This window comes from Streptomyces sp. NPDC002643 (assembly GCF_053592555.1).
This window is the reverse complement of the sequence record NZ_JBSFVY010000001.1, coordinates 142,550-256,711: the sequence shown is the minus strand read 5'-3', so window position 1 is coordinate 256,711 and position 114,162 is coordinate 142,550. Positions and strand designations below refer to the sequence as shown.

At 71.0% G+C, this 114,162-nt stretch carries 98 protein-coding genes, 1 tRNA gene and 1 pseudogene (2 of these 100 only partly in view); 49 read left to right on the top strand and 51 right to left on the bottom strand.

The window, feature by feature from the left end:
- Nucleotides 1-141, top strand: partial view of an AMP-binding protein gene (locus ACWD4G_RS01130; RefSeq protein WP_451289969.1) — the final stretch only. It extends 1,839 nt beyond the left edge of the window; 141 of the gene's 1,980 nt are visible here — the last part of the coding sequence; its start codon lies beyond the left edge, outside the window; it ends in the stop codon at nt 139-141.
- On the opposite strand, the gene ACWD4G_RS01125 is transcribed toward ACWD4G_RS01130, so the two are convergent.
- Entirely contained in the window at nt 138-1,934 is a 1,797-nt protein-coding gene (locus tag ACWD4G_RS01125; protein ID WP_451289968.1) for a GNAT family N-acetyltransferase, read from the bottom strand. The genes ACWD4G_RS01130 and ACWD4G_RS01125 overlap by 4 nt on opposite strands.
- A 208-nt stretch (nt 1,935-2,142) precedes the next feature.
- Between ACWD4G_RS01125 and ACWD4G_RS01120 the strand changes: the two genes are divergently transcribed.
- Both ACWD4G_RS01120 and ACWD4G_RS01115 read left to right on the top strand, forming a co-directional pair.
- The gene (locus tag ACWD4G_RS01120; RefSeq protein ID WP_451289967.1) at nt 2,143-2,814 is read left to right on the top strand and encodes a FadR/GntR family transcriptional regulator; all 672 of its coding nucleotides are present in this window, start codon (nt 2,143-2,145) and stop codon (nt 2,812-2,814) included.
- A gap of 167 nt (nt 2,815-2,981) precedes the next feature.
- The gene (locus ACWD4G_RS01115) at nt 2,982-4,004 is read left to right on the top strand and encodes a PAC2 family protein (protein ID WP_451289966.1); all 1,023 of its coding nucleotides are present in this window, start codon (nt 2,982-2,984) and stop codon (nt 4,002-4,004) included.
- Nucleotides 4,005-4,187: 183 nt separating this feature from the next.
- Here the strand turns inward: ACWD4G_RS01115 and ACWD4G_RS01110 are convergent, their stop codons facing one another.
- The 5 genes from ACWD4G_RS01110 to ACWD4G_RS01090 all read right to left on the bottom strand — a co-directional run bounded on the left by ACWD4G_RS01110 (nt 4,188) and on the right by ACWD4G_RS01090 (nt 9,177).
- A complete protein-coding gene (locus tag ACWD4G_RS01110) occupies nt 4,188-5,180 on the bottom strand; it encodes an SMP-30/gluconolactonase/LRE family protein (protein WP_451289964.1) in 993 nt (330 codons plus the stop codon).
- A 258-nt stretch (nt 5,181-5,438) separates the two neighbouring features.
- Nucleotides 5,439-6,668, bottom strand: a complete 1,230-nt coding sequence (gene mshC / locus ACWD4G_RS01105) for a cysteine--1-D-myo-inosityl 2-amino-2-deoxy-alpha-D-glucopyranoside ligase (RefSeq protein ID WP_451289963.1) — start codon at nt 6,666-6,668, stop codon at nt 5,439-5,441.
- A 340-nt stretch (nt 6,669-7,008) separates the two neighbouring features.
- Nucleotides 7,009-7,839, bottom strand: coding sequence for an SCO1664 family protein (locus ACWD4G_RS01100; RefSeq protein WP_451289962.1), 831 nt, complete (start codon nt 7,837-7,839; stop codon nt 7,009-7,011).
- Nucleotides 7,803-8,393 carry a DUF3090 domain-containing protein gene (locus ACWD4G_RS01095; RefSeq protein ID WP_451289961.1) on the bottom strand — a complete coding sequence of 197 codons (591 nt, stop codon included), beginning with the start codon at nt 8,391-8,393 and terminating at the stop codon, nt 7,803-7,805. The genes ACWD4G_RS01100 and ACWD4G_RS01095 overlap by 37 nt, the downstream gene beginning before the upstream one ends.
- Nucleotides 8,394-8,490: 97 nt before the next feature.
- On the bottom strand, nt 8,491-9,177 hold the full coding sequence (locus tag ACWD4G_RS01090) for a histidine phosphatase family protein (RefSeq protein ID WP_451289960.1): 687 nt from the start codon (nt 9,175-9,177) through the stop codon (nt 8,491-8,493).
- 145 nt (nt 9,178-9,322) lie between these two features.
- Between ACWD4G_RS01090 and ACWD4G_RS01085 the strand changes: the two genes are divergently transcribed.
- Nucleotides 9,323-10,318, top strand: coding sequence for a magnesium and cobalt transport protein CorA (locus tag ACWD4G_RS01085; RefSeq protein WP_451289959.1), 996 nt, complete (start codon nt 9,323-9,325; stop codon nt 10,316-10,318).
- A gap of 26 nt (nt 10,319-10,344) precedes the next feature.
- On the opposite strand, the gene ACWD4G_RS01080 is transcribed toward ACWD4G_RS01085, so the two are convergent.
- Entirely contained in the window at nt 10,345-11,133 is a 789-nt protein-coding gene (locus ACWD4G_RS01080) for a ferritin-like domain-containing protein (RefSeq protein WP_451289958.1), read from the bottom strand.
- A 291-nt stretch (nt 11,134-11,424) separates the two neighbouring features.
- A complete protein-coding gene (locus tag ACWD4G_RS01075) occupies nt 11,425-12,480 on the bottom strand; it encodes an LLM class F420-dependent oxidoreductase (RefSeq protein ID WP_451289957.1) in 1,056 nt (351 codons plus the stop codon).
- Between the two features lie 401 nt (nt 12,481-12,881).
- Between ACWD4G_RS01075 and ACWD4G_RS01070 the strand changes: the two genes are divergently transcribed.
- Nucleotides 12,882-13,865, top strand: a complete 984-nt coding sequence (locus ACWD4G_RS01070) for an aldo/keto reductase (RefSeq protein ID WP_451289956.1) — start codon at nt 12,882-12,884, stop codon at nt 13,863-13,865.
- Nucleotides 13,862-16,096 (top strand): helix-hairpin-helix domain-containing protein, encoded by a 2,235-nt coding sequence (locus tag ACWD4G_RS01065; protein ID WP_451289955.1) that lies wholly within the window; start codon nt 13,862-13,864, stop codon nt 16,094-16,096. Before ACWD4G_RS01070 ends, ACWD4G_RS01065 begins: the two co-directional genes overlap by 4 nt.
- Before the next feature lie 175 nt (nt 16,097-16,271).
- Here ACWD4G_RS01065 and ACWD4G_RS01060 read toward each other — a convergent pair whose 3' ends face one another.
- On the bottom strand, nt 16,272-16,964 hold the full coding sequence (locus ACWD4G_RS01060) for a hypothetical protein (protein WP_451289954.1): 693 nt from the start codon (nt 16,962-16,964) through the stop codon (nt 16,272-16,274).
- A gap of 48 nt (nt 16,965-17,012) precedes the next feature.
- Between ACWD4G_RS01060 and ACWD4G_RS01055 the strand changes: the two genes are divergently transcribed.
- Nucleotides 17,013-17,201: a DUF5703 family protein gene (locus ACWD4G_RS01055; protein ID WP_005485166.1), complete on the top strand. Its 189-nt coding sequence runs from the start codon at nt 17,013-17,015 to the stop codon at nt 17,199-17,201.
- Between the two features lie 63 nt (nt 17,202-17,264).
- Here ACWD4G_RS01055 and ACWD4G_RS01050 read toward each other — a convergent pair whose 3' ends face one another.
- The 3 genes from ACWD4G_RS01050 to ACWD4G_RS01040 all read right to left on the bottom strand — a co-directional run bounded on the left by ACWD4G_RS01050 (nt 17,265) and on the right by ACWD4G_RS01040 (nt 20,229).
- Nucleotides 17,265-18,299: a chaplin family protein gene (locus ACWD4G_RS01050; RefSeq protein ID WP_451289953.1), complete on the bottom strand. Its 1,035-nt coding sequence runs from the start codon at nt 18,297-18,299 to the stop codon at nt 17,265-17,267.
- A 144-nt stretch (nt 18,300-18,443) separates the two neighbouring features.
- Nucleotides 18,444-18,677 carry a chaplin ChpH gene (gene chpH, locus ACWD4G_RS01045; protein WP_099965647.1) on the bottom strand — a complete coding sequence of 78 codons (234 nt, stop codon included), beginning with the start codon at nt 18,675-18,677 and terminating at the stop codon, nt 18,444-18,446.
- Between the two features lie 226 nt (nt 18,678-18,903).
- Nucleotides 18,904-20,229 carry a M20/M25/M40 family metallo-hydrolase gene (locus ACWD4G_RS01040; protein ID WP_451289951.1) on the bottom strand — a complete coding sequence of 442 codons (1,326 nt, stop codon included), beginning with the start codon at nt 20,227-20,229 and terminating at the stop codon, nt 18,904-18,906.
- Between the two features lie 201 nt (nt 20,230-20,430).
- Between ACWD4G_RS01040 and ACWD4G_RS01035 the strand changes: the two genes are divergently transcribed.
- The 6 genes from ACWD4G_RS01035 (at nt 20,431) to ACWD4G_RS01010 (ending at nt 28,232) form a co-directional block, all read left to right on the top strand.
- Nucleotides 20,431-20,515: transfer RNA gene (locus ACWD4G_RS01035), tRNA-Leu, on the top strand.
- Nucleotides 20,516-20,861: 346 nt separating this feature from the next.
- Nucleotides 20,862-24,728: a Pls/PosA family non-ribosomal peptide synthetase gene (locus tag ACWD4G_RS01030; protein ID WP_451289950.1), complete on the top strand. Its 3,867-nt coding sequence runs from the start codon at nt 20,862-20,864 to the stop codon at nt 24,726-24,728.
- 86 nt (nt 24,729-24,814) lie between these two features.
- Nucleotides 24,815-26,215, top strand: a complete 1,401-nt coding sequence (locus ACWD4G_RS01025; protein WP_451290273.1) for a M1 family metallopeptidase — start codon at nt 24,815-24,817, stop codon at nt 26,213-26,215.
- A 180-nt stretch (nt 26,216-26,395) separates the two neighbouring features.
- Nucleotides 26,396-26,797, top strand: coding sequence for a peptidoglycan-binding domain-containing protein (locus tag ACWD4G_RS01020; protein WP_451289949.1), 402 nt, complete (start codon nt 26,396-26,398; stop codon nt 26,795-26,797).
- A gap of 81 nt (nt 26,798-26,878) precedes the next feature.
- Nucleotides 26,879-27,637, top strand: coding sequence for an N-acetylmuramoyl-L-alanine amidase (locus ACWD4G_RS01015; protein WP_451289948.1), 759 nt, complete (start codon nt 26,879-26,881; stop codon nt 27,635-27,637).
- Between the two features lie 73 nt (nt 27,638-27,710).
- Complete coding sequence (locus tag ACWD4G_RS01010; RefSeq protein ID WP_451289947.1) at nt 27,711-28,232, top strand: YchJ family protein; 522 nt, start codon at nt 27,711-27,713, stop codon at nt 28,230-28,232.
- 55 nt (nt 28,233-28,287) lie between these two features.
- Here ACWD4G_RS01010 and ACWD4G_RS01005 read toward each other — a convergent pair whose 3' ends face one another.
- Nucleotides 28,288-29,013 carry a FadR/GntR family transcriptional regulator gene (locus tag ACWD4G_RS01005; RefSeq protein ID WP_451289945.1) on the bottom strand — a complete coding sequence of 242 codons (726 nt, stop codon included), beginning with the start codon at nt 29,011-29,013 and terminating at the stop codon, nt 28,288-28,290.
- A 196-nt stretch (nt 29,014-29,209) separates the two neighbouring features.
- Here ACWD4G_RS01005 and ACWD4G_RS01000 point away from each other — a divergent pair, with 196 nt between their 5' ends.
- Both ACWD4G_RS01000 and ACWD4G_RS00995 read left to right on the top strand, forming a co-directional pair.
- Complete coding sequence (locus ACWD4G_RS01000) at nt 29,210-29,725, top strand: gluconokinase (protein ID WP_451289944.1); 516 nt, start codon at nt 29,210-29,212, stop codon at nt 29,723-29,725.
- A gap of 52 nt (nt 29,726-29,777) precedes the next feature.
- Nucleotides 29,778-31,125 (top strand): annotated as a pseudogene (locus tag ACWD4G_RS00995) (GntT/GntP/DsdX family permease).
- Between the two features lie 49 nt (nt 31,126-31,174).
- On the opposite strand, the gene ACWD4G_RS00990 reads toward ACWD4G_RS00995, so the two are convergent.
- From ACWD4G_RS00990 to ACWD4G_RS00980, 3 genes are all read right to left on the bottom strand, one after another.
- The gene (locus ACWD4G_RS00990) at nt 31,175-31,885 is read right to left on the bottom strand and encodes a cytochrome b/b6 domain-containing protein (protein ID WP_451289943.1); all 711 of its coding nucleotides are present in this window, start codon (nt 31,883-31,885) and stop codon (nt 31,175-31,177) included.
- Nucleotides 31,869-32,624, bottom strand: coding sequence for a molybdopterin-dependent oxidoreductase (locus ACWD4G_RS00985; RefSeq protein WP_451289941.1), 756 nt, complete (start codon nt 32,622-32,624; stop codon nt 31,869-31,871). The genes ACWD4G_RS00990 and ACWD4G_RS00985 overlap by 17 nt, the downstream gene beginning before the upstream one ends.
- Nucleotides 32,625-32,723: 99 nt before the next feature.
- The gene (locus ACWD4G_RS00980) at nt 32,724-34,379 is read right to left on the bottom strand and encodes an FAD-binding dehydrogenase (protein WP_451289940.1); all 1,656 of its coding nucleotides are present in this window, start codon (nt 34,377-34,379) and stop codon (nt 32,724-32,726) included.
- Between the two features lie 249 nt (nt 34,380-34,628).
- On the opposite strand from ACWD4G_RS00980, the gene ACWD4G_RS00975 reads away from it, so the two are divergent.
- The 8 genes from ACWD4G_RS00975 to ACWD4G_RS00940 all read left to right on the top strand — a co-directional run bounded on the left by ACWD4G_RS00975 (nt 34,629) and on the right by ACWD4G_RS00940 (nt 41,170).
- On the top strand, nt 34,629-35,546 hold the full coding sequence (locus ACWD4G_RS00975; protein WP_451289939.1) for a DMT family transporter: 918 nt from the start codon (nt 34,629-34,631) through the stop codon (nt 35,544-35,546).
- A gap of 77 nt (nt 35,547-35,623) precedes the next feature.
- Nucleotides 35,624-36,136 (top strand): NUDIX hydrolase, encoded by a 513-nt coding sequence (locus tag ACWD4G_RS00970; RefSeq protein ID WP_451289937.1) that lies wholly within the window; start codon nt 35,624-35,626, stop codon nt 36,134-36,136.
- A 245-nt stretch (nt 36,137-36,381) separates the two neighbouring features.
- Nucleotides 36,382-36,774: a YidH family protein gene (locus tag ACWD4G_RS00965; protein ID WP_451289936.1), complete on the top strand. Its 393-nt coding sequence runs from the start codon at nt 36,382-36,384 to the stop codon at nt 36,772-36,774.
- Complete coding sequence (locus ACWD4G_RS00960; RefSeq protein WP_451289935.1) at nt 36,771-37,097, top strand: DUF202 domain-containing protein; 327 nt, start codon at nt 36,771-36,773, stop codon at nt 37,095-37,097. Before ACWD4G_RS00965 ends, ACWD4G_RS00960 begins: the two co-directional genes overlap by 4 nt.
- Before the next feature lie 164 nt (nt 37,098-37,261).
- A complete protein-coding gene (locus ACWD4G_RS00955; RefSeq protein WP_451289934.1) occupies nt 37,262-37,558 on the top strand; it encodes a hypothetical protein in 297 nt (98 codons plus the stop codon).
- 143 nt (nt 37,559-37,701) lie between these two features.
- The gene (locus ACWD4G_RS00950; protein ID WP_451289933.1) at nt 37,702-38,613 is read left to right on the top strand and encodes an MBL fold metallo-hydrolase; all 912 of its coding nucleotides are present in this window, start codon (nt 37,702-37,704) and stop codon (nt 38,611-38,613) included.
- A 163-nt stretch (nt 38,614-38,776) separates the two neighbouring features.
- The gene (locus ACWD4G_RS00945) at nt 38,777-39,949 is read left to right on the top strand and encodes a phosphotransferase family protein (protein WP_451289932.1); all 1,173 of its coding nucleotides are present in this window, start codon (nt 38,777-38,779) and stop codon (nt 39,947-39,949) included.
- A gap of 6 nt (nt 39,950-39,955) precedes the next feature.
- Nucleotides 39,956-41,170 carry an acyl-CoA dehydrogenase family protein gene (locus ACWD4G_RS00940; RefSeq protein WP_451289931.1) on the top strand — a complete coding sequence of 405 codons (1,215 nt, stop codon included), beginning with the start codon at nt 39,956-39,958 and terminating at the stop codon, nt 41,168-41,170.
- Between the two features lie 181 nt (nt 41,171-41,351).
- Here ACWD4G_RS00940 and ACWD4G_RS00935 read toward each other — a convergent pair whose 3' ends face one another.
- Both ACWD4G_RS00935 and ACWD4G_RS00930 read right to left on the bottom strand, forming a co-directional pair.
- Nucleotides 41,352-41,945, bottom strand: a complete 594-nt coding sequence (locus tag ACWD4G_RS00935; RefSeq protein ID WP_451289929.1) for a TetR/AcrR family transcriptional regulator — start codon at nt 41,943-41,945, stop codon at nt 41,352-41,354.
- 140 nt (nt 41,946-42,085) lie between these two features.
- Nucleotides 42,086-42,850: an SDR family oxidoreductase gene (locus tag ACWD4G_RS00930; RefSeq protein WP_451290272.1), complete on the bottom strand. Its 765-nt coding sequence runs from the start codon at nt 42,848-42,850 to the stop codon at nt 42,086-42,088.
- A gap of 183 nt (nt 42,851-43,033) precedes the next feature.
- Here ACWD4G_RS00930 and ACWD4G_RS00925 point away from each other — a divergent pair, with 183 nt between their 5' ends.
- Nucleotides 43,034-44,263 carry an exo-beta-N-acetylmuramidase NamZ family protein gene (locus ACWD4G_RS00925; protein WP_451289928.1) on the top strand — a complete coding sequence of 410 codons (1,230 nt, stop codon included), beginning with the start codon at nt 43,034-43,036 and terminating at the stop codon, nt 44,261-44,263.
- Between the two features lie 123 nt (nt 44,264-44,386).
- Nucleotides 44,387-45,721, top strand: coding sequence for a serine-threonine protein kinase (locus tag ACWD4G_RS00920; protein ID WP_451289927.1), 1,335 nt, complete (start codon nt 44,387-44,389; stop codon nt 45,719-45,721).
- 229 nt (nt 45,722-45,950) lie between these two features.
- Here the strand turns inward: ACWD4G_RS00920 and ACWD4G_RS00915 are convergent, their stop codons facing one another.
- Nucleotides 45,951-48,764 (bottom strand): penicillin acylase family protein, encoded by a 2,814-nt coding sequence (locus ACWD4G_RS00915; protein WP_451289926.1) that lies wholly within the window; start codon nt 48,762-48,764, stop codon nt 45,951-45,953.
- A 352-nt stretch (nt 48,765-49,116) separates the two neighbouring features.
- On the opposite strand from ACWD4G_RS00915, the gene ACWD4G_RS00910 reads away from it, so the two are divergent.
- Complete coding sequence (locus ACWD4G_RS00910; RefSeq protein WP_451289925.1) at nt 49,117-49,719, top strand: hypothetical protein; 603 nt, start codon at nt 49,117-49,119, stop codon at nt 49,717-49,719.
- 128 nt (nt 49,720-49,847) lie between these two features.
- Here ACWD4G_RS00910 and ACWD4G_RS00905 read toward each other — a convergent pair whose 3' ends face one another.
- A complete protein-coding gene (locus ACWD4G_RS00905) occupies nt 49,848-50,369 on the bottom strand; it encodes a hypothetical protein (RefSeq protein ID WP_451289924.1) in 522 nt (173 codons plus the stop codon).
- A 117-nt stretch (nt 50,370-50,486) separates the two neighbouring features.
- On the opposite strand from ACWD4G_RS00905, the gene ACWD4G_RS00900 reads away from it, so the two are divergent.
- Entirely contained in the window at nt 50,487-51,563 is a 1,077-nt protein-coding gene (locus ACWD4G_RS00900; RefSeq protein ID WP_451289922.1) for an RNA ligase (ATP), read from the top strand.
- A gap of 74 nt (nt 51,564-51,637) precedes the next feature.
- Here the strand turns inward: ACWD4G_RS00900 and soxR are convergent, their stop codons facing one another.
- The gene (gene soxR / locus ACWD4G_RS00895) at nt 51,638-52,195 is read right to left on the bottom strand and encodes a redox-sensitive transcriptional activator SoxR (protein ID WP_451289920.1); all 558 of its coding nucleotides are present in this window, start codon (nt 52,193-52,195) and stop codon (nt 51,638-51,640) included.
- A gap of 130 nt (nt 52,196-52,325) precedes the next feature.
- Between soxR and ACWD4G_RS00890 the strand changes: the two genes are divergently transcribed.
- A complete protein-coding gene (locus tag ACWD4G_RS00890) occupies nt 52,326-52,787 on the top strand; it encodes a MaoC family dehydratase (RefSeq protein ID WP_451289918.1) in 462 nt (153 codons plus the stop codon).
- Nucleotides 52,788-52,884: 97 nt separating this feature from the next.
- Here the strand turns inward: ACWD4G_RS00890 and ACWD4G_RS00885 are convergent, their stop codons facing one another.
- From ACWD4G_RS00885 to ACWD4G_RS00860, 6 genes are all read right to left on the bottom strand, one after another.
- Nucleotides 52,885-53,601 carry a polysaccharide deacetylase family protein gene (locus ACWD4G_RS00885; protein WP_451289917.1) on the bottom strand — a complete coding sequence of 239 codons (717 nt, stop codon included), beginning with the start codon at nt 53,599-53,601 and terminating at the stop codon, nt 52,885-52,887.
- Nucleotides 53,598-54,299 carry a glycoside hydrolase family 11 protein gene (locus ACWD4G_RS00880; RefSeq protein ID WP_451289916.1) on the bottom strand — a complete coding sequence of 234 codons (702 nt, stop codon included), beginning with the start codon at nt 54,297-54,299 and terminating at the stop codon, nt 53,598-53,600. Before ACWD4G_RS00880 ends, ACWD4G_RS00885 begins: the two co-directional genes overlap by 4 nt.
- 213 nt (nt 54,300-54,512) lie before the next feature.
- A complete protein-coding gene (locus ACWD4G_RS00875) occupies nt 54,513-55,847 on the bottom strand; it encodes a diacylglycerol/lipid kinase family protein (RefSeq protein ID WP_451290271.1) in 1,335 nt (444 codons plus the stop codon).
- Nucleotides 55,848-55,896: 49 nt separating this feature from the next.
- Nucleotides 55,897-56,364, bottom strand: a complete 468-nt coding sequence (locus ACWD4G_RS00870; RefSeq protein WP_451289915.1) for a DUF7144 family membrane protein — start codon at nt 56,362-56,364, stop codon at nt 55,897-55,899.
- Between the two features lie 78 nt (nt 56,365-56,442).
- Nucleotides 56,443-56,907, bottom strand: a complete 465-nt coding sequence (locus ACWD4G_RS00865; RefSeq protein ID WP_451289913.1) for an SHOCT domain-containing protein — start codon at nt 56,905-56,907, stop codon at nt 56,443-56,445.
- Between the two features lie 259 nt (nt 56,908-57,166).
- Entirely contained in the window at nt 57,167-58,576 is a 1,410-nt protein-coding gene (locus ACWD4G_RS00860; protein ID WP_451289912.1) for a hypothetical protein, read from the bottom strand.
- Between the two features lie 254 nt (nt 58,577-58,830).
- Between ACWD4G_RS00860 and ACWD4G_RS00855 the strand changes: the two genes are divergently transcribed.
- On the top strand, nt 58,831-60,240 hold the full coding sequence (locus ACWD4G_RS00855; RefSeq protein WP_451289911.1) for a DUF2252 domain-containing protein: 1,410 nt from the start codon (nt 58,831-58,833) through the stop codon (nt 60,238-60,240).
- An 87-nt stretch (nt 60,241-60,327) separates the two neighbouring features.
- Here the strand turns inward: ACWD4G_RS00855 and ACWD4G_RS00850 are convergent, their stop codons facing one another.
- The 8 genes from ACWD4G_RS00850 to ACWD4G_RS00815 all read right to left on the bottom strand — a co-directional run bounded on the left by ACWD4G_RS00850 (nt 60,328) and on the right by ACWD4G_RS00815 (nt 69,200).
- Nucleotides 60,328-60,525 (bottom strand): hypothetical protein, encoded by a 198-nt coding sequence (locus ACWD4G_RS00850; RefSeq protein ID WP_451290270.1) that lies wholly within the window; start codon nt 60,523-60,525, stop codon nt 60,328-60,330.
- 187 nt (nt 60,526-60,712) lie between these two features.
- On the bottom strand, nt 60,713-61,246 hold the full coding sequence (locus ACWD4G_RS00845) for a hypothetical protein (protein WP_451289909.1): 534 nt from the start codon (nt 61,244-61,246) through the stop codon (nt 60,713-60,715).
- Nucleotides 61,247-61,329: 83 nt separating this feature from the next.
- Nucleotides 61,330-62,994, bottom strand: a complete 1,665-nt coding sequence (locus ACWD4G_RS00840) for an MFS transporter (RefSeq protein ID WP_451289908.1) — start codon at nt 62,992-62,994, stop codon at nt 61,330-61,332.
- Between the two features lie 67 nt (nt 62,995-63,061).
- A complete protein-coding gene (locus tag ACWD4G_RS00835) occupies nt 63,062-65,929 on the bottom strand; it encodes a LuxR C-terminal-related transcriptional regulator (protein WP_451289906.1) in 2,868 nt (955 codons plus the stop codon).
- A complete protein-coding gene (locus tag ACWD4G_RS00830; protein ID WP_451289904.1) occupies nt 65,926-66,777 on the bottom strand; it encodes a class II glutamine amidotransferase in 852 nt (283 codons plus the stop codon). Before ACWD4G_RS00830 ends, ACWD4G_RS00835 begins: the two co-directional genes overlap by 4 nt.
- Nucleotides 66,778-66,914: 137 nt before the next feature.
- A complete protein-coding gene (locus tag ACWD4G_RS00825; RefSeq protein WP_451289903.1) occupies nt 66,915-67,541 on the bottom strand; it encodes a TetR/AcrR family transcriptional regulator in 627 nt (208 codons plus the stop codon).
- An 82-nt stretch (nt 67,542-67,623) separates the two neighbouring features.
- Entirely contained in the window at nt 67,624-67,911 is a 288-nt protein-coding gene (locus tag ACWD4G_RS00820; RefSeq protein WP_451289902.1) for a YiaA/YiaB family inner membrane protein, read from the bottom strand.
- A 137-nt stretch (nt 67,912-68,048) separates the two neighbouring features.
- Nucleotides 68,049-69,200: an acyl-CoA dehydrogenase family protein gene (locus ACWD4G_RS00815; protein WP_451289901.1), complete on the bottom strand. Its 1,152-nt coding sequence runs from the start codon at nt 69,198-69,200 to the stop codon at nt 68,049-68,051.
- Between the two features lie 148 nt (nt 69,201-69,348).
- Between ACWD4G_RS00815 and ACWD4G_RS00810 the strand changes: the two genes are divergently transcribed.
- Together ACWD4G_RS00810 and ACWD4G_RS00805 are read left to right on the top strand one after the other, a co-directional pair.
- A complete protein-coding gene (locus tag ACWD4G_RS00810) occupies nt 69,349-69,996 on the top strand; it encodes a TetR/AcrR family transcriptional regulator (protein ID WP_451289899.1) in 648 nt (215 codons plus the stop codon).
- Nucleotides 69,997-70,396: 400 nt separating this feature from the next.
- Nucleotides 70,397-71,431: a DMT family transporter gene (locus tag ACWD4G_RS00805; RefSeq protein ID WP_451289898.1), complete on the top strand. Its 1,035-nt coding sequence runs from the start codon at nt 70,397-70,399 to the stop codon at nt 71,429-71,431.
- 26 nt (nt 71,432-71,457) lie between these two features.
- Here the strand turns inward: ACWD4G_RS00805 and ACWD4G_RS00800 are convergent, their stop codons facing one another.
- The 10 genes from ACWD4G_RS00800 to ACWD4G_RS00755 form a co-directional block, all read right to left on the bottom strand.
- Complete coding sequence (locus tag ACWD4G_RS00800; protein ID WP_451289896.1) at nt 71,458-72,843, bottom strand: MFS transporter; 1,386 nt, start codon at nt 72,841-72,843, stop codon at nt 71,458-71,460.
- A 183-nt stretch (nt 72,844-73,026) separates the two neighbouring features.
- On the bottom strand, nt 73,027-74,106 hold the full coding sequence (locus tag ACWD4G_RS00795) for a Zn-dependent alcohol dehydrogenase (protein ID WP_451289895.1): 1,080 nt from the start codon (nt 74,104-74,106) through the stop codon (nt 73,027-73,029).
- Between the two features lie 84 nt (nt 74,107-74,190).
- Nucleotides 74,191-75,579, bottom strand: coding sequence for an aldehyde dehydrogenase family protein (locus tag ACWD4G_RS00790; protein ID WP_451289894.1), 1,389 nt, complete (start codon nt 75,577-75,579; stop codon nt 74,191-74,193).
- Nucleotides 75,580-75,840: 261 nt separating this feature from the next.
- Nucleotides 75,841-76,317: a DUF3574 domain-containing protein gene (locus ACWD4G_RS00785; RefSeq protein WP_451289893.1), complete on the bottom strand. Its 477-nt coding sequence runs from the start codon at nt 76,315-76,317 to the stop codon at nt 75,841-75,843.
- 263 nt (nt 76,318-76,580) lie between these two features.
- The gene (locus ACWD4G_RS00780; RefSeq protein ID WP_451289891.1) at nt 76,581-77,609 is read right to left on the bottom strand and encodes a class F sortase; all 1,029 of its coding nucleotides are present in this window, start codon (nt 77,607-77,609) and stop codon (nt 76,581-76,583) included.
- Complete coding sequence (locus ACWD4G_RS00775; RefSeq protein ID WP_451289890.1) at nt 77,596-78,228, bottom strand: hypothetical protein; 633 nt, start codon at nt 78,226-78,228, stop codon at nt 77,596-77,598. Before ACWD4G_RS00775 ends, ACWD4G_RS00780 begins: the two co-directional genes overlap by 14 nt.
- 100 nt (nt 78,229-78,328) lie before the next feature.
- Nucleotides 78,329-79,645 carry an MFS transporter gene (locus ACWD4G_RS00770; protein WP_451289889.1) on the bottom strand — a complete coding sequence of 439 codons (1,317 nt, stop codon included), beginning with the start codon at nt 79,643-79,645 and terminating at the stop codon, nt 78,329-78,331.
- Nucleotides 79,646-79,848: 203 nt separating this feature from the next.
- Nucleotides 79,849-81,330, bottom strand: a complete 1,482-nt coding sequence (locus tag ACWD4G_RS00765) for a CitMHS family transporter (RefSeq protein ID WP_451289888.1) — start codon at nt 81,328-81,330, stop codon at nt 79,849-79,851.
- 123 nt (nt 81,331-81,453) lie between these two features.
- Nucleotides 81,454-83,736: a molybdopterin oxidoreductase family protein gene (locus ACWD4G_RS00760; RefSeq protein ID WP_451289887.1), complete on the bottom strand. Its 2,283-nt coding sequence runs from the start codon at nt 83,734-83,736 to the stop codon at nt 81,454-81,456.
- Between the two features lie 207 nt (nt 83,737-83,943).
- Nucleotides 83,944-84,561, bottom strand: a complete 618-nt coding sequence (locus ACWD4G_RS00755; RefSeq protein WP_451289886.1) for a TetR family transcriptional regulator — start codon at nt 84,559-84,561, stop codon at nt 83,944-83,946.
- Nucleotides 84,562-84,858: 297 nt separating this feature from the next.
- On the opposite strand from ACWD4G_RS00755, the gene hmgA reads away from it, so the two are divergent.
- From hmgA to ACWD4G_RS00740, 3 genes are read left to right on the top strand one after another with little or no spacing between them, the layout of a single operon-like run.
- A complete protein-coding gene (gene hmgA / locus ACWD4G_RS00750) occupies nt 84,859-86,211 on the top strand; it encodes a homogentisate 1,2-dioxygenase (protein WP_451289885.1) in 1,353 nt (450 codons plus the stop codon).
- 28 nt (nt 86,212-86,239) lie between these two features.
- Entirely contained in the window at nt 86,240-86,989 is a 750-nt protein-coding gene (locus tag ACWD4G_RS00745) for a GntR family transcriptional regulator (protein WP_451289883.1), read from the top strand.
- 12 nt (nt 86,990-87,001) lie between these two features.
- Complete coding sequence (locus tag ACWD4G_RS00740) at nt 87,002-88,171, top strand: type ISP restriction/modification enzyme (RefSeq protein WP_451289881.1); 1,170 nt, start codon at nt 87,002-87,004, stop codon at nt 88,169-88,171.
- 86 nt (nt 88,172-88,257) lie between these two features.
- On the opposite strand, the gene ACWD4G_RS00735 is transcribed toward ACWD4G_RS00740, so the two are convergent.
- On the bottom strand, nt 88,258-88,965 hold the full coding sequence (locus ACWD4G_RS00735) for a TetR/AcrR family transcriptional regulator (protein ID WP_451289879.1): 708 nt from the start codon (nt 88,963-88,965) through the stop codon (nt 88,258-88,260).
- Between the two features lie 63 nt (nt 88,966-89,028).
- Here ACWD4G_RS00735 and ACWD4G_RS00730 point away from each other — a divergent pair, with 63 nt between their 5' ends.
- Together ACWD4G_RS00730 and ACWD4G_RS00725 are read left to right on the top strand one after the other, a co-directional pair.
- Nucleotides 89,029-90,030, top strand: coding sequence for an ATP-binding cassette domain-containing protein (locus ACWD4G_RS00730; RefSeq protein WP_451289878.1), 1,002 nt, complete (start codon nt 89,029-89,031; stop codon nt 90,028-90,030).
- Nucleotides 90,027-90,854 carry an ABC transporter permease gene (locus ACWD4G_RS00725; RefSeq protein ID WP_451289877.1) on the top strand — a complete coding sequence of 276 codons (828 nt, stop codon included), beginning with the start codon at nt 90,027-90,029 and terminating at the stop codon, nt 90,852-90,854. Before ACWD4G_RS00730 ends, ACWD4G_RS00725 begins: the two co-directional genes overlap by 4 nt.
- A gap of 232 nt (nt 90,855-91,086) precedes the next feature.
- Here ACWD4G_RS00725 and ACWD4G_RS00720 read toward each other — a convergent pair whose 3' ends face one another.
- The 3 genes from ACWD4G_RS00720 to ACWD4G_RS00710 form a co-directional block, all read right to left on the bottom strand.
- Nucleotides 91,087-91,353: a hypothetical protein gene (locus ACWD4G_RS00720; protein WP_451289875.1), complete on the bottom strand. Its 267-nt coding sequence runs from the start codon at nt 91,351-91,353 to the stop codon at nt 91,087-91,089.
- A gap of 115 nt (nt 91,354-91,468) precedes the next feature.
- Nucleotides 91,469-92,281: an anti-sigma factor gene (locus tag ACWD4G_RS00715; protein ID WP_451289873.1), complete on the bottom strand. Its 813-nt coding sequence runs from the start codon at nt 92,279-92,281 to the stop codon at nt 91,469-91,471.
- A gap of 37 nt (nt 92,282-92,318) precedes the next feature.
- Nucleotides 92,319-92,861, bottom strand: coding sequence for a sigma-70 family RNA polymerase sigma factor (locus tag ACWD4G_RS00710; protein ID WP_451289872.1), 543 nt, complete (start codon nt 92,859-92,861; stop codon nt 92,319-92,321).
- Nucleotides 92,862-93,245: 384 nt separating this feature from the next.
- On the opposite strand from ACWD4G_RS00710, the gene ACWD4G_RS00705 reads away from it, so the two are divergent.
- From ACWD4G_RS00705 to ACWD4G_RS00690, 4 genes are all read left to right on the top strand, one after another.
- Nucleotides 93,246-94,769: a DUF4331 domain-containing protein gene (locus ACWD4G_RS00705; RefSeq protein WP_451289871.1), complete on the top strand. Its 1,524-nt coding sequence runs from the start codon at nt 93,246-93,248 to the stop codon at nt 94,767-94,769.
- A 160-nt stretch (nt 94,770-94,929) separates the two neighbouring features.
- Nucleotides 94,930-96,519, top strand: coding sequence for a tetratricopeptide repeat protein (locus ACWD4G_RS00700; RefSeq protein WP_451289870.1), 1,590 nt, complete (start codon nt 94,930-94,932; stop codon nt 96,517-96,519).
- Nucleotides 96,516-98,315 (top strand): HoxN/HupN/NixA family nickel/cobalt transporter, encoded by a 1,800-nt coding sequence (locus tag ACWD4G_RS00695; RefSeq protein ID WP_451289869.1) that lies wholly within the window; start codon nt 96,516-96,518, stop codon nt 98,313-98,315. The genes ACWD4G_RS00700 and ACWD4G_RS00695 overlap by 4 nt, the downstream gene beginning before the upstream one ends.
- Nucleotides 98,316-98,382: 67 nt before the next feature.
- Nucleotides 98,383-100,137, top strand: coding sequence for a serine/threonine-protein kinase (locus tag ACWD4G_RS00690; RefSeq protein ID WP_451289868.1), 1,755 nt, complete (start codon nt 98,383-98,385; stop codon nt 100,135-100,137).
- Between the two features lie 25 nt (nt 100,138-100,162).
- Here the strand turns inward: ACWD4G_RS00690 and ACWD4G_RS00685 are convergent, their stop codons facing one another.
- A complete protein-coding gene (locus tag ACWD4G_RS00685; protein WP_451289867.1) occupies nt 100,163-100,969 on the bottom strand; it encodes an SGNH/GDSL hydrolase family protein in 807 nt (268 codons plus the stop codon).
- Nucleotides 100,970-101,285: 316 nt separating this feature from the next.
- Here ACWD4G_RS00685 and ACWD4G_RS00680 point away from each other — a divergent pair, with 316 nt between their 5' ends.
- The 7 genes from ACWD4G_RS00680 (at nt 101,286) to ACWD4G_RS00650 (ending at nt 111,067) form a co-directional block, all read left to right on the top strand.
- Entirely contained in the window at nt 101,286-102,491 is a 1,206-nt protein-coding gene (locus tag ACWD4G_RS00680; RefSeq protein WP_451289866.1) for a S8 family peptidase, read from the top strand.
- Between the two features lie 240 nt (nt 102,492-102,731).
- Nucleotides 102,732-103,121: a hypothetical protein gene (locus ACWD4G_RS00675; RefSeq protein WP_451289865.1), complete on the top strand. Its 390-nt coding sequence runs from the start codon at nt 102,732-102,734 to the stop codon at nt 103,119-103,121.
- 3 nt (nt 103,122-103,124) lie between these two features.
- Nucleotides 103,125-104,246: a GNAT family N-acetyltransferase gene (locus ACWD4G_RS00670; protein ID WP_451289864.1), complete on the top strand. Its 1,122-nt coding sequence runs from the start codon at nt 103,125-103,127 to the stop codon at nt 104,244-104,246.
- A gap of 351 nt (nt 104,247-104,597) precedes the next feature.
- Nucleotides 104,598-105,434 carry a glycosyltransferase family 2 protein gene (locus ACWD4G_RS00665; protein WP_451289863.1) on the top strand — a complete coding sequence of 279 codons (837 nt, stop codon included), beginning with the start codon at nt 104,598-104,600 and terminating at the stop codon, nt 105,432-105,434.
- Nucleotides 105,431-106,453: a glycosyltransferase gene (locus ACWD4G_RS00660; protein WP_451289862.1), complete on the top strand. Its 1,023-nt coding sequence runs from the start codon at nt 105,431-105,433 to the stop codon at nt 106,451-106,453. Before ACWD4G_RS00665 ends, ACWD4G_RS00660 begins: the two co-directional genes overlap by 4 nt.
- Nucleotides 106,450-107,271, top strand: a complete 822-nt coding sequence (locus ACWD4G_RS00655; RefSeq protein WP_451289860.1) for a polysaccharide deacetylase family protein — start codon at nt 106,450-106,452, stop codon at nt 107,269-107,271. Before ACWD4G_RS00660 ends, ACWD4G_RS00655 begins: the two co-directional genes overlap by 4 nt.
- Complete coding sequence (locus ACWD4G_RS00650) at nt 107,264-111,067, top strand: lipopolysaccharide biosynthesis protein (RefSeq protein WP_451289858.1); 3,804 nt, start codon at nt 107,264-107,266, stop codon at nt 111,065-111,067. The genes ACWD4G_RS00655 and ACWD4G_RS00650 overlap by 8 nt, the downstream gene beginning before the upstream one ends.
- A 3-nt stretch (nt 111,068-111,070) precedes the next feature.
- Here the strand turns inward: ACWD4G_RS00650 and ACWD4G_RS00645 are convergent, their stop codons facing one another.
- Nucleotides 111,071-112,498: a GH39 family glycosyl hydrolase gene (locus ACWD4G_RS00645; RefSeq protein ID WP_451289857.1), complete on the bottom strand. Its 1,428-nt coding sequence runs from the start codon at nt 112,496-112,498 to the stop codon at nt 111,071-111,073.
- A gap of 127 nt (nt 112,499-112,625) precedes the next feature.
- Here ACWD4G_RS00645 and ACWD4G_RS00640 point away from each other — a divergent pair, with 127 nt between their 5' ends.
- Entirely contained in the window at nt 112,626-113,720 is a 1,095-nt protein-coding gene (locus tag ACWD4G_RS00640) for a DUF5925 domain-containing protein (protein ID WP_451289856.1), read from the top strand.
- Nucleotides 113,721-113,762: 42 nt separating this feature from the next.
- Nucleotides 113,763-114,162, top strand: partial view of a DUF72 domain-containing protein gene (locus tag ACWD4G_RS00635; RefSeq protein ID WP_451289855.1) — the 5' portion only. Its footprint extends 365 nt past the window's final position; the window shows 400 of its 765 coding nt (coding positions 1-400); the start codon lies at nt 113,763-113,765; the stop codon falls past the right edge of the window.

Below are 114,162 nucleotides of genomic sequence, written 5' to 3'. Positions count from 1 at the left end.
GGGAAGGACGACTGGGAGCGGCAGGCGGCGCTGGTGTACGCCTTCAATGTGCCGCTGATGATCGCGGCGGTGGTGGTCGCCGTGTTCGTGACACGGCGACCGAAGACCGACGCCGACCCGGCGCCCGGAGCGCGGCGCTAGGCAGTGAACATCCGGCCGGTGTCCTGGGCGGCGGTGCGCACCAACGCCTCGGCGGCGTCCAGGCGTTCACGGGTGTGGGCGGCCAGGACGACACCGAGGCGGGGGGCCGGTTCCTGGGCGGCGGTCGGGATCGAGGGCAGCAGGACGGCGTCGATCCCGGCGCAGCGTCGCGCCGTCTCCCGCAGCAGGGCGGAGAGTTGGGGGCCGGGCAGCCGGGCGCCGAGCGCGATGTGGTCGACGGTGCGGACGAGATGGTCGCCGCCCCGGATCTCGTCGAGCCGGGCCTTGACCATGAAGGCGACGGCAGGGCCGGTCATCCGCAGGTTGACCTCGGTGGGGGCCGGGCGGCCGTCGGAGCCCGTCACGAAGTCGACGTCGAACCAGCCCCGGTAGCCGGTGGCGGCCACCGCTTCCCCCACCGCCATGCCGAAGTGCTTCATGGCCTCGGCGAGAGGGCGCGGGACGACACCGGGGCCGACGGTGGCGCCCTGATAGGCGGTGCCCCGGACATCCATGACGGCGACGCCCACCTCGTGCGCCTGCCCCTCCGGGTCCACAAGTCCGTCGAAGGTCAGATCGCGTGGCTCGCTCTCCCCGGACACGAACTCCTCCAGGAGCAGGGGCCCTTGGGGCAGCCGGGGTGGGTCGCCGGGGAACAGCGGGCCGCGTCGCCAGGCGGGCCGCCGGTGGCCGTTGTCCCGTATCACCCAGGTGCCGGAGCCTCCGGCGCCGTGCTCGGTCTTGACGACGGTGGCCTGCCCCGCGCGGCCACGGGCCCTGAGGAGGCGTAGGGCCGCGCGCCGGTCCGCCGCCTGCCACTGTTCCGGCACCTTGATGTCCGGGTGGGCGGGCGCGAGCCGGGTGAACAGTTCGTGCGCGGCCCGCTTGGACTCGTGGCGCAGGGCGTCGGGGGGCAGGGGGTCGCCGGTGAGTTCGGCGACGGCGGGGGTGCGGCCCCAGGGGATGACGGGCAGGCCGAGGGAGTGCGGGCGTTCGGCGAGGGCGGGCCGGGACAGGACGGCGCGGGTGAGATCGTCGCCCGGCCCTGGCGCGGTCAGGCCGTCGTAGACCTCCACGGGGTCCCAGTTCAGGGTGGCGCCGACCAGGTCGATCCAGTCGGGGGGAACCGCTCGGGGCAGGATCAGGACGGCCGGGTGCGGGGAGACGAAGGCGGCCAGGCAGGAGTAGTGCGCGGCCTCGGGGGATGCGGGGCCGAACTGGGACTGGAACTCGGCGACGTTGCCGAGGTGGATCGCCCGCCGGCCGCCGGTCCAGATGTGCGTCCAGTGGTCGTGGCGGGTGTGCCGCGAGGCCGTGAAGTCGACTTCCAGAACGGGGAGTTCGCGTCCCGCGATCGAGCCGGACACGGTACGGCCGACGGGGCGGGCGCCCATCCGGCGGTAGAAGGGTTCGGCGTTCGGGTCCGCCGCGATGGTGAGCCGGGTGAAGCCCAGCGCTCGGGCGGTGTCCAGCACATGGAAGTACAGCGCGCGGCCCACTCCACGGCCGATCGCCTGTGGCTCGACGAAGCACAGGCCCAACTCACCGTCGGGAGCCGTGCCCTGGAGCGAGGCCACTCCGACGACCCCCTCGGCACCGACGGCCGCGTCCGGGTCCTCGGCGACGACGATCCGGTGGGGGCCGATCTCCTCCGGCCGGACGGTGAGCTCCTCACGGCAGGCTTCGAGGAACGCCGTGTCATAGCCCCAGTGCGCCTTGGACCGCATGACCAGCTCGGTCAGCGCCCCCGCCTCGTCGCTCCGCGCGGGCCGGATACGTACGCCCGAGTCCACCGTCGTGCCTCCCCCGCTCGCGGATGGTGATGATCAGAGTAGGGCGCCGCCAGGAGGAGGGCGAGTCCCGGCCTCAGGGGGAGGCCCGTCGTCAGGGGCGTCCGCGCCGTACAGGGACCTCACAGGGCCGACCCGGAGGCTTTTGCCTGATAGAGCCCCCATAATGGCCTGAGACATCGGATGTCTGAACGACAGGGAGGGTCCCGGTATGGCAGTGACCGACGAGGCGATCGAGAAGATCAAGGGAATGATCGTCTCCGGCGCGCTGCGCCCCGGCGACCGGCTGCCCAAGGAGAGCGAGCTGGCCGCCGATCTCGGACTGTCCCGCAACTCGCTGCGCGAGGCGGTGCGGGCCCTGTCGTTGATCCGCATCCTGGACGTACGGCAGGGCGACGGCACCTACGTCACCAGCCTGGACCCGCAGCTTCTCCTCGAAGCGCTGAGTTTCGTCGTGGACTTCCATCGCGACGACACGGTCCTGGAGTTCCTCGCGGTGCGCCGCATCCTGGAACCGGCCGCCACGGCGATGGCCGCCCTGCGCATCAGCGAGCAGCAACTGGACGCGCTGGGCGCCCAGTTGGACAAGCTCGGTACGGAGCCGTCGGTGGAGGAGCTGGTCGCCTGCGACCTGGAGTTCCACAAGGGCATCGTGCAGAGCTCCGGGAACTCGGTGCTCTGCTCCCTCCTCGACGGACTGTCGGGCCCGACGACCCGGGCCCGGGTCTGGCGCGGCCTCACCCAGGAGGACGCCGTCAGCCGCACCCTCCACGAGCACCGGGCCATCCTCGCCGCCCTCCGCGACCGTGACGCCGAGGCCGCCCGCTCCTGGGCGACGGTCCATATCGCGAGCGTGGAACAGTGGCTGCGGTCCTCGCTGTGAGCGATGGGTGAAGTTGATCACGTACAGCTCGGACCACCAACGGGTGTTTCAAGGCATTCGGCGGGGCAGTGATCCGTTCACTCCCCCGTGCAAGGGGGCTGCGGAGGCCCCCTGGGCACGCCGTAAGGTTGGGGCGTACGTGAGGGTTCGTCGGAAGGAGGCGCTGGGTGATCGAGCTGGAGGGGGTTCCCGAGCTGATCGACCCAGTCATGGTGGCCGCGTTCGAAGGCTGGAACGACGCCGGCGACGCCGCCTCCACCGCGGTCGCGCATCTGGACAGGGAGTGGAAGGGCGAGGTGTTCGCGGCGCTGGACGCCGAGGACTACTACGACTTCCAGGTCAACCGCCCCACGGTGTGGCTGGACGGCGGCGTACGGAAGATCACTTGGCCGACGACAAGGTTGTCGGTGGTCCGGGTCGGCGGTGAGAAGCCGCGCGATCTCGTGCTGGTCCGCGGTATAGAGCCGTCGATGCGGTGGCGCTCGTTCTGCAACGAACTACTCGGCTTCGCCCATGAGTTGGGTGTCGAGCTGGTCGTCATCCTGGGCGCGCTGCTCGGTGACACCCCGCACACCCGTCCGGTGCCGGTCAGCGGGGTCACGTCCGACCCCGATCTGGCGCGGCGCATGGATCTGGAGGAGACCAAGTACGAGGGCCCCACGGGCATCGTCGGCATCCTCCAGGAGGCGTGCACCCACGCGGGCGTCCCGGCCGTCTCGCTCTGGGCCGCCGTGCCGCACTACGTCTCCCAGCCGCCGAATCCCAAGGCCACACTGGCCCTCCTCAACCGCCTGGAGGACCTCATCGACGTACGCATCCCTCTGGGCGAGCTGTCCGAGGACGCGCGTGCGTGGCAGGTCGGGGTGGATCAGCTGGCCGCCGAGGACAGCGAGGTCGCCGAGTACGTCCAGACGCTGGAGGAGGCCCGGGACACCGCGGAGCTGCCGGAGGCGTCGGGCGAGGCGATCGCGCGCGAGTTCGAACGGTATCTGCGGCGCCGTGACGGGGGTGGTCCGGCGGGGTCCGGGCCGGCCGGGGGCCACGCCACCGACGGGGGTGACGGGGCGCCCGGTGGTGCGGGTACGTGGAATCTCCGGGACAACCCCGGGGGGCGGGCGCGACAGTCTCCTCCGGAGGTTGAGCCGGGGGTTGAGCCGGAGGCTGGTGACGAGGACGAGTCCGAGGGCTGACTACGTGACGGTGGGCGTTTGACGCTGCGCGGTCAGTGCGGGCTTGTTTGTGTGACGCTGCGCCGTTGGGGCTGGTCGCGCCCACGCGGCGGAGCCGCATATCGACACTGCCCCGCGCCCCTTTTTTCGGGGCTTCGCCCCTCAAAACGGGGCGCGGGGACCCTCAGTCCTTACAAGTGGCCCTCAGCGTTTCACCGCCACCACCGCGTATGTCGTGTCCGGGGTCGGGGTCGTGGTGAAGCGGGCGTTGGGGAGGTACAGCCTGTCGTTGTATGCCGCGACCGTGGTCGGGACGTCGAAGTCGGGGTCGGTGAGGCGGCCCTCGAAGATGCCGGTGCGGCCGTCGGAGGAGAGCTTGAAGACGTCGATCGCGTTCTGACGGTTCTGTACGACGTACAGGCGCCGTCCGAGGAGCAGCAGGCCGTCACCGTTGGTGAGGGGTGCCGCGTCGCCGAGGTCGACCAGTTCGGTGACGCCCGTCCTGGGGTCGACGCGATGCAGGGCGCCCACACCGGACTGGACGACGAGCAGCGCCCTGCCGTCGGGCGTGCGGGTGATGCCGTTGGCGTTGACGACCTCGCCCGGCACCTGGACCCAGTCACCGCTCAGTGTCAGCGTCACCGCGTCGTCCGCGTCCGGCAACTGCCCCTGTCGGCCCAGCGGGAGGGCGTAAAGCTGTGGCTGGAACGAGTCGGTGAACCACGCGGTGCGCGGCGTCAGGAAGACATCGTTGGCGAAGGTCGGCGTCTTGGTGGTGAGCGTGTACGACGCGAGGACCGCACCGGTGCGGACGTCCACGACCCGGGCGCCCTGACCGCGTCCGGCGACGAACAGCCGCCCCCGATCATCGAGTTTGAGGCCCACCGACGGTGTACCGGGGCCCGTCGAGATGATGCCGCCCTGGCCGGTGCGCAGATCGGCGCGGTAGATCGAGCCGTCGCCGAGTGAGCCCAGATAGGCGTACGGGCCGGCCCCGATGGTGATGCCCTCGGGGCGGAAGCCGCCCGGCAGCGGGATGAGGTCGGGCCAGGTCTTCTTGGCCGAGCCGGTGGTCCGGGAGGTCTCGGCGGCCTGTGCGTGCGACCCCACGAGCAGGGCGCCTGCGGTGGCGGCCGACGTCGCGAGCAGTCCACGCCGACTGAGGTGACGTGCGGAGGAGGAGAGCGGGGGTGCCACTGTTCGTCCCTTCCACGAGGGACCGGCAGCTGGCCGGTCCGGCTTTCAACTGACGCTGACACCCCATCACATGCCGACTGCCCCCGCAGCCCTTGGACATGCGACCGACAGCCTCTTGACAGTGTCACGACAGCTTCGCCCCGATGCTCCCGATGGTGCCGACGCGACAGGGTGCCCCCTCCGCCACGAGGGGGCGCCCTGTCGCCGTCACGCCGTGTGACACGTGCAACGGCTGAGCAGATTCGTTACTTCACAGCGTTACAGCGCTACGCCGAGGAGAGCGTCCACCGCACGCGATGCGACGCCGGGGGCGGACTCGTCCGTGCCGCCCCGCTCCCGCTGGAGTTCGGCCCAGCGGTCGACGGCGGCGAGGGCGGTCGGGGCGTCGAGGTCGTTCCCGAGGGCCGCGCGGATCTCCTCGACCAGCGCCTCGGCGGGCGGTCCGTCGGGGCGGGAGACGGCTGCGCGCCACCGGTCCAGCCGGGCGACGGCGTCCTGGAGCACCTGGTCGGTCCACTCCCAGTCGGCCCGGTAGTGGTGGGCCAGCAGCGCGAGGCGTATGGCGGCCGGGTCGACGCCGTCGCGGCGCAGCTTGGAGACGAAGACGAGATTGCCCTTGGACTTCGACATCTTCTCGCCGTCCAGCGCGACCATGCCCGCGTGGACGTACGCCTTGGCCATCGGGAACTCGCCGGTGAGCACCTGAGCGTGCGAGGCGCCCATCTCGTGGTGCGGGAAGGCGAGGTCGGAGCCGCCGCCCTGGATGTCGAAGCCCATGCCGAGGTGGTCGAGGGCGATGGCCACGCACTCGATGTGCCAGCCGGGGCGCCCGCGGCCCAGGGAGCCGCCGTCCCAGCTGGGCTCGCCCTCGCGGGCGGCCATCCACAGCATCGGGTCGAGCGGGTTCTTCTTGCCCGGACGGTCCGGGTCGCCGCCGCGCTCGGCGGACAGCAGACGCATCGCGGCGGCGTCGAGACCCGACACCTTGCCGAAGTCGGGGTCGGACTCGACGGAGAAGTAGATGTCACCGTCGAGCTCGTACGCGGCGCCCGCGTCCCGGAGGCGTTCGACGAGGGGAACGATGCCGGGGATGGCCTCGACCGCGCCGATGTAGTCCTGCGGCGGCAGCATCCGCAGTGCCGTCATGTCCTCACGGAAGAGGGCGGTCTCCTGCTCGGCGAGGGCCACCCAGTCGACGCCGTCGCGCTCGGCCCGCTCCAGCAGCGGGTCGTCGACGTCGGTCACGTTCTGGACGTAGTGAACCTGCCGCTTGGTGTCGAGCCACACGCGCTGAACGAGGTCGAACGCGTTGTAGGTCGCCGCGTGACCGATGTGGGTCGCGTCGTACGGGGTGATGCCGCAGACGTAGATACGGGCGACGGGACCGGGGTCGAGGGTGACCAGGCCGCCGGTCGCGGTGTCGTGGATCCTCAGGTCGCGGCCCTGACCGGGCAGGGCGGGGACCTCGGAAGGGGGCCAAGCATGCATGTACATGAGCCTAACCCGATGGCTCCGCCCTTAAGCCGGGGGCCTTGTGACTCGGGGGTTTTGCAGCGGCCCGGGGTTGGGACGCCCAAGGGCTCGGGGGTACGCCTTGTAATTGCGACTGCGGGTGGTACGTGGCTGGTCGCGCAGTTCCCCGCGCCCCTAAAAACGGGGCGCGACCCAGCTGCCACACGCTGACCTACCCAGCGCGGGCATCCGCCCTACCCGCCCCTGCTGCGGGCAATCGTGGCGCTGGGGCGGCGCCCGTCCCAAAGAGAGCGGCGCCTCGTAACCGCCGAGCCGCGGAACCCACGCCCTTGCCCGCTTCGAGAGACGGTGCCGCTCAGACCGGGGGCCACGGAATCGCCGGCCACTCCCCGCTCGGCTCCGGGTGCCGCCCGATCTTCAGGAGTGCGGCCACCCGGTCCCTCGTGGCCTCCACCTCCGCGCCCGTGATCAAGTCCGACAGACGGGTCGCCAGGGCCCCGCCCTCCCCCAGGCCGTCCCGCAGTCGCTCCAGGACGGCCACGGCCTCCTCCGTCAGGGACTCCCCCGCCCAGCCCCACAACAGCGTCCGCAGCTTGTTCTCCGCGTTGAAGGTCACCCCGTGGTCGATGCCGTACAAACGCCCCTCGGCGGCCGGCAGGAGGTGACCGCCCTTGCGGTCGGCGTTGTTGATGACCGCGTCCAGCACGGCGAGCCGGCGGAGACGGGCGTCGTCGGCGTGGACCAGGAGGGCCGTCCTGCCGTCGCCGACCTCGGCGAAGCCGATCGCCTTCCAGCCGTCCTCGGCCTCCTCACCGTCCACCAGGGCGAGGAGTTCGGAGCCGGGTACGCCCTCGATCCACAACTGGCACATGCCCTCGCCGTACGGGCCGTCGCGCAGGACCGTCGGAGGGATCAGACCCCAGCCGGTGGCCTCGGAGACCTCGTACGCGGCGACCTCCCGCTGGGCGAGGGTGCCGTCGGGGAAGTCCCACAGGGGGCGCTCACCGGCGACGGGTTTGTAGACGCAGGCGGCCTCCTGCCCGTCGTACGCGACCGAGCAGTACAGCACCGCGTTCGACGCCTCGCGCACCCGCCCCCGCACGGTCAGCTCACCGGCGGCGAGCAGCTCGGTCGTCGGTGTCGCGGAGGTCACGCCCCTCGGCGGTATCCGTTCTGGCGCGGACATACGTGTCCTTCCGGATCGAGCGGCAGGCTGCACAGCGGACACGGCGGCCGACCGGCGTTGACGACGTCGAGGGCGCGCTTGGCGAAGGCCCGGGCCTGGGTTCCGGTGAGGCGGACGCGGAGCATCGGCGGGCCGTTCTCCTCGTCCTGGAGCATTCGCTCCTCCGCCTCCGCGAGGTCCTCCTCGGAGTCGGCGTCCAACTCGACGAGGGCCTGGGCCTCGACGATCATGCGCTGCTCGTCGCCGTCCCAGGCCAGGGCCATGGTGCCGACCCGGAACTCCTCCTCGATGGGGGTTTCGAGCGGGGCGGTGTCGGACACCTCGGTGGGCGCGACGGCGGGCACCGCGGCGCTGCCGCCGCTGCGGCGCACCACTTCGTCGAGCAGTTCGTCCATACGCTCGGCGAGCGCGGCGACCTGGGTCTTCTCCAGGGACACGCTGGTGACGCGCTGCCCGGAGGAGGCCTGCAGAAAGAAGGTCCGGCGCCCGGGCAGCCCGACCGTACCGGCCACGAAGCGGTCCGGGGGGTCGTAGAGGAACACCTGACGGGACACGTCCTGTCTCCATTGGAATCGACATCGGGACCGGCCGCTTCGGCTGCTGACTGGATTCAGCGCCGCCGCGACCGCTTCACCCTACTGCGGTTGACGATCACGGTGCCCCCGCACCGCCCCCGACGGTCGCGTCACCGCTCGGGGGCTCCTCGCGCGGCATCAGGGACGCGAAGTCCCCGGTGTCGCCGAGTCGTACGAGAAACGGCCTCAGACGTGTGTAGCGGATCGCGGTGATGGAACACGGTTCGACAGAGATCCGCTGGAAGAGGTCCAGATGAAGTCCGAGTGCGTCCGCGACGAGCGACTTGATGATGTCGCCGTGCGAGCACATCAGATAGACGGCGTCGGAGCCGTGGTCGCGCTCCACGCGCGCGTTCCACTCCCGTACCGCCTCGGCGGCCCGGTGCTGCATCTCGCGCATCGACTCGCCGCCGGGGAACGCGGCGGCCGTGGGATGCGCCTGGACGACCTCCATCAGCGGCTCGTCCTTGAGCTCGGCGAGCTTGCGGCCGGACCAGTCGCCGTAGTCGCACTCGCCGATGCGGTCGTCGGTGTGCGGGCTCAGCTCCGGACGGGCGTCGAGGAGAGGCCGGAGCGTCTCCTGGCAGCGCCGCAGCGGGCTGGTGACGACCTCGGTTATGGGCAGCCCGGCGAGCCGGCCGGGCAGCGCCGCGGCCTGGGCGGCGCCGCGCTCGTCGAGCGCGACACCGGGCATCCGCCCGGCGAGCACTCCATCGGTGTTGGCGGTGGAACGTCCGTGCCGGACAAGGATCAACGTGGGCATGCCGCCCAGCGTAGACGCCCGCCCGCCGGCCGCCTGGGCCCTGTGGACAACCGGTCCGTGGAGAGCCGGCCCGCGAAGGGCCGAGCTGTGGACAACCGGCGTGCGCCATGAGTAAGCGGCGTGTCCCCCGAGGAAGGAATCTCCCGTGATCGTCGACTGTGCCGTCTACCGCGAGGGCCACCGCACCGAGAGCCCCGATGACCTCTCCGACGCCCTGGCCGCCGCCCGTGCCGTCGGCGGCTTTGTGTGGCTCGGGCTGCATGAGCCGACGGAGAAGGAGTTCGCCCTGGTCAGCGAGGAGTTCGCGCTGCACCCGCTGGCCGTCGAGGACGCCGTGAAGGCCCATCAGCGGCCCAAGCTGGAGGTGTACGAGGACTCTCTGTTCATGGTGCTCAAGCCGGTGGTGTACGAGCCCAGGAGCGACACGGTCGCCGCCGAGGAGATCATGATCTTCCTCGGTGACGCCTTCGTGGTGACCGTCCGCCACGGCGCCGGCTCACCGCTGGGTGTCGTACGACGCCGACTGGAGCAGGAGCCCGAACTGCTCGGCAAGGGGCCCACCGCCGTCCTGTACGCGATCACCGACGCCGCGGTCGACCACTACCTTGACGTGGCCACCGAACTCCAGACCGACCTGGAGGAGTTGGAGGCGGACGTCTTCTCCCCGGACGTCGGCGGCTCCCGGAACAGCGCCTCCCGGATCTACACCTTCAAACGCCAGGTCCTGGAGTTCCGCCGTGCCACGACTCCCCTGGCCACCCCCCTGGTCCGGCTCGCGGGCACCGGCAACACGGCCGCGCCGGTGCCCTTCGTCAACGAGAAGTCCCAGCCCTTCTTCCGCGATGTGAGCGACCACCTCGCGCGCGTGAACGACTCCGTGGAGGGCCTGGACCGGCTGGTGTCGGACATCCTGTCGGCCCAGTTGGCGCAGATGAGCGTCCGGCAGAACGACGACATGCGGAAGATCTCCGCGTGGGCGGCCATGGCGGCGCTCCCCACCATGGCCGCCGGTGTCTACGGCATGAACTTCGACCACATGCCCGAACTCCACTGGGTGTGGTCGTACCCCGCCCTGATGGCCCTGCTGGTCCTGGCGGAAGTACTGCTGTACCGGCTCTTCAAGCGGCGGGGCTGGATGTGAGACGGGTGTGGACGTGAGCTGCCGCCTCAGGCGAACTCGGGTGCCGTCGTCGCCGGGCCGCCCAGGGCGTCGAGGCGTTCGGGCATCGTGAGGGAGACCATGCGGCGCCAGCCGACGGCCCGTTCATAGACGTAGGTGGCCCGGATGCCCATGGCCAGGGCGGTGGACTTAGCCCTGGACCAGCCGAGGATGCGTCCCATGTGGGCCATCACGGCGAGGCTGACGTCCCGGTGGACGGCGATCTCGGCGAGCGCGCACTCGCGCAGCGTCCGCTGGATGAGGCGGCCGTGTCCGGCGGCGGCGAAGCGGAGGAGTTCCTCGTGGGTGTAGGCGAGGTGGTTGTCCTCGTCGTCGGAGATCATGCGGACGGCCTTGCCGATCTCCGGGTCGTCGGCGAAGTACGTGCGGAGCATCACCATCTGGTCGGCGGCCCGCTGTTCGGTGACGCGGCTGTGGGAGAGGTAGACGATGATGTCGTTCACCGTGAGCGACTGGTCGGCCTTGAGTTTCTCGTGCGCGAGACCGATGCCGTTGCGCTCCAGGAGCTTGGTGTAGTCGGTCTCCGGGGGGACCTCCACGGGCTTCAGTCCGCGCTTCTTCATCAGCGCGTTGAAGATCCGCCCGTGTTTGTCCTCGTCGGCGCCGTGCCGGGTGATCTTGGGGGCGAGTGCGCGTTCGCTCCGCGGGACGAGTGCGGCGATACGCGCGTTCTCCCAGCCGCCCTGGGACTCTCCGCTGGCGGCGATGGAGCAGAACAGTCGGAACGACTCGTCGTCGTCGACGATTTCCTGGAACAGACTCTTGGCCGAAAGCATCTGAGGCACCTCTCTGCGAGACCCTGCGAATCGAGTCAAATGGGGTACCAGGAGCCCGGCAACAGCTGTGTCGGACAAATCCGCCGAACGGAGGATGGCGGGGCGGCGAAGACGCGTAACCGAGCGGCCCGTGCCGCGTTGTCCCCCGTGACGGCCGTGGCGGGGAAGACCCCCGAGCCCCCACCACGGCCGTAGTGCTTTCCGGTTTCGCTCCGCTGGTTCTCGCCGCTGGCTCTCGCCGTTGGTCCTCGGCGGTGGTTCTCGCTGTTGGTCCTTGGCTATCGGCTTCGGCTATGCGAGGTTGGCGCGCTGCATGGCTTCGACGCCCGCCCGGAGCGAGGCGAGCCGCTCGTCGAGCGTGAAGCCGGCGGGGTTCAGCGTGAGCGTGGTGACGCCGGCCTCGGCGTACGCGGCCATCCGGTCGGCGATGCGTTCCACGGAGCCGAGCAGCGACGTCCGGTCGATCAGCTCGTGCGGGACGGCCGCGGCGGCACCCGTCTTGTCGCCGGCCAGGTACTTGTCCTGGATCTCGGCGGCCTCCTTCTCGAAGCCCATGCGCTGGGCGAGCTGGTTGTAGAAGTTCTGCTTGCGGCTGCCCATGCCGCCGACGTACAGCGCGGTGTACGGCCGGAACGCGTCGGCGAGAGCGGTGACGTCCTTGTCGTCGCCGAGGGAGATCGGCAGCGTCGGACACACGTCGAAGCCGTCGAGGCTCTTGCCGGCCTTCTCCCGGCCCGCGCGCAGATGCTTGACGGCCGTGTCCTCCAGGTGCGCGGCCGACGGGAAGATCAGCAGGGCACCGTCGGCGATCTCGCCGGTCTGCTCCAGGTTCTTCGGGCCGATCGCGGCGATGTAGAGGGGGATGTGCTCACGGGTCGGGTGCACGGTGAGCTTCAGCGGCTTGCCGGGGCCGCCGGGCAGCGGCAGCGTCCAGTGCTCGCCCTCGTACGCCAGCCGCTCCCGGGTCATCGCCTTGCGGACGATCTCGACATACTCGCGGGTGCGGGCGAGCGGCTTGTCGAACTTGACGCCGTACCAGCCCTCCGAGACCTGGGGGCCCGAGACGCCGAGCCCCAGCCGGAAACGGCCGCCGGACAACGAGTCGAGAGTCGCGGCGGTCATCGCGGTCATCGCGGGCTGGCGGGCCGGGATCTGGAAGATGGCGGAGCCCACGTCGATGCGTTCGGTCTTGGCGGCGACCCAGGTCAGCACGGTGGCCGCGTCCGAGCCGTACGCCTCGGCGGCCCAGCACACGGCGTAGCCCAGCCGGTCGGCCTCCTGGGCCACGGCGAGATTGTCCGCGTCCATTCCGGCGCCCCAGTAACCGAGGTTGATCCCGAGCTGCATGCCATCCCCTTACCGAGCGGTAACGTGCCCTTTGGGCGACGACAATAACGGTTCCGCCGTTTCCGGGGCCCCGCCCACACGGCGGAGCCGCATATCAGACACAGCCCCGCGCCCCTAAAAGACACGGCCCTGCGGGCCGAAAAGCACGGGGCGCAGCCCCTGCTTTTCAGGGGCGCGGGGAACTGCGCGACCAGCCCCCACCCACCCGCACCCGCCAACGAACCCCACCCCCGAGCTATAAGGCGCCAGGGGGTCGAAGGGGCGCAGCCCCTGGGGATGATGGGGGTCCCCCCCCCCGCTCGAACGAAGCTGAGAGTGGGGGAGGGTAGGGGCGGCGGGGGCGGAAATCGGTTGTCCACAGGCTCACACACGGTGAAGTCCGGCCAGTAATGTCGGCGGACATGGAGCAGAGGCATCTCGGCCGCACCGGCCTGCGCGTGTCCCGAATCGGGCTCGGCACCCTCACCTGGGGCCGCGACACGGACGAGCATGACGCCGCGGACATGTTGAAGGTGTTCTGGGAAGCGGGCGGCAGCCTCGTCGACACGGCGGACGTGTACGGCGACGGCGAGGCCGAATATCTGCTCGGGCAGCTGATGGACGGGCTGGTCCCCCGCCGTGACCTGGTCATCTCCACGAAGGCCGGCAGCGTCCCGGACCCCGACCGCCGTTTCGACGGCTCCCGTGGCCACCTGCTCTCCGCCCTCGACGCCTCCCTGGCCCGTCTCGGCACCGACTACGTCGACCTCTGGCACATCCACGCCTTCGACCCGGAGACCCCGTTGGAGGAGACCCTCCAGGCCCTCGATCTGGCCGTCAGCAGCGGCCGGGCCCGCTATGTCGGCGTCTCCAACTTCTGCGGCTGGCAGCTCGCCAAGGCCGCCACCTGGCAGCTCGCGGCACCGGGGATACGTACCCGCCTCGCCAGTACGCAGCTGGAGTACTCCCTGCTCCAGCGCGGCGTCGAACGCGAGGTGCTGCCCGCCGCGTTGGACCTCGGCGTCGGTCTGCTGCCGTCCTCGCCGCTGGGGCGCGGTGTGCTCACCGGCAAGTACCGGCACTCCACTCCCCCGGACTCGCGGGGCGGTTCGGAGCACATGGCGCCGTTCGTCGCGCCGTATCTCGACGACACCGCGAGCAGCATCGTGGACGCGGTGCAGACCGCCGCCGACGGGCTCGCCGTGACCCCGCTCCAGGTGGCGCTCGCCTGGGTGCGCGACCGGCCGGGCGTCGCCGCGCCCATCGTCGGCGCGCGCAACGCACTGCAGCTCACGGCCGCGTTGTCAGTGGAGACCCTTAGTCTTCCTGACGAGATCTGCCGGGCTCTCGACGATGTGTCGGCGCCCGTGCACCGCTATCCCGATCACGACTGGAGCACGCTGTGAGCACGGAGCCCGCGTCCACGGAGAACGAGGAGAACGCCGCTTCGGAGAGCGCCGCGTCCGAGAGCGCCGGGTCGGACAACGCCGGGTCGGAGGGCACCGCGGCCGACGGCGGGGCCTCGGAGGCGGCCAAGGCCGGTGACGGCGGCGGCGACGGTGGTGAGGGCGGCGCGGGCGATGTGTCCGAGGCTCAGGCCGAGTTGGCCGCGCAGCGGTTGGAGCGGGAGCGGATCGAGCGGCGGAAGGCGGAGAAGCAGGGGCCCATCGCCAGCGGGGGGAAGCTCAGCGGGACGGCTGCCGATCTGCTGGCCGCCGTACGGGCCGTGGAGGGCGGGCAGAAGCCCGCCGCCACCGTCTTCAGTGAGCCGGAGCCCGCGCCCCGACGCCCGGCGCCCGAGCCGGTGCGTGCGCCCCAGCCGGTGACGCCCGCGAGCGGTCCGGCGGCGCCCTCCGGGGAGACCGTCGAGGACGTGCGCGGTGTGCTGGTCGCGGGGGGTGCGCCGGAGGCGCTCGGCGCGCAGGTCGCCGAAGTGCTCGGGGAGGGGGCCGGCGATCGGCTCCGGGAAGATCCCTGGCAGTTGCTGCGGGTGCCCGGCGTACGGCCGGAGCAGGCCGACGGGTTCGCCCGGGCGCTGCTCGGCGCGGAGTGCGGGCCGGACGACGAGCGACGCGGCCGGGCGCTCACGGTGTGGCTGCTGGAACAGGCCGCCCTCGCCGGGCACACGGCGCTGGAGGCCCCGGCGCTGTCCGCCGCGCTCGCCCAGCGGTCCGTGCCCGACCCCGAGGCGGCCGTCCAGAACGCTGTCGCGGAGGGTGAGGCGCTGGTCTTCCAGGACGCCCTCGACGACGGGCCCGCCGGCGCCGCGACCACCGCCGCGCGCGAGGACGGCGACGAGGACGAGGAAGAGCCGGAGCGGCCCGTACGGGTGCTCATCGGGCTGGAGCGTCACGCGCTCGCCGAGGAGAGTCTCGCCGACGGGCTCGCCCGGATCGTGAACTCCCTGCCCAAGGAGGACACCAAGGAGGGCGCCACGGACTGGGCCTCGGCGGAGCGCTCGGCGCCACGGGCCGCCGTCGAGCTGATCCGTGCCGTCGCCGCGCACGGACTCGTCCTGCACACCGGCGGTGAGGCGGCCCGCGCGGAACCGGCGGCGCTGGTCACCGCCGCGCGGGCGCTGGGCCTGCGGGCGTACGCCGCCGCGCACAGCACGGACGGGAAGCGGCGGTTCGCGGCTCTCGTGGCCGGTGGTGAGGACGCCGAGGGTGACGGCGACGGTACGGCCGTGACCACCGTCGCCGGGCTGCTGTCCGGGGCGGAGGGTCCTGGGCGGGACGCCGACGGTGCGCCGGCCCTCGATCTGCTCGTCGTGCTGGACGCGCCGCAGCTCGACGTGGAGACGGCGGCCCTGCTGGTGGAGTCGTTGCCGGACGGGGCCCGGCTGGTGCTCAGCGGTGATCCGGGGGTGTTGTGGTCGGCCGGGCCCGGGCGGGTGTTCGCGGATCTGCTGGCCGCCCGTACGTGCCCCCAGGTGGCCTCTCGGACACCTGACCCGGGGCCCATCGGTGAGCTGGTCTCCGGGATCGGGATCGGGGAGCTGAACCAGGTCGACGCGCCCGGGAAGGAGGTCGTGATCGTGCCGGTGCGGGATGCCGGGGAGGCCGTGCATCGGACCGTTCAGCTCGTCGTCGATTCGGTGCCGAGAGCCTTCGGTGTCGCCGCCGAGCAGGTGCGGGTGATCACTCCCGGGCATGGTGGTGCGGCCGGGACGCGTGCGTTGAACGTCGCGCTCAAGGAACGGCTGAATCCCGGGCCGGGGCGGTTCGGGGGGTTCGATCCGGGTGACCGGGTCGTGTACTCGGCCGTGCCGGGGCGGGCGACCGCGGGGCGGGTGGTCAAGGCCGATGCCCAGGGGCTGCATCTGGAGTGTGCGGGGGGTGCCGTCGTCGTGGCGAAGGAGCGGGTGGAGCAGGCCGTGTGGCACGGGTGGGCCGTGACCGCGCACCAGGCCGTGGGGCAGCGGTGGCCGGCCGTGGTCGTGGTGTTGCCCGGGGACGCGGCGGCGGCGCTCAGCCGGCCCTGGGTGTATACCGCGTTCGGGCGGGCGGAGCGGCATCTGTCGGTTGTGCACGGCGTGGAGCAGGCGTTGGCCCGCGCGGTCGCGGAGGTCCCGGCGAAGCCTCGGACCACCCGGCTGCCGGTCCTGCTGAAGGCGCAGGTACCGGCGGCCGAGTGAGAGTGCGGCGGGGTGGGGGCCGAGCGGGGGCAGGGTTTCGTTTAGCGGCGCTTACAGCCGCGTCCCTCTGAGGCCGGAGGCCTCAGAGGGACGCGGGGAACTGCGCGAGCAACCACACACCACCCGCAGTCGCCTTACAGCAGGTACCCCCGAGCTACTGGGCGCCCGGCACCTGCTACCGGCGCTCCGCGTCCAGTGGTTCCAGGTCTTCCTCGTCGTCCAGTTCGAGGTCCAGGTCGTCCTCCAGCGATTCGGCCTCTTCCTCGTCCTCGTCGTCGAAGACCGCGCTGACGTCGAAGCGGCAGACGACGCGTTGGGGGTCGACCTGGTCGAAGGGGGCCTCCAGCCATTCACCGGGCTCGGTGGTGTCGTCGGCGGCGGTCACCCAGAGCGTGGAGTCGCCCTCCTCAAGGCCGAACTCCTTGTGGCGGGAGGCGATCTCGTCCGGTTCGTACTCCCCGAAGAGAACACCGAGCGCCCCGTGGACGGTGGGCGACGCCCCGTCGGAGACGGCCGGCTCCTCCGCGGCCTCCACCCGCTGCGCCTGGGCCAGCAGCCGCTGCGGCTCGGCCACCGTGTAGTCCCGGCGGATCAGCACACTGAGCGCGCCGGGTTCCTCGGGGCCGGTGTACGGCGGCATGTCCTCCGTGCCGGGGATCTCGAAGGGAGTGACCTCGTCGTAGCGGTCGTAGAGCAGTTCGTCGTACTCCTCGGCGGCGGCGGCCAGCTCGTTGAACGCTTCGTAGACGGCCGGGTCGTCCTCGCCCGTCCTCTGCTCGACAGCCGCGAGATGGCGGTCGAGCGCGGTCTTGACCGCCTCGGCGGCGGCGCGTACCTCGGCAGCGGTGGGCTGCGCAGCATCAGACATAGTGCAGACGCTATCCGTATGGGGCCCCAGCCCGCACAATAGATACCGATGCCGGAATACGAATTTGTCGACGTGTACGTACCTCGCGGGGTCTCCCGCAAGGACGCCACACGCCTGCTGACGGACCATGCCGAGTACGGACACTGGGAGTTGGACCGACTGAGCCTGCTGCGCGATGGCAGCCGCAGGGTGCGGTTGCGCCGACGGATCATCCGCCAGGTGCGCGCCACGTGGTAGGTGGGCAGATCGAAACGGAGCGGGCCCCGCTGATGCGGGGCCCGCTCCGTTTTCCCCGTACGGCTACTGGGCCGCGGCCTTGGCCTTGCGGTAGATCAGGGCGCCGCCGATCAGCGTGCCCGCGCCCACCGAGAACGCGAGGCCGAGCGGGAGTTCGGCGCCGGTCTGGGCGAGCGCCCCGACCACGTCGGGCTCGGTGACGGTCTGCGTACCCGGGGTGTTGGTGTCGCCGCCGGGCACCTCCTCGCCCGGCTTGCCCGGCTGACCGGGGTTGCCCGGCTCGCCCGGCTGCCCCGGCTGCTCGGGCAGTTGCGGGGCCGGCTGTCCGGGCTCGGTCGGCGGGTTGTGCTGGTTGCCGCCAGGGATCTCGTGCGCCCCTCCGCCGCCCGAGTTCCCGCAGTCGCTGTCCGTGACCCCGTTGCCGATCCCGACCACGCTGACGCTGTTGCCGCACACGTTGACCGGCACGTTCACCGGGGCCTGGATGGTGTTGCCGGAGCCCACGCCCGGTGAATCGCTCGTGTACCCGTCGGCGTGGGAGCCGCCGTGCGACGACCCGTAGCCGCCGTCGCCGCCTGAGTGACCACCGCCGTGGTGACCGCCGCCGTTGCCGCCCCCGCCGTTGGAACAGTCGTTGCCCACGGCCGTGTTGCCGACGCCGATGATGTTGACGCTGTTGCCGCAGACGTTGACCGGCGCGTGGATGGGCGCCTGGACGGTGTTGCCGGAGAGCACACCCGGCGAGTTGGTGGCGTGCCCGTCCGCTTGGGAGCCACCGCCGTACGACGAGCCGTGGCCGCCGCCCTGGTGACCGCCGCCGTGGCCGCCGCCGGGCTTGGCGTGCTTGCCGCCCCCGCCGCCGTTGGAGCACTTGTTGCCCGCCGCCGGGTTGAGCAGGCCGACCACGTTGACGGTGTTGCCGCAGACGTTGACCTCGGCTTCGACCGGCGCCTGGACGGTGTTGCCGGAGAGCACACCCGGCGAGTTGGTGGCGGAGCCCTGGGCGCCGGAGTCGGCGTGGGCGGTTCCGCCGACCGCGGCGAGTACGCCGGAGGCCGCCGCCACCGTCATGAGGCCTTTGCGGGTGACCTGTCGCATTGCTGATTTACCTGCCTTCGACGTTGTACCTTGATCTACTTTTCCGACTTTCGCGCCTTTTCTCGGAGACCAGTCGGCCCCGGAGTGCATGGCGCGCACTCCGGGGCCGACGGTTATCGAACCCTTATCGGGTGAGGCACAACGTCACTTGTTGATGCAGGTGTTGCCGAAGGCGGGGTTCAGCAGCCCGATCACGTTGATCGTGTTGCCGCACACGTTCACGGGGACGTGAACGGGCACCTGGACGACGTTGCCGGACGCGACACCCGGGGAACCGATGGCGGCACCCTGGGCACCGGCGTCGGCGACAGCCAGGCCCGCACCCGCGAGCACCAGACCACCGGTGGCAGCCGCAGCAGCGACGACCTTCTTGATCATTATTCCTCCTTGTTGGCAAAGCGGCCCGTAGTAGCGAGTCGCATCACCTGTAACGAGGAGGGAGTAATGGAGCTACGAGCTTATGGTCCGATTCACCCGCTCCGGTCGGCCCTCGTACGCGCTGCCGAATAGTGAAGTCTCGTTTCAGCGCACAATTCCGGACAGAACACGGCTGGTTCCGGCTGGTTCGGAATGTTTCAAAGCCGTGGGGAGGGTGCGGGGAAATTCAGGACGCGTCGATGAACCGGTCGAGGACGCGGACCCCGAACTTCAGCCCCTCCACCGGCACCCGCTCGTCGACGCCGTGGAACATGCCCGCGAAGTCCAGCTCCGGCGGCAGCTTGAGCGGGGCGAAACCGAAGCCCCGGATACCGAGGTCGTCGAAGGACTTGGCGTCGGTGCCGCCGGAGAGCATGTAGGGGACGGCCTTGGCGGTCGGGTCCTCGGCGATCAGCGCGGACTGCATGGCCTCGACGAGCGCCCCGTCGAAGGAGGTCTCCAGCGCCTTGTCGGCGTGGACGTCCTCGCGGCGCACCTTGGGGCCGAGCAGCCGGTCGAGGTCGGCGAGGAACTCCTCCTCGTAACCGGGCAGGAACCGTCCGTCGATGTGCGCGGTGGCCTCGCCCGGGATGACGTTGACCTTGTAACCGGCGCCGAGCTGGGTGGGGTTGGCGGTGTTGCTGAGGGTCGCGCCGATGAGCTTGGCGATACCGCCGAGCTTGGCGAGGGTGCCCTCCATGTTCTCCGCGTCGAGTTCGGTGCCGAGCGCGTCGCCGAGTTCGTCGAGGAAGGCGCGGGTGGTCTTGGTGACCCGGACGGGGAACGTGTGCCGGCCGACGCGGGCGACGGCCTCCGAGAGTTCGGTGATGGCGTTGTCCCGGTGGATCATCGAGCCGTGCCCGGCGGTCCCGGCCACGGTCAGCTTCATCCAGTGCATGCCCTTCTCGGCCGTCTGGATCAGATAGAGCCGCCGCTCCTCGCTCACCGTGAACGAGAAACCGCCGACCTCACTGATCGCCTCGGTGACGCCCTCGAAGAGATCGGCGTGGTTCTTCACCAGGTGCTTGGCGCCGTAGGTGCCGCCGGCCTCCTCGTCGGCGAGGAAGGCGAGGACGATGTCGCGCGGGGGCCTGCGGCCGCTGCGCAGCCGGTCGCGGACGACCGCGAGGGTCATCGCGTCCATGTCCTTCATGTCGACCGCGCCCCGGCCCCAGACGCAGCCGTCGGTGACCTCACCGGCGAAGGGGTGGTGGGTCCAGTCGTCGGCGTTGGCCGGGACCACGTCCAGGTGGCCGTGGATGAGCAGCGCGGGCCGGGACGGGTCCTCGCCCTCGATACGGGCCACCGTGGAGGCGCGGCCCGGGTGCGACTCGAAGATCCTCGGTTCGAGCCCCACCTCGGCGAGCTTCTCCGCGACGTACTCGGCGGCCACGCGCTCGCCCGGGCCCGAGTGGTCGCCGTAGTTGCTGGTGTCGATCCGGATCAGCTCGCGGCAGAGGTCGACGACCTCGTCCTCGCCGGTCACGTGCCTGGCCGTGTCCGTGTCGCTCACGCTGGTTCCTCCCGCTGTCGCTGCTGGTGGTTCCCCCTCATCCTCCTCCTGCCCCGCCCGTCGCCCCAAGAGCCGGACCGTCCCGTAACACGGCGTTCACCACCTCCCGGTCCCAGGGAACGGGGTGTGATCGGGGGCCCTCCAAAGCCTGGTAGTGTTTCCTTCGTCGCCGCGGGGGAAACCCCGCACGACAGACACCTTGTCCGGGTGGCGGAATGGCAGACGCGCTAGCTTGAGGTGCTAGTGCCCTTTATCGGGCGTGGGGGTTCAAGTCCCCCCTCGGACACTTCAGAGATATCGATCGGGCCCCCGAGGCTGACGAAAGTCACCGCGGGGGTCCGTTTCTGTTCGCGGTGGAGCGCCGGTGCGCGCGCCCCGCATCCGCCGTCTTCCACCGGCCTGCAACAACTGTGGGCGACATCTCCTTCGGCGGGTAAAGCCACAGGTCAGATGGGGTGTCTCCGCACATTCCGGCTGCTGAACGGATGCCTCCGCTTGGCCCATACGACGCGCTGTAGTCACCCCGGCACTAAAGTATTGGGCTTGTTCGCGCCGGGACGGAAACATCCCCAGGCAGACCTGTGGGCCCGCCGGCGCTCCCGGATGGTCCGGGTTCGAGAGGCGAGGAACCGATGGCCGCCGTTTACGAAAGTCCCAGCCTCACGCTGCTCGACGGAGAACTGACCGGGGGATTCGACGGGTTCGCGCGCTTCACGGCGGGGCAGGCGGCGGCGCCGCGCACGCTCGTCGACGTCTTCGAGGCGTCCGTACGCTCCTACCCGGACGAGCCCGCGCTCGACGACGGAAAGCGCCGCCTCACCTACCGGGCGCTTGCCGCCGAGGTGGGGACCCTGCGGCGGAAGCTGGCCGCCGCCGGCGTCGGACTCGGCGACCGGGTCGGCGTCCGAGTCCCGTCCGGCACCAACGACCTGTACGTGGCGATCCTCGCCGTCCTCGCGGCCGGTGCCGCCTATGTCCCCGTGGACGCCGAGGACCCCGACGAGCGGGCCGAGCTGGTGTTCGGGGAGGCGGAGGTACGGGCGGTCGTCGGCGCCGGGCACACGATCACCGTGCAGGGCGCCTCGGACGCACCGGCCGGGCGGCCCGGTGTCGAGCACGACGCGTGGATCATCTTCACCTCCGGGTCGACCGGCAAGCCCAAGGGTGTCGCCGTCAGCCATCGCAGTGCCGCCGCGTTCGTGGACGCCGAGGCCGAGCTGTTCCTCACCGAGGAGCCCATCGGGCCCGGCGACCGGGTGATGGCGGGTCTGTCGGTGGCCTTCGACGCGTCCTGCGAGGAGATGTGGCTGGCCTGGCGGTACGGGGCCTGTCTGGTGCCGGTGCCGCGTTCCCAGGTCAGGAGCGGCGCCGACCTCGGGCCCTGGCTGGTCGAGCAGGAGATCACCGTCGTCTCCACCGTGCCGACCCTGGCCGCCCTCTGGGAGCCGGACACCCTCACCGACGTCCGGCTGCTGATCTTCGGCGGTGAGGCCTGCCCGCCGGAGCTGACCCAGCGGCTGGTGACCGAGGGACGCGAGGTCTGGAACACCTACGGGCCGACCGAGGCCACCGTCGTGGCCTGTGCCTCGCTCATGACCGGTGAGGAGCCGATCCGGATCGGGCTGCCGCTGAACGGCTGGGAGCTGGCCGTCGTCGACGAGGCCGGGGAGCCGGTGCCGATGGGCAGCAGCGGACAGCTGGTGATCGGCGGTGTGGGGCTCGCCCGGTATCTCGACGCCGAGAAGGACGCGGAGAAGTACGCGCCGCTGGAATCCCTCGGCTGGGAGCGGGCGTATCGCAGCGGTGATCTCGTCAAGGCCGAGCCGGAGGGGCTGGTCTTCCTCGGGCGGGCCGATGAGCAGATCAAGCTCGGGGGTCGCCGGATCGAGTTGGGCGAGGTCGACGCGGCCCTCCAGGCCCTGCCCGGTGTCGCCGGCGCGGCGGCGGCCGTACGGACCGCGCGCGGCGGCAACCAACTGCTCGTGGGTTATGTCGTCACGCAGGAGGGGTGGGACCAGCCGGCGGCCGTGGAGAAGTTGCGGGCCGAGCTGCCCGCCGCGCTGGTGCCGCTGCTGGCGCCCGTGTCCGAGTTGCCGACCCGGACCTCCGGCAAGGTCGACCGGAACGCGCTGCCGTGGCCGCTGCCCGAGTTGGAGAGCGCCGGGCCCGCCGAGGAGCTGTACGGAACCGAGGCGTGGCTCGCGGAGCAGTGGGCCGAGGTGCTCGGGGTGCCGGTGGGCGGCGCGGAGGACGACTTCTTCGCGATCGGCGGTGGCAGTCTGGCCGCCGCCCAGCTGACGACCAGGCTGCGCGTCCGCTACCCGAGCGTGGCCGTGCTGGACATCTACCAGCGGCCGACCCTGCGCAAGCTGGCCCGGTATCTGGAGGAGTCGGGCCAGGAGGACGGGGCCCGGCGCACGGTGACTCCCGTGCCGGTGCGGGCGCGGATCGTGCAGTCGTTGCTGCTGCTCCCCCTCTTCACGCTGCTCGGCATGCGCTGGTTCGTGCCCCTGGCGGCGTTCGGGAACCTCCTCGGGTCGTACGCCTGGCTGCCGACCGCTCCCTGGTGGGCCGTCGGGGCGGGGGCCCTGCTGTTCTTCACTCCGCCGGGGCGGCTCGCGATCGCCGCGGGCGGTGCCCGGCTGCTGCTGCGGGGCGTCCAGCCCGGCCGGTACGCGCGCGGCGGGAGCGTGCACCTCAGGCTCTGGACGGCCGAACGGCTCGCCGAGTTCTCCGGAGCGACCTCGCTGACCGGGGTCTGGCTGGAGCGGTACGCCCGTGCCCTGGGTGCCAAGGTCGGCGCCGATGTCGATCTGCACACGCTGCCGCCGGTGACCGGGCTGCTCAAGCTCGGGCGGGGCGCGGCCGTGGAGTCCGAGGTGGACCTCTCCGGGTACTGGCTGGACGGGGACCGGCTGGAGATCGGCGCCATGAAGGTGGGCGCCGGGGCCGTGGTCGGGACGCGGAGCATGCTGCTGCCGGGCGCCCGGGTCGGCAAGCGGGCCGAGGTCGCGCCCGGTTCCGCCGTAGCCGGGCAGATCCCCACCGGACAGCGCTGGGCCGGCGCCCCCGCCGTCAAGCTGGGCAAGGCCAAGCGGAACTGGCCCGAGCAGCGCCCGCAGCGGGGCCTGTTCTGGCGGGCCCTCTACAGCGCGACCGGCATCGGACTGACCGCGCTGCCGCTGATCGCCCTGGCCGCCGCACTCGCCGTCGTCTCCCTGTTCGTGTCACCGGAGGCCGGGCTCGGCGAGGCCCTGCGGGGCACCGCCCTCGCGCTCGTCCCCGCCACCCTCGCCTTCGGCGCCGCCTACGCGCTGCTGCTCCTGGTCTCCGTACGGCTGCTGAGCCTGGGGCTGCGCGAGGGCGCGCATCCCACGCACAGCAGGGTCGGCTGGCAGGCCTGGACGGTCACGCAACTGATGGACCGCTCGCGCGAGACCCTGTTCCCGCTGTACGCCGGTCTGGTGACGCCGGTGTGGCTGCGGCTGCTCGGGATGCGGATCGGGCGGGGCGCCGAGGTGTCCACGGTTCTGGCGCTGCCGAGTCTGACGACCGTCGGTGACGGGGCGTTCCTCGCGGACGACACGCTGACCGCGCCGTACGAGCTGGGCGGTGGCTGGATGCGGATCGGGCGGGCCGAGATCGGGCGGCGGGCGTTCCTCGGGAACTCCGGGATGACCGCGCCGGGCCGCTCGGTCCCCGACGGCGGGCTCGTGGGTGTGCTGTCGGCGACGCCGAAGAAGGCCAAGAAGGGCAGCTCGTATCTGGGGCTGCCGCCGGTGAAGCTGCCCCGGGCGGCGGCCGACGCCGACCAGAGCCGCACCTATGAGCCGCCCGCGCGGCTGCTGTGGGCGCGGGCCCTGGTGGAGCTGTGCCGGATCGTTCCCGTGTTCTGCTCGGCCGGGCTGGCGGTGCTGACCGTGGCCGCGCTGAGCGCGCTCGGCGGGTGGGCGTGGCTGCTCGCCGGTGTGGTGCTGCTGGGCGCGGGGGCCGTGGGTGCGCTGCTCTCGATCGTCGCGAAGTGGCTGCTGGTGGGACGTCACCGCGCCGGTGAGCATCCGCTGTGGAGCGGTTTCGTGTGGCGCAACGAGCTGGCGGACACCTTCGTGGAGGTGCTGGCCGTGCCGTGGCTGGCCGGGTCCGTGCCCGGAACGCCGCTGATGAACGCCTGGCTGCGCGGGCTCGGTGCCCGGATCGGCAAGGGGGTGTGGGTGGAGAGCTACTGGCTGCCGGAGACGGATCTGGTGGTCCTCGGCGACGGTGCCACGGTGAACCGGGGGTGTGTGCTCCAGACCCACCTCTTCCACGACCGGATCTTGCGGACGGATACTGTGGAACTCCGTGAGGGTGCCACCCTGGGCCCGGGCGGAATCGTCCTGCCCGGCAGCGTGGTCGGGGCCCGCACCACGCTGGGGCCGGCGTCGCTGGTCATGGCCGCGGAGTCCGTTCCCGACGACACCCGGTGGCTGGGCAACCCCATCGAGGCATGGCGACGCTGAAGGCGGCCCACGCCGCCTCGGGGGACCATGGAACCTCGGGGGACCATGGAAGTCGTACGAGCGCGGAGCGGGGAGCAGACGCAGCGGTGGCGGTACAGCAGGCAGTGGGTCAGGACTCGTATTTCCCGGCGAACGGCGACCCTCGTTACCGGGTGCACCGGTATGAGCTGGCCGTGGACTACCGCCCGGGTCCCAACCGGCTGTCCGGCACCGCCCGGCTCAACGCCATAGCGGGCCGGGCCGCGCTCCCCGAATTCCAGCTGAACCTGGCCGACTTCAAGATCGGCCGGGTACGGGTGGACGGCCGCGCCCCGCACTACACCCACCGGGGCGGCAGGCTGCGCATCCGCCCGGCGAAGCCGATACGGGCCGGGGCCGCGTTCACCGTCGAGGTGCAGTGGTCGGGCAATCCCAAGCCGGTCAACAGCCCCTGGGGCGGCCTCGGTTGGGAGGAGCTGACCGACGGGGCGCTGGTGGCGAGCCAGCCAACCGGGGCGCCGTCCTGGTACCCGTGCAACGACCGGCCCGCCGACAAGGCCTCGTACCACATCTCGATCACCACACCCTCCGCGTACCAGGTGGTCGCGGGCGGACGGCTGCTCACGCGTACGGCGAAGGCGTCCACGACGACATGGGTGTACGAGCAGTCGGCGCCGACGTCGAGCTATCTCGTGGGGCTGTCGATCGGCAAGTACCAGACGGTGGTGCTGGGCGACCCGAGGCCCGGCGGTATCCCGCAGACCGGGCACATCCCGGCCCATCTCCTGCCGCAGTTCTCCAGGGACTTCGCGCGGCAGCCCGCCATGATGGAACTCTTCGAGGAGCTCTTCGGCCCGTACCCGTTCGGGGAGTACGCGGTCGTGGTGACCGAGGAGGAGCTCGATGTCCCCGTCGAGGCGCAGGGGTTGTCGCTGTTCGGCGCCAACCACGTGGACGGGGTGCGGGGTTCGGAGCGGCTGGTCGCGCATGAGCTGGCCCATCAGTGGTTCGGCAACAACGTGTCCATCGCCGACTGGCGGCACATCTGGCTGAACGAAGGTTTCGCCAAGTACGCCGAGTGGCTGTGGTCCGAGCGCTCGGGCGACCGTACGGCACAGCAACTGGCCGCCGCCGCCCACCGGAAGCTCGCCGGGCTGCCCCAGGACCTGCGCATCGGCGACCCCGGGCGCAAGCAGATGTTCGACGATCGTCTGTACGAGCGCGGTGGGCTCACGGTCCATGCCCTGCGCTGTGCCATGGGCGATCCGGCGTTCTTCCGCATGCTGAAGGGGTGGTCGGGCGTCCATCGGGGCGGTTCGGTCACGACGGCGACGTTCACCGCGCACGCCGCTCGGTACGCCGAGGGTCCGTTGGACGGTCTCTTCGAGGCGTGGCTGCACGAGCCGGCCCTGCCGCCGCTGCCCACGCCGCCGTCCCGCCCACCGCTGAAGGGGCCTGCCGTGCCGGCCCGGCCGACCTATCCGCCGACGAACGCGGGGTCGGCGTAGGGCAGGGCTGGCTTGGCAGGAGGGGAAGCGGAACGTCCCGTTCGTTCCTCGGGTTCGGGCCTCTGCCTGCGTTTTTCGGCCTGGTTCGAATGAGCATGACAGTGGCCATGGGCCGTCGGGACCATCGAGACACGCCAGTACGGCTCCGCGATCGCGGACCGACACCTTGGAGTGTCACGTATGAGAACGAAGAACCGGATCGCGGTGCTCCTCGCCGCGGCGGCCCTGCCGCTGACCGGGATGGCCGGCGCCGCCCCGAGCGCGAACGCCGCGCCGCGGATCGACGATCACTGCGCCGCCCGCTACTGGGACACCAGCTGGCCCCCGCCCACGGTCTCCCAGGGCTCCGTCGACACGACCACCCCGTCCGCCGTCATGCTCGCCCAGTGCTATCTGAATCTGTCCATGTCGGGCGACAACCTTGACGTCGACGGCCAGTTCGGGCCGCTCTCGAACACCGCGACCCTGAGGTTCCAGTCCTGCGCCGGCCTCGTCGACGACGGGTACGTCGGCATCAACACCTGGACCGGTCTGCGCACTTGGGCAACCAGCACGAGCTATGTGTGCGACCTCGATCTGTGATTCCTGTGATTTGTGATGCCTGTGATGCCCGTGATGCGCGCCCACGGGCCGACACCGCGCCGCCGCTTCAGAAGGGTTGACATGAACTTCGGACACTCCGATCCCACCGGTCCTGCCAAGTCGTTAGGTCGGCGCACGCTGCTGGGGGCGCTCGGTGCCGCCGTCGTGACCGGAGCGCTGACCCGTCCGGCCGCCGCGAACACCGCCTCGTCAGCCATGGCTGATTACGTACTGCTGACCCGGGCGGACTGGGGCGCCGACGAGAGCCTGCGCTTCGAAGCGGACGGCAGCGAGACCTGGCCGGGCGAGTACTACCCCGTCCAGACGCTGTCGGTCCATCACACCGACAGTCCGAACGGCGAGGCCGACCCCGCGGCCCGGGTCCGCACCATCTACCGCGACCAGGCGGTCACCCAGGGGTGGGGCGACATCGGCTACAACTACCTGATCGACGCGAGCGGCCGGGTCTACGAAGGGCGCTGGTCCGGCACCGACGGGGACCCCGCGCACAACGCCGCCGGGCGGCTGGTCACCGGCGCCCACATCGGCGGGTACAACTCGGGCAACGTCGGAATCTGCCTGCTGGGCTCGTTCAACGACACCGCGCCGACGTCCGCCGCGCGGGGCGCCCTCGTCCAGTTGCTCGCCGAACTGGCCGTACGGCACTCCATCGACCCGCTGCAGGAGAAGGTCGTCTACGTCAACCCCGTCAGCGGCGCCATCTGGGACGGGCCCGCGATCTCCGGCCACCGCAACTGGGCGGCCACCGACTGCCCCGGCGGCACGCTGTACGCGCGGCTCCCGGCGATCCGTACGGCCGTCGCCGACCTGATCGCCTGAGACCACGGCGACCTGGCGCCGGGCAGGACGGGCCTGGGGCAGGGGGCAGGGCGGGGGCGGGCAGAATGGGGGCATGTCGTCGCGTCGTAGGTCCAGGTCCACGTCGGCGGGCTCTGCCAAGGGCGCCGGGAAGCCGAGGTCTTCGGGCCGGGTGGTGGCCGGGGCCTCGTCCGGGGCCTCGTCGTACGGCGGTCGGCCCTGCCCCTGTGGGCTCCCGGAGAGTTACGACCGCTGCTGTGGCCGCTTCCACTCGGCGGCCCGGACAGCCCCGGCCGGTATGACCCCTGCGGGCACCGCCGTCGCGCCGACCGCCGAGGCGTTGATGCGGTCCCGGTACAGCGCGTTCGTGGTGGGCGACGAGGCGTATCTGCTGCGGACCTGGCATCCCCGGACGCGCCCCGCGAGCCTCGGCCTCAATCCCGCCATGCGCTGGACCGGGCTGGAGATCCTCGGCACCAGCGAGGGGTCGGCCTTCCACACCACCGGCACCGTCACCTTCCGGGCCTCGTACCGGGGCGGGGCGCTGCAGGAGCGCAGCCGGTTCGAGCGGGTGGAGGGGGCGTGGGTGTACGTGGACGGGGAGTTCCCGGAGTAGGCCCGGCCCCCGGGGATCACGGACAGGTCCCCCGGTGCCCGGGACTGCGGACAGGTCAATCGGCGGCTGCGGTCTGGCCGTTGGGGGCCAGGATGTCCAGTTCCTTGAGGGCGCCCTCGGTGATCTCACGGGTGAGGTGTTCGGCGCGCGCGGGGTCGCCCTCGCGGATCGCCTCGGCGACCTGGACATGGAGGGTGACGGCGGCCGGGTCGGGGTCATGGAACATGACCTCGTGATGGGTGCGCCCCGCCAGGACCTCTTCGACCACATCTCCGAGCCGGGCGAACATCTCGTTGCCGGAGGCGTTGAGGATGATCCGGTGGAAGGCGACGTCGTGCCGGAGATAGCCCTCCAGCCTGTGGCCGCGTGAGTTGGCGACCATCCCGAGGGCGCACTCGGTGAGTTCGGCGCACTGCTCGGCGGTGGCGTTGCGCGCCGCGAGTCCCGCAGCGATCGGTTCGACGGCCGAGCGGAGCACGGTGAGCGAGCGCAGCTGACGGGGGCGGTCGGAGCCGGCCAGCCGCCAGCGGATGACCTGGGGGTCGTAGACGTTCCACTCGGCGGTCGGGCGGACGATCACGCCCACCCGGCGGCGGGACTCCACCAGATGCATGGACTCCAGGACGCGGACCGCCTCGCGCATCACCGAGCGGGACACCTCGAAGGTCTGGGCGAGTTCGTCGGTGCGCAGCACGCTGCCCGGCGGGTACTCGCCCGCGGTGATCGCCGGCCCGAGGCTCTCCAGTACTCGGCCGTGCAGCCCCCGGCCCGCTGTGCTCATGGGGATCAGGGTACGAGTCGACGGAAGCGAAGAAAAAGTCAGACTTATTTGGGGACGGGGCTTGAATTCGTCGTACCTAATGGGCTTCAGTGTCGTGGACGTCGGGTGACGTCCCCGTCGTCGACGGGTTGTCGACGACAGGTGTCGGCCGACTCGGTTGTCGGCTCTGAAGTCGGTGTGGACAAGCGAGGTAGTGATGGGTACCCCTCCCGTCGTCGTGGTGATGGGCGTGGCAGGCACCGGGAAGACCACGATCGGTCCCCTGCTCGCGGCCCGGTTCGGTGTGCCGTACGCCGAGGGCGACGACTTCCATCCCGAGGCCAACATCGCCAAGATGTCGGCCGGGATTCCCCTGGACGACACGGACCGGTGGCCCTGGCTGGACGCCATCGGCCAGTGGGCGCACGACCGGGCGGGCCTCGGCGGGGTGGTCAGCTGCTCCGCGCTGAAGCGCGGCTACCGGGACCGGCTGCGGGCCGCCGCGCCCGGGGTCGTCTTCGTCCACCTCACCGGCGAACGCTCACTCGTCGAGGACCGGATGTCGCACCGGCAGGGGCACTTCATGCCGACGGCGCTGCTCGACTCGCAGTACGCCACGCTGCAGCCGCTCGCGGCGGACGAGGCGGGTGTGGCGGTGGATGTCGAGGGCAGCCCCGAGGACATCACCGAGCGGGCGTTCACCGCGCTGCGGGGGCCGGGCCCGACGTCGTAGCGCTCGACTTCGTAGCTGCTCGGGCGTCGTAGCTGCGGACCCCGTCGAGCCGATCACCTCGGCGGGGCACGCTCAACTCGGGATCGCCGTACTGCTCGGCATCGCCGTCATCGTCGTCCTCATCACCCAGTTCAAGGTGCACGCCTTTCTGGCGCTGACCATCGGCTCGCTCGCGCTGGGCGCGTTCGCGGGGGCGCCGCTGGACAAGGCGATCGCGAGTTTCACCACCGGGCTCGGTGCGATCGTGGCCGGGGTGGGTGTGCTGATCGCGCTGGGCGCGGTCCTCGGCAAGCCGCTCGCGGACTCCGGGGGCGCCGACGAGATCGTCGACACGATTCTCGCCCGGGCCCGGGGGCGGGCGATGCCATGGGCGATGGTGCTGATCGCCTCGGTCATCGGGCTGCGCTGTTCTTCGAGGTCGGGATGGTGCTGCTGATCCCGGTGGTGCTGATGGTCGCCAAGCGGGGCAATTACTCGCTGATGCGGATCGGCATCCCGGCCCTCGCGGGTCTGTCCGTGATGCACGGGCTCATCCCGCCGCACCCCGGTCCGCTGGTCGCGATCGACGCCGTGAAGGCCAACCTGGGCGTGACGCTGGCGCTGGGCCTGCTGGTGGCGATACCCACGGTGATCATCGCCGGTCCGCCGTTCTCGAAGTACGCGGCGCGGCGGGTGGACGTACCGGTGCCGGAGCGGATGATCCAGTCCAGGCCCTCGGAGGAACTGAGGAAGCGGCCCGGCTTCGGCGCGACCGTGGCGACCGTCCTGCTGCCCGTGGTCCTGATGCTGGCCAAGGCGCTGGTGGACATCGTCGTGGACGACCCCGAGAACATGGTGCAGCGGGTCTTCGACGTCGCCGGCTCGCCGCTGATCGCGCTGCTGGCGGCGGTGCTCGTGGGCATGTTCACGCTGGGGCGGGCGGCCGGGTTCACCAAGGAGCGGCTGGGGTCGACCGTGGAGACGTCCCTCGCGCCGATCGCGGGCATCCTGCTGATCGTCGGCGCGGGCGGCGGTTTCAAGCAGACGCTGATCGACTCCGGGGTCGGGCGGATGATCCTGGAGATCTCCGAGGACTGGTCGATCCCGGCGCTGGTGCTGGCCTGGCTGATCGCGGTGGCCATCCGGCTGGCCACGGGTTCGGCGACCGTCGCGACGATCTCGGCGGCCGGCCTCGTGGCCCCGCTCGCCGCCGACATGTCCACCACCCACACCGCCCTGCTGGTCCTCGCCATCGGCGCCGGCTCCCTCTTCTTCAGCCATGTCAACGACGCCGGGTTCTGGATGGTCAAGGAGTACTTCGGCATGACGGTCGGCCAGACCATCAGAGCTGGTCGGTGATGGAGACGATCGTCTCGGTGGTGGCGGGGGCGATCGTGCTGCTGTTGTCGCTGGTGATCTAGGGGTGGTCCAGGGACGATCCAGGGTCTGTCGTCCGGTCCGCTGTGGTGGCTACGGCCGCCACAGCGGATGTTCGCGGTCGGCCCACTCTTCGCTGACCAGGCCCGTACGCAGGCCCCGTCTGGCTTCCGGGTCGCCCAGGGCCATGCCGATGTGGCCGGCGAGGACGATGCCGATGGTCAGGGCCAGCCAGTCGTGGACGAAGGTCGCGCTGGTGCGCCACATCAGGGGGGTGAGGTGGGTGAACCACATCATCAGGCCCGTGGCGAGCATGACCAGGGTCGCGCCGGCGATCCAGGAGGCGTAGAGCTTCTGGCCCGCGTTGAACTTGGCGGCCGGGCGGGGTCCGGGCAGACGGCGGCGGGCGGCGCGCAGCCAGACGCGGTCGTGCGGGCCCCAGCGGTTCAGTCGGCCCAGGTCGGCGCGGAACGCGCGGGAGGCGAGGCCCGCGAGGACCGGGACGGGCAGGAGCAGGCCCGTCCACTGGTGGACCGTGACCACCAGGGCCCGGCGGCCGACCAGTTCGGCGAGCGCGGGGACGTACAGACAGGCCGCCGTCACCACGCACACGCCCATCAGCAGGGCGGTCGTGCGGTGAATCCAGCGTTCGGCGACCGTGAAGCGCCGGACGCGGGCCTCACCGGGCGCCTCCGAGACTCCGGTCGGCTCGGTCGGCTCGGTCGGCTCGGTCGGCTCGGTCGGCTCGGTCGGCTCGGTCGGCTCGGTCGGCTCCAAGGGTGGGGCCTCAGGTCGTCGGTTCATCGTCCCGCCCGTTCGATCGGCCGACCCACGCGTCGATGTCGTAGCCCCGGTTCTCCCAGTAGCCCGGCCGGACCTTCTCCGTGAGGGTGATGCCGGAGAGCCACTTGGCCGACTTGTAGAAGTACATGGGGGCGACGTAGAGGCGTACGGGGCCGCCGTGGTTGTGGCCGAGGTCCTTGTCCTGCATCCGCAGGGCGACCAGGACGTCCGCGCGGCGGGCCTGTTCGAGGGTGAGGCTCTCGCTGTAGGCGCCGTCGAAGCAGGTGAAGCGGACCGCGCCGGCCGACGACTTCACCCCGGCCGCGTCCAGCAGCGCGGACAGTCGTACACCCTCGAACGGTGTCTTGGGCACCCGCCAGCCGGTCACGCACTGCACGTCCTTCACCATGCGTGTCTGCGGCAGGGCTCTCAGTTCGTCCAGGGTGTACGACGTCGGCCTGTCGACGAGGCCGTCGATGGTGAGCCGGTAGGTGTCGGCGTTCTTGCGGGGGACGGACGACGTGACCGAGTAGTAGCGGAAGCCGCCGCCGTTGGGCAGCAGCCCGGTCAGCCCCGTGGGGTCCTTGGACGCGGCCTCGCCGAGGAAGGCTTCGAGGCCGCGTTGGAGCACGGGGGCGGAGACCACGCCGAGGGCGCCCAGGCCGAGGGTGCCGAGGAGGATGCGGCGTCCGATGGGGGCGCCGCGCTCTTCGGCTGCCGGTTCGGGGTGTTCCTCTGCCGGGGGATGTTCAGGGTTCACATACCGATTCGAACATCCGCCGCCGCTGTCGGGCCAGCGACGGCGGGAACTCGTCAGAATTTCGTCATCCGGCCCGGGCAGGCGCCCCGGGCGCGGGCGTCAGGCCGTCGCCTTGGCCGCCGCCCTGCCGGCCGTACGGCCGGAGAACAGACAGCCGCCGAGGAAGGTGCCCTCCAGCGAGCGGTAGCCGTGGACGCCGCCGCCTCCGAAGCCGGCCGCCTCGCCCGCGGCGTACACGCCCTCCAGTGGGTCGCCGCCCTCGGTGAGGACGCGGGAGGAGAGGTCCGTCTCCAGGCCGCCGAGGGTCTTGCGGGTGAGGATGTTGAGGCGGACGGCGATCAGCGGGCCCGCCTTGGGGTCGAGGATGCGGTGCGGGGTGGCGGTGCGGATGAGCTTGTCGCCGAGGTAGTTGCGGGCGCCCCGGATGGCCATGACCTGGAGGTCCTTGGTGAAGGGGTTGGCGACCTCGCGGTCACGGAAGACGATCTCGCGGCGCAGGTCGGCCTCGTCGATCAGCGGTTCCTTGGTGAGCGCGTTCATGCCCCGGACGAGGGCGCCGAGGTCCTTCTCGACGACGAAGTCGACGCCGTGGTCCATGAACGCCTTCACCGGGCCGGGCACGTCCGCGCGGGCGCGGCCCAGCACATCGCGGATGGACTTGCCGGTCAGGTCGGGGTTCTGCTCGGAGCCGGAGAGGGCGAACTCCTTGCCGATGATCTTCTGGTCGAGGACGAACCAGGTGTAGTCGTACCCGGTCCTCATGATGTGTTCGAGCGTGCCGAGGGTGTCGAAGCCGGGGAAGAGCGGGACCGGCAGTCGCTTGCCGCGTGCGTCGAGCCAGAGTGAGGACGGGCCGGGGAGGACACGGATGCCGTGGTTCTCCCAGATGGGGTTCCAGTTCTGGATGCCCTCGGTGTAGTGCCACATCCGGTCGCGGTTGATGAGGTGCGCGCCCGCCTCCTCGGCGATGGCGAGCATCTTGCCGTCGACGTGCGCGGGCACGCCGGAGATCATCTTCTCCGGGGGGTTGCCGAGGCGCTTCGGCCAGTTGGCGCGGACGAGATCGTGGTTGCCGCCGATGCCACCGGAGGTGACGATCACCGCCTGGGCCTTGAGTTCGAAGGCGCCGGTGACGGTACGGCTGCTGGCCTGGCCGCGTTCGATCGTCGAGGGTTCGAGAATCTCGCCGGTGACGGTGTCCACGGCCCCGGCACTGCGCGACAGCCCGGTCACGCGGTGCCGGAACTTCAGCTGGACGAGCCCCCGGGCCACGCCCTCCCGCACCCGGCGCTCGAAGGGCGCGACCAGCCCCGGCCCGGTGCCCCAGGTGATGTGGAAGCGGGGTACGGAGTTGCCGTGGCCGCCCGCGTCGTAGCCGCCGCGCTCGGCCCAGCCGACCACGGGGAAGAAGCGGACGCCCTGCTTGTGCAGCCACGACCGCTTCTCGGTGGCCGCGAAGTTGACGTACGCCTCGGCCCACTTGCGGGGCCAGTGGTCCTCCTCGCGGTCGAAGGCGGCGGTGCCCATCCAGTCCTGGAGGGCGAGGGCGTGGCTGTCCTTGATCCGCAGCCGGCGCTGCTCGGGCGAGTCGACGAAGAAGAGCCCGCCGAACGACCAGTGCGCCTGGCCGCCGATCGACTGCTCGGGCTCCTGGTCGAGGAGGATCACCTTGCGACCCGCGTCGACGAGCTCCGCGGTCGCCGCGAGCCCGGCGAGGCCCGCCCCGATCACGATCACATCTGCGTCGTACGACATGGAGGACGTCCTCTCGGGAACGGGTCAGGCAAGCGCGGGCGGGCCGGGGCAGAGCGGAACAGGCACCGCCCGGCGCTTTGTTACTGGCCGGTCAGCAGCTTTGTGGCATCAGATCCTTCGGCACGGAAGTGACCTAGTCAACTGCGTGGATGTGTCTCGTCTTACGGACAGCCCACAGCCGGGCGGTTAGAGTTCCAAGACACGCACATTGCCCGTTATGTCCCCTCCTGATCGTCCGAGGTACCCAGCGTGTCGGTTCTCGTCCTGATCCTCGCCGTGAGCGCCGCCTGTTGCCTGGGCTTCGGTTTCGTCCTTCAGCAGCAGGCGGCCTCGCACGCGCCGCTGAGCGACTTCCTCTCGCCCCGGCTGCTGCTCGACCTGATCCGGGTGCCGCGCTGGCTCGGCGGCATCGGGCTGATGGTGTGCGGTATGGCACTCGGCGCGATCGCGCTCGGGCAGGGCGAGGTCTCCCTGGTGGAACCCCTCCTCGCCACCAACCTCCTCTTCGCCCTCGCCCTCTCCCGCCGCCGCACCAGACAGCGGCTGGGCCGCCAGGGCTGGGCGGGGCTGATGCTCCTCGCGGGCGGGGTGAGCGCGTTCATAGTCGCCGGCCGGCCGGAGGGCGGCGACGCGCACGGCGACCCGTTCCGGCAGTGGCTGATCATCGGCGTCATGCTGGGCCTCGCCCTGCTCATGACGACCTACGCCAAGCGCTCCCGCCTGGGCGCCGCGCCGGCCCTGCTGGCCGTCGCCGCCGGGCTCCTCTACGGCGTCCAGGACGCGCTCACCCGGGTCAGCGGCCAGCGGTTCGCCGAGGACGGCTGGGGCGGCCTGTTCACCACCTGGCAGCCGTACGGTGTCCTGCTGCTCGGCGTCACCGGGCTCCTCCTCGTGCAGAGCGCCTTCGAGACGGCACCGCTGCGGATGTCGTTGCCCGCCCTGACCGCCGCCCAGCCCCTCGCGGGCATCGCCTGCGGAGTCGGCTTCCTCGGCGACCGGCTGAACACCGACCCCGGCGCCCTCGCCTGGGAGACGGCGGGCCTCGCGGGCATCGTCGCCGGCGTCGTCCTGCTGGGCATGCACCCGGCGATGCCGTGCGGGGCGGCCGGGGGCCGCGCGGAGCCGGTGGGACAGCTACGGCCGGCCGCCGCCGAGGGGACGGCCTGAGGGAGCCCGGCGACGGCCTGGCGACGGGCCTGCTTGGATGCGCGGCCCGCGTGGACGGAGCCTGCTTGGATGGGGGCATGAGCAGCGCCGCCGACGAGATCCTCGACATCGTGGACGAGAACGACCAGGTCATCGGGCAGGCCCCGCGCGGTGAGGTGTACGCGCGCGGGATGCGACACCGGGCCGTGTTCGTCCTGGCCAGAGACGGCGAGGGGCGGATCTTCGTCCACCGCCGGACCCCCACGAAGCTGATCTTCCCCTCCCTGTACGACCTCTTCGTCGGCGGAGTCGTCGGCGCGGGCGAGTCCTACGACGCCGCCGCCCTCCGCGAGGCCGAGGAGGAACTCGGCGTCACCGGCCTGCCGCGGCCGACCCCGCTCTTCAAGTTCCTGTACGACGACGGGGCCGACCGTACGTGGTGGTCGGCGGTGTACGAGGTGCGCTGCGAGGTGCCTGTGCGGCCGCAGCTGGAGGAAGTCGCCTGGTACGACTTCCTGACGGAGGGGGAGATCGAGCGGCGGCTCGGGGAGTGGGAGTGGGTGCCGGATGGGATGGCGGCGTGGGATCGGCTGCGGCTGCGGGGCGCCTAATAGCTCGGGGGTGGCGCCTAATAGCTCGGGGGGCGAAGGTTGTCGGGCGACTACGGGTGGTGTGTGGTTGCTCGCGCAGTTCCCCGCGCCCCTGAAAAGCAGGGGCTGCGCCCCGTGCTTTTCGGCCCGCAGGGGCCGTGTCTTTTAGGGGCGCGGGGAACTACGCGACCAGCCCCCACCCACCCGCAGTCGCCCGACAACCCCACCCCCGAGCTATTAGGCACCCAACCGATAATGTCCAACACATGATCGATTTCGTACGGAACGTCCGTCTCTGGTTCGCCCCGGAGGAGATCCGGGGCGAAGGAGAGACCCCGGACTACCGGTTCTCGCTGGCGAACGAGCGGACCTTCCTCGCCTGGCTGCGGACCGCGCTCGCGCTGATCGGCGGCGGCTTCGCGGTGGACCAGTTCCTGCCGGACCTCCGCTGGGGCTGGCGGGTCGGTCTGGCACTGGCGCTGCTCGCCGCGGGCGTCCTGTGTGCGTTCCGCGCGGTGAACCACTGGGTGCGGTGCGAGCGGGCGATGCGGCGCGGCGCGGATCTGCCGGTGTCCCGCTTCCCGGCGGTGCTCGGCCTGGTCGTGGCGGTCGTCGCGATCGCCATGGTGGTGGTCGTCCTGCTGGGGTGGGAGGGATGACCCCCGGGCGCCCGGCCGCCGAGGAACGGGACCCGGGGCTGCAGCCCGAGCGCACCCGCCTGGCGTGGCGGCGTACGACCCTCACGGCCGCCGCGGTCGCCGTACTGGCCATGAAATCGGCGCTCCACGACGGCCCCTCGGTACCCGGTGTGGCCGCCGCCGCCCTCTGCGCGGCACTGTGGCCGGCCTTCCTCGGCCTCGCCCACCGGCGGATCACCGCCCTCGCCCGGCCCCGGCCGACCGCCCTCGCGCCCCGGGTCGCCGCGGTGGCCGTCCTGTGCACGGTCGCCCTCGCGGCGTGCGGCGCGGCGCTGGTGTTCTGACCCTGCACCTGTTCGGAGCCGGCACCTGTTCTGAGCCGCCCTCCGGACACCCTGACCGAAAAGTGGGCACCCCTTGGCGGGCGCATGGGGTTTCAAAAAGGGAAAAGCGGGACTCGCGCGCTTAGCCTGCCTGTGTCCGACACGCACCACCGAAGGCGAGCACCATGACCACCCTTCATCAGGAACACCCGGTCCACGACCACGCCCACGGCCCGGACTGCGGCCACACCCCGGTGCCGCACGGCGACCACACCGACTACGCGCACGACGGTCATCTGCACCGCGAGCACTCCGACCACTGGGACGAGTGCGAGCCGAGCGGACACACCGCGCACGAGGGCCACTCCCATGAGCACGGCGAGGGCTGCGGCCATGCCGCGGTCACCCACGGCGACCACATGGACTATGTGCACGACGGCCACCGTCACGCCGCGCACGAGGGCCACTGGGACGACCACTGAGGCCCGTCGGCCGACCGGCCGGTAACCGGCACTAGCACACTCACCTGCGGTGTTTCCGCACACCCCGGATTCCCGTCGATCGCCGTCGACTGGCAGGCTCTGAGCACCAGTTGGCGACGATCGGGGGGACCAAGGGGGTCATGATGACCGCGGAAGAGCCGTACACCGTCGAGTTGGCGAGCGATGTGTACGCGTATGTGCAGCCGGACGGCGGCTGGTGTCTCAACAACTCCGGTTTCGTGAGCGACGGGACGAGCACGCTGCTGGTGGACACCGCGGCGACCGAACGCCGGACCCGCGCCCTGGGTGCCGCCCTCGACGCCACCGGCGTCCCGAAGCCGAACCTCCTCGTCAACACCCACCACCACGGCGACCACACCTACGGCAACGGCTACTTCACGCCCGCCGCCACCCTCGTCTCGCACTCCGCGTGCCGCCGTGAGGCCCTGGCCAGCGGACAGCACCTGCATCTGCTGTGGCCCCGGACCGACTTCGGGGACGTCAGCATCAAGGGCGCGGACGTCACGTACGACGACCGTGTGACCGTCCATGTCGGGGACATCGAGGCGCGGATCATCCACCCCGGGATCTCGCACACCGTCGGCGACTCGCTGGTCTGGCTGCCGCACCGGCGGATTCTGTTCGCCGGGGATCTCGTCTTCGAGGGCGGTACGCCGTTCTTCCTGATGGGGTCGCTGAGCGGCTCGCTGCGGGCGCTCGCCCTGATGCGGGAGCTGGGCGCGGAGACCGTCGTACCGGGGCACGGGCCGGTCACCGATCCGTCGGCGTTCGACCGGGCCGAGCGGTACATCCGGTTTGTGGCGGAGGTCGCCGAGAAGTCGCACGCGGCCGGGCTCACTCCCCTGGAGGCGGCCCGGGGCACGGATCTCGGGGAGTTCGCGGCGCTTCCGGAGAGCGAGCGGCTGGTGGCCAATCTGCGCCGGGCGTACGCCGAGCTCGACGGGCACCCGGAGGGCGAGGGCGTGGACCCGTTCGCGGGATTCATGGACATGGCGACCGTCAACGGCGGGCAGATGATGACCTGCCACGCCTGACGTGCACCAGGCGCCTCGGCCATGTCGTGGTCAGTGCGACGGGGTCCGGTCCACCGGCCGTATCCCGTCGAGAGTCGGGTCGCTTCCCCGCCACCCACTGGACGACATACCGACCGGTCGGCATCATAGGTGCGTTCCCTTCACCCGCCCGCTAGGAGCGACGATGCGACCAGACCAACCGCCAGGTCTCGATCCCGACCGGCTCCGCGCCCTGCTCGACACCGAGCGGCCCGGCCTGGTCGCCGGTCCGCTCACCGGCCGGCTGATCGAGGGCGGACGGTCGAACCTGACGTACGAGGTCACGGACGGCGTCACCAAGTGGGTCGTACGACGTCCGCCGCTCGGCCATGTACTGGCGACCGCGCACGACATGAAGCGCGAGCACCGGGTGATCAGCGCCCTGCACCCCACCGATGTGCCCGTGCCGCGCCCCGTACTGCTGTGCGAGGACGAGAAGGTGCTGGGCGCCCCGTTCTACGTCATGGAGTTCGTGGAGGGCACCCCGTACCGCACCGCCGAGCAGCTCGCCCCGCTGGGCGCCGAGCGCACCCGGGCGGCGATCCTGGGGCTGGTGGACACGCTGGTCGAGCTGCACGCGGTCGACCCCGCCGAGGTGGGCCTCGCCGACTTCGGGCGCCCGGAGGGCTTCCTGGACCGTCAGCTGCGGCGCTGGGGCAAGCAGCTGGACGCGTCCCGCAACCGCGAACTGGCGGGCATCGACGAACTGCACACCGCTCTCGGCCGTCAGCTGCCGGACTCCCCCGCCGCGACCGTCGTACACGGCGACTACCGCCTCGACAACGTCCTGCTCGGCCCCGCGAGTGAGCCGCAGGGGCGCGCCGGTGTCGAGAGTCCGAACGCGCGGAGGCCCGAAGGGCTGAGCACGATCGGGCTCTCGACACCGGCAGAAAGCGCCGCGGAGGCGAACGAGCAAGAAGGAGGTGCCGACAGGATCAAGGCGATTCTCGACTGGGAGATGTCCACGCTCGGCGATCCGCTGACCGATCTCGGGCTGCTGGTGATGTACAGCGTGCCGCTCGGGCTGGGTGACTCGCCCGTCTCGACGACCGCGGCGGCCGTGGGGCATCCGCACCCGGTCGAGTTGATCGAACGCTATGCGGCGCGCTCGGGGCGCGATGTGTCGGCGGTCTCCTGGTACACGGCGTTCGCGTGGTTCAAGCTCGCCGTGATCCTGGAGGGCATCCACTACCGGTACACGCTCGGCCAGACGGTCGGCCGCGGCTTCGACCGCATCGGCGACCTCGTCCCCGTCTTCATCGACCACGGCCTGACGACGCTTCGTACGGGCACCGCTTCCGGCTCCCAGGAGGGCTGATCCGCCATGGACTTCGCATTCGACGCCCGTACGGAGGAGCTGCGCGCCAAGCTCCTCGCGTTCATGGACGAGTACGTGTACCCGGCGGAGGCCGTGGCCGAGGAGCAGCGGGCCGAGCCGGCCTCGCCGTGGGACACCCCGGCCGTGGTGGAGGAGCTGAAGGCCGAGGCCCGCCGCCAGGGCCTGTGGAACCTCTTCCTGCCGGACTCCGCGTACGGGGCCGGGCTCACCAACCTCCAGTACGCGCCGCTCGCCGAGATCACCGGGCGTTCGCCGCAGCTGGCGCCGACCGCGTTGAACTGCGCGGCGCCGGACACCGGGAACATGGAGGTGCTGACCCAGTTCGGTGACGAGCGGCAGCGGAAGCAGTGGCTGGAGCCGTTGCTCGCCGGGGAGATCCGCTCGGCGTTCGCGATGACCGAGCCCGAGGTGGCCTCGTCCGACGCCACCAACATCACCACGCGCATCGAGCGGGACGGCGACGACTACGTCATCACCGGGCGGAAGTGGTACATCTCCGGGGCGATGAACCCGGACTGCCGGATCTTCATCGTGATGGGCAAGACCGACCCGGACGGGGCCGACATCCGGCGTCAGCAGTCCATGGTGCTGGTCCCCCGTGACACCCCGGGTGTGACCGTCAAGCGGGCTATGCGGGTCTTCGGGTACGAGGACCACTACCACGGCGGTCACGCCGAGGTGATCTTCGACCACGCGCGTGTGCCGGTGTCGAACCTGATCGGTGAGGAGGGCGGCGGCTTCGCCATCGCCCAGGCGAGGCTCGGGCCGGGGCGTATCCACCACTGTATGCGGCTCATCGGCATGGCGGAGCGGGCGATCGAGTTGATGTGCCGGCGGGCGGTGTCGCGGGAGGCGTTCGGCAAGGCGCTGGGCCAGCAGGGGGTGGTCCACAACTGGATCGCCGATGCGCGGGTGACGGTGGAGCAGTTGCGGCTGCTGGTGCTGAAGACGGCGTGGTTGATGGACACCGTGGGCAACAAGGGGGCGCATACCGAGATCCAGGCGATCAAGATCGCTACGCCTCGTGCGGTGGTCGACATCATCGATCGGGCGATCCAGTTGCACGGGGCGGGTGGGGTGAGTCAGGACTTCCCGTTGGCGGAGTTGTATGCGGGGGCGCGGACGTTGATGATCGCGGATGGGCCGGATGAGGTGCATCAGCGGTCGTTGGCTCGGCGGGAGTTGAAGCGGTATCTGTGAGGCTGGGGGGCGGGTGAGGGGTTTTTCGCCCCCGCCGCCCCTACCCTTCCCGTCCTCCAGGGGCTGTGCCCCTTCGACCCCCTTGGGCGCCTAGTAGCTCGGGGGTTCGTGTGTTTGGGCGGGTGCGGGTGTGTCGTGGTTGCTCGCGCAGTTCCCCGCGCCCCTTTGGGGGCGCTGCCCCTCAGGGGCGCAGGGCCCTCAACAGCAGGTCCGCCAAGTGGTCCGCTACCTCCTGGGGGGGCATCGGTCCGTCCGGGTGGTACCACGTCGACAGGTGGTGGACCGAGCCGAAGTGGTAGTCGACGACCAGGTCCGCCGGGGTCGCCTTGGAGAAGACGCCGGACTGCTGGCCCTCCTCGACGAGGGCGCGGAAGCGTTCGTGGTAGCGGCGGCGTTCGGCGCGTACCTGTTTGTTCTTCTCGGGGCTCAGATGGTGCATCGAGCGGAAGAAGATCATCGCGTCGTCGAGGTTCTCGATGGTGGTGACGACCACGTCGGCCGCCGCCGCCCTCAGTCGCTTCTCGATCGGCTCGTCGGCGCCCGCGAACGCGTCGAGCCGCTCCTGCTGGACGCGCAGCACGCGCGCGTACACCTCGTGCAGCAGATCGTCCTTGGAGCCGAAGTAGTGGTACAGCGCGCCCTTGGTGACGCCCGCCGCCTCGACGATCTCCTGTACGGAGGTCCGGTCGTAGCCCTGCTCGGCGAAGAGCCGGGTGGCGGCGGCGAGGAGCCGCTGCGGAACGGGAACTCCCTCTCCGTCCGTCGTCCTGGGCACTGCGCCACCTGCCTTTCCGAGGTTCTGTCGTCGCCTACTGGTCGCCCGTATGCCGCCCGCCGGTTCCCTCACCGGAGGAAATGCGATGCTTGCCGGAGGATCATCCCACTCTCCGGCAGCCGTCCGCCGAGCAGGTCCGTTCAGCCGGCCGTCTCCCATTTCCGCTGGATGTGGTTCATGTTCGTCAGCCAGCGCTCCGGGTCGGCGGCCCGCGCCCGGTAGTAATCGGCGGCCTCCGGATGCGGAAGGATCAGGAACCGGTCCTTCTCCATCCCCTCGAAGAGCGCGTCCGCGACCGCCTCCGGCTCGATCGCCGTCGGCTTGAGCACCAGTTCCCCCGCGCTCCCGGAGGCGGTCAGCATGTCCGTACGCACCCCCTGGGGGCAGATCGCGTGCACCTTGAGCCCCCGGTGCCGATAGGTGAGCGACAGCCACTCGGCGAAGGCGTACGCCCCGTGCTTGGTGACGCTGTAGGGGGCCGCCCCGATCATGGTGAGCAGCCCGGCGGCCGAGACCGTGGACACGAACCGCCCGCTCCCCCGCTCCAGCCAGGCGGGCAGCAGCTCGTGGGCGGCCCGTACATGCGCCATCACGTTCACGTCCCAGGCGAGGGCCCAGACGGACTCGTCGGCCGCTTCGGTGCCACCCGAGGCCACCCCCGCGTTCGCGCAGTACACGTCGACGGTGCCGCCGAGAGCGTCCCGAGCGGCGCCGACGATCGAGGACGCGTCCCCGGGCACGGCGATCCCACCGATCTCGTCGGCCACGGCCTGGGCCCGCTCCCCATCGAGGTCGTTCACCACAACCCGGGCCCCTTCGGCAGCGAACCGCCGAGCCAGCGCGGCCCCGATCCCGCCTCCGGCTCCGGTGACGACGACACCGGCACCCTGCACAACTCCCACGATGGGTCCCCTTCGACCAAACGGCTCGACTTGGGCATCAGACTAACCAGTCGGTATGCACCTGAGAAGGGGCGCCCAAGGCCACGCCTGCCTTTAGGGGCGCGGGGAACTGCGCGACCAGCCCCCACCAACCCGCAGACTGAGAACGGACACGCGGAAGCACTCCCCCCAACCGACGGAGTCACAGTGCACGTCTCCCGCCGAACCTTCCTCGCCGCCTCCACCGCCGCCGCCGGCATAACCGCCCCACCCCCGGCCACGGCCGCCCGCCCAGGGCTCCGTACCGGCTTCGAGCAACTGATGGCCTCCGGCTACGAGCCCCTCGGCGGCCAGAAGATCGGCATCGTCACCAACCCCACGGGCGTGACCCGGGACGTCCGGCACATCGTCGACGTGATGCACGCCGACGACCGGGTGAACCTGAAGGCGGTCTTCGGCCCGGAGCACGGTTTTCGCGGGACCGCGCAGGCCGGGGGCTCCGAGGGCCGTCACGACGACCCGGCGACGGGGCTGCCGGTCTACGACACGTACCAGAAGAGCGGCAGACCGCTGGCGGACATCTTCACGGCCTCCGGTGTGGACACGATCGTGTTCGACATCCAGGACGTCGGCGCCCGCTTCTACACGTACGTCTGGACGCTGTACGACTGCATGGAGGCGGCCGGACTCGCCGGCAAGCGCTTCGTCGTGCTGGACCGGCCGAACCCGGTGACCGGGCGCTCCGCCGAAGGCCCGGTGCTGCACAAGGAGTTCGCGTCGTTCGTCGGGCGGCAGCCCGTCGCGCAGGCCCACGGGATGACGGTGGCCGAGCTGGCGCGGCTGTTCAACGGGGAGTTCCTTCAGACGCCGGTCCCCTTGGAGACCGTACTGATGTCGGAGTGGAAGCGGTCCCGGTTCCTCGACGAGGCGCTGCCGTGGGTGCCGCCGAGCCCGAACATGCCGACGCCCGACACCGCGTTGGTGTACTCCGGGACGTGTCTGTTCGAGGGGACGAATCTGTCGGAGGGGCGGGGTACGACCCGGCCGTTCGAACTGCTCGGCGCGGAGGGCGTCGACCGGCGGTGGGCGGAGGCGGCGAACGAACTGGGGCTGCCGGGTGTGCGCTTCAGGGAGGCGTACTTCGCGCCGACGTTCTCCAAGTTCCAGGGGAAGACGATCGGCGGGGTGCAGCTCCATGTCGAGGACCGGGCGGCGTACGACCCGGTGCGCACCGGTATCGGGCTCCTGGTGACCGCCAAGCGGGTGTGGAGCGGGTTCGCGTGGCGTTCCGACAACTGGATCGACAAGCTGACCGGTTCGGCGCGGGTGCGCACGATGATCGACGCGGGGGCGGACACGGCCGAGGTGGTGGGCGGCTGGGAGGAGGAACTGGCGGCGTTCAGGCGGGTGCGGAAGGAGTATCTGCTCTATCGGTGACCGAACGTCCGCTCTGCCGGTGACCGAACGTCATGTGCCTTTACGTGACGTATGGCCATCCCCCGCCGTTGGCAGGACCATGCGCCTGGGCGCACCACCAACGGGGGCCGAAGGGGGCTCGTCATGGCGAATCCGGAAATGAGCGTGACTCCCTACTGGGAACTGACCTTCGACGCGGACGGGGATGTGGACACCGGGCAGCGGGACCGGTTGTTCGAGGGCGTCGTGCGGCGCGGGGTGGTGGATCTGGTGGTCTTCGCGCACGGCTGGAACAACGACAGGTCCGGTGCGACACGGCTCTACGACCGCTTCTTCGCCCCGTTCCCGGCACTCGCGCCCCACGCGAAGCTCGGGTATGTCGGGGTGCTGTGGCCGGCGATGCGGTTCTCGGACGAGCCGATCCCGGACTTCGAACGGGCCCCGGTCGCCGCCCCCGGCCGCCCCGCGAGGCTGGACGAGGCCACCCGGCGCGCGCTCGTGGAGGTCTTCCCGGGGCGGGCCGAGGTCGTCGAGCGGCTCGGCCGGCTGTTGGAGCGGCGGCCGGACGAGGCGGCCTCGTTGGAGGAGTTCGGGCGGTTGACGCGGCTGCTGGTGGAGGTGCCGCCGGAGGGGCCGAGGGACGCTTTCGAGGCGGACACGGTGATGGAGGGGGTGTCGGAGGGCACCCCGGGGATGCTGTGCTCGGACACGGTGACGGTGTGCGAGGAGTTCGCGGCGGCGCTGGCGGAGGTCGAGGGCCACGGGGCCTCCCCCGCCGTCGCGACCGGTGTTCCCCTCGGCCCGCCCCAGGCGTGGGACGGCGCCCATGAACTCCTGCGGCAGGCCACGTACTTCGCGATGAAGCGCCGGGCCGGGACGGTCGGTGAGCGGGGGCTCGGGCGGCTGCTGGGGCAGCTCGCGCGGAAGGCGCCGAAGGTGAGGGTGCACCTCGTGGGGCACAGCTTCGGGGCCCGGCTGGTGTCGTTCGCGTTGCACGGTCTGCCGGAGGGCGTGCGTACGGTGAAGTCGGTGACGCTGCTCCAGGCGGCCTTCTCCCACTACGCGTTCGCGGCGCGGCTGCCGCACGACAGGGGGGCGAGTGGGGTGTTGAACGGTCGGCAGAAGCGCGTCGACGGCCCCTTGGTGTGCTGTCACTCCAAGCACGACTCGGCCCTTGGCACGATCTATCCGCTCGCCTCCCGGATGGCGGGCGACTCACGGACGGTCCTGGGCCTCAGCGTGAACAGTCTCCTGGGCACGAAATGGGGTGCGCTCGGCTATGGGGGAATCCGCGCGGTCGAGGGCACCCGGTCCTTCAAGCTCGCCGACGCCCTCAAGTCCCGACTGCCCACGTCCGGCTGTGTGAACATCGACGCCGCCGCCGTAGTGAAGAACGGAGGCCCACCTTCCGGCGCCCACAGCGACATCTGCCACCGGGAGTTGGCGAGGGTGGTGCTGTCAGCGGGCCGTATCGGATGAGCCGCCGCCAACAGTCGTTGGCCAACAGGCGTTGGCCCACGCGCGTTAGCCGACTGGCGTTGACCCACACGCGTTGACCCACCCGGCGTTGGCCTACAGGCGTTGGCCCACATAGGTTGGCCGACCGCCGTTGACCCACACACGTTGACCCACAAGTGTTGGCCCGCCAGCGTGGGCCCACCGGCGTTGGCCAACAACCGTTTGCCAACGCCGGTTTGCCCACTGCCGTTTACCGATGCGAGGTGAACTCCACGACCTGCTGGAACGTCGGGCGGTTCTGCCAGCTGATCTTGGTGTGGTTGATGCCGCCCAGGGGCTGCTGGATGATCGAGTCGGCGCACCACTGGTCGCCCGCCGAGCAGTACTCGTCGCCGGGGTAGACCTGTGCGGCGGTCTTGCCGGCCGCTTCCTTCAGGGTATCGATCAGGATCGTGCGGCAGGCGCTGAGGGTGCCGCCGCCGCAGTACTCCTGGGCCAGGGGTCCCTGGACCGTCTCACCGAGCACCGAGCGGATGTCCTTGTCGACGTAGCTCCACCAGCCGTACTGGAAGGAGCTGCCCGCGTGGGACCCGGTCGGACCGTGGGCGGCCGACGGGGCCTCGTCGATGGGGAGATTGGCGGTCATGGCGGTGTACAGCTCGCTCCCGAGGCCCGGTTCGAACTGGGCCTTCACCAGCAGCGGCCACCAGGCGTCCAGGATGCGGATGGCCTCGGCGCCCGCGTAGGTCTTCGAACCGGCGGAGGTCTCCGTCCGCTTGGAGCCCGAGGTCACCCAGGTCTGGAGCTTGGTGACCGCCGCCGCTGCCGTCGAGTCGGTGACCGTACTGCTGTTGATGACCTTCAGCAGGTCCGGGACCACGTCCTCGGCGCGGAGGTCGGCGAGGCCCGCCTCGGCCATGGCCTTGGTGAGCGAGGCCCTGGTGACTCCGCCGGCCGCGACCAGGCGTTTCACCCGGTCGTCCAGCAGATTGCCCCGGTGGACGGAGCCGTTGCCCCAGGGGGCGGAGGGGTAGTCCTTGGCCTGCTTGTTGTTCCAGGAGATGTAGTAGTCCTGGTCGATGGAGTTGGGGTGCTGGGAGGGCGGGGTGTAGTCGGCGACGTTGGTGGCCGGGTTCCAGCCCTGCCACTCGTACGCGGCCTGCGCCCAGGCCGGGAACTCGGCGTCGACGTTCGCGGCGCGCACCGGGTTGTCGCCGCTGTTGTAGTACGCGGTGTGCTCGGAGTCGGCGTAGAACCAGTTGAAGGTGTAGTTGATGTTCTGGACGGCCTTCTGGAAGGTCTCGGGGCCCGTGACGTAGTCGGGGTCGTTGAGCATCTGGAAGCCGATGATCGACTCGGCCTCGTTCAGGTAGGAGGAGCGCAGGGTGGTGTAGGCGACCTTCTTGCCGTCGACCGTGGCGCGGTGGGTGACGGGGCCGTACTTGGTGCGCCAGACCTGCATCCGGTACGAGCCGGCCGGGGTGTCGTCGGCGGTGGTGGGCTTCCAGGCGTTGGTCTGCTCGACCTTCTCCATGGCCGTGCAGGTGCCGTGGTACAGGTAGTGGACGTCGTCCTGGCACAGCTCGACGGCGTAGGAGTCGATGATGTCCTGGCCGGAGGTGGTGGCGCTCCAGGCGTAGTCCTGGCCGCGGCCGAGGTGGACGTACATGCTCAGGCCGGCGAAGGAGGCGCCTCGGGCGCTGATGCCGGGGCCCTGGATCTCCTGGAGCATCAGCAACTGCGGGGCGAAGTAGCCGGTCTGGGGGCCGAAGACGGCGATGGGGTGGCCGCTCGCGGTGTGTTCGCCGCTGACGACGAGGGCGTTGGACATGCCGCGTCGGGCGGAGCTGAGGGCGGACTCGGTCGCCTCTTCCGACACGCTGGTCGAGGCGGTGGTGGCGGCGCTGCCGGTGCGGTCGTAGACGAGGGGTTCCTCGGTGACCGTGCCGTCGTCGGGGAGGGCCATGCCCTGAGGGTTCGCGGGCTTGGTGGCGTAGGGGAAGCTGCCGTCGTGGACGGTGAGGGCGGCCTCGGGGTCGTTGCGCTCGCGGAAGGACTCCCAGACCTCGGTGCCCTGGGTGACGCCGTACTTCTCCTGGGCGGCCAGCAGTGACAGGGCGTTGTTGACCTCGCCGCCGCCCCCGGAGCCGAAGAGGGCGCCGATGACGGAGGCCAGGGCGACCAGGTCGGTGGGCTTGAAGTGCTCGATGGTGCCTTCGTTGGTGACGGAGTCCTTGTGGCCGGTCAGGACGTACTCGCCGGGGAAGTAGCGGCCGCTGTCGGAGGCGTCGATGTAGGCGTTGATACCGGCGATGTAGGCGTTGACGTCGGCGAGGGCCTGCTGTCCGCGCTCGCCGTTCGCCGCCACGGCGTTGTCGATCTGGGCCTGGAGGTCGGCCTCGGTGTACGGGGCGTGGCGCCAGAACTCCTGTTCCAGGCCCTGGTTGGATTCGGCGCCGCCCGCGAACGGGGTCAGCTGGCCGCGTCCGACGTGCCGGAAGACGTCCATCAGCCACAGCCGGTCCTGGGCGGCGGCGTACCCGGCGCCGAACTCGGTGCCGTAGCGGGTGGTGCCCGTGATGTGCGGCACCCCGGTCTTCGTGTCGCGGACGATGGTGACGTCGGTGCGACCGGCCGGGTTCAGGGTGGAGGCGACCTGGTCGGAGGCGACACCGAAGGAGGCGTCGTTGAAGAAGGTGTTGATGGTGGCGTTGGTGAGGCCGGTGTAGCCGGTGGCCAGGTTGTTGTAGGGGCCGAGTTGGTTGCTCGCGTTCTCCGGCATGGTGCCGAAGGCCTGGTTGAGGAGGATCTGGGCGAGGGTGGCGTTGCCGTTCTGGCCGGGCGGCAGGATGTCGGAGCACTGTCCGCCGCAGTAGTCGGTGACGGCGGCGGCCTCGACGGCCTGGGTGTCGGCGGCGGCCGCCGGGGAAGCCGGGGAAAGAGGTGACAAAAGACCGGCAACGAGTGCGCATATCGAGGCGGCCTTGAGGAACTCCCGGAATCGGCGGGGAGTTCTCAGTCTGTCAGGTGCGGTGCGTGAGGTGCGTGGGGTGCGCCATGGCATGGCAGCTCCTCCCGACGGGGGTGGGCGGGATGTTACCGCCGGTATCCCCGCGTTTGAAGATGAGCATGCGTCACGTTTTCTGGATCAGCTCACCACAACCTCGGAACAGGTGACTGACAGGGTGAACAGGTACTCAGAAGTCGTCGTAAGCACACAAGGAGAAGCAACAAACAGTCAGGCGTAGTCAGTAACAGTCCGTGAACGGCTCAGCAGACGAGTTGAGGAGGTCATCGGAAATCGGATGGAGCCGAATCGCGTGTCGATACGTCTATTCGGCGACGTCGTGCGAAGTCGGTACGACAGCGCCGCAGTGACCGAAGTACAGGTGCAGGTGTGACGGAGGTGCAGGGCGATGGCCGGTTTCCGGAGTCTGGCAAGACAGGTGCGCGATCCGAGGTGCGATCTGGCACTGCGACGGTATTCACTGCGCAAGTGCCTTGAGAGGTTCGCACCTTATGGGCACCGGGCGACCTGGGACCACTTGTGCTCCCGGGCCGGGTTCGGTCCCGAGGACCGCAACCCCGATCCAGCGCGGCTCGTGGCCGCACTGGACGAGTTGGAGGAAGCCCGTTCCGTCTGGCTCGACTATGAAGTGCAGTTCGCGCAGCGCCGCAAGAAGGAGAAGCACGACGGGCTGCGCAGGCCGGGCAGTGTCGACGACTGGCACCGGCTGACCTGGGGCGGTTTCGGCGTCGCCTGGTGCGACGACCCGACCGTCCATCCCCATGAATCACTCGCGGAGGTGCTGCGACGGCTGATCGCCGCGCTGGAGCGCGACCCGGGCTCGACCTGCCCGGTGTGCGACGGCGAGCGCCTCATCTGGAAGTACGACCTGGCCCATGAACCGTCCTCGGGCCCGGTCTGCTCGGAGTGCGGAATCGTGGTGCCACGCCCGGTGCTCACGCCGGAGGCCCTGGCCGGGTCCAGGCGCGTACGGCTGCTGGTGTCGGCGTAGCCCGGCGGGGGTGCGCCGGGGATGCCGCACCCCCGTGTATGAACGCACGACCGAACGACCACCGTTGCCCCTACGACACTCCCCCGCGACGCCCGTCCCTCGTCGCGGCCCACGCGCTTTTCCTTCAACTACGGCCTCGTCACCTCCCCATGAATGGCGAGCTTGAACTCGGCGAGGGTGATCGCCGTGGCCCGCGTGGTGTCCCCCGCCCCGCGTGCCGAGATCTTCAGGCCGAGCGGCACCCCCGGGTGCACGAACATCTGCCACATATACGTCCGGTACTGCCCGCCCCGGGTGGGCGCGATATCCGTGGTGCCGGTCGAGTCGTAGCCCTGCTCGGTCAGGCTCAGCGGGTCGCGGACGAAACGGCTCCGGTACTCCAGCGTCTCGGCGTCCGCCTCCCAGAAGATCATCGCCGACAGCACACCCCACCCGTCATGGCTGGGCCAGATCAGCCCGGAGCGCCCGTCGGGGAACACGGACGCCGTTTCACCACCGTGCGCCGGGTCGTGCATCTTCCAGGGGTCGTACGACTCCTCGCCCGCCTCGTACGGGAACCGCACCAGGTGGTAGCCGTCGGAGTCGTAGGTGATCGTCTGCACCCCTGAGTGCGCACGCTCCCACTTCAACGAACAGACGGCGACACTCACACGAGCCCTCCTCCGAAGCCGGTGACCCTAACAGTCGTAAATCCGGTCGCTCCACACCTTTCTCATACGGACAGTTGGGCGTGATGAAACCGAGCTGAGCGCCCCGAGGAGTGCCCGATGTCGACGCTGCGCGTCACCGCCGAAGTGCTGACGATCCATGAACACCCCAATGCCGACGCGCTGGAGCTGGCCCAGGTCGGGCTGTACCGGGCCGTCGTCGCGAAGGGGGTCTACCGCACCGGTGACACCGCCGTCTACATCCCCGAGCAGTCCGTGCTCCCGGCCGGGCTGGTCGAGGAGTTGGGGCTCACCGGGCGGCTCGCGGGGAGCAGGTCGGACCGGGTGAAGGCGGTACGGCTGCGGGGTGAGCTGTCGCAGGGCATCGTGTGCCGGCCCAAGGCGCTCGCCGAGGTGGACCTGATGGCGGCCGTCGCCGAGGGCACCGACTTCGCGGAGAGGCTCGGCATCGTCAAGTGGGTGCCGCCGATCCCGCCCACGATGAGCGGCGAGGTCGAGCCGGCGCCGGATCTGCTGCCCTGGGTCGACATCGAGAACATCCAGCGGTACCCCGGCATCTTCACGCCGGGCGAGGCGGTCGTCCTCACGGAGAAACTGCACGGCACGGCGAGCCTGGTCACGTACTTCGCGGAGGACGGCCGCGTCCAGGTCTCCTCGAAGGGCTTCGGCTCCAAGTACCTCGCCCTGAAGGACGATCCGCGCAATCTGTACTGGCGCGCCGTCCACGGCCATCGCGTCCCCGAGGTGGCGGCCCTGCTCGCGGAACGGCTCGGCGCACGCCGGGTCGGCGTCTTCGGCGAGGTCTACGGCGCCGGCGTACAGGACCTGTCCTACGGTGCCGACGGCCGCCGCGACACCCTCGGTTACGCGGTGTTCGACGTGTCGGTCGAGGTCGAGGGCCGGGTGCGCTGGCTGGACTCGGCGGAGCTGTCCGAGTTGCTGACCGGTCGACTGCCGCTTGTACCACGGCTGTACGAGGGGCCGTACGACATCGACCGGGTGCTGGAGGTCGCCACGGGGCGGGAGACGGTCTCCGGGCGTGAACTGCACTTGCGCGAGGGCGTGGTGATCCGCCCGGCCGTCGAGCGGTACAGCGCGGTGACCGGTGGCCGGGCCATCGCCAAGGCGGTCAGCCCGGCGTATCTGACCCGCAAGGGCGGCACCGAGTACGAGTAGGCAGGGGTGCGGGAAGAGCCCCCCACGGGAACTTCGGGGGACTCGTGGGGACGGGATGCCCGGGGTCGCGCTGCTCAGCAGCAGGCCCCGGGCTCCTTTCGTTCCGGCTCGGTGGCGGTTTCCGGCGCAGGTCGCGGCCTTCGCCGTACGGCGGTGGTGTCGCCGTTGCCGCCGGTCCGGCGTTCGACCATCAGGCGGGAGCCGCTGCGGGTCTCGCCGAAGGCGTCGTCGGGGTTGGACAGGACGCAGGTGTCGAGGGAGAGGCAGCCGCAGCCGATGCAGTCGGTGAGATGGTCGCGGAGGCGGTTGAGCTGTTTGATGCGTTCGTCCAGCTCGGACCTCCAGGCCTCGGAGAGCCGGGCCCAGTCCTCATGGGTGGGGGTGCGTTCCTCGGGGAGTTCGGCGAGGGCGTCGCGGATGGTGGCGAGCGGGATGCCGACGCGCTGCGCGGCCCGTACGAAGGCCACGCGGCGCAGGGTGTCACGGCTGTAGCGGCGTTGGTTGCCCGAGGTGCGGCGGCTGTTGATCAGCCCCTTGGACTCGTAGAAGTGCAGGGCGGAGACGGCGGCACCGCTACGGGCGGACAACTGGCCGACGGTCAGCTCGTGGATCTTCTCAGGGATCTGGGGCACCCCTCCGAGCCTACCCACACCGAGCGGGGGCGCGTTCCGTTGACAGGAGCCCCGCACCCCACCATGCTAAGCAGTTGCTTAGAGATATACGGGACAGCTGAGGGATGTACGGGACATGGGAGGCCGGGACATGGCAGAGCCGAGGATCTTCACGTCCGCCGAGGAGCTGAAGGCGGCGGTGGGCGAGCAGCTGGGGTACAGCGACTGGCTGGAGGTCGACCAGAAGCGGATCGATCTGTTCGCCGAGGCGACCGGTGACCACCAGTGGATTCATGTCGACCCCGAGAAGGCGGCGGCCGGCCCCTTCGGTACGACCATCGCGCACGGCTATCTGACCCTCTCCCTGCTGCCCCTGCTGGTCCCGCAGGTCCTCAAGGTCGACAACGTCAAGATGGGCGTCAACTACGGCACCAACAAGGTCCGTTTCCCCTCCCCCGTCCCGGTGGGCTCCCGCCTGCGCGCCACCGCCACGCTCCAGGAGGTCACCGAGGTGGGCGGCGGGGTGCAGGTCACCGCCGCGGTGGTCGTGGAGCGCGAGGGCGGGGAGAAGCCGGTGTGCGTCGCGGAGTCGGTGTCCCGGTACTACTTCTGACCGAGTTCCGGCGGGGCAGCGGTGTGGCGCGGCAGCCGAAGCCCGGTGCCGCGCCACAGGCATGTCTTCGCGCCACAGGTGTGCTTCCGGGGCGGGGCTAGGTCGGGGCGACCGCCCGGCCCGTCGTCGGGGAGATCATCCCGGCGCACAGGCCTCGGGCGGCGAGCCCTTGGGCGATGCGCGGGATCGCCGCGCGCGAGTTGGCCGACCAGTCGTGCATCAGGATGATCTGGCCGCTGGTGAGCCGGGCGGCGGCCTGCACGATCGCGTCGGCACTGGCGCCGTTCCAGTCCTGCGAGTCGACGTCCCAGATGATCTGGGTCAGCCCGTACTTGGCGGCGACCGATCTCACCGTGGCGTTGGTCTCGCCGTACGGCGGGCGGAAGAGCCTCGGGGTGCCGCCGCCCGCGCCCGCGACGGCCTGCTGGGTCCGGGAGATCTCGGAGTCGATCTGCGCCTGGCTCAGCTGGGTGAGGTGGGGGTGGGTGTAGCTGTGGTTGCCGACCCACATGCCGGCGCCGACCTGGGCCCGGACGAGTGCGGGGTTGGCGGCGGAGTACTGGCCCTGGTTGAACATGGTGGCCCTGAGCCCGTTCTGGCGGAGCGTGTCCAGCAGGGCCGTGGTGCTGCCGGAGGGGCCGTCGTCGAAGGTGAGCCCTACATAGCCGTTGCAGGCGGCGGCCCGGGGCGGGGTGGCGGCGTGGGCGGTGAGAGGGAGGGTGAGGGTGGTCGCGGCGGCGGTCGCGAGGACGGTCAGCCGGACGGCCACGGCACGTGACGAGCGCCGCCGTCCGCCCTTCACTCGGCCCTTCACGGGTTCACCGTGATGCTGGAGTTGCCGCTGCTGCGGTAGCCCTCGGTCGCCATGATCATGTAGTAGCGGAAGCTGCCGAGGGGCATTCCGGCGCGGGCCCAGGCGTCGAAGTGGTTGCCGGTGGTGATGGAGCCGCCGGTGCGCTTGGACTGCCGGACGCTCCAGTACTGGTTGAAGGTCCTGGTGCCCTCGACGGACGGGGCGTTGTACCGCGTCGTCAGATAGATGTCGTACGTGCCGCCGTCGCTGGTGACCGTGCCCTTGTAGGTGCCCGTGGGCCGGTAGGTGCCCCAGTTGTCGACGATGTAGTACTCGATGAGCGGGCTGGACGTCCAGCCGTAGAGGGTCAGATAGGCGTTGCCGGACGGGTTGAAGGAGCCGGAGTAGGTGACGGTCCTGCGGGAGCCGTTGGCCCAGCCCTTGCCGCAGACGAAGTTGCCGGTGTTGCTCCAGGAGGTGCGGTAGGTGCCGCCGGAGGCCAGGGTCATGGAGACCGTGCCGGGCGCGTCCGTCCAGAAGGAGTAGTAGAAGCCGTTGTTGGTGCCGGTCTGGTTGGTGGTGACGACCGTGTCGGCGTGAGCGGTGCCGGGAAGGGCCACCGTGGTCGCGGCGGCCAGCGCGGCCGTGCCGGCACCGGTGAGGAACAGTCTGCGGCTGGGCGAGCCGGGGGCGGGCAGGGATGCGGGTGCGTCGGTCATGGGCGTGCTTCCTCTCGTCATCGTGAGGTCGGTGCCCTGTCAACCGCGAGTGTTGGCCTGCCCCTGTCAACTGTCAATGCTTTCGGCGATGATCCCGAAACATTCGAAAGATTCGAGACTTGCTCAACAACATATCTACACAGCTCACTGGGTGTGTGTTCACCTTCGACCGCCAACGCGCCACCCATCACACCCCAGAGAGGATCTAGCTGCCTATCGGCGTCTTCGAATGTTTCGAAGACCTCTCCAGCCGTGCGGGCGGCCCAGGGCGAGGCGGGTCACTCGGGGCCAGTCGGGTGTCGTGGCGGTCGTACGGGAGATGCCGGGGCGGTGGCGTGGTACGCGGACCCGGAGGGCTCCGGGGACGCTGCGGCAGACGACGGGGACCGGCAGCACGGTGTGTTCGCCGTCGATGCCGACCGGCACGGTGGCCGTGTCCGCCTCGACGACGACCTCACCGGCGTTCAGCCGCCGGAGCCCCGGGGACTGCGGGCCGTGCACGAGCCGGGCCGCCTGGGCGGCGTTGTCGACACGTACGCAGACCACGCCCAGCTCCCCCGAGTCCAGCCGTTCCCGGCGGCCCGGACTGGTCGCGTCCACGGCACGCCCGTACGCGTTGTTGCTGACGAGCAGCGCCTGAAGGCCGTCGGCGTCCATGTCCTCGGTCCGCAGTCGCAGCCTGGGCGCGTCCTTGTCGCTGAGGAGGGCGGGGAGCGCCTGGAGGGCGGTACGGGCCTTGGCGTCGCGGTAGGCGGGGTCGGCGACCACGGAGGCGTAGACGCCGAAGGAGGCGTTGTTGACGAAGACGCGGTCGGCGGCGTAGCCGAGGTCGACGCGGAGTTCCACGGCGTCGGCGGAGAGGGAGTCCAGGGCGGCCGGTGGGTCGTCGCGGTCCAGGCCGAGGTCGAGGGCGAAGTGGTTGCGGGTGCCGACGGGGATCACCGCGAACGGCAGACCGTGCCGGGCGGCGACCTCGGCGACCAGGGCCTGGGTGCCGTCGCCGCCCGCCACCGCGAGGAGGTCGGCGCCCTCGGCGACGGCCCTCCGGGCCAGTTCGGTGACGTCCTGGCGCCCTTCGAGGAGGGTCACCCGACAGCCCGCCGCCTCGGCCTTCTCCACCAGGTGGAAGCGGCCCACCTTGCCGCCGCCTGAACGGGGGTTCATGAGAATCCACGGGTGGTGGGGTGCCCCGGCGACCGGCTGTTCGGAGGCGGTGGGGCCGGGTGGCAGGGCGGTACGGGCCAGTACCAGGGCCAGCACCCACAGGGCCAGCGCCACGCAGGCCGCCCACAGCAAGCCGTACACGGCGAAGAGGACGAGGATCACCAGGGGCGCCGTGACCGCCAGGGCCGCGCCGAGGGCTCGGACGGCTCCGGTGTGGGCCAGCGTCCACCACACGCCGACGGCGACGAGCGCCAGCCCGCCGACGCCGACCAGCGCCCACAGCAGACTCCGCGGACCGGCGGTGACCAGCGGCACCAGGGCGCTGCCCAGCAGGGCGAGCACGGCGAGCCGGGCCCGGCCGGGGCTGCCCTCGCGCCCGGTCATGGCCTCGGCTCCGCCGGTCGCGCTCACCTTCCGCTCCGCGCTGCCGCGCTCACACCCTGCTCGGCGGGCGTTCCTCGGTGCGCGACCGTCCCTCGGAATAGGCGAAGGGGGTGTCACGCCGGACCACGCACAGGGCCCAGATGATGAAGCCCGAGATCGCGATCATCACCACGGACCAGACCGGGTAGTACGGCAGGGAGAGGAAGTTGGCGATGATGACGAGTCCGGCGATGGCCACGCCGAGGACGCGCGCCCAGGTCGAGGCCTGGAACAGCCCGAGGCTGACGATCACGGCCACGGCGCCCAGGGCGAGGTGGACCCAGCCCCAGCCGGTCAGGTCGAACTCGAAGACGTACTGACGGGTCGTGACGAAGATGTCGTCCTCGGCGATGGCCATGATGCCCCGGAAGATGTCGAGCACGCCGACGAGGAAGAGCATCACGGCCGCGAAGGCCGTCAGGCCGGTCGCCCATTCCTGCTTGGCCGAGTGGGTGGGCCGGGTGTGTGTGGCGGTCATCTCGTGCCTCGTTTCATGTCGCCCGGTTGTTTCACTTCGTCCGGATGTCGAGGGGTTCGGACAAGGGGTTCCCGGTGCTCAGCGGCCGGGGTCGGTGAAGGTGTCCGAGCGGTGGGCCGGGCCCTGGCCCGCCAGGACCAGTTCCTTCGCCCTGCGGAACTCGTCGTCGGTGATGTCGCCGCGAGCGCGGATCTCGGACAGCTTGGAGAGTTCGTCGGCGCTGCTGGGCCGTTCCTTGGTGCCCGCGGCCTCCTTGATGTAGTCGTCGAACGCCTTCTGCTGGGCGCGGGCCTGGGAGATCTCCCGGCGGCCCATGCCCTTGCCGCGTGCGACGACGTACACGAAGACACCCAGGAAGGGCAGCAGGATCGTGAAGGCCAGCCAGCCGGCCTTCGCCCAGCCGCTCATCTCGTCGTCTCGGAAGATGTCGACGACGACGCGGAACAGCAGGACGATCCACATGACCCACAGGAAGAACCAGAGCATGGTCCAGAAGGCGCTCAGCAGCGGATAGTCGTATGCGAGGTACGTCTCGGCGTTCATGTCTCTCCTCCGTTCCTGGCGCCCGGACGGCCGTGGTTCCGGCGGCCGTTCCGTGCGTATTCAGCGTGGCTGTGGTGGGGGCGGGTGGCCTCACCCGGCACGGGTGAGCGTGGGGCTCCGCCGGTTGTGCGGTTGTGCGGCTCCGCCGCAGGGGCCGAGATAGGCCGTCGGTCAGCTGCGGCTCCGTTGTGGCTGGTCGCGCAGTTCCCCGCGCCCCTATAGGGCGCTGCCGAACCGTAATGGGCATCGTTCGGCCTGCTCAGGGCTGCTGGCGGTCAGCAGGCGGGATCGAGGCTGCGGCGGTGATCGCCAAGGCGATCAGTACGGCCAGGGCTATGCCGACGACCAGGGTGACCGCCGCTACCGAGGGGTGGTTCCAGAGGAGTAGCGCCAGGGCGGCTGCCGTGATGACTCCGGCCGTGGTCCATGACCTGTGGTGGGTCAGCCAGCGGCCGGTTGCGCCGGTGTGCGCGCCGGCTCGGGCGAGTGCGGTGCCGGCGGCAGTGGTGCCCCGGTCCGCCGTCGAGCGGATGGCGCGGGCGAGACGGCCGGGGCCGAAGAGATAGGCGGTCAGGGCCGTGATCACGAAGACGACCAGGAGGGTGCGGGTGCTGTCGCGCAGGAAGCGGACGAAGGTGTCGTAGATCGCGGCGGCGGCGTCCGGCGGCAGCGCCGAGGACGGGACGGAGTCCAGGTAGATCCGTCTGGCGACGGCCAGCGCCACGAGCAGCAGCACCATCATCAGGCCCAGGCCCAGGGCGGTGATCATCAGCATCGGGCGGTGGGACGGGGCGGTCCACACGGCGAGCGCGGCCAGGGCGATGGTCACCACGGGCAGCCAGGTGCCGACGATGTCCAGCAGCCGCATGGTGTCCTGGGCGCGGCTCAGTTCCTCGGTGTGGAACAGGGTGATCGTCCGGTCGGTGTCCGGGATGGCGGCGGCCTTGTCGAAACCCGCGTCGACGAGCCGCTGCCGTACCTCGTCGACGACCTCCCCGACGTTCAGCCGGATGGTGTCGCCCTGAGCGCTCACGGCGCCGCCGCCCTCGCCGGTGAGCACCTCCATCACCGCGGCGTGCGCGCGCCGGTTGGCGCCCTCCCATGCCTGCTCGAAGGCGTCGCTGGTGATGACCCGGGTGATGACGCGGTCGACGACGCTTCTGACGGCGGAGCGCAGCGGGGACTCCAGCGCTTCGGCGCCCTCGACCACGCGGGGCGGGGCGCCGCCGTCCCGCAGTGCCTGGGAGAGGGCGTCCGTCACCGCCGCGACGTCGATGTTCGCCACCACGCGGTTGGTGAGTCTGTCGATCACGACGTCCTGCACGGCCTTGTCGGACGCCAGCGGCGCCACGGTCTTCACATAGCGGTCGGTGTCGGTGACCGTGTCCTGCACCCAGGCCGCGGCGACGGCCAGCGGGGCGAGCAGCATGGCCAGCAACAGCAGGAGCCCGGCCCCGGCGCGGCGCAGCTTGCGGTGGCGTACCGCCGCGGCCCTGCGCAGCCGCCTGTACTCCGCGTGCTCGCCGGCGGAGAGGGTGTGGCCGCCCTGAGCACCGTGACGGTCCTGATCGCCCTGCGTATGACCGCCCTGTTCGCCGTCCTTGGGCCCGCTCCCGGAGGCTCCGGCTCCCTCGGGGTCGGGCGAGGCGGGGGTGTCGTCCCGGCTCATGGCTGCTCCCCTCTGCGTACGGGGTGGGGTCGCCGCGTCGTGTCCGCGTACGGGGTGGGAATCCCCGAGGTCCGCACGGAAGTGACCGCTCCAGGTTCCGGCGCCCGGGAGGCGGGGCGGGTCACCCGGGACGGGTGATCCGGTGGCGCGGTCGCGGCGGTGGGGTGGTACCGACAGGCACCCGTCGACCTCGCGGTGGACGGGCACCCGGTCGCGCACCGGCATCGGAAGGACATCGATAGATAGGACGGGTCATGACCTCAGCGAGCGACTTCAGTGCCGCCCTGTCACCGGCGGAACGGGCGGAGTACGGCAGGCGGGCCCGGACACGGGTCCCCCGCTCCGGGCACGCCCGGTTCGAGCCGGAGGGACGGCGACCCGACCCCATCGAGGTGATAGAGCGTCAGTCGGCCACGCGTGTACCGGAGTTGGTGCCGGTCCGCTACGGCCGCATGCTGGAGTCGCCGTTCCGTTTCTACCGGGGCGCGGCGGCGATCATGGCGTCGGATCTGGGGCGACTGCCCGACACCGGGCTGCGGGTGCAGCTCTGCGGGGACGCCCACCCCCTGAACTTCCGGCTGCTCGCCTCGCCGGAACGCCGGGTGGTCTTCGACATCAACGACTTCGACGAGACCCTGCCCGGCCCGTTCGAGTGGGACGTCAAACGGCTGGCGGCCGGCTTCGTCACAGCGAGCCGGGCGAACGGTTTCTCACTCGACGAGCAGAACGGCGTCGTACGCGCCTGTGTGCGGGCGTACCGGGAGCGGATGCGCGAGTTCGCCGGGATGCGCACCCTCGACATCTGGTACGCCCAGGAGGACGCCGAGCACATACGGGAGTTGCTGGTGTCGTCGCGGGAGTCGGAGGCGGCCCGCCGCACCGCACGCGCGACCGAGCGGGCCCGTTCCCGTACGCATCTGCGGGCCTTCGCCAAGCTCACCACGGTCACGGAGGAGGGCCGGCGGATCGCCGCCGACCCACCGCTGATCACCCCGCTCGACCACCTGCTGGCGGACCCCTCCGAGGAAGGGCGGGAGAAGGAACTCCTGTCGGTCATGGAGGGTTACGCGGAGACCCTGTCGCCCGAACGCCGTCATCTGCTGCGCCACTACCACCTGGTGGACATGGCCCGGAAGGTCGTGGGCGTCGGCAGTGTCGGCACCCGCTGCTGGATTCTGCTCCTGCTCGGCAGGGACGACGACGATCCCCTGCTGCTCCAGGCCAAGGAGGCCCAGGAGTCGGTGCTGGCCGCCCACACCGACGGGGAGCCCTACGACAACCAGGGCCGCCGGGTGGTGACCGGGCAGCGGCTGATCCAGACGACCAGTGACATCTTCCTGGGCTGGACACATGTCACGGGCCTCGACGGCCGGGGCCGGGACTTCTATGTGCGTCAACTGTGGGACTGGAAGGGCATCGCCCGCCCGGAGACCATGGGACCGGCGCTGCTCGCCCTCTTCGGCCGGTTGTGCGGGGCGTGTCTGGCCCGGGCCCACGCCCGCTCCGGCGACCCCGTGGCCATCGCCGCCTACCTGGGCGGCGGCGACCGCTTCGACCGCGCCCTCACCGAGTTCGCCCAGTCCTACGCCGACCTCAACGAGCGGGACTTCGCGGCGCTGGGCGAGGCATCCCGTACGGGGCGGGTGCGGGCGGAGCAGCTCTGAAGGCCGCTGGTCGTACGCCGCTGGTCCGAGCGCCGCCGGCCCGAAGGCCGCTCTCAACGCCGCCGGGCGCCCGGCGGCGTTGCGCCCTCACTCCGGCAGTTGGCGCATCTCCAGGACGCGCATGCCCAGGGACTGGCAGCGGGCCAGCAGGCCGTAGAGGTGGGCCTCGTCCATGACGGGTCCGAACAGGACGGTCTGGCCGGACATCACCACATGGCTCAGCTCCGGGAAGGCCTTCGCCAGCACCTCCGACAGTTGTCCCTCGACTCGGATCTCGTAGCGCACGAGCTGTCCTCCCACGGATCGCCCGGTACGGCTGTCCCTCTACGGATCGCCTGGCGCGGCTGCCCTTCGACGGATCGCCCGGTACGGCTGTCCTTCCGCCGATGGCCCGGCACTGTCGGGCGGCCCTCTCTCCCGTGATCCTCCTCCCGCGCTCCGCTCCGGGCCTCACCCGGCAGAGGTGACCCGTTCAGTGCTTGAGGACGATCTTGAGGAGGATGATCAGCAGGCCGAGCAGCAGATTGACCGAGGCGGTGACGGCCATCAGTCGCCGGGAGGCACCGGAACGGCGGGCGGCCGCCACGGACCAGCCGACCTGTCCGGCCACGGCGACGCAGACCGCCAGCCAGAGGGCGCCCCGCACATCCAGGCCCAGCAGCGGGCTGACGGCCACCGCGACGGCGGGCGGGACGGCGGCCTTGACGATCGGCGACTCGTCACGGCACACCCGCAGCAGCACCCGGCGGTCCGGCGCCCGCTCCGCCAGCCGCGCCCCGAACAGTTCGGCGTGCACATGCGCGGCCCAGAACACCACCCCGGTGAGCAGCAACAGCAGACACAGCTCCAGACGCGGGAACGAGCCCAGCGTGCCGGCCCCGACCACCACGGAGGCGGCGAGCATGGAGCCGTAGACACCGCCCGTGTAGTCCGCGCGGGCCCGGTGCTCCGCACGGCGTGCCCGCCGGGCGTCGGCGGGGCCGGTCCTCGCTCTCGCCGTGGACACCGGTGCCTCCCTTCGGTCCGGGCGTGGGCGGTTCAAGGCGGTTCAAGGGCTGAACGCCTGTTCAGCGCGGCGATCGTGCCTGGTCAGCGTTTCGTTCCGGTCGCCACGGGCGGCGTACCGGCGTCCGGCCCGCCCGGTCCACCCGGCCCGCCCGGTCCACGCGTGCCGCGCTTACCGCGCTCCTGTGCGGACGGCAGATGCGGGGTGACGAGGAAGCTGGCGAGGGCGACGCCGCCGGTGGCCAGGATCGCCGCCTTGAGGCCGTCCAGCTGGGCCTTGGCGTAGGAGTCGGTCACCCCGTCGACCTGGGACTGCGACAGCCCGGCCCGCTCGGCCGCCGAGCGCACCTGGTCGGTGGAGACGAAGGAGACCCCGGACTGGAGGTGGGTGCCGACCTCGTCGCGGGTCTCCTCGGACAGCTGGGGGTTGTCGTCCACCTGGGTGGTGAAGGCGTGGACCAGCGCGCCGATGAGGATCGAGCCGATGAGCGCGGTGCCGAGCGCCGAGCCCAGGTTCTGTGCCGTGAACTGGAGCCCGCCGGCCTCGCTGCGTTCCTCCTCGCCGACGCCGGACTGGACGACGTTGCCGAGCTGCGAGGCGAGCAGTCCGACGCCCACGCCGAGCACGGCCATGGCTCCGGCGAACTGCGCGTCGTCGATCTTCGGGTCGATGGTGGCCAGCAGCCAGACGATGGCCGCCGCCAGGATCAGCAGGGCGATCCGGACCACCCGGCGCGGTCCCCACACCCGGCCCAGGGAAGAGGCGCTGAGGGAGGTGATGAGCATGGTGACGGAGACCGGGAGCAGCCGCAGCCCCGTCTCGAAGGCGTCGAACCCCTGAACCACCTGCAGATAGAGCGGGATGGTGAAGAACAGTCCCAGCAGGATGAGGTTCTGGCTCAGCAGGGTCAGCAGCCCTGACCGCAGGACGGGCCTGCCCAGCAGGGAGAGGTGTACGAGCGGGTCGGCGCCCTTCTTGTCCCGTCGCCGCTCCCAGTGCCGGAAGAAGGCCAGGACGCACACTCCGGCGCCGATGACGAACAGGGTCGGGGAGAAGCCGAAGACGGTGAAGGGGGCATCGCGCGGCTGTACCCAGCCCCAGACGCTGCTCTGCAGCACTCCTAGCACGCCCAGGGCCAGCCCCGCCGCCGAGAGGACCGCTCCGACGCCGTCCAGCCGGGGACGAGGTCCGGTCTGCGCCGGCGTCGCGATGGCCCCGCGGCCCAGCAGGATGCCCAGGACGACCACGACCTCACCGGCGAAGACCAGCCGCCAGGTGAGATACGTCGTCACCCAGCCGCCGAGCAGCGGGCCGACGGCGATCCCGGCGCCGGCGAGGCCGCCGATGACCGCGTAGGCGACGGCCCGGTCGCGCCCCCGGTACGACTCGGCGACGAGGGCGGCCATGGCCGGCAGCACCATGGAGGCCCCGAGCCCCTCGATGACGGACCAGCCCAGCGCGAGCACCCACACGGTGGGCGCGGCGGCGGTCAGGGCCGACCCGACGCCGTAGACCATCAGCCCCACCAGGAACATACGGCGACGCCCCAGGATGTCCCCGAACCTACCGCCGATAATCATGAAGGCGGCCATGACCAGGGCGTACAGGGTGATGACGGCCTGGATGGCGGTGACCTCGGTGTCGAAGTCGTCGACGAGCTGGCTGATGGACACGTTCATGACGGAGGTGTCCAGCACCATCAGGAACTGGGCCGTACCGAGGACGATCAGAGCCCGCCAGTGCTTCACGGTGTCCACCTCCGTCGAGGTCGAGTCGGCCCGGTCCGCGGTGGGGTCGGCCGGGCGGTGGTCGGGGTCACAGCAGTCGGAGGTCGCGGGCGCGGCGTACGGCGTCGGCGCGGCGGTTGACGGCCAGTTTTCGGTAGACGCTCTTGAGGTGGGTCTTCACGGTGTTGACGGAGACGTAGAGGTCGGCGGCGATCTCCTCGGTCGACATCATCCGGGCGAGCCGTTCCAGGACGTCGTGCTCACGTCCGCTCAGCTCCACCGCGACGAGCGGCGCGGACGGCGCGGACGGCGTCGGTTCGTCGGGGTGGGGCGGGCCGGGGGTGAGCCAGCCGGCCGCCAGTTCGTTCAGCGGGGGCGTGGCCAGCAGGGGCCGTAGCCAGGGTCCGGCGTCGAGGAAGGGGCGCCGCAGCGACTCGCGCCGGGCGTCGAGGAGGGCCTGGGCGATGAGCCTGCGGGCGGTGGTGTCGTCCCCCGCCTCCTCGGCGGCCCGGGCCCTGACCAGTGCGGCCCGTACGGTGACGGCGGGGCCGGTGCGGCCCTCGCCCCGGAGGCCGTCGAGCAGGTCCATGGCCTCGTCGGGGTGTCCGGCGGCGAGATGGATCGCGGCGGCCTCCACGGCGTACATGGGCTGGTCGGCGCGGACCCGCTGGAGCAGTTCGGCGGCTTGGCCGGGCCGGCCTGCGGCGAGTTCGGCGGCGGAGGCGACGAGCGCCTCGTGGCTCTCGGCCCAGGGAGAGGCGACGGCGACGGCGACCCCGGGGTCGGCGGCCTCCACGGCGGCGTGGGCCCGGCCTCTGACCAGCAGCAGCCGGGCGGCGGCGAGGGATCGTCCGGCGGCCGGCACCGGGTCGTGCGTCCACCGGGGGAGCTGGGCGGTCTCGTCGAGGAGGGCTTGGGCGCGGCCCAGTTCATGGCGGTCGACGGCGACGGCCGCGAGGACCAGCCGTCCGATGCCGGACCCGATACCGGACCCGGAGCCGGAGCCGGAGGGCTGCGTCGGTCCGGCCCGCTCGGCCTCGGACACCGCCGCGAGAGCCTTGCGTTCCGCCCTGCCGAGCCAGCCGTGCAGATAGTCGAGCAGGGCCAGATGTCCCAGTGACTCGCCCCGGGGCAGCACGGTGGCGGGCCCGCCGGGGGTGTGGGTCACTTCGGTCAGGACGGTGCGGGCCTCCTCGAAGCGGCCCGCCCACAGCCGTGCCGAGCCGAGATGGGTCAGCAGCAGGGCGATGAGTTCGGGGTGCTTGTCCAGCAGCCGGGCAGGAACCTCCCGGCGCAGTTCCCCGGCGGCCTCGGCGGCCCTCTCGGCCCGTGGGGGGCAGCCGGTGAGCCGGGCGGCCAGGGCCTCCAGCAGCGCACAGCTCAGCCGGGCCGCCGCCCGGTCGGGCGCGTCACCATCGGCGTCGGCATCGGTATCGGCCTGGGCCAGCCGCCGTTCGGCGTCGCGCAGTCGGGCGAGCCCCCGGTCGAGGTCGCACCGGGAGAGGTCGCGGGCGGCGCGTACGAGGTCCGTGGTGGGGCCTCTGGCCTCGGGTGCCATATGGGAGAAGAGCTGGTCGAGGTCGTCGGAGCGCAGTCCGGTGAAGAGCTGCCCGATGGCCAGGTCGTCCACGAGGGCGTCGGCGGCGAAGTCCCACTCCTCGGCGGCGGCACCATGGGCGAGGGTCTCCGCCAGCTGCCCCGAGCGGCGCAGCCGACGCGCGGCCCGCCGGTGGAGTTCGGGTTCGAGGCCGGGATGGCGGACGCGCAGATGGGCCCGGAGTATCTCCCGGAACAGGGGGTGGAGTTGGTACCAGGAGTGCCCCAGATCCTCGACGAACGCGTTCTCCCGGTGCAGCCGGGCGAGGATCGGGGCGGCGTCGGTCCGCAGGGTCAGCGCGTCGGCGAGGTCGGGACGGAACCGTTCCAGGACGCTGACCCGCAGCAGGAGGTCCTGGGTCTCGGCGGGCTGCCCCTTGAGGACCTCGGCCAGCAGGAAGTCCGCGACCATGCCGCGGTCCGCCTCGAACTCCTTCAGATACAGCTCGGGGTCGGTGCTCTGCAGGGCGGCCAGCGCGGACAGACGCAGCCCGGCGGCCCAGCCCCGGGTGCGGTCCACCAGGGCGCCCGCGGCGGCCACCGGCAGACTCAGCCCGTGCCGTTCCAGCAGGGCGACGGCCTCCTCGGGGGTGAACGCCAGATCGGCGGCGCGGATCTCGGTCAGCTCGCCGGCCGCACGGTAGCGGTGCAGCGGCAGCAGCGGTTCGGTGCGGGTGACGAGGACCAGCCGCAGCCCGGGCCCGGCGTGGCGCAGCACGAACTCCAGTTGCTCGGCGATCTCGGGCGCGGGCACCCGGTCGTACTCGTCCAGCACGAGGACCACGGGCCGGTCGAGCGCGTTCAGCGCGGCGGCGAGCGCGGGGAGCGCGGCGGGCGCGCCCGGCAGCCGGTGGTCCGCCCCGGTCGCGTCCGCCGGGTCCACGAGCGCGTCGGACACCGGTGCCCCGCAGGAGCGCAGCGCCTCGACGACATACGCCCAGAACACGCCGGGCCGCCGGTCCCCCGCCTCGACGGTGAGCCAGGCCACCGGTTGCCCCAGCCCCGCGGCCCAGTCGGCGGCCAACAGGGTCTTACCGGCCCCCGCCGCCCCGTTGACCAGCGTCAACGGCGTCCGCAGCCCCTGATCGAGACGGTCCACGAGCCGCTGCCGCCGCAGAAAGGTCACGGGCCGCGCGGGCAACGAGAACCGGGTGCGCAGGAACAGATCGCCCAGCGGATCGGTGCAGGGGGCGGACGGTGCGGTCACGCCGGCCGAAGCGACCGGCCCCCCAACGACCGCTCCCTCGGCGACCGTTCCCCCGGCATCCCGTCCCCCGCCATCCGGTCGTCCGCCGGCCGGTCCCCCGGCGTTCTCTTCGGTCTCGGCCACTAGGCTCACCGCCCTGTCCGCCGGGGTCATGCCGCGGACGGCACTCCCACCGGCCGGAAGTCCCGGAAGGCGTCCTGGCCCGGCTGGATGACCGCGTAGCTGTTCTCGGCGACCTCGTTCCAGGCGCCGGGGAGGTCGCCCAGCGGCTCGGAGACGACCATCCGGGTCTGGTCGGAGATGTTGGAGAGGAACGCGGCGTCCGGGTGGAGCGCGCGCAGGGTGTCCACCTCGGTGCTGAAGAACAACGACCGCGAGTGCCCCTCGCTGGAGTACCGGAAGACCCACAGCCGCACGCCGTCGGACACGGCGATGGTCATCTGCAGCGGGTGCGCGACGCCGTGCGCCCGCCCGGTGCTCTCGACGAGGCCCGCCATACGCGCCACCGCGCCCGGCGGGTCCTCGGTCAGCCCGAAGGTGAGGGCGAGGAAGAACATCAGCTCGGAGTCGGTGGACCCCTCGATGTCGGAGTACGCGGCGGGGTCGACGGCGAGGGCCAGCTCGCGCCGGAACTCGTGGAAGCCGTCGATCATCCCGTTGTGCATCCACATCCAGCGGCCGTGCCGGAAGGGGTGGCAGTTGGTCTGCTGCACGGCCGTCCCGGTGGACGCCCTGATGTGCGCGAAGAACATGCCCGAGCGCACATGGTGGGCGACCTCCCGCAGATTGCGGTTGTTCCAGGCCGGTCCGACGTCCCGCAGGATCGCCGGGGTGTCGGTGTTCACCTCCGACGTGTACCAGCCGACGCCGAAGCCGTCGCCGTTCGTCGTCTCCACCCCCAGCCGGGAGTGCAGGCTCTGGTCGATCAGGGAGTGCTTCGGCTGGAACAGCACCTGGCTGAGAGCGATGGGTGTCCCCGAGTAGGCGATCCAACGGCACATCCTGGGCCCCCATTCCTCGGGCGGGGTTGCAGGGACGGGATCGACGGGATCATCGTGATCGTCGCCGCGCGAGCCACGACCAGTATCGCCCGCACGCGCCCTGCGGGCATGCCGGGCGTGATCCACCGCTCCCAGGGCTACTTCTTGGCGCCCACCATCCGCAGCACCAAGTCGGCGTACAGGGCGCCGACTTCGTCGGGGGTGCGGGGGCCGTTGACGTTGAACCAGCGGGCCACGTCGATGCACAGGGACAGCACGGCGACGGTGGTGCCCTTGATGTCGGGCACGTCGAAGTCACCGGCGGCGACCCCGTCCTCGATGACGCCCCGGACGACGGCCTCGTTCTGACGCCGGAGGGTGACGATCTCGGCACGTGCCTCGGGACCGAGGGCGTCGAGTTCGTACTGGACGACCCGCGCGACGGTGTGCTGGCCGGCGTGCCAGCGGACGAAGGACCGTACGGCCTCGGCGAGCCGTTCGGCGGGGGTGCCCTCGGACTCGGTGGCCGTGCGCAGCACTTCGAGCGCCTTCTCGTGGCCGAGGCGGCTGATCCGGTGGAGCAGCTCTTCCTTGGTCTTGTAGTGGATGTACAGCGCGGCCGGGCTCATGCCCGCGCGGCTCGCGATGTCACGGGTGGTCGTCGCGTGGTAGCCGCGCTCGGCGAAGGCCTCCACGGCGGCCACCAGCAGCCGCCGGGCCGCGTCCGGGTTCACCTCGCCCCACGGCTGCGGCTCGCCGCCGGCCGTGTCCTCCGCCGTACTCATCGCTCGTTCGCCCCTTCCGATGGCTCGCCACCACCATACCGCCGAGGGTGAGCGAGCGCTTAGACAGCCCGTTCAGCGCGGTTCAGAGCTTCTCGAAGGGGTCGTGCTCGGCGAGCAGCTTCTCCAGGCGGGCCTGGTCGACGCGGCTGACGATCTGCCCGGCCTCCTGACGGTCGCGGATCACCTTGGACAGCGTGAACGCCGAGGTCACCAGGTAGAGGACGGCGATGGCGAGGAAGGCGCGGACCCAGATGTCGGCGTCGAGGTTGTAGATGCCGATGGTGGTGGCCGCCATGGCGACAACGAAGGAGGCGACGGCCTGTCCGTAGAAGGCCGTCGTGTTCTGCTGCTTGACCGGTGTGTCACTCATGGGGACAAGGGTCGGCGGACGGGGCCACGACCGCATCCGCTCGGATACTCAGATCGGGCCGCCGCCCGCGCCCGTCGTACTCACGGGCCCGTCGTACTCACGGGCGAAGGGCCGTGCGTTCGAAGGCGGTTGGCGTCTCAGAAAGCCGAAACGCCCGTCAGCGCACGCCCGATGAGCAGTTTCTGTATCTGGCTGGTGCCCTCGTAGAGGGTCATCACGCGGGCGTCGCGCAGGAGTTTGCCGACCGGGTACTCGTCGATGTAGCCGTAGCCGCCGAAGACCTGGAGGGCGTTGTTGGCGGCGCGGACGGCGGCCTCGGAGGCGAACAGCTTGGCCTTGTTCGCCTCGGTGGCGAAGGGCAGGCCCCGGTCGACGAGGTCGGCGACCCGCCAGGTCAGCAGCCGGGCGGCGTCGACGTCGACCGCGATGTCGCTGAGGAGTTCCTGGACGAGTTGGTGGTGGGCGATGGTCCTGCCGAACTGCTCGCGCTCACCGGCGTACCGTACGGCCGCGTCGAGTGCGGCCTGGGCGATGCCGACGCTGCCCGCCGCGACCGACATCCGCCCCTTGGCGAGCGCCGCCATGGCGATACCGAACCCCTTCCCCTCCTCCCCGAGCATCGCGGAGGCGGGGACGCGGACGTCCTCAAGGACCAGTTCGGCGGTGGCCTGCCCGCGCAGCCCGAGCTTGCCGTGGATGGTGCGGCGGGTCAGGCCCGGGGTGTCGGTGGGGACCAGGAAGGCGCTGACGCCCTTGTGCCCGGGGGCGTCGGTGGAGCGGGCGAAGAGCAGCACCACATCGGCCCAGGTCCCGTTGGTGATGAACATCTTGGTGCCGTTGACGACGTAGTCGTCGCGGTCGCGGACCGCGCGGGTGGCGAGGTTGCCGGCGTCGGAGCCGGTGCCGGGTTCGGTGAGGCCGAAGCAGCCGATGTACTCGCCGGAGGTGAGCCCCGGCAGCCAGCGGCGCTTCTGCTCCTCGCTCCCCTTGGCGGCGATCGTCTTGGCGACCAGCCCGAGGGAGACGGACACGATCCCGCGCACCGAGGAGTCACCCCGCCCCAGCTCCTCCGTGACCAGGCAGTACGCGAGGTGGTCGCCACCGGAGCCGCCGTACTCCTCGTCGACGGTCAGGCCCAGGAAGCCGACCTCTCCGAGCTTCTTCACGATCGACCGGTCGACGTTCTCGGCGCGGTCCCAGGCCACGACGTGCGGGGCGATCTCCCGCTCCACGAAGTCCCGGGCGAGCGCGCGGACGGCGGTCTGCTCCTCGCTGAGCTCCAGATTCACGCCGGATCACCCTTCGATCGCCTCGGACACCCGGGCCGCCCGCCTCGGACGCCCAGGACATCTCGAACACCCTCGGACACCTGGGACACCCTCGGGCACCATTTAATTACCACTGCTAGTTTTATTGCCCAGCCCTACTATGTGCGCCATGGCCCGACCGCGCAAGCCCTTGCTGAGCACCGACCGCATCGTGGAGACGGCGCGGGCGCTGGTGGACGCGGAGGGGCTGGCGGCCGTCTCGACCCGGCGGCTGGCGGCCGAGCTGGGGGTGAGCGGGCCGTCGCTCTACAACCACTTCCGGACCATGGACCAGATCCTGGAGGCGGTCGCCGACTCGGTGAGCGCGCAGGTGGACCTGTCGATGTTCGAGGACGGCCGGCCCTGGCGCACCGCGCTCCACGACTGGGCCGTCTCCTACCGGGCCGCCCTGCGCGACCACCCCAACATCGTCCCGGTGCTCGCTCGGGGCCCCGGCCGCCGCCCGGCCGGTCTGCGCGTCGCCGACGTGGTCTTCGGCGCCATGGTCGAGGCGGGCTGGCCCCCGGCCCACGCCACCTCCATCGGCGCCCTGATGCGCTACTTCATCATGGGCTCGGCGATCGGCTCGTTCGCCGGGGGCTTCGTGGACGACGAGAGCGCCTACGACCCGGCCGACTACCCCCACCTCGGCCAGGCCCACCTCCTCGCCGAACAACAGGAGAAGGTGGACGAACGGGCATTCGAGGTCGGCCTGAGGGCACTGCTGGACGGCTTGGAGCAGCAGTACGGACAGCTGAGCCGGGACGGCTCCGCTTAGCCGCTCCCGCGCGGGTACTCGGGCGGTATCACGACGGCTCGGCCGGGCCCGCTCACGCGCGAGCACGACGACACTGCACACGGCTCGGCCGGGCCCACTCCCCCGCGAGCACCCCCCGGGCAGCGCCCGGCCGCGAGCACTCCGGGGGCGGCTCGCCGGGAGTGCCGCTGCGCCCGCCCTCCGTCGCGCTCGGCTTCGCTCGCCGAGGCGGTGCCCCCATCGCCCCGGCGGCGCGATTGCCCGCGGCCACGGAGTCGGCGGGAGCCGCGACGGTGCCTGCCGCGCGGCCGGCCACCCGTCCGCGGCCGCTCGCACCCGACCGACCCCGCCCACCCCCACCCCACCTGGCCGTCCGAAAACCGCGAGCCTTCCCGGGGGCCTCCCACCTACTCTCGGCCCCATGCCGAACAACTCCCCATCCGTGCCGTCCCGTCGAGGCGAGTTGCTGGCGGCCGGTGCGGCCGCCGTCACCGTCGTGTTGTGGGCCTCCGCCTTCGTGTCGATCCGCAGCGCGGGAGAGGCGTACTCGCCGGGCGCGCTGGCGCTGGGACGGCTGGCCGCCGGCTGTCTGGCCCTCGGGGCGATCTGTCTGATACGCCGGGAGGGCCTGCCCCCGAGGGGGGCCTGGCCGGGCATCGCGGTCTCCGGCGTGCTGTGGTTCGGCTTCTACATGGTCGCCCTGAACTGGGGCGAGCAACAGGTCGACGCGGGCACGGCCGCGCTGGTGGTCAACATCGGCCCGATCCTCATCGCCCTGCTCGGTGCCCGGCTGCTGGGCGACCCCATGCCGCCCCGGCTGCTGGCGGGCATGGCGGTGTCGTTCGCGGGAGCGGTGACCGTCGGGCTGTCGATGTCGGGCGAGGGCGGCGCCTCGGTGCTGGGCGTGGTCCTGTGCGTGCTCGCGGCGATCGCGTACGCGGGCGGTGTGGTGGCCCAGAAGCCCGCGCTGGGCGCGGCGAGCCCCCTCCAGGTGACGACCTTCGGCTGTCTCGTCGGCGCGGTGGGCTGTCTGCCGTTCACCGGACAACTGATCTCCGAGGCCGCCGACGCCCCGCTCTCCGCGACCCTCAACATGCTCTACCTGGGCGTCTTCCCGACCGCCCTGGCCTTCACCACCTGGGCGTACGCCCTCGCCCGTACGACCGCCAGCCGTATGGGCGCGACCACCTACGCGGTGCCCGCCCTCGTCGTCCTGATGTCCTGGCTGGCCCTGGACGAGGTCCCGAGGCCCTTCGCCCTGGTGGGCGGCGCCCTGTGCCTGGCGGGCGTGGCGGTGTCGCGGTCCCGGCCGCGCGCGAAGGAGAAGGCGCAGGGTGCGGAAGGCGCGGAGCGGGCGCACGGTACGGAAGGCGCGGAGCGGGCGGAGGCCGTGGCTCCGGAGGCGGATGTTCCGGAGCCACGGTCCGAGCCACGCACCGGGTCCAGACAGGCCTGAGCCTCCCCGCCCGGCCGCCGCCGGCTTCAGCTCACCGGCTGGCCCTCCTGCTCCTGTCGCCCCGCCCGCTCCTCGGCCTCGCGTGAACTCGCCCTGCCCGCGAGGACCTTGATCGAGGCGAGGGCGACGACCGACAGACCGATGATGTACGCGGAGACGGACAGGGACGTACCGGTGGCCTCCAGCAGGAGGACCATCAGGAACGGGGCGAGGCCGCCGCCGAAGACCGCCGCGATCTGGTAGCCGAGCGAGGCACCGGTGTAGCGCATCTCGGGGGTGAACAGCTCGGCGAACAGGGCGGCTTGGGGCCCGTACATGATGCTGAGGAAGCACCCCGCGACGAAGCAGGCGATGGCCAGCCACAGCATCGAGCCCGTGTCGATCAACAGGAACAGCGGTACGGCCCATACGGCGATACCGGCCGCGCCGAACGCGTAGATCTTGATCCGGCCGACCCGGTCGGAGAGGGCCGCGGCGGCGGGGATCAGTATGAGTTGGGTGAGGCTGACGCAGAGGGAGACGGTGAGGACGGCCTCGCGCCTCATGCCGAGTTCACGGGTGGTGTAGTCGAGGATGCCGGTGATGAGGATGTAGAAGGTGGCGGTGTTCACGGCGAAGGAACCACCGGCGAGGAACACCGTGCCGAGGTGGTGCCGCAGGACGGTCCTCAGCGGCGAGCCCTTCTCGCCTTTCTCCTTCTCCGTCAACTCCCGCTCGGCGGCCCGGAATTCGGGAGTCTCCTCGACATGGCGGTGGATGTACCAGGCGAGCCCCAGCACGAACAGCCCGACCAGGAACGGCACCCGCCAGCCCCAGGCCGCGAACGCGCTCTCGCCGGTGGTGGCGCCCACGACGAGGAACACCGTGTTGGCGCTCACCACACCGATGGGCACACCGAGTTGGACGAAGCTGCCGTAGACCCCGCGCTTGCCCTCGGGGGCGTACTCGGTGGCCAGCAGCATCGCACCGCCCCACTGGGCGCCCACGGCGACGCCCTGGGCGACGCGGAGGAGGACGAGCAGGATCGGAGCGGCGATCCCGATCGTCTCGTACGTGGGCAGGAGCCCGATGCCGGTGGTGGCCAGGCCCATCAGGGTGAGCGCCAGGACCAGCATCGGTTTGCGGCCCCGCTTGTCACCGAGGTGACCCGCGACGATGCCGCCGATGGGCCGGGCCAGGAAGCCGACGGCGAAGGTGGCGAACGCGGCGAGCACTCCGGCTGAGGAGCTGCCCGCCGGGAAGTAGAGATCGCCGAGGACGAGGGCCGCGGCGATGCCGAAGACGAAGTAGTCGTACCACTCCACGGCCGAGGCGAGCGCCGCTGCCGTGGCCACCTTGCGGTGCCCCTGGGGACGGGGCGGCGTGGCGGGGGTGGGGTCTTGGGGACGGGACGCGGAAGGAGCGGTGTCCATGGGTGCACACTCCGATGGGCGCGGGGACGTTCCGGGGAACATACTGACCGGACGGTATGGCGTCAACGGTCCTGCACGGTTGGGTTCGCGTGGTGGTTACACGTGTCCATTGCGGCGGGCGACGAGGACGGCCGCACGGCGGGTCCGGGCCGCTCATCGGGACGCGGCCCCGGGTGGGATGACCTAGAACACCACCAGCGCCCGGCCGCCCTTGCCCGCCAGCATGTTATCGAAGGCGGCCGGGATGCCCTCCAGGGCGATGTGTTCGGTGACCAGGGCGGAGAGGTCCAGACGGCCGGCCCTGATGTGGTCCGCGAGGAGCGGGAGGTCGCGGGCCGGGTCGGAGTCGCCGTAGACGCAGCCGGAGAGGGTGCGGCCCCAGTGGAAGAGTTCCAGGGCGTTGAAGGTGACCTGCTGGTCCTTGCCGCCGATGCCGACGACGGTGGTCCGGCCGCCGCGCCGGGTGGACTCCCAGGCCGTACGGATGGTCACCGCGCGGCCCACGCACTCCACGGCCACGTCGACGCCCTGCTTGCCGGTGAGGGCGCGGATCTCCCGGGCGGTGTTCTCGGAGGCGACCACGTACTCCGTGGCCCCGGCCGCCCGCGCCAACCCCTCCTTCTCCGGGGACACGTCCACGGCGACGACCGTCGAGGCCCCGGCGATCCGCGCGGCCTGGAGCGCCGCCAGCCCGACCCCGCCCACACCGAACACGGCGACGGTCTCTCCGGCTCGCACCCGAGCGGAGTTGTGGACGGCGCCGTAGCCGGTGAGGACCGCGCAGCCGAGCAGCGCCGCGTCCGTGAGAGGGATGCCGTCCGGCACGGGCAGCACACACGACTCCCGTACGACGGTCTCCTCCGCGAACGCGGCGACGTTCAGCCCCGGGTGCAGCTCACGGCCGTCCGCCGTGCGGGCGTACACATCGGCGGACCCGAGCAGCGCCTTCGCGCACAGCCACACCTCGCCCAGCGCGCAGGCGTGGCAACCGCCGCAGGAGGGCGCCCAGTTGAGGACGACGCCGTCGCCGGGCGAGACATGGGTGACGCCCTCGCCGACGGCCACGACGGTCCCCGCGCCCTCGTGCCCGAGCACCGCGGGGACCGGGACCCGCATGGTCCCGTCGGACAGCGACAGATCGGAGTGACAGACCCCGGCGGCGGCCAGCCGCACCCGGACCTGCCCGGGCCCGGGCTCGGGCAGCTCGATGTCGGTGACCTCCAACGGGGCCCCCACGGCGGGCAGTACGGCGGCGCGAACCACGTAGATCGCTCTCCTCGGATCAGAAGATCAGAACCGCGGGACTTGGTCTGATCAGAAACTGCGGGTACTCGCTACTTGCTCTGGTCAGAACTGCAGGGACTTGGTCTGGAGGTATTCGGTGAGGCCGTGGGCGCCGAGTTCGCGGCCCACGCCCGACTGCTTGTAACCGCCGAACGGGGCCAGCGGGTTGAAGCGTCCCCCGTTGATGTCGACCTGGCCGGTGTCCATACGGCGGGCGAAGGCGACCGCCTCTGCCTCCTCCCCCGCCCAGACGGCCCCGGCCAGCCCGTAGACCGTGCCGTTGGCGATCCGCAGGGCGTCCTCCTCGTCCTCGTACCGCAGGATCGCGAGGACCGGTCCGAAGATCTCCTCCTGGGCGATGGTCATCCCAGGTGTGACGTCGGCGAAGACGGTGGGGCTGACGAAGTACCCGCGCTCGCACGGGGCTTCGGGGCCGCCCGCGATCAGCCTGGCGCCCTCCGCGACACCCTTCTCGATATATCCCCGCACCCGGTCCCGCTGCTTGGCGCTCACCAGCGGGCCGAGCCGTTCGCCGTACTTGGCGGCGGCCTCGGCGGCCAGTTCGACCGCCTGGTCGTACTGGGAGGTGTGCACCAGCATGCGGGTCCAGGCGCTGCAGGTCTGGCCGGAGTTGGACATGACGTTGGCGACGCCGACGCCCACCGCCTTGGCGAGGTCGGCGCTCGGGAGGATGACGTTCGCGGACTTGCCGCCCAGCTCCAGGGCGACCTTCTTGACGGCGGCGCCCGCGGTCGCGGCGATGCTCCGGCCGACCGCCGTGGAGCCGGTGAAGGAGACCAGGTCGACACCGTCGTGCTCGGCGAGCGCCTGCCCTGCGACCGGCCCGAGCCCCGTGACCAGGTTGAACACCCCCGCCGGCACGCCCGCCCCGTGTACTGCCTCGGCGAAGAGCTGGGCGACGAGCGGGGTGTCCTCGGCGGGCTTCAACACGACCGTGCAGCCCGCGGCGAGCGCCGGGGCGACCTTGGCGACGATCTGGTGCAGCGGATAGTTCCAGGGCGTGATCGCGCCGACGACACCGACCGGCTCCTGATACACGGTCGAGTTGCCGACCTTCTCCTCGAAGGCATACGTCGCGGCCAACTCGGCGTACGAACCCGCCACCTTGACCGGCAGATCCGCGTGCACCTTCTGCGAGAACGGCAGCGGAGAGCCCAGCTCCGCCGTCACCGTCTCGGCGATCTCCTCCCGGCGGGCGGCGAGCGCGTCACGCAGGGCGCCGATCACCTCGCCCCGCTCGGCCGGGGGCGTCGCCGCCCAGCCCGGGAGCGCGGCACGGGCGGCGCGTACGGCGGCGTCCACGTCCTCGGCCGTGCCCGCCGGGACCGTTCCGATGACCTGCTCGTCGGCCGGATTCACGACCTCGATCGTGCCGCTCCCGACTGCGGGTCGCCACGCCCCGTCGATGTACATACCGTCGTGCGCCTTCATCACTACCGCCTCCCGACCGAGCCATGCCATCCGCCCCAAAAACTAGCCCTGATAGTTTTCCAATACCAGAGCTGTGTGCCTGCGGCGCTTGGGCGAGGGGGGTGGGGGCCGGGGATTGGGGGTGCTGCGGGGTGGAGTCGGGGGCCGGGTGGGCCGGGAGCCGAGGCCAGGTGGGCCGAAGCGGGGGCCGGGTGGGCCGGGGCTGAGGACGTAGCCCGGCCGGGCGGCGGCTGGGAGCGGCGGCAGTATCAGCCGCTCGGGTCAGAAGTCGGCCCTCGTGCGGTCGTCCACCCTGGCCACCGCCTCCTGGGCGAAAGCCCTCTTGTAGTCGGCGCGGATCTCCTCGATCTTCTTGTCGGTCGCCGCCGCGTCCGTCACCGGATACAGCAGGATCAGCTCGTACGACCGCTCCTTCTCGATGGTCCCGCTCGCGTCCCGCCACTGCCCGCGCCCCTCCTGCACGGTCAGCCCGTCCGGGAAACCGGGCGTCACCTCCTTGTCCACGAAGTCCATGAACTGCTCTTCGGTCACGGCGGGCCCGCCGTCCGGCCGCTCGGTGCCGAAGAGCAGCCGCGTCTCGACGTACGGCGTCCCCCGCGCCGGCGCGACCACCGCACCGGCGGAGGCGTCGTCGGCGAGCGTGGCGTACGCGGTCGGCGCCCCCACGGCGAGCAGACAGGTCGCCGCCGCGAGAGCGACCCGGGTACGGGTGAGACGCAAGGTCAAGGTGAAGGTCATGGCACCACCTCTAACGGCGTCACCGCCCCGCTGTCCGTCGGCCGCGCCGCGACCGGACCACGCGTGCGCCCATACGCCCCCGGTGCCCGCCGGAGCGCAATACCCTCCCCTGGCGCACCGGTTCACGCCGTGCGCGCGGGTGCCTGGGTGCATGCGGGCGTGCGGTGCGCCCGGGTGGCCGCAGGGGCATGTGGTGCGCGCGGACACCTTGCGTCGCCCTCGGGACAGCGGCCGGTCCCTCACCGCCCCACCCCGGCCCCGGATCAACGGCCCCCGGTTCCCGGCCCCTTGCTCCCCGTGAGGTGGGCGAAGACGACCACGTTGCTGGAGTAGCCCTTCCTCCGGTCGTACGCCCCGCCGCAGGTGATCAGTCGCAGCTCGGGGCGGTCGCGGGTGCCGTAGACCTTCTCGTCGGGGAAGCGGGACTTCTCGTACGTCCGTACGGCGTCGACCTTGTACACGGCGGTACGGCCGTCCGCGCGTCGGACCTCCACGATGCGGCCCCGCTTGATCATCTCCAGCGCGGCGAACACGGCGGGTCCCGTCCGGGTGTCCCGATGACCGACGACGACCGCCGTGCCGGGCCCACCGGGCGCGGGCCCCGCCGAGTACCAGCCGACCAGCTTCGGTTTGTCGTCCGGGGGCGCCGGAAGTCGCCCCTTGTCGTCGAGTCGGAGGCCCATGACCGGGGCCTTGATGCCGAGATACGGGATGACGAGGGTCTTGGGCGGGGAGGGCGGGAGTGTGGCCGGACGGTCGGGCGCGGCCGACTTCCGAGCAGGGGCGTCCGGCCTCTGGGCGGGGGCGCCAGGCTTCCGGGCGGTGGCGGACGGCTCGCCCGGGGGCGTGGACCCGCCACCGGCCGGGGCCGAACCGTTGGCCGGGGTGGTCGCCTTGTTCGCCGGCGCCGCCGACCCGTTCCCCGGTCCGGCCGACCCGCTCGCCGGAGCGGCCGAGCCACCGGCCGAACCACTGGCAGGCCCCGCCGACTCGGCGGCCGTTCCCGCCGCCCCGGCCTGCCCGGCCTGCCCGGCCTCAGCCGAGGGCGAGGCCCCGGTGGGTGTGGGCGCGGTCGGCGACGGCGTCGCCGGTGGGGGCGTGAAGTAGAGCGGCTCCGGGGCGCGCGATGCCCCCGCACCACGCGCCCCGGCGACGTCGAGCCGTTCCGCGCCCCGCCCCCAGTCGACATGGACGGCGCCCACCACCAGCACGACGGTCACCACGATCGTCCGGGTCAGGCGGTAGGCGCGCGTCCGGTACCAGGGCCTCGGGGCGCGTCTACGCGGCGCCATCGGTGCGGCGACGGCGCAGCCGCAGATAGGCCACCCCGCCGACCGCGGCGAGGCCCACGGCTGCCGCGCCGGCGACCGGCGAGAAGTCCTGGGTCATGGCGAGCCCGCCACCGCCGGCCGGAGGCGCTCCGAGGGCGGCGGTGACGAGCGGGCAGACGACGTTGAAGGTCTTGTACTTGCCCTCGCCCGGCTGCACCTCGTCGTCCGTGGTGATGGTCGGGGTCTCGTCGATGACGAAGGTCAACCTGTAGTCACCGTTGGGCAGTTGCGCCCTGCCCTCGGGCATCACGGGCGGGGTGTAGCCACGGCCGTTGGTGAGGGAGATGGAACCGGAGGCGACGGGCTCGACGCCCACGACCGGGGGCTCGTCGTCGATCCTCCAGTTGACCTTCCGGATGGTTTCGAAGTCGAAGGCGGCGAGGTAGAAGTCGCAGACCGTCGGCTGATTGCGCCTGTTGTCGAACGGGAAGCCCACCCTGTGGATCTTGACGTCGCCGTTCTCACCGACGGCGACGGCGGTCGGTGCCGTGATCAGGGCGGCTGCCGTGGCGGTGAGCGTCGCGAGGAGGGCGGCACTCGCGCGCACTCCGGCGCGGCGGGGGCGGGACGAGGTGGGCATGCGAGACCTCCGAGTCAGGTGATTGTCATACAAATCACGCTTTCATCTGACTCTCTGTCACGTCACCTGGCCCACAGAGGGAGCCGCGCCCGACGACCCGTCATATATCCCTCTTCCGGCTCAAGGAGGCCCCGGACCGGGAACCGCCACCCTCGACCGCCCCGTTCTCCGCACCGCCCCGCTCCGCCTCACCGCCCTTTTCCGTCTCACCGCCCTGCTCGGCCTTGTCGCCATTCCCCCGCCCCGGCCCCGGCCCGGCGGGCAGCCGCAGGGCCATCGCGGAGGACACCACGAGCAGCACACCGAGCATCACGAACGGCGCGGCCACCCCGGCGACACCCGCGACCAGACCCGCGCCGGCCGGCGCCCCGGCCTGGCCGAGCCGGTTGCCCGTCAGCCGCAGCGCGAGGGCGGTGGAACGAGCCTCGTCCGGGGCGGCGTGCACGACCGTCGTCATCGACAACGGCTGCCCGACCCCGAGACAGAACCCCAGCCCGGCGAGGATCAGGGCCAGCGCCCACACCGGCAGTGGCAGCGCGATCCCGGCGCAGAGCACCGCGCCCAGCAGACAGGTCCCCGTGAGGAGAGCGGTCCGGCCGAGCAACCGCAGCATCGGTGTCATCGCCAGCCGGCAGGCGATGGTGGCCGCCGCGCGCAGGCTCAGCAGAAGGCCGATGACCGAGGGCGCGATACCCCGGTCCTCACCGACCACTGGAAGGTACGCGGTGAGGATGTCGGTCGCCGACAGCACGGCGAGGCTGATGAAGATGCCGCCCGGTACGCCTCGGGTGCGCAGTATGCGGTGCACGGGAACCCGCTCGCCCCGCGCGGGACGCGGCCCCGGCTCGAACGGCCGCTCTATGCGCCACAACGAGGTGAAGGACACCGCCGCGCCCGCCCCGGCGACCACCAGCGCGAGCGCACTCGTACGCGCCATGTCCGGGCCCCCGATCAGCGCCCCCGCCGCGATCGGACCGACCAACTGCCCCAGCGAGGCACCGATGGTGAAATGACCGAAGTTCCGGTCATGCTCGTGCGGGGCGGACTGCCGGGCCACGATCGACTGGGCGCCGATCACGAAGGAGAGATGCCCGAGCCCCATCACCCCGCTCCACTCGGCCATCCCCACCAGCGACTCCGCCAGACCGCTCATGACGCAGCCGCCGACGATGAGGACGACACCGACGGGCAACAGGGGCGCACAGCGGCCATGATCGGTACGGCGCCCGAGCGGCACGGCCACGAACAGCGGGAGCAGGGCGTAGACCCCCGCGATCACACCGACCGCCCGCTCGTCCGCACCCAACGCTAGGGCCCGGTAGGAGACGGCGGGCCGGGCCATCGACACCGCCCCCTGCGCGAAGGCGAAGGCGATGACGAGACGAAGCAGCCAGCCGCGATTCCTGCCGGGCCTCACGGTGCGGGTCCTCCTTGGGCCGACGACAACTGACGGGTGACAGAGGTCGACTGACAGACGACGGATGACGGATGACGGATGACGGATGTCAACTGACAGTTTCCGACTGACGGATGTCAACTATCCACGGACGGATGACGGATAACAGATGACGACTATCAGCTGACAGATATCAGATGACGACATCTGTCAGCCAGTCACCGTCAGATGATCCCCATCAAAACCCCGGCGCCCAGAATCACCAGCGAAGTGAGCGCCGCCCACTTCACCACGAACCTGGTGTGGTCGCCGAACTCGACCTTCGCCATACCCACCAGCACATACACGGCGGGCACCAGCGGGCTGGACATGTGCAGGGGCTGGCCGACGAGGGAGGCGCGGGCGATCTCCAGCGGGGAGACGCCGTGGGCGGCGCCGGCCTCGGCGAGGACGGGGAGGACACCGAAGTAGAAGCCGTCGTTGGACATGAAGTACGTCAGCGGCAGGCTGAGGAAGCCGGTGACGAGGGCCATGTGGGGGCCCATGCCGGACGGGATGCCGTCGACGATCCACTTGGCCATCGAGTCGACCATGCCGGTGCCCTGGAGGACGCCGGTGAAGACGGCGGCGGCGAAGACCATGCCGGAGACGTTGAGGACGTTGTCGGCGTGGGCGGCGAGCCGGGCCTTCTGGTCGGGGATGTGCGGGAAGTTGACGGTCAGGGCCATCGCGGCGCCGAGCAGGAACAGCACCGGGATCGGCAGCCACTCCATGATCATGGCGGTGAGCAGCGAGACCGTGAGCAGCGCGTTGAACCAGTACAGCTTGGGCCGCAGGGTGGCCCGGTTGGGGTCGAGGCCCTGGAGGCGGACATCGTCCAGGTCATCGTCGTCGGCCGCGTTGTCGGCGTCCGTACCGGAGCCCGCGCCGCCGCCCGTGGTCTTCGTCGTAAGGACCTTGCCGTCGCCGGAGCCGGAGCCGGAGGCGCCCGCGCCGACCAGGACGGTCTCCTCGGACTCGGCCTTCTCGCCCTCGCCCTCGTCCTTGACGATCTTCTGCTGCTCCTGCTCCAGGACGTCGTCGAGGCTGAGCACACCGAGGCGCTTCCGCTCGCGCAGGCCGAGGAAGTAGGAGAGGACGATGACGAAGAGCAGGCCGACGGCGAGCGCCGGGATCATCGGGACGAAGATGTCGCCGGCGTCGAGCTTGAGCGCGGTGGCGGCGCGGGCGGTCGGGCCGCCCCAGGGCAGCGTGTTCATGACGCCGTTGGCGGTGGCGGCGACACCGGTCATCACCACGAGGCTCATCTTCAGGCGCTTGTACAGCGGGTACATCGCCGAGACCGTGATCATGAAGGTGGTGGAGCCGTCGCCGTCCAGCGAGACGATCGCGGCGAGCAGGGCTGTGCCGACGACGATGCGCAGCGGGTCGGCCTTGCAGAACTTGAGGATTCCTCGAACGATCGGGTCGAAGAGGCCGACGTCGATCATGACGCCGAAGTAGACGATGGCGAACATCAGCATCGCGGCGGTGGGCGCGAGATTGCCCACCCCCTCGATGACGTAGTCGCCGAGATGGGCACCCTTTCCGACGAACACGCAGAAGAGTGCCGGGATCAGTACGAGCGCCGCGATCGGCGACATCTTCTTCATCATGATCAGGACCAGGAAGGTCGCGATCATGGCGAAGCCGAGGATGGTCAACATGTGTGGATACCTAACGTTCGCCCTTGAACTCCCACCAGGGCACCGGCGGTGCGACGACGTTAGGTCGGCTCCACAATCCTTAACAAGGAGTTGACATGCGAGCAATAAGCGCAGAACTCCAGGTCACAGCGTTGCGCCTGCTCGCGACAGTTCCACGGGCACCCCATTCAGCACCGCGTTGCCGGACAGCGGGTCGAGCTGCGACCCGTCGAGGAGCTGGTTGACGTTGACTCCGGGGTCGATGGCGGCGTGGCCCAGACGGGTGCCGGGGCGGTCGTGTCCCCAGCCGTGCGGAAGGCTCACCACGCCCTGCCGGACGGTGTCGGTGACCTCGGCGGGGGCGGCGACCTCTCCCCCGGCGCCCTTGATCCGTACGGTGTCGCCGTCGGCCACTCCGAGGCGTCCCGCGTCGTCGGGGTGGATGTGGAGGGTGCAGCGGTTGGTGCCGCCGGTGAGGGCGGGGATGTTGTGGAGCCAGCTGTTGTTGGAGCGCAGATGCCGGCGGCCGATGAGGACCAGCCCCTCCGGGCGTTCCCGTAGGGCCTGCCGCAGCCTCGGCAGATCGTCGACGATCGGCTGCGGCAGCAGCTCCACCTTCCCGCTGACGGTCTTCAGCGGCTGCGGCAGCCGGGGCCGCAGCGGGCCGAGGTCGATGCCGTGCGGGTGGGCGAGCAGCTTGGCCAGGGTCAGGCCGTCCGGGTCGGCGCCGAAGCCCTCGCCGTAGGGGCCGAGGCGGAGCATCATGTCGAGCCGTCGCTCGGGGCCGCTCTCGCCTGTCAGCAGCCCGGCCAGTTCCTTCGGGTCGCGGCCGTGCACCGGCGAGTGGGCCTCCTTGACCGCCTTGCCGAGGGTCTGGCCGATGACCATGTCGTCGACGGCGGAGGGGTCGGCCCCGTGCATCCCGGTGGCGGCGAGGGTGAGCCGCGCGAGGATCTCGGTCTCGGGCATCCGGCCGTCCTCCAAGGGGACGGCGGCCCGGTTGTAGCGGACCTGGTTGCGTACGGCGAAGGCGTTGAACGCGAAGTCGAAGTGCGGGGTCTGGGAGGGCGGCGGCGGGGGCAGCACGACGTCGGCGTGACGGGCGGTCTCGCCCAGGTACGGGTCGACGCTGACCATGAAGTCCAGTGACCCGAGCGCCTTGTCGAGGCGGTCGCCGTCGGGCGCGGAGAGCACGGGGTTGGCGGCGACGGTGATGAGGGCCCGGATCGGGGTGCCCTCGGCGGTGGCGGTGTCGATCTCCTCGGCGAGCGCGGACAGCGGCAGTTCGCCCTTGGCCTCGGGGTGTCCGCTGACCCGGCTGCGCCAGCGTCCGAGGCCGAAGCCCCGGCCGGGTCCGGCGGGCCGGGGTGTCCTGTCGGTGGCGGAGTGCGGGAAGAGCGCGCCGCCGGGCCGGTCGAGATTGCCGGTGAGGACGTTGAGGACGTCGACGAGCCAGCTGGCGAGGGTGCCGTGCGGCACGGTGCAGCTGCCGATGCGGCCGTATACGGCGGCGGTGGGCGCGGCGGCCAGTTCGCGGGCCATGGCGCGGATCGTCCCGGCGTCGACATCGCAGGCGTCGGCGACGGCCTCGGGCGTGAACTCCCGTATGGCATCGGCGAGTTCTTCGACGCCCAGCACATGCGGGCCGAGCTTCCCGAGATCGACGAGCCCCTCCTCGTACAGCACATGCGCGAGGGCGGCGAGCAGGAGCCCATCGGTCCCGGGGCGGATGGCGACATGCCGGTCGGCGAGCTTGGCCGTACGGGTCAGCCGGGGGTCGACGACGGTGAGGGTGCCGCCGCGTGCCTTGAGGGCCTTGAGTTTGCCGGGGAAGTCGGGGGCGGTGCAGAGGCTGCCGTTGGACTCCAGGGGATTGGCGCCGAGGAGGAGGAGATGGTCGGTGCGGTCGAGGTCCGGTACGGGGATGGCGTGGGCGTCGCCGTAGAGGAGGCCGCTGGAGATGTGTTTGGGCATCTGGTCGACCGTGGAGGCGGTGAACAGGCTGCGGGTGCCGAGGCCGGCGAGGAGGACCGGCGGGTAGAGGGCGCCGGCCATGGTGTGGACGTTCGGGTTGCCGAGGACGACTCCGACGGCGTTCGGGCCGTGCGCCTCGACGACGGGCCGCAGCCCGGCGGCGACCGCGTCGAAGGCCTCCGCCCAGCTGGCCTCGCGCAGTTCCCCGTCCTTGCGGACCAGCGGTGTGCGCAGCCGGTCGGGGTCGCCGTCGGCCGCCCCGAAAGAGGCACCCTTGGGGCAGATGAACCCCTTGCTGAACACATCGTCCCGGTCGCCGCGCGCCTTGGTCACCCGGGTCCCCTCGATGGTGAGGGTGAGCCCACAGGTGGCCTCGCAGAGCGGACAGATCCGCAGGGCGGTGCGGGAGTCGGTGATGGCGGACACGGGTCCTCCCGGAGGGGGCGGCGACATTGACGCGGAGACGAGGCTGAGCATACCGACCGGTATGGAGGAAGGGGAGGGGGTACGTTCTCGACTCCGGGGGATGGGCAGCGCCCGATAGGGGCGCGGGGCTGTGTCGATTTGCGGCTCCGCCGCGTGGGCGCGACCAGCCACAACGCACCCGCACCCGCACCCGCACCCGCAAAACCCCCAACGGCGAGACCGAACCCCAGCCCTTCAATCCAGCACCCGTGCCAAATAAGCCCTCAACAACTCCCTCATCTCCTCGATGATCCGAGGATCTCCCTCCGGAGATACCCGAAAGGCCAGATGAACAAGGGTGTCAGCGGTCTCGACGGCGATAAGAAAGGTCCGGCGAAGGTCCTCGCCGGGCGCCCGTTCGATATACGCGGACAGCAGGTCCGAGAGCCGGTCCGCGACCCGGTGGTTCGGCTCCTGCCGCCGCCCCCCGACAGGAATCTGGTTGCCGAAGTCGACGAGGGCGAAGCCAGGAGTGTTGCGCTTCATGTCGAGGTACTCATCCAGGACGGCATCCATCGCGGTACGCCAGTCCCCGCCCCCGGAGTGCCGGAGGCGCTCGCCGACCCGCTCGGTGAACCGGTCGAGGTTGCGTTCGGCGAGGGCGTCGGCCATCGCGCGTTTGTTGCCGAAGAAGCGGTAGACGGAGCCGATGGGCACCCCGGCGCGCAGCGCCACCGCGCGGGTGCTCAGCGCGTCATAGCCCACCTCGTCGAGGAGGTCGGCGCAGGCGTCGAGGATTCTGGTCAGTCGTTCGGCACTGCGTCGCTGCACGGGGGCGCGGCGCAGGGAGGTCGCCTGGGACACGGGCTTCATGCATGCCTTTCCGCCGAGGGCCGATGAGCCTTCCGTTCATGTGTACGGCCGGTGCCGTCTCTCCCGCTCAGGGGTCGAACACGGCGGACCACGGACATGTGCGCATCCATGGCCTGCCGGGAGAGTAGGGCACCGCACTGACAAGACGGATGCGCTCCGGATCTGGTTCTCCCCACCCCCCGATGGCACCCGATCCGTCGATCTCCGGGCACCGGGTTGCCCTCTTGCACCCACCCCTCTCGAATCCTACGGTGAAGCATAGGAATGAGGCCGGCAAGGGACTGCGAGGGACCAGGCATGGGCGAGGACGCGCGGAAGACGGCCGAGGGGCTGTCGTACCTCTCCGGTTTCGGCAACGAACATGCCTCGGAGGCGCTCCCCGGCGCCCTGCCGCTCGGCCGGAACTCACCGCAGCGCGCCCCGCTGGGCCTGTACGCGGAGCAGCTCAGCGGCACCGCGTTCACCGAGCCGAGGGCGCACAACCGCCGCTCGTGGCTGTATCGCATCCGCCCCTCGGCCGCGCACCCCGCCTTCACCCGCACGGACAACGGCACCCTGCGCGCGGCCCCCTTCACCGAGACGGTCCCCGACCCCAACCGCCTCCGCTGGAACCCCCTCCCGGAGCCCGCCGAGGGCACCGACTTCCTGAGCGGTCTGTGGACCCTCGGCGGCAACGGCGATGTCACCCGGCGCACCGGTATGGCCGTGCACCTCTACCACGCGGACACCGACATGAAGCGTGTCTTCAGCGACGCCGACGGCGAGTTGCTGATCGTGCCCGAGCGAGGCGGTCTCCTCCTGCACACGGAGTTCGGACGGCTCCGCGCGGAGCCCGGCGAGGTCGCCCTGATCCCCCGGGGCGTCCGCTTCCGGGTCGAGCTTCTGGACACGGCGCCGAACGGCGAGCGGAGCCCGTTCGCCCGCGGCTATGTCTGCGAGAACTACGGTGCCCCCTTCCGCCTCCCCGACCTGGGCCCCATCGGCGCCAACGGCCTGGCGAACCCCCGCGACTTCCAAGCGCCCATGGCCGCGTACGAGGACGTGGAGGGCCCCGTCGAGGTCGTCAACAAGTTCTGCGGCAACCTCTGGACCGCCATATACGACCACTCCCCCCTCGACGTCGTCGCCTGGCACGGCAACCACACCCCGTACGTCTACGACCTGCGCCGTTTCAATGTCATCGGCACGATCTCGTACGACCATCCGGACCCGTCGATCTTCACGGTGCTGACGTCTCCGTCGGACACTCCGGGCCTGGCCGGGGTGGACTTCGTGGTGTTCGCGCCGCGCTGGCTGGTGGGCGAGGACACATTCCGGCCGCCGTACTTCCACCGGAATGTGATGAGCGAGTACATGGGGCTCATCGAGGGCGCGTACGACGCGAAGGCCTCCGGAGAGGGGGGCTTCGTGCCGGGCGGGGGCTCGCTGCACACCATGATGTCGGCGCACGGCCCGGACCGGGAGACGTTCGACAGGGCGAGCGCGGCCGAGCTGAGGCCCCAACGGATGGACGACGGGCTCGCGTTCATGTTCGAGACCAGGTGGCCGGTGGTCCTGACCGAGCAGGCGGCGCACGCCGATCACCTGCAACGGGGGTACGACGACGTATGGTCGGGCCTGCGCCGTCACTTCGACGCCCCGTTGCACTGAGAGCATGCCGCCGGGTACGGATAGAGCGGTGACCTCCTTCGCCCCCGACTCGATCGTCCTGAACCGCAAGCTGCCGCTCTGGTATCAGGTCTCGCAGTCCCTGCGCGCCTCGATACTGGGCCGGTCGCCACGGGACCCGCTGCGACTGCCGACCGAGGAGCAGTTGGCCGGGCACTACGGGGTGAGCGTGCTGACCATGCGGCAGGCGCTGAAGGAGCTGGAGGACGAGGGTCTGATCAGCCGGCACCGCAGGCGGGGCACGTTCATCGAGCCGGACGCGCGTCGCACCTCCCCGGTACGGCTGCTCGGTTCGGTGGACGCGATCGTGGCCCAGCAGTCCGGTATGACGACCGAGCTGCTGGAGCAGGGCAGCACCCCCCTCACGGGTGAACTCTCCGACTACTTCCCCGACTTGACGGAGGTGGCCACCTACCACCGCCTGCGCGGCGACGAGCGCACCGGTGAGCCCACCAACCACGCCCGCAACTACGTGCGCCCCGACCTGGCCGCACGCATCGACCGGGAGGATCTGCTCCGCTGGCCGATGACCAAGGTGCTGCGGGACGTGGTCGGCGTGGCCATCAGCCGGATCACCGACACGGTGGAGGCCCGCCTCGCCGACCCCGAGACGGCCCGGCTGCTCCGCGTCCCCCTCCTCAGCCCGATCCTGCACTACACGGGCGTGACGTACGCCGAGGACGGCCGCGTCCTGGACGTCGCGGTCATCCACTACCGCGGCGACCGCTTCTCGTTCACGGTCACGCTGGATGCGAACTGACGAGGTCGTACGATGCCCAGCGTGACGCACGACGACGCTCCGCCGCTCGCGGACCTCATGCCGTGGTCCGTCGCACCGCCACGGCTGGGCCGGGGGTGGCCGACGGCCCCCGACGCGGCATCCCTGAAGGCCCGCTGGGACGCCCTGATCAAGGCCGAGGGCCCGGACCGCGAAAGCCTGTTCGAGCCGACCCGCGCCCGCACCCTTCGCTCGGCGGTCGGCCAACTGCCGGGTCACTCCAGCGGCACCGGCCGTCTCTCCCACGAGTCGGGACCCTGCCCCGAGCCCGTACGCGTCCTCGCCGCCCCCTTCGACGAACAGTGGCTCATCCCCGACCACCGCCTGATCGACTCCGCCCGCCCCGAGCTGTGGCGAGTGGCGGACGAGCACCAGATCTTCGTGGTCGAGACGGCGACAGCCCCGCAGGACGACGGCCCCCACCTGCTCGCCACGTCCCGCTTCCCCCTCCTGCGCCCCGGCCGGGTACGCCCCCTGTACCGCCGCCCGGACGCCACCGAACCCAACCTCGCACCGGGCCTGCTCGACCACCTGAGCACCCGCCTCGGCCTGCCCGTCACCCCACCGGACGTCCTGGCCTGGACCCTGGCCACGATCCGCCCCACCCTGACCGTCCCCCTCACCGAGAACCCCGAACTCTGGTCCGATGGCGTAGAACTGGGCCACCGCCTCCTCTGGCTGCACCGCCGCCACGGCGACCGCCCCAAACTCCCGGGCGGCCGCCGCCCGTACGTCCGCGCCCCGCTCCCACCCCACCCCACGGAACTCCACTACGACCGCGAGGAGGAATGCCTCCTGATCGACGAGGGCCGCATCTCCCCCGTCCCCGCGGAGGCATGGGACGTCCACGTGGGAGGTGTCAGGGTCCTGGAGGCGTGGTTCGAGAGAAGGACGACGACACAGGGTGAACCGGGCACGCTGGAGGCGATGTGCCCGTCGACATGGCCGCAGGCCTGGACGTCGGAGCTGCTGGAGCTGATCACGGTCCTGGCGTTGCTGGCCGAACTGGGCCCGGCACAGGTGGAGTTGAAGGTGGGGAACGACATCACGACAGCCGACCTGCACCAGGCCGGCGTCCTCCCCGTACCGAACACGTCCCGCAAACCGGCCTCAGTCCTGAACCACCACGAGGAGGGCCCGGAGGGCCAGTTCGCACTTCTCTGAGAGGGCTGCGCTGCAGGCTTTCAGGGGCGCGAGGAACTGCGCGACCAGCCGCAACGAACCCGCAGCCGCCCCTCAAGAAGTCACCCCTACGGCGAGAACGAATCAATCACCCTCCCCACCATCCACTCAAAGGCAACCTCAAGATCAATCGGCCCCGAATCCTCAGCAAACGCCGCCGCCAGCCTCGGATACTCACCGGACGCGACCTGCCCCGCCAAATAAGCGGAGCGCACCGCGTTCTCCTCATCCGCCGACCAAGGCAACGACCGCACCCGCTCGGCGGTCGACAACTCATTCGCGACGTACGTGGTCACACACCCGTTCAACATCCCCAGCAACTGCATCTTCGTCCCGTACGACACCTCCAGCGGGTCCATGCAGACCATGCAGTGCTCCAGAAACCGCAGGGCGTTGGGGCTGAACCCGTACACCGGTGACATCAGCCGGATCAACCAGGGGTGCCGCCTCAGCAGGGCCCGCGTCTGGTGGGCCACCCGCCGCAGATCGGCCCGCCAATCCCCGGTGGGCTCCCAGTACTCCTGCTCACCGCTGACCGCGTCGAACATCAGCTCGTACAGGTCTTCCTTGCGCGGTACGTAGTTGTAGAGCGACATGGTCCCGCACCCGAGTTCGGCGGCCACATGGCGCATGGACACGGCGTCCAGGCCGCCCTCGTCGGCGAGTCGCGCCGCCGCCGCCGCGATGTCCGCGCGGCTGAACGCGGGCCGAGGCCCGCGTCCGGTGCGCTCGGGACGCGCCCAGATCACTTGGGGTACGGCCGGTCGGCCCGCCATCGATCATCACCTCGGCCACCATCCTAGTTACGTACACCGTACGTAATGCGCTATGGTCGACCCATGACTACTACGTACGCTGTACTTAGTGAGGGTCTGGAGAAGCGATTCGGGGAGGTCCACGCCGTACGCGGGCTGGATCTGGCCGTCGCGGAGGGCACGGTCGTCGGGATGCTCGGGCCGAACGGGGCGGGCAAGACGACGGCCGTACGGCTGCTGGCGACACTGCTGCGGCCGGACGCCGGGTCGGCGCGGATCGCGGGGCACGACCTGGTGCGGGAGCCGGGCGCCGTGCGACGCGTGATCGGGGTGACGGGGCAGTACGCGTCCGTCGACGGCGACCTCACGGGCCGGGAGAACCTGCGGCTGTTCGCCCGGCTGCACCGGGTCCGGGACTCGGCGGCCCGCGCGGCCGACCTGCTGGGCCGCTTCGGGCTGACCGAGGCCGCCGACCGCGCGGTCTCCACGTACTCGGGCGGGATGCGCCGCCGTCTCGACCTGGCGGCGAGTCTCATCCGGCGTCCGGCGGTGCTGTTCCTCGACGAGCCGACGACCGGACTGGACCCGGTGAGCCGCAATCAGATCTGGGACGCCGTACGGGCGCTGAAGAGGGAGGGGACGACGGTGCTGTTGACGACGCAGTATCTGGAGGAGGCCGATCAACTGGCCGATCACATCGTGCTGGTGGACCGGGGGCAGGTCGCGCACAGTGGTTCGCCGCCGCAGCTGAAGGCCCTCGTCGGGGCGTACGCGGAGGTCGTCGTCGCGCACGCGGACGCGATGACGAGGGCGGCCGGGGTACTCGATCAGCTCACGGGTGCGGAGCCCTCGTTCGACCATGAGCGGCATGCGGTGGGCGCGGTGGCCGTCGATCCGACGCTCACCCTGCCCCGACTGGTCCGCGAACTCGACGTGGCGGGTGTGCCGTTGCTCGACGCGAGCCTGCGGCCTCCGACGCTGGACGATGTGTTCCTGCGGCTGACGGCGGGTCCGGACTCCGGCACTACAGCGGGCGCCCCTGCCCGTGTCGCGGGCTCCCCCGCCGCCGAGGAGCGTGCGGCATGAGCGCGGCGACGACGACCGCCACCGCCACCGCGACGGGGAAGGCGTTCGACCTGGCCTACGACGGTTCGGCGATGCTCGGCCGGCAGTTGCGGCGGGCGCGGAACAATCCGGGGCTGGTGATCCTCTCCCAGACCATGCCGATCTCGATGCTGCTGTTCTTCGGGTATGTGTTCGGCAGCGCGCTGGCTGTGCCGGGGGAGGCGTATCGGTCGTTCCTGGTGCCCGGGTTGCTGGTGGCGACGGCCGCCGGTGGCGTGATGACGGGGATGTTCCAGGCGGCGCAGGACACGCATCGGGGTGTGATGGACCGGTTCCGTTCGCTGCCGATGAGCCGGGCGGCGGTGCCGCTGGGGCAGGCGCTGGCGGATGTGGTGGTCACGGCGGCCGGGACGGTGCCGTTCCTGCTGGTCGGGCTCGCGGTGGGCTGGCGGATCGAGGGGAGCGCGCTCGGCGCGGTGGGCGCGTTCGAGCTGTTGCTGCTGTTCCGCTTCGCGTGCGTGTGCGTCGGGATGTTCCTCGGGATGCTCACCCGGAACGAGGAGGCGGCCGGTCAGTTGGGCGGTGCGACGTTTCTGCTGCCGCTGTTGTCGAACGCGTACATCCCGACGGACGGGCTGCCCGGCTGGCTGCGCACGGTGGCCGAGTGGAATCCGATCAGCGCGGTGACGACCGCGTTGCGTGATCTCTTCGGCAACGCGCCGGTGCCCCAGGACGCGGCCTGGCCGGTAACGCATCCGGTCGCGGGCTCGCTGGCGTGGTGCGCGCTGCTGATCGCGGTGTTCCTGCCGCTGGCCGTACGGCGGTACGCGCGCGGCGCGGGCTGACGGGCCGAGTCGGGGTTCGGGTGCCCGCGACGGGGGTGTGGGCGTCCGGAGGGGGGAGCGAGGAGGGGGGTGGGTGCCCGCGCTCGGGGAGCGCACCGGGTCGCGACCGTGGCCGCTGGGGATGACGGCCTGCGGGGTCGCGGCGTGGCGCCGGGGCGGTGTGATCGCCTGAGCGCGGGCTTCCTGCTGTAAAGCCTTGTGCTTGCTGCTGTAAAGCCTGTGGGGCCCTGGTCTAGCGACTGCCGAAGAGCGAGCGGCGCAGACGCTTCAGTGGTGCGAACAGCGAGACCCGGCCGACGCGCGTGTCCTTGCCGCCGCGACGCTCGTGCGGGGAGCGCGCCGTTATCTCGCGCATCAGCGAGGTGGCCTCGGCCGTCTCGCGCTGCGGCACGGCGGGGCCGCTCAGCACCGAGAGATGGCGGTCGAGGCGCGAACTGGTCGCCTGGCTCCCGCAGGTGATCGCAGGGACTCGCGCCCTGCGCACTGTTATCTGTTCCATGTCACTCCCCACCCGTACGAGTCCACCCGGCCCGGGCAGCGTAACCATATCGCCCCGTTGGAGCACTCGTGTATCCCGCTCTCGGTATATCCCTTCCCTGTAACAGGGTTGTTGATTACTCTCCGAATCCGACCGATTCCAGGGCGAGTTGGACAACTGGCTGGCTGGTGGGCTGTGGTGATCCCCCGTCGGGTTCGACCGTCACGGCGAGTGATGTCGCATCGTCGTTCAATCCGCTCGTGACCAAGGGCGTGTCGCCGTCGAACAGACCGAGGGAGCGCGGTTGCACGTCGGGGCGCATGAGCCAGAGCTGATGCACCCGGCCGTTCGGGAGGTCCTCGAATCCGCTGAGGGTCACGATCGCGCTCCCCTCCTCCGCGGAAGCGATCACTCCGATTCCATTGCCCCGGGAGTCCCGCTCGGCGGTCGCCTCGGCGTCCGGCGCGCTGAGAACGTGGGCGATCTCACGTGACTGCGCGCGCTCGGCGTTGAGCTGATCCTGTGTCCGATCGGCCTGTACGGCGAAGAGGGAGGCCACGACGAGCGCGGCGGCGGCCGTCGCGGTGGCCAGCGGGGCGAACAAAGAGCGCATACGGGGCGCACGGGTGCGTGCCCTCGGCGGCGGCTGCGTCCCCCACACATGGGCGGGCAGATGCGGGGCCCGCGCCCGCTGGACGTCCCAGTTCTGGCTCTCCTGGGGGATGTTGCGTACGGCGGCGAAGACCCGGTCGCGCATCGCGGCCGGCGCCGGGGCGGCCGTGGACCAGGCGAGGCGCACGGCGTCCTCGGAGAGGGCGCGCACCTCGGCCGGACAGCGGTCGCAGCGCTCCAGATGCTTCTCGAACCGGCGTCGCTCGTCGCCCTCCAGGGCGTCGAGGGCGTAGGGGGCGGCGAGCGAGTGCGGGTCCTCACGACGGAACAGACTCATCGGGCGCCCCCTCGCCCGTGGCCGGTCTGCGCGACGTTCATGCGACTCCTCCCAGACATTCGCGCAGCCGTGTGAGTCCGTCGCGCATACGGGTCTTGACCGTGCCGAGCGGTAAGGAGAGCCGCTCGGCCACTTCTCGGTAGGTGTAGCCGTCGTAGTAGGCGAGGGTGACGGACTCCCTCTGGAGGGTGGTGAGCTTCTCCAGGCAGTGGCGCACCCACTGGCGTTCGAGTCCGGCCTCGACCTCCTCGGCGACCTGGTCGAACGCGGGGTGGTGGGCCTTGTAGCCCTCGCGCTGTTCGCGTTCGGTGGCGGCGCGGGCGCTGCGCACCCGGTCGACCGCGCGCCGGTGGGCGAGGGTGAGTATCCAGGACAGGGCGCTGCCCCGGTTCGGGTCGAAGCGGCCCGCGGAACGCCAGAGTTCGAGCAGCACTTCCTGGGCCACCTCCTCCGACTGGGCGGGGTCCCGTACGACTCGGCGCACCAGCCCGAACACGGGGCCGGACACCAGTGCGTACAGTTCCTCGAACGCCCGCTGGTCACCCCCGGCCACATGGACCAGAAGTTTGTCCGCGTCCACTCTCGCTCCCTCGCCTCCCGCTGAGCACGGCCATCCCCGCGCGTAAGGCATTCGCAACGAACCCACCTCCGGATGGGGTTACGGATCAGCCTGCCCAAAACGCGGGTCGTCCGTCGATGAATCCGCCTCGGTCGGATGGCATCGATCTCGCATCAGACGCACAACCGGCCCACAACAGGCCCGAATCGGACGCTCACCGGGCCCTCAGGGGCTCCTCAGGGACTCGGCGGCGGGGCCTCGCTCAGGAATTCGATCAACGAATCGCGGTCTCCACTGAAACAACCCTCCAAACGCTCCGTAAGAACGTTTGGGATTCGACCAATCCACCCTGCCGATCGCTCCGAATGGCGTTCGTCAGGCAAGTTGGGACAGAGGACGGACGGCATGACACCTACTTCCAGGAGCGGCGCGGGGCGCAGGAGCATCGCGACCCTCATCTGTGGTTCGCTGGCCGCCGGAGGGCTCGCAGCCGCCGGCGTGACCGCGCTGGAACCGGGGGCGGCCTCCGCCTCCAGCCACCGCGAGGCCCCGCTGATCTCGGGGCAGCCCCAGTTCGACAACACCGACGTGTACGCGTTCGTCAGCCCGGACAAGCCGGACACGACGACGATCGTGGCCAACTGGATTCCGATGGAGGAGCCCGCGGGCGGCCCGAACTTCTTCACGTTCGCCGAGGACGCCCAGTACGACATCCGGCTCGACCAGGACGGCGACGCGCAGGAAGACCTCATCTTCCGCTACACGTTCGAGACGAAGACGAAGAACGACAAGACGTTCCTCTACAACACGGGCGTCGTGGAGAGCCTCGACGACCCCGACCTCAACATCACGCAGACGTACGACATCGAGCTGATCAAGCTGAAGAACCGCAGCGCGGTGTCGAAGACGAAGCTCGCCGACGACGTGTGGGTGGCCCCCTCCAACGTCGGCAAGGCGTCCATGCCGAACTTCAAGAAGCTGCGCGACGAGGCCGTGTACGAGACCGCGAGCGGCGTGACGACGTTCGCCGGCCAGGCCGACGACCCGTTCTTCCTGGACCTGCGCGTCTTCGACCTGCTGTACGGCGGTGACCTCTCCGAGGTCGGCCGGGACACCCTCAAGCAGTACAACGTCAACTCGATCGCCCTGCAGGTGCCGAGCGAGGCCATCGTCGAGTCCAAGGACCAGCCGATCGTCGGCATCTGGTCGACGACCCAGCGCAAGGGCGCGGGCGGCAAGTTCCACCAGGTCTCGCGTCTCGGTATGCCGCTGGTGAACGAGGTCGTCAACCCGATCAAGGACAAGGACACCTTCAACGCGTCCTCGCCCGTCGACGACGCCCAGTTCCTCAACAACGTCACCGAGCCCGAGCTGCCCAAGCTGATCGAGGCGATCTACAAGATCCCCGCGCCGGACACCCCGCGCAACGACCTCGTCGACGTCTTCCTCAAGGGCGTCGAGGGCCTCAACCAGCCGCCGCACGTGACCCCGTCCGAGCAGCTGAGGCTCAACACCTCCATCGAGCCGACCAAGAAGCCCAAGCGGCTCGGTGTCCTCGACGGTGACAACCAGGGCTTCCCGAACGGCCGCCGCCTCACCGACGACGTGATCGACATCGCGCTCCAGGTCGTCGAGGGCGAGCTGGTCGGGGCCAAGAACGACCTGGGCGACGCGGTCGACAAGAACGACAAGAAGTTCGGCAAGAAGTTCCCGTACGTGGGTCTGCCGACCGCCGGTTCGCGGGGCAAGACCGTCAAGGGCAACACCACGAACAACGTGCGCAGCGCCCTCGGTACCGGTGTCACCGAGTCCGGGATGGACGACACCACGCTGATCGCCGCCTCGGCGGGCGCCGGAGCCGCCGGTGTCCTGCTGCTCGGCACGGGTCTGATGTGGTGGCGCCGCCGGATCAACCGGCCGTACTACTAGGCCGAACCCGGCCTGTGAGGCCCGACGGACCGGGCCCGTCCCCATGGGGCCCGGTCCACACAGACGGGCGCGGCCCGCTCGTATCCATCCCCCACGGCGCGGGCCGCGCCTCACATCCCATCACAACCCCGGTGCTGTGCGAGCGACTTGAGGAGAAGGCATGTCCCCGCGTACGAACGAGAGCGCGCCGGAGAGCCGACCTCCCCAAGGGGCTGCCACCGATGTCGACGGACCCGAGGTGACCGAAGCCGGGGCCAGTGCCGGTGCCAGTACCAGTACCAGTACCGGTGCCGGGGTCAAGGCCGGGGCCGAGGCCGGTGCCGGGGCCGAGGTGGTCGCCGAATCCGGGCAGGGCACGGTTGAGTCCAGGGCCGGGGCCTGCCCCGGGTCTTCGCCCGAAGCCGCGCCCGGCCGTGCTTCCGAGTCGGTTCAGCGGCGGCTGTTGCGGCTCACCGCGTGTGCGGCGGCGCTGGCCGTGGCCTTCACCGGGTTCGCGATCGCGCTCGGCTCCCAGGACGACGACCCGGCGACCATGGCCGTCTCCACCTCCCCCGGGGTCTCGGCCGCACAACTCGCCGGCGGGGATCTGGACACCACCGTCAAGGCGCTGCAGGCCCACCTCAAGGAACAGCCCAAGGACTTCGGCTCCTGGTCGACGCTGGGACTCGCCTATGTCGAGCAGGCCCGCACCTCCGGTGACTCCTCCCGCTACCCGCAGGCCGAGAAGGCACTGGAACGCTCACTGGAGCTACGGCCCGACAACGACCCGGCGCTCGCGGGCCTCGCCGCACTCGCCGCCGCCCGGCACGAGTTCAAGGACGCCCTGCGGTACGCGGACCAGGCGCTCGAACAGAACCCGTACAGCGAACGCGCGCTGTGCTCCCGTATCGACGCCCTCGTCGAACTCGGCCGCTACGACGACGCGTTGAAGGCGGCCCAGCTCGCCGACACCCGCCGCCCCGGCATCCCCGTCTTCACCCGCTACGCCTACGTGTACGAGCTGCGCGGCGATGTGAAGACCGCCCGCCGGGTCCTGGAGCAAGCGCTCAAGTCGGCGGCCACGCGCGGCGACATCGCCTACGTGGCCACCCAGCTCGGCCAACTCGCCTTCAGGCAGGGCGACTTCAAGACCGCCCTCGACCACTACGCCCGCGCGCTCGGCGCCGACGACACCTACCTGCCCGCGCAGGAGGGCCGCGCCCGCGCCCTGGCGGCGAGCGGTGACACCGCCGAGGCGATCAAGGGCCTGGAGCAGGTCGTGGCCGCGTATCCGCTGCCGGGCCCGCTGGTGGCGCTCGGCGAGCTGTACGAGGCGAAGGGCGACAAGACGGCGGCCGGCGAACAGTACGCGCTGGTCAACGCCTGGACCGACATCGCCCGCGCCAACGGCGTCAACGCCGACCTCGACACCGCGATGGCCGCCGCCGACCACGGCGACAGGAAGGCCGCGCTGAAGGCGGCCGAGGACGAGTGGAAGCGCCGCGAGACGGTCCACACGGCGGACGCCCTCGCCTGGGCCCTGCACGTCAACGGCCGCGACGAGGAGGCCCTGCCGTACGCCCGCCGCGCCACGGCCACCGGCTACCAGGACGCGGCCTTCCTCTACCACCAGGGCATGGTCGAGCACGCCACCGGCGACGAGAAGGCCGCCGAGACCTCGCTGAAGAAGGCGCTCGACCTGAACCCCGGCTTCTCCCCGCTCGGGGCCGCGAACGCCCGTACGACTCTCAAGTCTCTGGAGGCCAAGTGACGTCCCGTCGGCGCCTGTTCGCCTCCTGCGCGGCGGTCTTCACGGCCGCCTGCACCCTCGTCCTCGTCCCCACCGGGACCGCGAGCGCGCACCCGCTCGGCAACTTCACCGTCAACCGGTACGACGGCCTCGTCGCCGCCCCCGACCAGCTGAAGATGTTCCACGTCGAGGACCTCGCGGAGATCCCGGCGACCCAGGCGGGCCCCGCCATCGAGCGTCAGGGCAGGGACGGCTGGGCGCGGGAGCGGTGCGAGACGGCCGCCGCCGACACCGAGGTCACCGTCGACGGACGTACCGTCGAGATCGCGCTCACCTCCAGCCGCGCGGAGAAGCGGCCGGGGCAGGCGGGGCTGAAGACCCTGCGCGTGGAGTGCCGGATGACGGCCCCGCTGCCGGACCGGGCGGCCGACGTACGCTTCCACGCCGCCGTGGACTCCGGGCCCGGCTGGCGCGAGGTCACCGCGCGGGGCGACCGGATGACGCTCACCGGGTCGGACGTACCCGAGGAGTCGGTGTCGAGGCAACTGACCGACTACCCCGAGGAGTTGCTCCAGTCGCCGGAGGACACGGCGTCGGCCTCCCTCCAAGTCCGGCCGGGCGGGCCCGCGTTGGCGGACGAAGAGAGCGACGCGCCCGGCGCCGGCATCCTGCCCCGGGGCGCGGACCGCTGGACACGGGCGCTGGACGACCTGGTCTCCAGCCGCGACCTCACCGTCGGCTTCGGCGTGCTCGCCTTCGGTATCGCCATGTTCCTGGGCGCCATGCACGCCCTCGGCCCGGGCCACGGCAAGACCCTGATGGCCGCGACCGCCGCCGCCCGCGACCGGGCGCGGATGCGGGACGTGCTCCCCATGGCCGCGTCGGTGACCGTCACCCACACCCTGGGTGTGATCGCCCTCGGCCTGCTGGTCCTGGCCGGCTCGGCCGCCGCCCCGGCGGTCATCACCTGGCTCGGCATCGCCAGCGGCCTCTTCGTCCTGGCGGCGGGCGTGACCCTGGCCCGCAAGGCCTGGCTGAACCGCAAGCTCGCGCTGATGCAGGAGCGTGGCCATGACCATTCGCACGACCACGACCACGACCACGAGCACAGCCACGGCCACGGCCACGGCCACGGCCACGAGCACCACCACCACGAGCACGGTCATGCGGACGGGCACACGCACTCCCATGCTCCCGAGCCCAAGCGTGAACTCGTCCTGGCCAACGCCCAGGCGCACACCGGCACACAGGCGCACGCCCACACACCCGGCGAAACCCACACGCATGAGGACGCCCCCGCCAAGGCCGCCAAGGGGCACACACACGCGCACGACCACACCCATGACCACGACGCCGGCCACACCCACGACCACAGCCACTCCCACTCCCACGCCCCCTCCGCCAAGAAGTCCCTCTTCGGTGGTGGCATCACCCACACCCACGGCGGCTTCACCCACACCCACCCCACCGCGCCCACCCTGCGCGGCACGATCCTGCTCGGTTTCGCGGGCGGCATGGTGCCCAGCCCCTCCGCCGTGGTCGTGCTCGTGGGCGCGGCGGCGATGGGGAAGGCGTGGTTCGGTCTGCTGCTCGTCGTCGCGTACGGCGTGGGCCTGGCGCTGACGCTGACGGCGGCCGGATATGCCGTGGTGAAGGCGGGCGGCTGGGTGACCCGGGTGCTGGACAGGGGCCAGGGCCGGCTGGCGGGGCCGACGGCGGCACTGGCCCGTAGGACCGTGCCGTTGGCGTCGGCGTCGCTGGTCGTCGCGCTGGGGGCCGGTTTGGTCCTCAGGGGGGTCGCGTCCGCGATCGGCTGAGCTACTTTTGGGAAGAATTCGCACGGAGTGGAGATTTCAGGCGGATGCGCGAGACGGGGGGCGACCCGTGTCCGAAGAACCGGGCAGTGAACGTGTGATCGCGGGCCGCTACCGCCTGCTGACCCCGCTGGGCGAGGGCGGCATGGGCACGGTGTGGCGGGCCCGCGACGAGGTGCTGCACCGTGAGGTCGCCGTCAAGGAGGTGCGGGCGCCCGCCGGGATCGCGTCGTCCGACGTGGAGCGGATGTACGCCCGGCTGGAGCGGGAGGCATGGGCCGCGGCCCGGGTCGCCAACCGCAATGTCGTCACGGTGTACGACGTGGCCATGGAGGACGGCCGCCCCTGGATCGTGATGGAGCTGGTGCGCGGTCTGTCGCTGGCCGACCTGCTGGACGCCGAGGGTCCGCTCAGCCCGCAGCGGAGCGCGCAGATCGGCGCCGAGGTGCTGGCCGCGCTGCGGGCCGCGCACGGGGCGGGGGTGCTGCACCGGGATGTGAAACCGGCCAACGTGCTGATGTCGAACGACGGCCGGGTCGTGCTCACCGACTTCGGGATCGCCTCGGTGGAGGGCAGCTCCGCGCTGACCATGACCGGCGAGGTCATCGGCTCCCCGGAGTTCCTGGCCCCGGAGCGGGCGCTCGGCCGCGCCTTCGGCCCCGAGTCGGATCTGTGGTCGCTCGGGGTGCTGCTGTACGCGGCGGTCGAGGGCAACTCCCCCTTCCGGCAGAACACTCCGCTGAGCACCCTGCGCGCGGTCGTGGACGAGGAGCTTCCGGCGCCGCGCCGGGCGGGCCCGCTGGCCCCGGTGATCGAGGGGCTGTTGCGCAAGGACCCGGCCGAGCGGATCTCCGCCGAGCGGGCCGAGCGGGATCTGCGGGTCATCGGGGCGGGCGGCACCGTACGCGCGGACACGGCACCCTCGGCGCCGTACACCCCGACGGTGGCCACGCACCCCACGCCGGCTCCCACGCCGGACCCGATGCCGCCCCGGGGCTCGCACCGGTTCGGGCCGCCGCCCGCCCCGTACGCGGCCCCGGCCGCCGCCTCGACGCAGCCCTCGGCCGTCCCCGCTGGGGAACCGGACCGCAACCGCCGTGCGTTGGTCTTCCTGATCGCCGGTATCGCGGCGATCGCCTTCGCCATCGCGGGCCTGACGTACGCCCTGGTCAACAACGGCGGAGACGGCAACAACCCCACCAACAGCTCGGGCACGGTCGGCGGCGCCGACGGCGGTACGGAGAACGGGAGTTCGGGCGGCGGTGACGGCGACGGCGGTACGGGCAGCGGGAACGCCGATGGCACCGGCAACGGGTCGCCGGACACGCCCGGTGCGAATGGTTCGCCGGGCGACGACGGCGGCGCCACGAGCAAGCCGCCCGAGCAGTCGGTGCGGGTGACGGTCACCGGCGCCAACACCGACTACGCCGGGGCCTGTCCGCCCTCGCGTGAGGACGGGCCGGCGTTCACGGCGACGTTCACGGCGACGTTCACCGTGGGCAGCGTGCCCGTGGAGGTGTCGTACCGCTGGGTGACGAAGAGCGGTCAGGGCTCGGACGAGACATGGAAGACGCTGTCGTTCCCGGCGGGCTCGGGGCAGACCGAGCAGGACCGGGTGGTCGTCACCACCGAGCAGTCGTCGGGGACGTACGAGGACGAGATCAGCGTCGAGGTCCGGGGCCCGGTGGACGTCACGTCCAACTCCGTGCCGTTCTCGGTGACCTGCGAGGGGGAGGCCCCGACCACGGGCGGGACCTCCCCCTCGGACTCCGAGAACCCCGAGAACCCCGAGAACCCCGACTACGAGAGCGAGATCGAGGACTAGGACCAGGACTCAGCGTCCCCGGTGCTCAGGCCGCGTTCCTGAGCACCGGCAGATAGCCGCCCGACTGCCCGGCGGCCTTCGGGTGGTACGACTCGCCGATGTCGAGCAGGTTGAGGCCGTGCAGCCAGGCGCTGCCCGAGCACAGTTCGTGCCCGGTGAAGGCGGGGACGACATCGGCGAAGGTGAAGCCGTGGTCGGCGGCCCGCTTGGCGATGGCGGTATTGAGGTAGTCGGCCGCGTTGTTGATCGCGGACCGCTTGGTCTGGGACAGCCCGGCGCAGATGCCGCCGAGTTTGTAGAAGCGCGGGTAGCCGAGGACGACCACATGGGCGGCGGGGGCCCTGGAGCTGATCGTCGAGTAGACGGTGTCGAGTTGGCCGGGCAGCGTCGAGTCGACGTACGCCTTGGCGGTGTTGATGCGGGAGACACAGGCGCTGTCGGACTGCAGGACGCAGGTGCTCATGACATCGCCGAAGCCGGCGTCGTTGCCCCCGATGGTGAGGGAGACCAGACCGGTGTTCGAGCCGAGCGGGCCGAGCTGGTTGGCGAGAACATCACCCGTTCGGGCGCCCGAGCAGGCGGTGAAGTCGAAGGACGACGGGGAGTTGGCGGCGGCCCAGAGGTAGGGATACGCCTTGGTGGAGCGCTTGCAGGTGCCGCTGGAGGAGAGGTAGCCGCCGGCGCCGACACCGGAGGAGTAGGAGTCGCCCAGGGCGACATAGCCGGTCGGAGCCGCCCGTTCGGACGCCTGCGCCTGCGTGGCCCCGGTGAGGGCGGCGCAGGCGGCGAGGAGGAGTGAGGTCGCGAATACCGCAAGTCGGGAACGTCTCATGGAACCTCCCTTTAGCAGGATCTCTGCCTCGACTGTCGTAGCAACTACGCGTGTTGATCGGAAGTGTCCATGTCAATACTTTCCCGTCCGCACGCGAACGTACCCACCGCGTTCACCCCGCGTTCGATTTCAGGCGTGTGACATAAACATGACAACCCCTCAACTCTCTTGAGCTACCAGGGGAGTTCGCTCAGTCTGCTGTACAGCCGTGAGCGGAACGCGACGCTCCCGGTTGTGAGTGCGATCCCGCACACACCCCCCACAGACGCGCGCCCCCACCCGGGCGCGCGCCGCCAATGAGGAGGACTCCCTCGTAATGGCACACCTGCGTAGCAAGAAGATCCGCGCCGCCGCCGTCACCACCGTCGCGACGGCCGCCCTGCTCGGCGGTCTCACCGCGCTCCCCGCCCAGGCCGCCCCGGCCGAGGGCAAGGTACTCGCGGCCGACTCCCCCACCGCGATCAAGGACAGCTACATCGTCACGCTCAAGAAGACCGCCGGTCTCAAGGCCGCGTCGAGCGAGGGCAAGGGCCTGATCACGGAGTACGGCGGCACGGTGAAGCGGACGTTCAAGTCCGCGCTCAACGGCTACTCCGCCGAGCTCTCCGCCGCCGAGGCGAGGAGACTGGCCGCCGACCCGGCGGTCGCCTCCGTCGAGCAGAACCAGGTGTTCACCGCCGACGCGACCCAGACCAACGCCCCGTGGGGCCTCGACCGCTCCGACCAGGCGTCCCTGCCGCTCTCCGGCACCTACACATACCCCGACACTGCGGGCAGCGGCGTCACCGCGTACGTCATCGACACCGGTGTGCGCATCTCGCACTCCCAGTTCGGCGGCCGGGCGGTCAACGGCTACGACGCCGTCGACGGCGACACCGTGGCGCAGGACGGCAACGGCCACGGCACGCATGTGGCGTCCACCATCGCCGGCTCGACCTACGGCATCGCCAAGTCGGCCAAGATCGTCGCCGTCCGTGTGCTGAACAACTCCGGCTCGGGCACCACCGCCGGTGTCGTCGCGGGCATCGACTGGGTGACGGCCAACCACAGCGGCCCCTCGGTCGCCAACATGTCCCTCGGCGGCGGCGCCTCCACCGCCCTCGACACGGCCGTGGCGAACTCCATAGCCAGCGGGGTGACCTACGCGGTCGCGGCCGGCAACAGCAGCGCCAACGCCTCCTCGTACTCCCCGGCCCGGGTCGCCTCGGCGATCACGGTCGGCGCGACCACCAGCGCGGACGCCAGGGCCAGCTACTCGAACTACGGCTCCATTCTGGACATCTTCGCGCCGGGCTCCTCGATCACGGCCGGCTGGTACACCAGCGACACCGCGACCAACACCATCTCGGGCACCTCGATGGCCACCCCGCATGTCGCGGGCGCCGCGGCCGTCTACCTGGCCGGTCACACCTCGGCCACCCCGGCCCAGGTCGCCTCGGCGCTGACCGCCGGCGCGGTCACCGGCAAGGTCACCAGCCCGGGCACCGGCTCCCCGAACCGTCTGCTCCAGCTCGTCCCGTGACCGCGGACGCAACGCACGACAACGGCGGGTCGGTCACCAACTGACCCGCTCTGAACAGGAGTTCCCCGGAGGCGCACCCCGCCTCCGGGGACTTCTCGTATACGCGCCTTCGCAAAGGCATGGGCAATCCTTTGCCCTCGCATGGCGAACGCGCGGGGCCCGTTCCGCATCTTGACTGCCCCGCTCACCCTGAGCGAGGCTGAAGCCCGGCATCCGGCGCTTCGGGGGGCAAAGTCGCCAATGCAGACCTTACGTATCAAGCCACATGTCGAACGGGACGTGTCGCCCTTGCTCGCGGGCGCCGCCGCGGCGGTCGCGGGGGTCGGCGCGGTGCTCGCGTTCGCCGACGCGGACTCGGTGCTGCGCGGCCCGTTCACGCTGTTCTTCCTCCTCTTCGCGCCGGGAGCCGCCATCGGGGCCGCGCTGCGCGGGCTGGAGCCGTTCGGCCGTACCGTGGCGTCCGTCGCCGGTGCGATCGCGGTCAACCTCCTTGTCGCGCAGGGCATGATCGCCACCCATATGTGGTCGATGCGCGGTGGGATCGCGGTGGTGACCGTGATCAGCTCGTTCGTCCTTCTGCTGGTTCTGGTGCGGCGCGTGCGCGGCCGCACGGAGAGAAGACGGTCCTGAGACGTGGACATCAGTGTGTACCGCCCCGGCGAGTTGACGGCCGCCGACCGGGCGGCGTGGACGGCTTTGCAGTCCAAGGCCCATCTGCATGGCTCGCCCGAGCTGGCGAACCCTTTCCTCTCGCCGGAGTTCGCGCTCGCCATGGGCCGCTGCCGGCGCGGGGTGCGGATCGCGGTGCTGCGGGAGGACGGCGAGGCGGCGGGCTTCTTCCCGTTCCAGAGAACCGCCACCGGCGTCGGCCGGGCCATAGGCCTCGGCGTCTCCGACTGCCAGGGCGTGGTGCACCGCCCCGGCCTCGTCTGGGACGCCACGGAACTGCTGCGGGCCTGCCGGCTCGCGGTGTGGGAGTTCGACCATCTGGCGGAGGGTCAGGCTCCGTTCAGCGCGCACATCACCGGCACCTTCCCCTCTCCGGTCATGGACCTGGAGCAGGGCTACGAGGCATATCTGAGCCGGCTTCGCGCCCGTTCACCGAAGTTCGTGCGTGCGACCCTGGCCAAGGAGCGACGGCTCGGCCGGGCCGTGGACGAGGTCCGTTACGTCCACGACGAGCGCGACCCGACGGTGCTGCGCACACTGATGGACTGGAAGTCGGCGCAGTACCGCAGAACGGGCCGGGGCGACCGCTTCGCGCACCCCTGGATCATCCGGCTGGTGCGCCAGCTCTTCCACACCCGGGGCGACTCCTTCGCCGGACAGCTGTCGGTGCTCTACGCGGACGGCAAGCCGATCGCGGCCCACTTCGGACTGCGTTCGGAGCGGGTGCTGACCTGCTGGTTCCCGGCGTACGACCCGGCGTTCGCGCGATTCTCGCCGGGGCTGCTGCTGCATCTGCACATGGCCGAGGAGGGGGCCGCCGACGGTATCGCGTATCTGGATCTGGGGCGGGGCCAGAAGCAGTACAAGGACTCCCTGAAGACACGGGAGATCTCCGTGTCGGAGGGGTGGGTCACCCGGCGCCATCCCGTGGCGTTCGGTCATCGGGCCCGACGGGCCCCGGTGCGGGCGCTGCGGAACACGGTGGTGGCCCGACCGGAACTGTTCGAACCGGCAGACAGACTGCTGAAGCGGATGGGCAAAATCCGGTCGCGGATGCAAGTAACGGACACAACAACAAAAAAGTGAGGCCGAGTAGGAGGCCTTGCCATACGGGCTCAACCATCAATACCGTCATACATCGTTGTGTATCCACCCGCATCGGTCCGTCGGCATAAGCTCCAAGGGGAGGGCTCAAGGGGCGAGACGGTCCAGCGCGGGGCGCGGTAGGGGGGTGCCGTGCTCGGGGACCGCAGGGTGTCCCGAGCCGTGCCGCGCGACCGACTGCCAAGTCACGGCAGTCGGCCGGTTTTGCCAGCTCACCCGGCATGCACGGAGATCGATTTCGACATGCCACAGGTGAGAACCCCCCTTTCGAACCGGACAAAGAGCCGAACCACCCGGGGGCGGGTGGTTCACCGGACGAGAGGGACCAGACTCATGAGCTCAGTTCTGCGCCCGGCGATATCCGACTCCGATACCGGGAGCACCGAGACGTCGGTGCAGCCCGGCAAGTACCGCCCGATCTCCACCCATCTGGCGATCGCACCGCCGGTGAGCGTGGTGATCCCCGCCATGAACGAGGCGGAGAACCTGCCGTACGTCTTCAAGACGCTGCCGGCCTGGATTCACGAAGTGGTCCTCGTCGACGGCAACTCCACCGACAGCACCGTCGAGGTGGCCCGCGAACTGTGGCCGGACATCAAGGTCGTGCCGCAGCGGGGCAAGGGCAAGGGGGATGCCCTGATCACCGGGTTCGAGGCGGCGACCGGCGACATCATCGTGATGGTCGACGCGGACGGCTCGGCCGACGGGCACGAGATCGTCAGTTATGTCTCCGCCCTCGTCTCGGGCGCGGACTTCGCCAAGGGCTCCCGCTTCGCCAACGGCGGCGGCACCGACGACATGACCCTGATCCGCAAGCTCGGCAACTGGGCGCTGTGCACCACCGTCAACCGCAAGTTCGGCGCCCGCTACACCGATCTCTGCTACGGCTACAACGCGTTCTGGCGGCACTGCCTGGACAAGATCGACCTCGACTGCACCGGCTTCGAGGTGGAGACCCTGATGAACATCCGGGTCGTCAAGGCGGGCCTGAAGGTCCAGGAGATCCCGAGCCACGAGTACCTGCGCATCCACGGCGCGAGCAATCTGCGGGCGGTGCGCGACGGACTCAGGGTGCTGAAGGTGATCCTGAAGGAACGTTCCAACCGGCGTGCGCTGCGCCGCCGTGCGCACTCCCCGATGCTCACCACCGGTCAGGGAGAGGCGTCTTGAACGAGCCGACCGTCTCGGTCGTCATCTGTGTGTACACCGAGGACCGCTGGGAGGACATCCTCGCGGCGGTCGCCTCGGTGCGCGCCCAGTCCCGCCCGGCCCTGGAAACCCTGCTGGTCGTCGACCACAACCAGGGCCTGCTGGAGCGTCTGACCAGGGAATACAAGGAGGCCGACGAGGTCCGGGTGCTCGCCAACGCGGGCCCCCGAGGCCTGTCCGCCGGCCGCAACACCGGGATCGCCGCCTCCTACGGGGAGATCATCGCGTTCCTCGACGACGACGCCGTCGCCGAGCGCGACTGGCTGGGCTACTTCGTCGAGGGCTACGCCAACCCCCGGGTCATGGCCGTCGGCGGCCGTACGGTGCCCATCTGGGCGTCCGGCCGCCGACCGGCCTGGTTCCCGGAGGAGTTCGACTGGGTGGTGGGCTGCGCCTACAAGGGCCTGCCCGGCGGTGTCGCCCGGGTGCGCAACGTCCTCGGCGGCAACGCCTCGTTCCGCCGGACCGCCTTCGACGCGGCCGGCGGTTTCGCCACCGGTATCGGCCGCGACGGCGACAGACGCCCGCTGGGCTGCGAGGAGACGGAGTTGTGCATCCGGCTGAGCCGTGCCAGACCGGACGCGATCCTGCTGCTCGACGACCGCGCGGTGATCCACCACCGGGTGCCGGACGTCCGGATGCGCTTCGGGTACTTCCGCACGCGCACCTACGCCGAGGGCCTGTCGAAGGCGCTGGTAACGCGGAGCGTCGGCGCCGACAAGGGGCTGGAGTCGGAGCGCCGGTACACCACACGGGTGCTGCCCGCCGGGGTGGCGCGCGGGCTGCGCGACGCGGTGCTCGGCCGCGCGGGGGGCGCGGGACGCGCGGGCGCGATCGTCGCGGGGGTGGCCGCGGCGGCCGGTGGGTACGTTGTCGGGAGCCTCCGGGCCCGCCGGGGCGACGTCACGTTCTCGGTCGGCGAGATTCCTGGCGGCGCGGCCGGTACGGACGGCAGGGGGGACGAGGGGGGCTCGTCATGAACGAAGCCGTGAACGAAGCCGTGAACGACGCAGCGGTGCCCATCTTGATGTACCACGCGGTGTCGACAGCGCCCAACGAGGCGACCCGGGAGCTGTCCGTGGCTCCGGATGCCTTCGCGGAACAGCTGGCCCTCATCGACGACCTGGGCATCACCCCCGTCAACACGGCCGACCTGGCCGCGCATTGGCGCGACGGGCGCCCACTCCCGCCCCGGCCGGTCCTGATCACCTTCGACGACGGCTACGAGGGCGTCCACCGCCACGCCCTGCCCGCCCTCACCAAACACGGCTTCGCGGCCTCGCTGTTCGTCACCACGGGCTGGATCAGGGGCCCGTACGACAACGGCCTGGGCCTCGACACCATGCTCGACTGGGACCAGGTGCGCGAACTCGCCGGCCACGGCGTCGAGATCGGCGGCCACAGCCACACCCACCCCCAGCTCGACCAGCTGGACGACGACCGCCTCCGGTTCGAGCTGCGTCGCTGCCGGCGGATCGTCGCCGATCAACTGGGCGCCGAGCCCGTCTCGTTCGCGTACCCCTACGGGTACTCCAGCCGCCGGGTGCGGGTGGCGGTGCGGGAGACGGGGTTCGCGCAGTCGCTCGCGGTCGGCAACGCGCTCGCCCGGCGCCGGCAGGGCCCGTACGCGCTGCGGAGGGTCACCGTGCGGCGTTCGACGGGGATCGAGGAGTTCGAGCGGCTGGTCGAGGGCCGCGCCATCGGCCGCAACTTCGCCCGGGACCGTGCCTTCACCAAGGGGTACGCCATGGTCCGAAGAGCACGACAGGTCCGGAAGGCCATCCTTTCCCGTGTCTGACACGACGACCACCACGGCCGAGCAGGCCGGGACCACCGGCACCGAGCCCACCGAGGAGAAGGCGGGCTCCGGCCGCCGGCTGCGGCTGCCCGGGCTGGGCCAGGGGACGGGCGGCAACCAGCTGTTCCGCAACGCCTACGCCCTGATGCTGAACACCGGTATCTCGGCCGTCCTGGGCCTCGGCTTCTGGCTAGCCGCCGCCCGCTACTACACCGAGGCCTCGGTCGGTCAGGGCTCCGCCGCGATCGCCGCGATGAAGCTCCTGGCCGGGCTCACCGCCCTGACGCTGACGGGCGCCCTGGCCCGCTTCATCCCGGTCGCCGGGCGCGGCACGGGACGCCTCGTCTTCCGTACGTACGCGGGCAGTTCGGTGGTGGTGGCGCTCGCGGCGGGCGTGTTCCTGCTGACGCTGGGCCTGTGGGGGTCGTCGTACCGCTTTCTGCACGATCCGGTCAACGCCGTGGTCTTCGTGCTCGCGGTGGTCGCCTGGTCGGTGCTGACGCTTCAGGACGGGGTGCTCACCGGGCTGCGCAGCGCGGTGTGGGTGCCGGTCGGCAACACCGTGTTCTCTGCGGTGAAGCTGGTGCTGCTGGTGCTGTTCGCCGCGGCGGTCCCCACCATGGGTGTCTTCGTGTCCTGGGTGGCGGCCATCGCGATGTCGGTACTGCCGCTGGGCTGGCTGGTGTTCCGCCGGCTGATCCCGAAGCACGTCGAGGCCACCGAGAACCATGCGGGCCCGCCCACCCTGAGGGAGATCGGCCGCTTCCTCGCGGGCGACTACACCGGCTCCCTCTTCTCCCTCGCCGTGGTCTATCTGGTCCCGGTGATCGTCGCCGCCCAGGTCGGCTCGGCCGACAACGCGTACTTCTACATCACCACCACGATCGGCGGCACGGTCAATCTGCTCGCCATCAACATGGGCGCCTCCCTGACCGTCGAGGGCGCCCACGACCCGGCCCGCCTCGCCGCCAACACCCGCGCCGCGCTGAAGCGGATGGCCCGGATCATGCTGCCGGTGTGCGCGGTGCTGTTCTTCGGGGCGCCCTGGATTCTCGCCGTCTTCGGCCAGGGCTACGCGGACGCGGCGACGGTCCTGCTGCGCTGGTTCGCGGTCGGCGCCCTGCTGCGCGTCGTGATGGAGACGTACTTCGCCGTTCTGCGCGCCCAGAGCCGTACGGCCGGACTGGCCTGGCTCCAGGGCCTCCTCTGCTTCCTGGTCCTCGGCCTGACCCTGCTGCTCCTGCCCCGTATGGGTCTGACCGGCGCGGGTGTCGCCGAGATCTCCAGCCTCGCGGTGATCGTGCTGATCGCCGCGCCCAAGCTGTACCGGATCGTCCGTACGGCACCGCCGGCCGAGCCGCCCGCGGGCACGGCACCGGACGGCGACCTCGCGGACCTGGGCCGGGTGGCCGCCGCCGCGAAGAAGCAGAGCGGCGCCTGGGCCCGCCCCCTCGACTCCGACACCCTCACCCTCGGCATCCACGCCGACTTCGACCATCTGGAGCGCCGCCCCGACGTACGCCCCGGCCCCGGCACCCCGCCCACCGGCTCCCCGGCCGTCCGCAGGGACCACCGCCCGACCTGGGCCCAGGAGCCCGAACCCCCGCAGGTGCTACGGGAGATGCCCCTCGTCCTCGAACCGGCGAAGGCCGCGCGGAAACCCGTACGAGACCCCAACCCCATACGAGACCCGAACCCCGTACGGGAACCGACGAAGCCCACGGCCGACGAGGCACCGCCCCCGCCGAAGGCACCCGCTCCCCTGCGTGAACGTCTTCTCCACCCCACCATCACGGGCGTGATCCTCGGCTGCCTCCTGCTCTCCGCGCTGCTGCTCTACTGGATGCCGGCGCTCGCCCTGGACGACTCCGCCCTGGACCGGATGGACGGCCTCGGCCTGGTCTCGGTGCTGCCGACGCCGACGCTGGTGGGAGCGGGACTCCTGGCGGTGGTCTTCGCGTCGCTGTTGTGGCCGGCCCGCGAACACAAGGGCCTGCTCCTGATCACCCTGCTGGTGACGGTCGTGTCCCTGCACGCCCTCCCCGCCGTGATCGAGACCGAGCCGCGCTTCCCGACCGCCTGGCAGCACCTGGGCTTCATCGACTACATCGACCGCACCGGCACCGCCGTACCCGACCTGGACGCCCGCTGGAGCTGGCCCGGCTTCTTCGCGGCGGCGGCGTTCGTGGCGAGGGCCTGCGGGGTCGAGGACTTCACGGAGATCATCCGCTGGTGGCCGACGGCCGTCCAACTTCTCTACCTGGCCCCCATGTTCCTCCTGGCCCGCCATGTGCGAGCGGGCTGGCGAGCGAAGTGGAGCGGCGTCTGGATCTTCGTCCTGAGCGGCTGGGTGGGCCAGGACTACTTCTCCCCCCAGGGCTTCACCTACGCCCTCTACCTGGCCTTCGTGGCGATCCTCCTCGTCTGGTTCCGCGCCCCGCACATGCTGTGGGGCAAGGTGCGCCCCGGTGAGGCGGAGGTCGAACCGACCGACCGCCGCCAGAAGGCCGTCCTGGTGACGGTCCTGATCGCGCTCTACGCGGCAACGGTCCCCGCCCACCAGCTCACCCCGTTCGTGATGCTGGGCGTCCTCGCGGCCCTCGTCCTGATCGGCCGCTCCGAACTACGCGGCCTGCCCATCCTGTTCGCGGTGATGGTCGCCGTCTGGCTGGGCTATCCGGCCGAGCCGTACTGGTCCGGCCACTTCGACGAACTCTTCGGCGGCGTGGGCGGCGTGGGCGGAAACGTCACGTCCTCGGTCTCCGGCCGTATCGGCGAAGGCAGCTCGATCCACAAACTCGTCCTCTACGCGCGCGTGGCCCTCGCCGGCACGGTCATGCTCCTCGCCTGCTACGGCTTCTGGCGCCGCCGCGTGAACAAGTACCGCGAACGCTCCCTGCTCGTCCTCACCTTCGTCCCGTTCCTGGGCTTCGGTATGCAGTCGTACGGCGGCGAAATGGCCCTGCGCGTCTTCATGTTCGCGCTTCCGGGTGCCGCCCTGCTCGCCGCTCTCGCCCTGTTCCCGCGCAGCGGCGCCACCGCCGAGGAGCGCGACAAGGACCGGGTGAGCCTCGCCCCGCTGGCCGCGCTCATGGCCGGCCTCGTCCTCATCGGCGGCTTCCTGGTCGCCCGCTGGGGCAACGAGCCCTTCGAACGCGTCCGCACCGGCGAGGTCGCCGCCATGGAGTACGTCTACGCCCACGACGACCCCACCGTCCGCCTCCTCTGGCTCAGTGACGACCCCGTCAACAACGTGACCCCGGCGATACCGTGGGGCGCGAGGGACATGGAGAAGGTCCAGTACGTGCCCACGCTGGCGCCGGGTGATCCGGTCCTGGTCTCGGGCCTGGTCAAGGCGCTCAGGGACGCGGGCGCCAACTCCTATCTGATGATCAACCGCAGCCAGGTGACCAACCTCCAGCTGGACGCCGGCTACTCCGAGAACTGGGAGACCCGCCTGATCCAGAACCTGGACAAGCGGACGGAGCTGAAGCGGGCGTACTCCAACAAGGACGTCACGATCTACGAACTGAAGAACGTGTCCGGCACGGCTCCCAAGGCCGACCCCGGCCCGATCGGCCCCCAGGTCACCTGGACCCCCTGGTCGGTGGTGGGCGGACTGGCGGCGATCGCCCTGATCGTGTTGCTGACGACGAGGGAGATCATCCGGGTGGCCCTCCGCCCGAGCGTCCGCCAACTCCGCTGGCTGCAGAGCAGCTTCTGGTTCAGCCTGCCGCTGTTGGCGCTGTTGCTGGCGAGCTTGGTACAGCGCTTCTTGACGATGGGTTCGTCATGAGAATCACCTCTTGAGCCACTTCACCTCGTACGCGCCCATCTCGAACGACCGCCCGTCGATCTTCGCGCTGATCCCCCGGTCAAGGGTGTTCACCACCAGCACGGCTCTGTCATCGGCGAGCACCCGGACGTTGGGCTTGTCGTCATCGGCGACGGCGACGGCGACGGCCTCGTCGTATGTCGTCCCCGGCGGAAACTCCTCACTGAACCGGGACAGCAACCCATACATAGGCAACGCCCGCCCCCCGTCCTTCGTATCGGTAGGAGTCCACAGACACCCAGGACACTCAGGCCCGTTCTCCTCCTCGGGATTCCAGTAGAACCCGGAGGTCGCCCCACCACGAGCCATGGCGATGAGCCCGGAAGCCTGGACGGCGACCCTCCGCTCCTCCGCCCACCCATGGCGATTGTCATCGGCGTCGGAGGGCTCGACGTAGTACTCGGCCCACCACAGCGGCAGTTCCCCGGTCCGCTCCCGCACCCACTCGCCCACGGCCGTGAACTTGTCGGTCGCCGCGAACTCATCGGGAAGCATCTCGTCGTCCTGGGTGTAACTGGACCCGTCGACGACGACGAAATCAGCGCCGGCCTTGTTCTCGTTCCAGTAGTCGAAGGCGTCGAGAACCCGCTGGTCCATGGCCCCCCAGGCGCCCTTGACCGTCGTCGAGGCATCCTGCGTCTGCCGGGGGTCGAGGCTGTCCATCACCAGATACGGCCCGCCGACCATGATGTCCTCGTCGACCGCCTTCAGCGCTCTATAGACGAGGTTGTACAGCTTGGTGTACCCCTCGTAGTCCCAACGGGCCTCCGCGTCGTTCCAGAAGCCCTTGAACTCGTTCCAGACGATGAAGTGCCCTACGTCCGGGTAGCGCTTGGCGACGGTCGCGGCGAGGGCGGCGTAGTCCTCGAAGTGCTCGGGCTCGGGCGCGGTCTCCAGTGAGGCCTGGCTCCAGTCGGTCCTGTCGGCGCCGGACCGCCCGCCCTTCATCCAGTCGGGCGCGCAGCACAGGGTGACGACGGGCGTGCCGCCGGTGGCGCGGACGAAGTCGATGCGCCGGTCCATCTCCTCGAAGTCGTAACGGCCCTTGACGGGTTCGGGGTTGCCGGCGCCCCAGCCCATGATGTGCTGGATCTGGGGCAGCGGCTGCTCGCCGAGCCGTTCCTCGACCCGCTCGGAGGCGTTCCCGCTGCCCCGGTCGGCGCTGAACTGGGTGTGGGTGAAGCCCCAGCCGACGCTCGGGCCGAGGTCTCCGGAGGGCGTGGCGGGTGTGCCGTGCACCTTGTCGCCGTCGCGGGAGGTGCCGGCGGTGCTGCCGTCGCCGGGAAGTGTGCTGATCAGGGTCACGATCAGGGCGAGCGCCGCCGCCCCCACGCCGAGGAGCGCGGTGAGCTGCCACCGCCGCTCCCCCGAATTCCACCCATGACATCCCATCAAGGACAACAGTAGCCGCGCGAAGTGGCGGTGGGGGAGCTTCCGTTGCGAACGGGTTCCGGGCGACACAACCGGCGCACTACGGAAAGCGGATGACGGGGAGCGCTCGGTGACGGATCATGGCGGCATGTCCGCGAACCCATACGACGCACTGCCGATCCGGCTCAACGTCGACGACAGCGACTCACCGTCCGATGTCGTCGACGCGCTGTTCCTCGGCCGTTTCGCCACGGGCGAGCAACCGTACGCGCACGCGGCGAACATCGACCGGGTGCGGTCGGGCGCCACGCTCCTGCCGCCGGGCGCACGGCTGCTGCGCTGCGCGCGGGACGACGACCGCAGCGCGACCCTCGCCGAGGGCGACGGCTGGACGGTGCTGGTGTCCCGCTGGAACAGAGGCGCCGACATCACGGTGACCGCCACCTCCGCCGAACTGGCCGAGAAGGTGCTCGGCGAGGCCACGGACGGCGCGGCCGACGAGCCCGAGCCCCAGCCGGAGAACGTGACGATGGGCTTCTGGTACGTGTCGCCGCGCCGGGGCCCGCACCGTACGACCCGGCAGATCTCGGCGGGCACCTGGGAAGAGGTGCGTCCCAACTACACGGCGCCGGTCGCCGACGCGATGGACCGGCTGATGAAGACGACCCCGGAGGACATCGCGGGCCGTCTGCTCCTGCTGCACGGCCCGCCCGGCACCGGCAAGACATCCGCGCTGCGCACGCTGGCCCGCTCCTGGCGTGACTGGTGCCAGGTGGACTGCGTACTGGACCCGGAAAGGCTGTTCAGTGATGTCGGCTATCTGATGGACATCGCGATCGGCGAGGAGGACGCGGCGGGCAAGGGCCGCTGGCGGCTGCTCCTGCTGGAGGACTGCGACGAACTGATCCGCGGCGAGGCCAAGCACACCGCCGGACAGGCCCTGTCCCGGCTGCTGAACCTCACCGACGGCCTCCTCGGGCAGGGCCGCAATGTCCTGGTCGGAGTCACCACCAACGAGGACCTGGAGCGCCTCCACCCCGCCGTGGTCCGCCCCGGCCGCTGTCTCGCCCGGATCGAGGTCGGCCCGCTGACCCGCCCGGAGGCCGTGAGCTGGCTGGGCACCGACGAGGGCATCGGCCGCGAGGGCGCCACCCTGGCCGAGCTGTACGCCCTGCGCCGGGGCACGTCGCCGACGTCCCTCCCGGAGCCGCGGGGCGGAGCGAACGCGGGGCTGTACCTGTAGTGCTGCCAGGTAGCGCTGCCGTGAAGATGCTTCCATGAAGATATGACCCTTTTTGTGGGCACGTCGGGTTGGCAGTACAAGGACTGGCGGGGCGTGCTGTACCCCGAGGGCTGCCCGACGCGGCTCTGGCTGGAGGAGTACGCGGAGGGGTTCGCGACGGTGGAGATCAACAACGCGTTCTACCGTCTGCCGTCGAAGGAGAACTTCGAGGCGTGGCGGGACCGGCTCCCCGAGGACTTCGTGGTCGCGGTCAAGGCGAGCCGCTATCTGACCCACATCAAACGCCTCAAGGACCCGGCCGAGCCCGTGGACCGTCTGATGTCCCACGCGGAGGGCCTGGGCGACCGTCTGGGCCCGGTCCTCCTCCAGCTCCCCCCGACCCTCAAGGCGGACCCCGACCTCCTGGACGCCTGTCTGGCCTGCTTCCCCCGCTCGACACGGG

What these genes read in the sequence shown, in the direction of transcription:
- ACWD4G_RS01120 (WP_451289967.1), top strand. Translation starts at nt 2,143, where the DNA reads ATGGCAGTGACCGACGAGGCGATCGAGAAGATCAAGGGAATGATCGTC.
- mshC (WP_451289963.1), bottom strand. Translation starts at nt 6,668, where the DNA reads ATGCATGCTTGGCCCCCTTCCGAGGTCCCCGCCCTGCCCGGTCAGGGC.
- ACWD4G_RS01100 (WP_451289962.1), bottom strand. Translation starts at nt 7,839, where the DNA reads ATGTCCGCGCCAGAACGGATACCGCCGAGGGGCGTGACCTCCGCGACA.
- ACWD4G_RS01090 (WP_451289960.1), bottom strand. Translation starts at nt 9,177, where the DNA reads ATGCCCACGTTGATCCTTGTCCGGCACGGACGTTCCACCGCCAACACC.
- ACWD4G_RS01080 (WP_451289958.1), bottom strand. Translation starts at nt 11,133, where the DNA reads ATGCTTTCGGCCAAGAGTCTGTTCCAGGAAATCGTCGACGACGACGAG.
- ACWD4G_RS01075 (WP_451289957.1), bottom strand. Translation starts at nt 12,480, where the DNA reads ATGCAGCTCGGGATCAACCTCGGTTACTGGGGCGCCGGAATGGACGCG.
- ACWD4G_RS01070 (WP_451289956.1), top strand. Translation starts at nt 12,882, where the DNA reads ATGGAGCAGAGGCATCTCGGCCGCACCGGCCTGCGCGTGTCCCGAATC.
- ACWD4G_RS01060 (WP_451289954.1), bottom strand. Translation starts at nt 16,964, where the DNA reads ATGTCTGATGCTGCGCAGCCCACCGCTGCCGAGGTACGCGCCGCCGCC.
- ACWD4G_RS01055 (WP_005485166.1), top strand. Translation starts at nt 17,013, where the DNA reads ATGCCGGAATACGAATTTGTCGACGTGTACGTACCTCGCGGGGTCTCC.
- ACWD4G_RS01050 (WP_451289953.1), bottom strand. Translation starts at nt 18,299, where the DNA reads ATGCGACAGGTCACCCGCAAAGGCCTCATGACGGTGGCGGCGGCCTCC.
- chpH (WP_099965647.1), bottom strand. Translation starts at nt 18,677, where the DNA reads ATGATCAAGAAGGTCGTCGCTGCTGCGGCTGCCACCGGTGGTCTGGTG.
- ACWD4G_RS01030 (WP_451289950.1), top strand. Translation starts at nt 20,862, where the DNA reads ATGGCCGCCGTTTACGAAAGTCCCAGCCTCACGCTGCTCGACGGAGAA.
- ACWD4G_RS01020 (WP_451289949.1), top strand. Translation starts at nt 26,396, where the DNA reads ATGAGAACGAAGAACCGGATCGCGGTGCTCCTCGCCGCGGCGGCCCTG.
- ACWD4G_RS01015 (WP_451289948.1), top strand. Translation starts at nt 26,879, where the DNA reads ATGAACTTCGGACACTCCGATCCCACCGGTCCTGCCAAGTCGTTAGGT.
- ACWD4G_RS01010 (WP_451289947.1), top strand. Translation starts at nt 27,711, where the DNA reads ATGTCGTCGCGTCGTAGGTCCAGGTCCACGTCGGCGGGCTCTGCCAAG.
- ACWD4G_RS01005 (WP_451289945.1), bottom strand. Translation starts at nt 29,013, where the DNA reads ATGAGCACAGCGGGCCGGGGGCTGCACGGCCGAGTACTGGAGAGCCTC.
- ACWD4G_RS01000 (WP_451289944.1), top strand. Translation starts at nt 29,210, where the DNA reads ATGGGTACCCCTCCCGTCGTCGTGGTGATGGGCGTGGCAGGCACCGGG.
- ACWD4G_RS00990 (WP_451289943.1), bottom strand. Translation starts at nt 31,885, where the DNA reads ATGAACCGACGACCTGAGGCCCCACCCTTGGAGCCGACCGAGCCGACC.
- ACWD4G_RS00980 (WP_451289940.1), bottom strand. Translation starts at nt 34,379, where the DNA reads ATGTCGTACGACGCAGATGTGATCGTGATCGGGGCGGGCCTCGCCGGG.
- ACWD4G_RS00970 (WP_451289937.1), top strand. Translation starts at nt 35,624, where the DNA reads ATGAGCAGCGCCGCCGACGAGATCCTCGACATCGTGGACGAGAACGAC.
- ACWD4G_RS00965 (WP_451289936.1), top strand. Translation starts at nt 36,382, where the DNA reads ATGATCGATTTCGTACGGAACGTCCGTCTCTGGTTCGCCCCGGAGGAG.
- ACWD4G_RS00960 (WP_451289935.1), top strand. Translation starts at nt 36,771, where the DNA reads ATGACCCCCGGGCGCCCGGCCGCCGAGGAACGGGACCCGGGGCTGCAG.
- ACWD4G_RS00955 (WP_451289934.1), top strand. Translation starts at nt 37,262, where the DNA reads ATGACCACCCTTCATCAGGAACACCCGGTCCACGACCACGCCCACGGC.
- ACWD4G_RS00950 (WP_451289933.1), top strand. Translation starts at nt 37,702, where the DNA reads ATGACCGCGGAAGAGCCGTACACCGTCGAGTTGGCGAGCGATGTGTAC.
- ACWD4G_RS00945 (WP_451289932.1), top strand. Translation starts at nt 38,777, where the DNA reads ATGCGACCAGACCAACCGCCAGGTCTCGATCCCGACCGGCTCCGCGCC.
- ACWD4G_RS00940 (WP_451289931.1), top strand. Translation starts at nt 39,956, where the DNA reads ATGGACTTCGCATTCGACGCCCGTACGGAGGAGCTGCGCGCCAAGCTC.
- ACWD4G_RS00920 (WP_451289927.1), top strand. Translation starts at nt 44,387, where the DNA reads ATGGCGAATCCGGAAATGAGCGTGACTCCCTACTGGGAACTGACCTTC.
- ACWD4G_RS00915 (WP_451289926.1), bottom strand. Translation starts at nt 48,764, where the DNA reads ATGCCATGGCGCACCCCACGCACCTCACGCACCGCACCTGACAGACTG.
- ACWD4G_RS00910 (WP_451289925.1), top strand. Translation starts at nt 49,117, where the DNA reads ATGGCCGGTTTCCGGAGTCTGGCAAGACAGGTGCGCGATCCGAGGTGC.
- ACWD4G_RS00900 (WP_451289922.1), top strand. Translation starts at nt 50,487, where the DNA reads ATGTCGACGCTGCGCGTCACCGCCGAAGTGCTGACGATCCATGAACAC.
- ACWD4G_RS00890 (WP_451289918.1), top strand. Translation starts at nt 52,326, where the DNA reads ATGGCAGAGCCGAGGATCTTCACGTCCGCCGAGGAGCTGAAGGCGGCG.
- ACWD4G_RS00880 (WP_451289916.1), bottom strand. Translation starts at nt 54,299, where the DNA reads ATGACCGACGCACCCGCATCCCTGCCCGCCCCCGGCTCGCCCAGCCGC.
- ACWD4G_RS00875 (WP_451290271.1), bottom strand. Translation starts at nt 55,847, where the DNA reads ATGACCGGGCGCGAGGGCAGCCCCGGCCGGGCCCGGCTCGCCGTGCTC.
- ACWD4G_RS00870 (WP_451289915.1), bottom strand. Translation starts at nt 56,364, where the DNA reads ATGACCGCCACACACACCCGGCCCACCCACTCGGCCAAGCAGGAATGG.
- ACWD4G_RS00865 (WP_451289913.1), bottom strand. Translation starts at nt 56,907, where the DNA reads ATGAACGCCGAGACGTACCTCGCATACGACTATCCGCTGCTGAGCGCC.
- ACWD4G_RS00860 (WP_451289912.1), bottom strand. Translation starts at nt 58,576, where the DNA reads ATGAGCCGGGACGACACCCCCGCCTCGCCCGACCCCGAGGGAGCCGGA.
- ACWD4G_RS00855 (WP_451289911.1), top strand. Translation starts at nt 58,831, where the DNA reads ATGACCTCAGCGAGCGACTTCAGTGCCGCCCTGTCACCGGCGGAACGG.
- ACWD4G_RS00835 (WP_451289906.1), bottom strand. Translation starts at nt 65,929, where the DNA reads ATGACCCCGGCGGACAGGGCGGTGAGCCTAGTGGCCGAGACCGAAGAG.
- ACWD4G_RS00830 (WP_451289904.1), bottom strand. Translation starts at nt 66,777, where the DNA reads ATGTGCCGTTGGATCGCCTACTCGGGGACACCCATCGCTCTCAGCCAG.
- ACWD4G_RS00825 (WP_451289903.1), bottom strand. Translation starts at nt 67,541, where the DNA reads ATGAGTACGGCGGAGGACACGGCCGGCGGCGAGCCGCAGCCGTGGGGC.
- ACWD4G_RS00820 (WP_451289902.1), bottom strand. Translation starts at nt 67,911, where the DNA reads ATGAGTGACACACCGGTCAAGCAGCAGAACACGACGGCCTTCTACGGA.
- ACWD4G_RS00810 (WP_451289899.1), top strand. Translation starts at nt 69,349, where the DNA reads ATGGCCCGACCGCGCAAGCCCTTGCTGAGCACCGACCGCATCGTGGAG.
- ACWD4G_RS00805 (WP_451289898.1), top strand. Translation starts at nt 70,397, where the DNA reads ATGCCGAACAACTCCCCATCCGTGCCGTCCCGTCGAGGCGAGTTGCTG.
- ACWD4G_RS00800 (WP_451289896.1), bottom strand. Translation starts at nt 72,843, where the DNA reads ATGGACACCGCTCCTTCCGCGTCCCGTCCCCAAGACCCCACCCCCGCC.
- ACWD4G_RS00790 (WP_451289894.1), bottom strand. Translation starts at nt 75,579, where the DNA reads ATGAAGGCGCACGACGGTATGTACATCGACGGGGCGTGGCGACCCGCA.
- ACWD4G_RS00785 (WP_451289893.1), bottom strand. Translation starts at nt 76,317, where the DNA reads ATGACCTTCACCTTGACCTTGCGTCTCACCCGTACCCGGGTCGCTCTC.
- ACWD4G_RS00780 (WP_451289891.1), bottom strand. Translation starts at nt 77,609, where the DNA reads ATGGCGCCGCGTAGACGCGCCCCGAGGCCCTGGTACCGGACGCGCGCC.
- ACWD4G_RS00775 (WP_451289890.1), bottom strand. Translation starts at nt 78,228, where the DNA reads ATGCCCACCTCGTCCCGCCCCCGCCGCGCCGGAGTGCGCGCGAGTGCC.
- ACWD4G_RS00765 (WP_451289888.1), bottom strand. Translation starts at nt 81,330, where the DNA reads ATGTTGACCATCCTCGGCTTCGCCATGATCGCGACCTTCCTGGTCCTG.
- ACWD4G_RS00760 (WP_451289887.1), bottom strand. Translation starts at nt 83,736, where the DNA reads ATGTCGCCGCCCCCTCCGGGAGGACCCGTGTCCGCCATCACCGACTCC.
- ACWD4G_RS00755 (WP_451289886.1), bottom strand. Translation starts at nt 84,561, where the DNA reads ATGAAGCCCGTGTCCCAGGCGACCTCCCTGCGCCGCGCCCCCGTGCAG.
- hmgA (WP_451289885.1), top strand. Translation starts at nt 84,859, where the DNA reads ATGGGCGAGGACGCGCGGAAGACGGCCGAGGGGCTGTCGTACCTCTCC.
- ACWD4G_RS00740 (WP_451289881.1), top strand. Translation starts at nt 87,002, where the DNA reads ATGCCCAGCGTGACGCACGACGACGCTCCGCCGCTCGCGGACCTCATG.
- ACWD4G_RS00735 (WP_451289879.1), bottom strand. Translation starts at nt 88,965, where the DNA reads ATGGCGGGCCGACCGGCCGTACCCCAAGTGATCTGGGCGCGTCCCGAG.
- ACWD4G_RS00730 (WP_451289878.1), top strand. Translation starts at nt 89,029, where the DNA reads ATGACTACTACGTACGCTGTACTTAGTGAGGGTCTGGAGAAGCGATTC.
- ACWD4G_RS00725 (WP_451289877.1), top strand. Translation starts at nt 90,027, where the DNA reads ATGAGCGCGGCGACGACGACCGCCACCGCCACCGCGACGGGGAAGGCG.
- ACWD4G_RS00720 (WP_451289875.1), bottom strand. Translation starts at nt 91,353, where the DNA reads ATGGAACAGATAACAGTGCGCAGGGCGCGAGTCCCTGCGATCACCTGC.
- ACWD4G_RS00715 (WP_451289873.1), bottom strand. Translation starts at nt 92,281, where the DNA reads ATGAGTCTGTTCCGTCGTGAGGACCCGCACTCGCTCGCCGCCCCCTAC.
- ACWD4G_RS00705 (WP_451289871.1), top strand. Translation starts at nt 93,246, where the DNA reads ATGACACCTACTTCCAGGAGCGGCGCGGGGCGCAGGAGCATCGCGACC.
- ACWD4G_RS00700 (WP_451289870.1), top strand. Translation starts at nt 94,930, where the DNA reads ATGTCCCCGCGTACGAACGAGAGCGCGCCGGAGAGCCGACCTCCCCAA.
- ACWD4G_RS00685 (WP_451289867.1), bottom strand. Translation starts at nt 100,969, where the DNA reads ATGAGACGTTCCCGACTTGCGGTATTCGCGACCTCACTCCTCCTCGCC.
- ACWD4G_RS00680 (WP_451289866.1), top strand. Translation starts at nt 101,286, where the DNA reads ATGGCACACCTGCGTAGCAAGAAGATCCGCGCCGCCGCCGTCACCACC.
- ACWD4G_RS00675 (WP_451289865.1), top strand. Translation starts at nt 102,732, where the DNA reads ATGCAGACCTTACGTATCAAGCCACATGTCGAACGGGACGTGTCGCCC.
- ACWD4G_RS00665 (WP_451289863.1), top strand. Translation starts at nt 104,598, where the DNA reads ATGAGCTCAGTTCTGCGCCCGGCGATATCCGACTCCGATACCGGGAGC.
- ACWD4G_RS00655 (WP_451289860.1), top strand. Translation starts at nt 106,450, where the DNA reads ATGAACGAAGCCGTGAACGAAGCCGTGAACGACGCAGCGGTGCCCATC.
- ACWD4G_RS00645 (WP_451289857.1), bottom strand. Translation starts at nt 112,498, where the DNA reads ATGGGATGTCATGGGTGGAATTCGGGGGAGCGGCGGTGGCAGCTCACC.
- ACWD4G_RS00640 (WP_451289856.1), top strand. Translation starts at nt 112,626, where the DNA reads ATGTCCGCGAACCCATACGACGCACTGCCGATCCGGCTCAACGTCGAC.